Source organism: Paenibacillus sp. LRG-1, from assembly GCF_057220305.1.
On record NZ_CM170126.1, the window covers coordinates 3,790,413 to 3,905,755 of the forward strand.

The following is a 115,343-nucleotide window of genomic DNA, read 5'->3' on the forward strand; positions in this document are numbered from 1 at the left end:
TCGTAGGATACCGTCTGTATCGTTCTACAGATGGGGGCAGCTTCCAACGGCTTGGCAAGGTTGTTATGGCTGACGGCTCCAAGGTGTTCTCTGACAGCCCTGGGGGCAGCAGCTCCAGCTACTACGTGACCGCCGTTGATGTAGGCGGCCATGAGTCTGGGCCAAGCACGAAAGCAAGCGCAGCACCTGTGGTGCCACCTGCAGATTCTGAGTCTCCAGACGTTCCGGGCGAGGGAGATGGAACAGGTGCACAGCCTACAGAGGTTCCTACTGCCCCTGGACAGCCTCAAGCTAAAGCCGCTGGCTCATCCGTAGCGCTCCAATGGAGCGCAGGTAAGTCTGCGGACGCTATTACAGGCTATAACGTGTATTACAGCGAAAGCGGTGCGGAGCCTTTTACAAACATAGGCTCTACCGCATCTCCCAGCTTTGAATATAAGTCGGGGAAAAAGCCAAAAGGCTGGTTTCGTGTCACTTCCATGAATGCCATGGGGGAATCGGCTCCTTCCGGAGCCGTCCGTCCATAACAGAAGACAAAGCAGAAAGTGATAGGGTGAATATGAGATTCACCCTAACAAAAAGGGAGTCTCCTTAGCCATTAAGGCTTTGGAGACTCCCTTTTTTAATTCTAATATGCACAGCATTTCAATCCTCTATGGTAGATAAGTCACCTGTAGGAAGGTTAAGCTCCCAGGCTTTCAACACGCGCCTCATAATTTTACCGGAACGGGTTTTGGGTAGCTTTTCCTTAAACTCAATTTCGCGTGGAGCAGCATGAGCAGACAGCCCTTCCTTAACGAAGCGATAGATGTCCTGCTGTAAAGCTTCAGACGGTGCATAGCCTTCACGCAGTGCAACAAAAGCCTTGATAATCTCTCCCCGCACGGTATCTGGTTTTCCAATGACTCCGGCTTCCGCTACTGCAGGATGCTCCAGAAGCTTGCTCTCCACCTCAAAAGGGCCGATTCGCTCCCCGGAGGAGTTAATGACATCATCAATCCTACCCTGAAACCAGAAATATCCGTCCTCATCCATGTAAGCTGAATCACCCGATACATACCAACCGGGAAAGCGGAAATATTCCTGAAACTTGTTCGGATTGTTCCATATACGATTCATCATGGATGGCCATTGTGTACGGATCGCCAAGTGGCCCATCCGGTCAGGAGGCAACACCTGCCCTCTGTCATCCAAAATAGCAGCCTGAATACCTGGGAGTGGCTTTCCCATCGAACCCGGCTTAATTGGCAGCTCAGGGTAATTACAGATCAACTGTGCTCCTGTTTCCGTCATCCACCAAGTATCATGAATGCGCTGTGTATACACTTGCCATCCCCATCGCACCACTTCTGGATTCAACGGTTCCCCAACGGATAATACATGCCGCAGACTGCTAAGATCATATTTGGAAACAACCTGCTCCCCTGCGCTCATCAGCATCCGAAACGCTGTAGGAGCACTATACCATATGGTCACTTCGTGACGCTCAATCGTGCGGTACCAGTCTTCCGGGCTGAAACGCCCCCCACGAATGACATTCGTCGCTCCATTTAGCCATGGAGCAAAAATACCGTATGATGTTCCCGTGACCCAGCCAGGATCAGCAGTACACCAATACACATCATCTTCCCGCAAATCCAGCACCATTTTGCCAGTATAGTAATGCTGAATCATCGCATTTTGCACATGATACACGCCTTTGGGCTTGCCTGTTGAGCCTGATGTATAGTGAATAATTAATCCATCTTCACGATTCAACCATTCTGTCTCAAGTTCCTCTGAGGACATAAGCATTTCTGTCTCGAAATCGATAATTCCCTGCTCACGTGCATCCATATCACCAACCACAAAAATATGTCGCAGCTCAGGAAGCTCCTCACGTTTTACCCGTGACAGAAGCGCAGGTGTGGTCACTAATGCCACCGCCCCACTATCCTCCAATCGATCCTTAACCGCAGTTTCCATAAACGCCTCAAATAATGGACCGACAACAGCTCCAACCTTTAGAACACCAAGTAAACTAATAACCAGCTCGGGTGAACGTGGCATGAAAATAAACACCCGCTCCCCTTTACCAATACCGTATTTCCGCAGCACATTTCCGAACCTGTTAGAACTAGCACGAAGCTGAGAGAAGGTGTAGGTTTCGTGACGGTTTGCGTCACAATACAATAGTGCCGCTTTCTCACCTCGTCCTTCCTGTACATGTCGATCAATGGCTTCATGTGCCATATTGACCTTGCCTGTTTCATACCACGTAAAATGACGCTCTGCATCCTCCCACTGAAAGTTGTTGTAAGCTTGTTCATACGGGCCCATGTTGGATGTGGGAACTACAGTCTGGAGTTCTTCAATCTTCATGCGTTAAGCCTCCTCACAATGGATTAATGAGAATCACACAGAACAAGATAACGCTTACAAAATCAATAAAGCAGATGAAGTCCTTTGGTGTACTGGTTGATTTAAGCACTTAATTGTGAACATTTTATGTCTAAAACAGTATATCATAGGTCAGGATGTGACGACCATCCTTTTCATTTAATTGTTTTTTTGCTATAAGTAGGGGATATGAGGAACGAGCTCATGGCGAACAAGGAGGGCGTACACATGCAGCATTTAAAACTGTACCACTTGGACACGCTGGATCATAACGGACAAACAATCTATGTAGAAGGCCCCGTATCCGCGGATCAACTGCGTTCATTTCAAATGCACAAGCAATTAGATGCCTTTCGCAAACCAAAGGAACAGTTCGACGCGTTGGTGGATATTTCAGAACTGCCAGAAGGCAGAATTATCATTGCCCACAACGGGGAAACCCTTCTGGGATATGTTACTTTTCATTACCCAGATGAGATGGAGCGCTGGTCGGAAGCTGGCATGAAGGATTTACTGGAACTTGGAGCTGTTGAGGTAGCCGATGACTATCGTGGTCTGGGCCTGGGTAGCCGAATGATTCGGATTGCCTTTGAGGACAGACAACTTGAATCCTATATTATTTTTACCACCGAATACTATTGGCATTGGGATTTAAAAGGCAGCGGTCTCTCCGTATGGGAATACCGCCGCATGATGGAACATCTGATGAAAACTGTAGATATGGTCTGGTACGCCACGGATGATCCTGAAATATGCTCACATCCTGCTAACTGTCTGATGGTACGAATGGGAAAAGATGTGCCCCTCGCATCACAGGAGCAGTTTGACCATATCCGGTTTGTCCGAAGATTCATGTATTAAAAAATTATACCCTTATCCCAAATGCTTGAGCATGAACTCCACAATACGATGCGAACGATGTGAAGCTTCTACCGTAAATTCAGCATAATTAACGTGAGCCGATCCATCAGCCTTATCTGACATAGATCGTAGGACAACATAAGGCACAGCGTTCATATGAGCTGTCTGAGCCACAGCTGCACCCTCCATTTCGGTACAAGCACCGTCCATTTCCTGATGCAATGCAGTCACTAACTCACGATTTGCAACAAATTGATCGCCAGAAAGTACCTTGCCGACAATATACCGATCGCCAAACGATTTGCAGGCTTGCTCAGCTAGACTTGCAAGCTCGGGATCAGCCACAAACTCTGAGGTGTCCTGATAAGGAATGACCCCTCTGGCATAACCCAAAGGCGTTACATCCATATCATGCTGCATACATGTTGATGAGATGACAATATCCCCAATGTTTAAATCGGGATGAACTGCCCCTGCCACTCCCGTAAATATAATCTGTTCTACACCAAAATGATCAATCAGGATTTGTGTTGTTACCGCAGCATTAACCTTGCCTACACCGGATTTGCAGACAACGACTCTTTGCCCGTGAATGATTCCTGTAGTGTACGTGATTCCAGCCTTGACCGTCTTGCTCGCTTCCGTCATCGCTGCCAGCAGCAATTCAATTTCTTCATCCATAGCACCCATTAATCCGTAAAGTCGGCTCATTACGCATCCCTCTATTCTTGGTTTGATGATGATGTCCATAAGAAGCTTTATATCCGCGAAAAAAGCTCCATCAAAGGAGCTTTCATCGAAGGTATATCCTATTCAGCACTGCATCTAGTCTAAATAATTAACTGACAACCGCAAAATAGTTTCATGCGGCAAAATAACGCGAGGGTTCTCCACGTTTTCCTTTTTCATCAGCTTGGTCAGCAAACGCATCGCTACCGCACCCAAATCGTACATCGGTTGCGCGACGGTTGTCAGCTGAGGACGAACCATAGAGGCCATACGAATATTGTCAACACTGATTACCGAAAAATCATCAGGAACTTTCAAACCCTCATCCTGAATACTGTGGATCGCACCAATTGCCATTTCATCCGTAGCAGCAAAAATCGCACTTGGCTTCTTCTTCAGGCCGAGAAAATATTTCATTGCTTCGACACCGGATTCATAACGGTAGTTCCCGATTCGCACGAGATCCTCCTGATAATCAATTCCGGCTGTTTCCAGTGCTCTCTTGTAACCTTGGAAACGTGCATAGCCGTTTGCAGGGTCTTGAAGCGTACCACTGATCATTGCGATTTGACGGTGTCCATGGCGGATCAACGTGTTTACTGCATCAAAAGCAGCGGCTTCATGGTCGATATCGACCGAAGGATAGCTTCCTTTTTCATCACTCGTTGCACATAGAACGATAGGGACCGCAGCTGTATGGAACGCCTGAATATGCTCGTCCGTTACTGTACCACCCATGAACAGAAGACCATCCACTTGCTTTTCAAGCAATGTGTTGATGACACGAATCTCTTTTTCTTTTCGCTTGTCGGCATTACACAAAATAATATTATAGTGATACATATTCGCTATATCCTCAATACCGCGCGCAATTTCTGCAAAAATTGAGTTCGATATATCGGGTATAACCACGCCGACGGTCGTTGTCTTCTTGCTGGCCAGACCTCTAGCGACCGCATTTGGGCGATATCCCAATTGTTCAATCGCTTCGTACACTTTCTTGCGGGTCTGAGGTTTCACATTAGGATTATTGTTAACTACGCGGGACACTGTGGCCATTGAGACACCAGCTTCGCGAGCTACATCATAGATCGTTACCGTCACATTCCTTCTCTCCATTGCCAATAAATTTTCAACCGAATCCTAGATCAACTAATTAGAACCATGATACGACAAAATACTACTTTATGCAACGACAGCACACATTCTATCTATGTGAGATGATCGTGGAGTGCACGGGCTGTAATATTCGAATGGGATGTATGCCAAACAGCCTCTCCGCCCTTGATTAAAATGGCCTGCGGGGATTCATGCTTCACCTGAAGCCTGTCCGCGGTTTCATTGGACACCGGCCGATCTTCTACTACATAAATGATACCGTATTCAATATTTTCGTTGGGAGCGCCATGCAAATAGGACTCCACTTCCTGATATGCGCCTGCACTTATCGGACAACGTGTGCTATGTTTAAAGAGAAGCAACGGCTTGTCTGATGACGCTTCCAGAGCCGTATTTAATTGTTGAACAGTAGTCATTTTTGTCATCGTCGCCATTGGATATACATTCCTTTCTGTGTCTTGTCGTATGGCCTATTCACATCGTAACAAAAAGAACATGTAAAATCCAATGGTGACCATGAAAATTTTCATATTTTTTAGTTTTTTGTATTCGTAAATACCGATTCACTGGTAAAACCGGATAATTGAACCAATTTTTTCTCTACATCATTCATCCAATCTTCGTCTCCCAGACTTCTCGCATAGCGATAAAGATCCAGTAAGAGATTAATTCGAAGCTCCATGCGCTCCTCCAAAGCAGATTGCCAATCCACATTGGGATTGTCCGCTTCCTCCAATACAAGCTTGCGAATTATTTCTGCCAGTTCATTGTTGCGAGCAAAAGATATTCTCCGTGCCGTAGGTTTGCTCCCTAGACTTTGTAATAGTGCCTTAATGTCCTTCGTCACATGCTGCAAAACCTCACTGGAAAAGCATGACGAGCATGAGAATACAGGGACGTGCAAAATTTCAACCTTGCCCGCATAGATTACCTTTCGCAGTTCCAGTCCCATCGGTTTGCCACATTGACATTGCTTCTGCATTTAACCACCTCATTACGTAGGATCAAACTATACGAGGATCTCATCAGAATCCAAATATATCTATCTACTAGTCTAATAAATAATTGTTAACTCCATTAAATCTATCATACCTTGTTTTATTTCGACTTTGGGACCTCAAATCCTTCCACAGATTGCAGCTATGAACAAATTACCAAAGCTTTGGCGGGTCAGAAAATGACGACAATTGCTGTCAAAGAGCAGACTACTAACATAAGAATCTGCGAAGGAATGGACTTCGAGCGTTCTTTTTCTTAAGATGTAAAAGTACAGATTACAAAACAGAGGTGTCATCATGTGACGCACGAAAGGATGGTTGGATGTCAAGACTTGCCGGAAAAAAGGTTATCGCCCTGGTGGATGAGGAATTCGAGGATCTGGAGCTGTGGTATCCGATTTACCGTGTTCGTGAAGAAGGCGCAGAAGTGCATTTAGCCGGTGCGGAAAAAGGTAAAAAATATATTGGAAAATATGGCGTACCTGCTGAAGCGGAATATGCCTTTGAGGAACTGAATAGCAGTGATTATGACGGGATTCTCGTCCCTGGCGGTTGGGCACCTGATAAACTGCGCCGCTATCCCAAGGTAATTCAACTCGTACAGGAGTTTCATGCTGCTCATAAGCCGATTGGACAAATCTGCCATGCAGGCTGGGTACTGATTTCTGCTAAAATTTTGGATGGTGTTACGGTAACCTCCACACCAGGTATTCGTGATGATATGGAGAATGCAGGAGCTATTTGGAAGGATGAGGCAGTTGTGACGGACGGACATATTGTATCTGCTCGTCGGCCGCCTGATCTTCCACCTTACGGAAAAGCGTTCTGCGATTTGTTAGCAGATAACACCCGGAAATAAGAGATTAAGTTAATTTTCCGTAATCTCAAGAGGCTGTCAACAAGATGAAAAAAAGAACCTTCAAAACCATGAATAAGTGGTTTTGAAGGTTCTTTTTCGTCCAAGCCGTGCTACGCCTTAAGGTTTGCTACGACAAGCTCAACAATACGGGGTGTTGGCTGTGCAAAGCTTTGCGGACATTATATATTACTGCCGTCCAGGCCCGGCCGGAGTGCAGCTGACATTAGCTGCAGTCAGCTTGTCTTCGATCGCTGCACCAGTGGACATGCCAAAGCAAACCTGAGCGACTGTCGTTGCCTCAGATGCAGTCGTATTCAGCACACGATGCTTGACCCGCAACAAAGATTGGGGAGACATGCTGAGTTGATGTATCCCCAGTTCCAGCCAAAGAGGAACGGAACGTTCATCTCCAGCCATCTCACCACATACACTCACATCAATTCCTGCTTGATGTGCCGCTTGTGCAGTCATGCGCAGCATTCGAAGTACAGCTGGATGGTATGGATGGTACATATGTGCAATCTGCTCATTCATACGGTCTACAGCCAGCACATACTGAACCAGATCATTCGTTCCGATACTAAAAAAATCTGTTTCAGCTGCCAATAGATCAGCGATCATCGCTGCAGCCGGTACCTCAATCATAATTCCTCGCTGAATGTTTGGATTATAGGCAAGCCCTCTTGCATCCAAATCCGCCATAGCCTCCTTCAAAAGAGCATCTGCCTGGCGGACCTCCTCCACGGATGAGATCATCGGATACATTACCTTGATATTTCCCGTTGCACTGGCTCTTAAAATTGCAGTCAACTGGGTTTTAAACAATTCCTTCCAATCCAGACTGATCCGTATAGCACGGTAACCTAGAAAAGGATTTTCTTCCTCTGGTAGTTGAAGATAGTCCAACGGCTTATCTCCACCGATATCCAATGTACGGATGACTACAGAGTGGTTTCCTGCCTTTTCCGCTATCAGCCGATATACTTCATACTGCTCCTCTTCATCTGGAGCAGATTTGCGATCCATGTATAAAAACTCCGTGCGGAACAGTCCCACACCTTGAGCGCCATGCTTCAAAGCTGCCTCCAGCTCTTTAATCGAACTAATATTGGCCGCCAGCCTCAGGGTGGTTCCATCCTTGGTCACGGCATCTACAGAAGCAAGTACCTGAAGCTGCTCTTTTCTGCGTCGCTGCTCGTCACGCAAAATTTTATAATGATCAGTTACCGTTTTTTCCGGATTCACATAAACTTTGCCCAGGTCTCCGTCCACAACCATCATATCTCCCGTTTGAACGGGCAAATTCAGATTGCTCTCCAGTCCTGAAACGAGTGGAATACCAAGTGCGCGGGCCATGATCGCAGAATGTGATGTTTTACCACCATTCATAGTTACAATCCCTAAAACATAGCTAGGATTCAAGTGTGCCGATTGGGAGGGTGAGAGCTCCTTGGCTACCAGAATATAGGGCTGTGTATCCTTGGGAAGAGTCACTTCCGGTGCACCCAGCAAATGCTTGAGCAGCCGGTTTCCCACATCTTTGATATCAATTGCCCGCTCCTTCATATATTCATCATCCAGTAAATCAAACATTGTTACAAAATGATCAATGGCTTCCTTCACGGCCACCTCGGCCGCCTTATACTGACGCTCAATAATTCCGCGAATTTCATTCATGAATTCTGGATCTTCCAATATCGCAAGATGAGCATCAAAAATGCTGGATTCCTCCGGCCCCACCATCTCTCGAAACTCATCCTTAATAAACTGGATCTCACTTTTGGATGTGCGTATCCCTTCATACAACCGTTCAAATTCCTTTGCAAGATCTACCGCATCCATTTTTTGATCAGGTAAATCCCACTCCCAGCTCGGCAGGACAAATGCCTTCCCGATTGCCACACCTGCTGCGGCGCCGATGCCTTCTATCATGTTTCTACCCCTCCAACATTCCTGTCATGCAGCACAACGGACATTACCGAGGCCTGACCTTTTTTCACTGTTTTAAACGGAGCAAAGCTCCACGACTTGACGCGATCCGGATTCGTGATGACCATAGGAGTCACCAGCGATGGAGCTTGCTCGCGCAGCGCCTGCAAATCAAATTTGATCAGCAATTGCCCCGGTTCCACCGTATCGCCTGCTTCTACCATAGCAGTAAAATTTCCTTTTAGCTGTGAAGTATCAATCCCTATGTGGAGCAGAACCTCAAGTCCCTCTCGTGTGGAGATGCCTAAAGCGTGCATAGTCGGATACAAGTGCATCACAGTACCATACACTGGAGACACAAGTTCACCACGTTCAGGAACAAAAGCAACACCGTCCCCGACCAGCTTCGTCGCAAAAATTTTGTCAGGCACTTCATGAATCGGGAGCATTTTTCCATGTACAGGAGCGTTGAACAAAATTTGAGGGAGATCACGCTCCATCAGCTTCGCGATTTCCTCACGAATCAGTTCTGAATACGTTCCGAATACAACCTGCAAATTACCTCCACCCAGATTGATAAGCCCGGCCGATCCCAAAGCCTTCATCGCTCCGGTATCGATCAGTCTGTCATTGTGGACGGTCAGCCGCAAACGTGTGATGCAGGCCTCCACCTGCACAATATTTTCCTTCCCGCCAAGTGCTTCCAAAATAAGCGGAGCACTATAAGGAATATTGCCGGCCCAATCCTCCAGAACCGAACCTTCCTCGCGCCCAGGAGTTGGAATACGGAACCGCCGGATAGCCCATCGAAACAGTACATAATACACAAGCCCATACGCCACTCCCACTGGAATTAACAACCAGGCGTTATGTGAGAGATGAAAATTAAGGACATAATCTATAAAACCCGCCGAATAGGAAAATCCGTGATGAATATCCAGCTCAAAGGTAAGCCACATGGCCAGCCCAGACATAACCGCATGAACGAGGAACAAATAAGGTGCTGCAAACAAAAAGGCGAACTCGATCTGTTCCGACACTCCGGTAAAAAAGCAGACAAGCGCAGCCGTCAAAAATGTTTTTTGCACCTTTGGCTTCAAATCTTCACGTGCTTCCTGAATGATCGCCAGCGCAATGGCAGGGATCGCAAACATCATAATGGGGAACAACCCGGACATGAAATAGCCCGCTGTCGGATCGCCAGCAAAAAACCGGGGTAAATCTCCCTGCACAACGTTGCCAGACGGCGTTTTATATGTACCCAGTTGAAACCAAAAAATATTATTAAGCAGATGGTGCAGACCAAAGGCCGCCAGCAACCGATATAGAATACCGTAGATAAACAGTCCAAAGCCGCCCAAGCTCGATTCCAGACCTACTATAAATTGCAGCCCTCTCTGTATGAGTGGGGCAATAATTAGCATGAGTCCTGCAAACACAGCCGAGAAGAGGCCAATAAGCAGCAGAACAAATCGGGTACCCCCAAAAAACTGAAGCACCTCGGGCAATTTGATGCTTTTGAAGCGATTATAAGCCACCCCTGAAATGACCCCCAAAATGATACCAATGAGCGTCGCCGGTTGAATGAGTCCGTTTCCAAATCTCAATGTGACCTGATCATATATAGCCATACCAGCTAATGCTGCCAGTCCCGCCTGACCTGCCTGATTCGACATCCCCAGTGCAACACCAACCGCAAATAAATATGGCAAAAAATAAAAAATCCCATGTCCCGCCGCATTTGCCATATCAGACACCATAGGGAATCCCCATGTGGACCAAGGAAGGCTGCCGAGACTTAGCAATATTGCAGCGGCTGGTAGCACCATCGTCGGGAGCATGACAGCACGACCGAGCTGTTGTAAGGATCCGAGCCAATTCATGGCATTCCTCTCCTTTCTATCCCTGATGGTAAGCCGAATAAATACTTTTGTCAAAGCAATGATTCCATCTGCCAAAATATTTATTTACGCTTCTACAGGTCAAAAAACTTTATCACCACAACAGATAACACTATGAATCCGTCTAGACCATTTTCATCATCAGGCATACATACATTATATGGATTGCTAAAAGTATAATATACTTTACCATATTCCTCATTTCGCACCAAAAACCTTCAACCCTGTGAAGCAAGGGAAGAAGGTTTTCATGTGCGTATAGCACGGGTCACTGATCCTTGTTTATCCTTTACGTACAGCCTGGGTCACTGAGTCCTCCACCTTAATGCAACGATCCATAATAACCGTCATTCCATGCTCCTGCGCAATGTCAGCGGCTTCCTGGCTTATAATCCCCTGTTGAAGCCACAAAATCTTAGCTCCAATAGCTGCTGCTTCACGCGCAACCTCTGCACAGTATTCACTGCGGCGGAATACATTGACCAGCTCCACAGGCTCAGGTACTTCAGCAAGACTGGCATAACAAGTCTCCCCAAGAATCGTTTGCCCTGCCGCCGCAGGGTTAACCGGAATAATCCGGTATCCCCGCTTCTGCATGGCATAAGAAACCATATAAGAGGTTCGATCTGATTTATCAGACAAACCAACAACCGCAATATTGCCTACTTGTTCCAAAATGGTTTTAATCTCTTCTCTCGACGGATTTTCAAAAGCCATCCTGTTCCCTCCTATTCGCATCTTCGTTTGCTTTTATTTTACCCATTCTACAGAAGCACCAAGCGTCGTTAGATGATCAAAATACTGCGGATACGATTTGGCGACATGATGTGCATCCTTGATCACTAACGGCTTCTGTGAACGCAAACCTACAATCGTCAAGGCCATAATAACACGGTGATCAAAATGCGCGTTAATTTCCACGCCACCTTCGACACCTTCCGGTCTGCCATGTACGATAATTTCCGCTTGGCGTTCTTCTACCCGAGCTCCAGCCTTGGTCAGCTCATTCAAATAATCGGTAATGCGGTCGCATTCCTTATACCGTAAATTCTCCACGTTATAAAAGCGGGACGTGCCTTCAGCAAATACAGCCGCAGCCACCATTGCAAGCACAGCGTCTGTTGCAGCATCACCGTCAAACTCGACAGCTTTCAATCGGCCATTGCCCTTCACGACAACGGTATCGTTCTCGTGTGTCAGTGGCACTTCCATCATGCGCAGCACATCTACGATAGCGCGTTCTCCCTGTTTGCTCTGCTCTTTAAGACGATGAATGGTAACATCAGAATTCGTTACTGCAGCAGCCGCTAGCACCGCTGCACTCCCTGGATAGTCTCCCTGTACAGTATACGTACGTGGCTGATAGGATTGCCGCCCCGGGACACGGAAAGACATGTAATCATCGCTTGCATGAATGATAATACCAGCCTCTTGCAATACCTCCAGGGTCTGCCCAATGACCACCTTGGATTTCAAATCATGCAGCACTTCGATTTCACTGTCTTCCTCTAGTAAAGGCGTAAGGAATAGCAAGGCGCTCAAATATTGTGAGCTAACCGAGCCGGACACCTGAATTTTACCGCCTTTCGCCTGACCACCCTGAATACGAATTGGCAACTTACCTTCACGATGATCTACTTTCACACCCAGTTGCCCCAGTGCATCGATTAGATCATCATGTGGTCTCTTACCCAATGAGTCGGGATATGTATTAACAAATGTAACATCCGGACATAGAGATGCAATACCCATCAAAAAACGGAGCACCGCTCCTGCGTTTCCCACATTCAATTCCTTCACAGCTTGAGGATGGCTACCAAAACCTGTAATAATTATTTTTTCATCATCCTCTTCCAGTACTGCACCCAGATCGGCGATACAACGACGCATAGCATCACTGTCTTCACTATGAGCTGGATAATAAATGGTACTTTGTCCCTCAGCAAGTGCCGCAGTGAGCAGATAGCGAGTAGTGTAGTTTTTGGAGGACAGGGCCCCAATCTCTCCTTGCAAGGAAGGGGTAGGTCTAACGATAACATCCATAATGTACATGCTCCTTTTCGGTTCAAACCATCCTATTTTACGTTAATTATACAAGTTGTAGCATTCATTTCTCCACCCAAAAAATAAGAAATATTAATCTAGGTCGCCCGAGTGAATCCCGTCGGTTAATTAATCTATACCTGCCTTTAGGATTAAGCCAATTGACAGCCTAGAGATAGCTTAGCTATCATACATAGAGTATGTGTGACATTTTGCACACATCAAAAACATACGCAGCACCCATTATTTATCAGAAAAGAGGTCCGGCCATGACGCAAATCGCCCTGATTGAACCTTCTGAGTTGCGCGCACGTCTGCAAGCAGGAGAGCAATTGCAATTAATCGACGTCCGCGAAGCGGAAGAAGTAGCGGAAGGCATGATTGAAGGTGCCAAGCACATTCCGCTCGGACAGCTTCCGGGTCGTCTTGAAGAAATTGAACGCACCGGTGAAATTATCTTTATTTGCCGGAGCGGTTATCGTAGTGAACGAGCCTGCGAATATCTACAGCAGCTAGGTTATGAAGGCTGTACTAACATGACCGGCGGCATGCTGCAATGGTCACAGGAGCAATAGAAAACCTACTTAACAAAAGAGACGGGAACTTCCCGTCTCTTTTGTTTTAACTCAAAGCTTAGACGCGGTAATGCATTAAAATATTCTATTCCTATCATACCATAGCCTCAAAAGATTACACAATCCTCTACTACCCTAGAATGATATCCATAATTAAAAATTAAAAAACGGAAGCTTCTTCTACCCATAGGGCAAAAAAGCTTCCGTTGTATTACATAATGCTATTCATGCATATCCGTCCGTTCATTAGAACCATTGATGATGGAATACGCCTTCTTTGTCCACACGTTTGAACGTATGGGCACCGAAGTAGTCACGTTGTGCTTGCAGCAGATTTGCTGGCAAACGCTCAGTGCGGTAGCTGTCATAGTATGCAAGCGCACTGGAGAAGCCAGGCACAGGAATACCTTGAGATACAGCCACGGAAATCACTTGACGCCATGCATCTTGATACGTTTCAACTACATTTTTGAAGTAAGAATCCAGTAACAGGTTTTTCAAGGCAGGGTCGCGGTCATATGCATCCTTGATGTTTTGCAGGAATTGCGAGCGGATAATGCAACCGCCACGGAAGATCATAGCAATTTTTCCATATTTCAAATCCCAATCATATTCATCGGAAGCTGCACGCATTTGAGCGAAACCTTGAGCATAGGACACGATTTTACTTGCAAACAGTGCTTTACGTACGCTCTCGATAAATTCTTTTTTGTCGCCGCTGAAGGACTCAGCATTAGGACCGCTCAGCACTTTGCTTGCCGCAATGCGCTCGTCTTTCATAGCAGACAAGAAGCGGGAGAATACGGATTCGGTAATCATGGACAATGGCACACCCAGATCCAAAGCGCTTTGGCTTGTCCATTTACCTGTACCTTTTTGACCAGCAGCATCCAAGATAACGTCTACCATTGGCTTGCCTGTTTCAGCATCGTATTGGGAGAAAATGTCAGCTGTAATTTCGATCAGGTAGCTGTCCAGTTCCCCTTTATTCCATTCCGTGAAGATTTCATGAAGCTCTTCCGCATTCACGTTCAGGACTGATTTTAACAGGTGATAAGCTTCACCGATCAATTGCATGTCGCCGTACTCGATACCGTTATGCACCATTTTTACATAGTGACCAGCACCGTCGGGACCGATATATGTACAGCATGGGTCGCCTTCCACTTTGGCAGAGATTGCCGTCAGAATCGGCTCTACCAGTTTATAGGCACTTTCTTGTCCACCTGGCATAATAGCAGGACCATTCAAGGCACCTTCTTCACCACCGGATACGCCTGTACCAATAAAGCGAAGTCCTTTTTCCTCCAGCTCTTTGCTGCGGCGCTGTGTATCAGGGAAGTAGGCATTGCCTCCGTCTATAATAATGTCGCCCTTGTCCAGATGAGGCACAAGCTGTTCAATCGTGGCATCTGTAGCTTTACCAGCTTGAACCATGATCAGGATTTTACGGGGTGACTCCAATGAGTTCACAAATTCTTCAATAGAGAAAGTACCCGTCAGTTTTTTACCTTCTGCTTCTTTGATAAGATCGTGCGTTTTTTCTGGAGAGCGATTAAAAACCGAGACGGTGAAGCCTCTGCTCTCAATATTAAGGGCTAAATTCTTACCCATTACCGCCAGGCCGATCACACCAATTTGCTGTTTTGCCATCTGGTTCCTCATCCTTTGCAACATATTTTGTCTTCTATATCGCCGCTTTACCGCATTACACTTTATGTGAATCGGAACACGTGCACTTCTATTTTAACGTTTTTGGTGTAAGAAGTGAACCCCTGTCTATTTACAGATCAAAACACCTCATTTTCATGAGGTGTTCAGATGTACTACGCTTCCATCATCAACAGTTGGTGGGATAGCGTTTGCAGGCGTTCATGGCAATTCCCGATTTTAGCCTTATCTCCGTCTGTCATCGCTATGAACAGCTTCTCCAATTCATCGTCTACTTCCATTTTGAGCAGCAGCAGCCGGGTTTCCCCTTCATTGGAAGCGTACATATCCTCCATTTCCTGTGCGGACAGCACCGGTCCTTTCTGATAAATGACACGCTGCTTAAAGCCAGTAACCTCGACCAGACGAATAACCTCACCGAACAAAATATTTTCTACTAAAATATGATGATCCTTAACTCTTTTGACAATGGCATGACCTCGGGTGCTTCCAATCAGCTTCTCCAACCACTCAGCCAGCTTGGCATCGCGGATTACATAATCTCCAGCCAACTTGTAGTGTCCTGTACGCAGCTGTTGAAAACGGAGCTTCACCAGCTTGCGGCCGGTTCTCACCGACAAAACCAGGTACGACTCATCCTCGCTCCAGTACAGCGAATACCCTTCCGATATCAAATCCTTGATCAGATTATGGATATGCCGACGGCTAAACCGGAGCTCTAGATTGCAATATTCTACCTCACAGCCCTTGTTCACGGCATTCCCTCCTTTTTCAAGTCCGATTCAAGAAGTCCGGCTACAGCAAGCCTGCGGCTTTCCCGCTTGATCTTCCCTTGCTCTATTTTATACTTCATTTTATGTAAGGGTACTTGGTTATTTGACCTATTTTTATGAGTAACAGCGCACAATCCTACTTTTGCCTTATATGCTTGTTTCAAACCTGGTCTAAAGTCGGCCAAGCCCGGCGGCATTATGCTATAATCGGACATATTACGCCACACGACATGGCTTAACCCAGTTACAGGAGGAAAAGGAATGACATTTAGTGGATTTACTGCAAAGGACTTCGATGTTTTTGAAATACCGGGGTTGGAGCCTCGTATGGAAGTGCTGATTCAGCAGGTTCGGCCCAAGCTGGAGGCAATTGGCGAGGAATTGGCGCCGTTCCTGACAGACTTATGTGGGGAGCCTATGCACGTTCACGTTGCCAAGCATGCACGACGCAAAGTCAATCCCCCCAAAGATACTTGGGTTGCCTGGGCGGCAAACAAGCGTGGATACAAGGCGCTGCCGCATTTTGAGGTAGGCATGTTCGCTTCCCATCTTTTCGTCATCTTCGCAATTATTTATGAAAGCCCGAACAAAGCTACATTTGCCCAGGCGCTCGAAGCCAACCTGAGTGATGTACGTTCTAACCTACCGGATCATTTTTACTGGTCCATGGATCATATGGCTCCAGAAGGCACAGAACAACAACACATGGATAATGAAGATTTTCAAACGATCATCCACAAGCTGCAACAGGTAAAAAAAGCGGAGGTCATGTGTGGAATCCGTATTGACCGAGAAGATCCACTCGCCAGCGACGGGGCTGCATTATTACAGGCTGTGCGTTCTACCTTTGAGCATTTGCTGCCGCTGTACCGAATGTCTTTCTCGAAAGAGTAGCTCTCGCCGCTTTTCAAGGTGCTGTTCAGGCCTCCACACTCTTCCTGCGTGGATTACGCGCCAGAGCCAGGTGGCAGCCAAACATGAGCAGCATCACGACCCCACTGATGATAAATGGTGCTGTGTGTCCGGCACGGTCCCATAGCACTCCTGAAACGAGCGGGCCTATAACCATGCCGGAGCCTTGAAGTGTTAAAAAAAAGCCCCATACCGTTGCTCGCTCGCTTTCCGGAATCAGTCGGGCAAGAAATGTGTTCCATGCAGGCAAAATGAGCGCATATCCCAAACCAATAAGCGCTACGGATACAAACACCAGCGGAATAGATCGAACGATTGAAAAGAGAAACAGTGTAATTCCGGCTAGCAAAAAACCAACATGTAGAAAATACTCCGTTCCAAGTCGGTCGACCAACTTGCCGCAAGGGATCAGTGCCAGCACAGTCACCCCACCGCCTGCAATCAGGAGGACGCTGTACAGGTTTGGTGAAATCCCGAGGTCCGTCCGAGCGTATAGCGTCAGTACCGGGCTGATTAAACCGATAACAAAAGACTGCAAAAACAGCGCCGGGTAAATTAACGGATTGACGTTAAGCTTTGTTTTGAGCACGCCAATCGTCTCCTGGATTCCTTTCAGAACTCCCCGCTTCTGCTTTATGTGCCCATCAGACGACACTAGAGCGCTCTGTTCGAGGTCACCTTTGTCAGCAGACCTTTTCGGTCCTGGCAGCATGAGAGCAACCAACAACAATACAACACTGCATCCTATCAAAATCATGAACACCATGCCGTAAGAATGCCCATAGTGGGATATGGCGAAGTTCATAATGAGCGGACCCAATCCCGTTCCGCCCATAGACGCAATTTCCAGTGTGCCCATCGCCGCGCCATTGCTGTTATTAGGCCCGGACATTTCGGTCGTTCCGGTCATAACACAAGGCCAGAGCGGAGAAGTACCCAGACCGAGCAGCAGACACGCGACGACGAGCCACACGGGCTCTGACAGTACGCTCAGCATAATAATAGCTACAAGCGTAAACAACAGTGCGGTCGACATCGTTCCACGGTAACCAAGCCGTTCAGCCATCCAGCCCGCCGGTGCCCGGAACGCATTGTCTCCAAAATATTGAAGTGAAAAGGCTAAACCAATAATCCCGGCTGACAAACCAAGCGTTTCTCCCATATATACCGGAAGGATGGATACCAGAAGAGATCCTTTCATAAATTCGACTAGAAATACCAAAACCCACAATTTGCTAAAAAAAGGAGTCCACAGCCGCTGCGGAGCTTCTTTTCGTCCTTTTTGCCACATCTAATCCACATCCTCCACCTTCGTTTTTTGGCTATAAAGACCGGGTTCTCCGCCTACTCCACTCTTTCGCAAATAAATGCGCCCTCAATCGCTTGCATTCCTACTTCAAACTGCTATACTCAATTTTGTTCTATTATCACTTGCACAGGATTGTCGAAATCCTGCACGAAAGGTTGTGACAACACTAATGAATCAAAGCAACACCCCGCTTTTTACTGCTTTGAAGAAGCACGCTCAGAGCAACCCGGTTCAATTTCACATCCCAGGTCATAAAAAGGGAGTCGGAGCAGATCCGGAATTTCGCGAATTTATGGGGGATAATGCCTTTTCCATAGATATGATCAACATCGCTCCATTGGACGATCTGCATCAACCAACAGGTGTCATCGAAGAAGCCCAAAAGCTTGCAGCAGATGCCTTCGGAGCAGATTATACTTACTACAGTGTACAGGGGACAAGCGGAGCCATCATCACCATGATTATGTCCATTTGCTTGCCAGGTGATAAAATTATTGTACCCAGAAACGTACACAAATCTATAATGTCTGCCATTATCTTTGCTGGTGCAAAACCAGTATTCATTTCTCCAGTCAGTGATGAAAATCTCGGTATTCACCACGGGGTTACAACCAAGTCCGTACGCCGGGCATTGGAACGCCACCCTGACGCCAAGGGCGTCCTTGTTATCAACCCGACATATTACGGTGTGTGCGCCGACTTAAAAGAAATTGTAGATCTCGCTCACAGCTATAATGTGCCGGTCCTGGTCGATGAGGCTCACGGGGTACTGATTCATTTTCATCCTGATCTACCGATGTCCGCCATGGAGGCGGGAGCAGACATGTCAGCTACAAGTGTCCACAAGCTGGGCGGTTCCTTGACACAAAGCTCGATCTTGAATGTAAATACGAAAAACGGATACGTTAACCCACAACGTGTACAAACGATTTTCAGTATGCTGACAACGACATCCACTTCGTATCTCCTGTTGGCTTCCTTGGACACATCCCGACGCAACCTGGCACTTAACGGTCATGAAATAGCACAACGCGCCCTTGATTTGGCTGAATATTGCCGCTCAGAGGTTAACAAGATTGAAGGACTATATTGCTTTGGTAGTGAAATTCTCGGCACGGAAGCTACCTACGATTATGATCCAACCAAAATTACGGTTCATATCCGCCATTTAGGTCTTACCGGATACGATGTGGAAAATTGGCTGAGAGATCACTACAATATCGAGGTTGAGCTTAGCGATATGTACAATATTCTCTGTTTGGTGACCCCTGGTGATACCAAAGAGGAAATTGAAATTTTGTTGAAAGCTCTGCGTGAGCTGGCTTCTCTGCACTATTCCACAGGTCAGGAGCATGAGCTGGTTGTAAAGATACCGGATATCCCTCAGCTCTCCCTCATTCCAAGAGACGCTTTTTATGGAGATACGGAAATCGTGCCTTTCAAGGAATCTGCTGGCCGCATTATTGCAGAATTCATTTATGTGTATCCACCTGGTATTCCGATCTTACTGCCAGGAGAAGTTATTTCGCAGGACAATATTGATTATATTGTTGATCATGTAGAAGTAGGCCTGCCTGTTAAAGGACCTGAGGACCGAACAGTACATCAGGTGAAGGTTATCGTCGAGACTGACGCTATTTCATAATATTGAACTGTCAACACATGCTTACAAAATATGTTGATAGCCAACAAAAAAAGCCCCCATTTGGGGGCTTTTTTCTTGAAGAGCTATGCAGCTGCTACATCCAATTCTATTCGTATTGGGCAACAAGCTCGCTATATGCGGCTTCTACACGTTTCCACTCATCTTCGTCCTCAATATTGTAAAGCACCATTTCTTCGTTTTCTTCTTCCATACGAAGAATAATGCCATCCGCTTCGGGATTGCCTCGCTCAAGCAGAAGAGCATAAACGTGATCTTCTACGTCAAAGGTCTCTACAAGCACCATTTCTACATCTTTACCATTTTCATCAGTTAGCGTAAGAACCATTTCTTCATGTTCGTGGTCATGATCGTGGTTGCAGGCTTCACCGTGTTCATGTTTGTGATCACTCATGGAAATACCTACCTTCAAATTGTTTTATTTTCCCCCGTATCGTAACATGATCAAGGGTGCAGGTCAATTTGTGGTATGCCTAATTTATCGCTGTAATGACTTTTTCGGACACCAGGGTATAGCTGCCGTCTTTGCTCTCTTTAATGTAGAAACCAACCCGGTAATTCCCTGCTGTTTTGAAATCATACGTAAAGTCGTTCGTACGGAACCAGAAGTTATCCTTTTGCGCTCCTTTGATATCTTGAGACTGAATATCCTTCACGTTGCCTGAAGGGTCGGTGATCGCTACCTTCACTCCGGAGATATCTGTTTTCAAGGTATCAATTTGACTGAATACATTAAATTTCACTTTATTGCCTTTATTCACGTTACCAAACACCGTATCTCCCTTGAACAGGAACATATGCACGTTAGGCTGGTCGAAAACAACTTTTCCACCGGATGGATCAAAATTTACAAGTCCGTTAAAATCACGGATGGGCACATAGGTTTTCCCATCAATGACAACTGCGCCATCTTTTGACACTTCTCCATTAATAATCAACTGCACTTGGTCCTTGGCGGATTCCGCCGAAATGGCGGTCCCTCCCATTATTGAAAAGGCCATCACTAGGGCCATCACTTTTCTCCATTTCATCACTACTAATCCCTCCATCGTTATCTGTTTAAAACCTTCTGTCGTACATTTATACCTAGCTCAGCCGCACAAGTTGCGCTGTGTTTCACAAATTGTCCAAAGTTTTTACATAAGGAGCCAAATCTTTAGTTCCAGCAGCATAGGTGATAAAATACGACTGTAGAATGTCCTAGTACACAAAGTCCGGAGGGATAATCCATAATGAGCCTAACGATACAAATGCTTGGCACAGGCAGTGCCTTTGCCAAGCATTATTACAACAACAACGCGCTGCTGGACAGCGGAGAAGGCAAACTGCTGATCGATTGCGGTACAACCGCTTCTTTAGCATTACACCAAATGGGCGTCCCTTTGCCTGATATTGGCGCAATTTTAATCACACATATTCACGCAGATCATGTCGGAGGTTTGGAGGAATTCGGTTTTCAAATGAACATTCTCCATCGTCGCAAGCCTCTACTTTATATCGCCGAACCACTAATCCACCCTTTGTGGGAACATACGCTCAAGGGCGGAATGTCACAGCAAGGTATGATTGACAAGCTTGAAGATGTATTCGAGGTAAACGTAATAACGCCTGGTGTACCCACTACATTAGTATCGGGTATCCAGGTGGAGCTAATCCCTACAAGGCATATTCCGGGTAAAAACAGTTATTCCATATTCATTAATGACCGCCTTTTTTATAGTGCAGATATGGTTTTTGACCCTGATTTGCTTCATCATCTGGTGCATGAACGAGGATGTCGGAGTATTCTGCACGAGGTTCAATTACAAGGCGCTGGAGAAGTCCATACGACGTTGGACGAGCTGCTAAGCTTGGCGCCATCTCTTCAAGAGCGGATTCATCTGATGCACTATAGTGATGATATGGAACAATTCAGGGAGAAAGCAGGAGTCATGTCCTTTCTGGAGCAGCAACGAGTATATCAACTTACAGAGTTGGAACGTGCAGAGTAGCATGCTAAATACAGTTTGAACAATTAACAAAAAGCCGCCTGGCTTTCCTACAAAGGATAGCCAGGCGGCTTGCTGTTCTTGAATATAATGATGAACTTGTATTCTAATGTTGCGAGTTAAGGTCAGAACAATGGCAGTTGATCCAGGTTATTAGATGGATCTCCATCGGCATCTCCCCGAATTCGTTTGCTTCCATCCTTGGCCTTGAAAACGTTAACGCCTGCAATTGAGCCTGCTTCAATCTCGTTCAATGCTTGGTTATAATCTAAAACCCGACCGGTAGATGTCTGAAAAGACGTAAGGTCGCCATCCCCGTCTTTACGTACTGCTGTAATTTGCTCTCGTTCTGTATCAGCCATACTGTATCGCTCCTTATCCATAGTATTATAGTGGAGGAACTTTTACTAGCATGCACATTGTACAGATTTGTATGCACCTTACGCTGTCGACTACAACTTTTTGCGCATACGTACATGCGGTATTCCCGCATCGTCAAAAGGTTCATCGGAGATCGTCTCATAACCGAGCTTTTCGTAAAACCTCTCGGCTTGGCATTGGGCATCTAGCAGCGAGTATCTTAACCCCAATTCACGTGCACGTTCCTCCAGTGCTAGCAGTAATACACGTCCATAGCCTGCCGCACGATGCTCCTTGAGAACGGCAATACGTTGCATTTTAGCTGTATCTTCCTCATAGTATGTCAATCGACCAGTGGCCACCATTTCACCATGTTCACAAATTAGCAAATGATGGGCCGTATCTCCCAGCTTGTCATAATGGTCAATTTCTAAATCAAGAGGAACCTTTTGCTCCTCGACAAACACTTTGGTACGGATCGATATTGCCTCCTGTAGCTGTTCCTCTGTTGTTACACTTATAATTTCTGCGGCCATCATCTGTTCCCCCTATCATTAATTCCAAATTGCAAACTCGCTAAATTCGAATTATATATATAAATGGTCATGAAGTACAGGCTGACTTCTATTTTTTCACTTTACATATATGGTTAATACATGATATTATCTAGTAACCGCAGGACGGTAGCTCAGCGGGAGAGCATTATCTTGACAGGGTAAGGGTCATGGGTTCGATCCCCATCCGTCCTATTCGTCAAAAGCCTTGATTCTCAAGGCTTTTTTTATTTGTCTAGAGATAAAGCGAGTTATCCTGAGAAAAGAAGATAGGTCATTGACTAAGATTTAGTCAATAACCTATTTTTTAATTAAAATCATACTTATAAGATAAAAAAGCCGCCCGGAAAAATAGGGTCGACTTTTCTGTATACTCAGATCATTTGTACTTTAACAGCACCACTTCTTCAACAAAGCCTTTCACCTTGATCCTTCTATTATATAGAAGAAAAAAAGCAGAACCATCAGCACAATACGTATAGAACTCTTAGATTACGATATAAACCGCCCCGCTCTCACTATCAATCTCCGTGGGGTAAGCAGTCACACATCCAGTATCCGGCTCTTGCACCCGGCCAGTGGAAAGGTCAACTTTCCAGTCATGGAGCGGACAATGGACCGCTGAGCCACATATCATTCCTTCGGATAACCGGCCCCCTTTGTGCGGACAACGATTCTCAAGCGCATGCACGCTGCCATCGCTCAGACGGAATACAGCTATCTCTGTATTATGAATGCGAACTGTCCTTGCTCCACGTCGGTCAATTTCGTTCAGATCAGCTATTCTGACTCTGTTGGTTGTCGTATTGGTCTCCATTTTGTCAGCCCCCTATTCCGTTACTGCCTTAAGTTCCGGCAACTGTACAAAATTTTTGCGCAGCTCTTCGTTGTGAATAATTTCGTGCCACGGATCAGTCGTCGTGCTTAACGTCTCTTCAATTCTGGTCACCAGTTGTTTCCTCGTCTCTGCATTCGCGAGTGCCTGTTTGACGGATTCAACTCCGACCCGTTCCACCCAATGGGCTGTGCGTTCGTTCCAATTGGCCTGCTCGCGATAATACTGCAGATAGGCACCGGTCCATTCCATTACTTCATCCTCGGTTTTAACGGTACAAAGCAGTTCAGCTGCCCGAACCTTAATACCGCCGTTACCTCCAACGTAGATCCCCCAGCCACCGTCAATAGCAACGACGCCTAAATCCTTTATCGTCGCTTCAGCGCAGTTACGCGGGCAACCAGATACAGCCAGTTTGACTTTGGATGGCGCATTCAGCCGTTCAAATGCCTTTTCCAACCGAATGCCCATACCCATAGCATCCTGAGTGCCAAAGCGGCAAAAGGTGTTACCTACGCACGTCTTAACCGTTCGCAGCGTCTTTCCATAGGCATATCCAGACGGCATATCCAACTCGGCCCAGATCCCCGGCAAATCCTCCTTTTTCACACCAAGCAGGTCAAGACGTTGGCCACCCGTAAATTTAACCAGAGGCACATTGTATTTTTCTGCGACAGCAGCAATTTTCTTCAGGTCGGCAGGTGAAGTAACTCCTCCATAAATGCGGGGCACGACAGAATAGGTGCCATCTTTCTGTATATTGGCATGGTACCGTTCATTCGTGAATCTGGATTCCTTCTCATCCTCATAATCCATCGGCCATACCATACCTAGATAATAATTGAGGGCCGGACGACATTTCGTGCAACCTTCCGGTTCGTTCCATCCCAGCACATTCATCACTTCTTTAACGCTCTTCAATCCCATCTCTCGAATGCCATCAATGATCGCTTCCCGGTCAAGCGTCGTACAACTACAAATCCCCTCTTTCAGCGTTTCTCCGGCTTCTGCACCTGCGTATAGCTGTAAGAGTCCCTCCACTAATGGCTTGCAGCCGCCACATGATGCCGATGCCTTCGTACATGCCTTAATCTCCCCGACACTCCGGCAGCCAGCCGCAACCGCCTCTCCAATGTCACCCTTGGATACACCATTACATCCGCATACAATTTCGTCATCAGGCATCTGCTCCAGCATCATGGCGCCACTAGCTTCAGGTTGACCGGGATTGAAGCCAAGTAATAACTCTTTCTCTCGGCCAACCACCGACTCGCCACTTTTGATCAAAGAAAACAGCATGGCTCCGTCAGACGTATCCCCAAACAGAACGGCTCCGATCAGTTTTTCGTCCTTGATCACGATTTTTTTGTAGACGCCGCCAATATCATCCTGATACCGCAGGGAACGTGTTCCCGGTTCATCCTTGTAATGCCCTGCTGAAAACACGTCGACACCCGATACCTTCAACCTTGTAGAAGTGACGGAACCACTGTAGCCGGGAGTCTCCATTCCCGCGAGCCGCTGAGCCAGCACACCACCCTGCTCATATAATGGAGCTACCAGTCCGTAAGTGATTCCCTGGTGTTCTGCACATTCGCCAACGGCGTATATGCCAGGGACATTCGTTTCCATGTAATCATTTACGATGATGCCACGGTTTACAGGAATTCCCGCCGACACCGCCAGTTCAATGTCTGGTCTGATGCCTACCGCCATAACGATCAAGTCTGCTTCCAGCTCACTGCCATCGGCAAATTTCAATCCTTCCACGCGACGACGGCCCGTAATAGCCGCCGTTCGCTTATTGACCAGAAAAGTCATTCCCTGCTCCTCCAGCTCGCGCCGGAGCATAAGGGAAGCAGCCTCATCCAGCTGCCGATCCATAATATATCCGTTAATATGAATAACTGTGACGTCCATCCCCAAGTTAAGCAGCCCCCTAGCTGCCTCTAGCCCAAGCAATCCGCCGCCGATAACAGCTGCTTTTTTGTGCGTATTTGCCGTCTCCATCATCGTTTCACAGTCACGAATATCCCGAAAACCGATAACACCCTCCTTGTCGGCCCCTGGAAGCGGCAGAATAAAGGCTTTAGAACCTGTTGCCAACAACAACAAATCATAAGAGATGCATACGCCGGAGCGTGACGTCACCTGCTGCTTTTCCGTGTCGATGGCTGTGACAGGATCATCGGTATACAATCGAATATTGTTGTCTTCATACCAACTCCAGTCGTTGATGACAATATCCTGCAAACCAGCTCCTCCCGCCAGAACGGAGGACAGCATGATCCGGTTATAGTTTGGATGGGGCTCGGCCCCGAATACCGTAATCTCATAGCTACCTGGTGCAAGCTTCAGCAAATGTTCGAGAGTGCGTATCCCTGCCATTCCGTTGCCGATCAACACTAACTTTTGAATATCGTTCATCAGGTCACTCCCCTTCCATTTGTATCCTCAAAACATAAAAAGCCTGCTTCACATATGGGGATTCAAAATATCCCTCCACATGAGAAAACAGGCTCCATTGCCGTTTCATCGAATACGCCGTTGTATCCATCAGAGTATGGAATTAAAAAGTATTGTAGTTAATATATAATGCTTCAAATGATATGTCAACATTCCTTACGCATTAACTTATAAAAAATTATATTTTATCACCATGTAACATATCCATGACGTATAAAATATCACTCCCCTACAAAATTAGGATTGATTTTCAGTCCAAAACACGCCAAAATGGTTTAAAAGTCCGTTTTAGCTTGATGATGATGAAAAAAATAAGCAGGCAGACAAAATCTTATGTCATATTTGTTATCAATGATTACTATCCCCATCGCTAACTACCCTTCATGTTACAGAGAGGAGGAGCCCGCTTGCGTTCCTTGTTGGTAATTCACTTACATTCTGACTATGTATCTGAGCAGACACACGCCGTTTCCTCATGGCAGGCAGGACCTGAGCACCTTTTAGAGTCCAACGGATACCTAACCCTGCCCTGCCGCAATGAATCTGAAATCAAACAGCTAATTCTTAATGCAGACGCGGCGGTACTAAACATACCTGTCGGCACTATCAGCATATGGAGTGGCAGGCTGGAGCAAGCCAAAGCGATCCCATTGCTCTGGTGGTGCAGCGCAGAATCAGCGCTATCATCGACAGAGGCCTGTGAAGCTGATGTCACTGTCGATGGCATTCTAACCCCTTCTATGGCAGCCCATGAGCTGAATTGGGCTCTTCATTTTAGCGCCAAACGCTTTTTTGAACGCCAGCACTGGCAAAGTGAACGCAAGCAACTGACCGCTCGGCTGGAAGAACGCAAATGGATTGATATGGCGAAAGGAATACTTGGGGAAGTAAACGGTATCCCGGAAGCGGAAGCATATGATGTGCTACGCAAAAAAGCAATGAACGAACGCAAACGTATCGTTGATGTGGCCATCTCCATCGTCAAAGCACAGCAAATGCTAAAAGCATAAATCTGAAAGGGGCCCGAACATGAATATCATTGAAATATTAAAAGAAGTTGGTCGCGGCAAAAGGGGCGCCCGGGATCTGAATTACGCCGAAGCCGAAGCTGCTGCCGAACTTATTATGACCCAGTCAGCAACCCCTGCTCAAATCGGAGCTTTCTTTGCCGCGGAGCGCATTAAAATGGAGAGTGTTGCCGAGTTGGAAGCATTCGTAAACATCTGCCGTAAATATACCCATCGCTTTCCGATGCAGGAAGGGATTGATTTCGCCGGTCCGTACGATGGCAGGAAGTCTTCATTTATCGCCACCTTCGCAACGGCCTTTCTACTCGCCTCATGCGGAATTCCTGTAACGATGCATGGCAGTGCACCTCTCCCTCCCAAATGGGGTGTTACGCTCCCGCTTTTACTGCAGGAAATGGGGGTTACGTCCCAGAACATGACACGTGAAACCGCCATTCATGCCGCGAAGCTGACTGGTGTACTGTTCGTAGCCTCCGAACAGTGGTGCGCGCCCCTGCGAGATATGCGGACCATTCGCGAAGAGCTGGGGCTTCGCACAGTGCTGAATACTGCCGAGAAACTGGTTGATTACGGTTCTTCCCCGTATATTGTATTCGGCGTTTTCCACAATACTGTGTTCGAGAAGACGGCGAAACTCATGCAAAATCTGAATTACCACAGGGCTCTGATCGTCCAGGGGAGCGAAGGATCGGAGGATCTGTTCATCGATCGGCCGACCCGGACTTACCTGCTTGCTAACGGCGAGGTATCACTACAGGTTATCGATCCAGAAATGTACGGGCTGGATTCGGTGGTACCAGAGCATAACTGGACCCCCGCTGAACAACTGCGCATTACGGAGGAAGTGCTGCAAGGCACAGCTTCTATAGCCTTTTCGAATCAGGTGTTACTCAACAGTGCGGTCCGACTGTTCGTTGCAGGGCGAGTCGACTCCATAGAGGAAGGTTTGTATACTTGCAAACCGCTGTTAGAAAACGGGGACGCCTGGGGTTTGTATTGTCACTGGCGGGAAGCTATGCTCAGAAAAGAAATAAAAACGGGAGCAAGCAGATCCGAAACCCGATTGCATTTATAATTATTGGCGTCACGCAGTCTAGTGATTATGGGCCCAAACTGTCCAAGTCAAATAGGCCAGCCCCTCACTCATACAAAGGGGGCTGGCCTTTTATGCAAAGAAAAAGTCACTTACTCAGTCCTGCTCTAGAACTCAGACCATTCCCCATTATCTGCACTTGTTGCAACTGCAGCCAGATGAAGGGGACGAATGCGCACAGCAGCCGTTTTGAAGCCAGGCATCCGGCAGAACGGATCGAGATCGGGTCGAGTCGCCCGATTTACATTTTGTATCCCACTCCAATGCATGGGGACGAAGAGCGTGTCTTCGCGGATATGTGGTTTGATCCGGCTGCGGACAGTGAAGCTACCGCGCTGTGATGCTATTTCTACCCACTCCCCGTCCCTGATATGCCAGCGTCGCGCTGTCCGCGGATGAATTTCCACATAATTTTCAATCTCTCGCGCGGCCAGCGACGGACTTCTGCGCGTTTGTGCACCAGTCAAATAGTGAGCCAGCACGCGGCCGTTCGTCAAAATAAGCGGGTACTCCTCTGATATCTCCTCTCCTGCTCCACAGCTTTCAACCACCGTAAAAATAGCCTTTTGATCGGAATGGGCAAAGGTTTCCCGAAACATCGTATCCATACCGGCTCTGTCCGTAGACGGGCATGGCCAATATACTCCTTCTTCACGACGCAGCCTGTCATATGTGATCCCATAATAATCGGCAGGACCGCCCCGGCTGGCAAGCCGCAGTTCTTCAAAGATATGCTCAGCATCCCTGTAAGAGAAATAGCTGCTCTTGTTTAGCTTTGCAGCTACCTGACACAAAATATTCCAGTCATCTCTAGCCTCGCCTGGTGCGGACCTCGCAGCTTCCCGTAGCAGAACGCGGCCCTCCAGATTGGTCATCGTCCCCGTATTCTCCAAATAAGACGTCACAGGCAAAACAACGTCGGCCATCCGCGCGGTTTCAGTGAGAAACATATCCGCCACAACCAGCAGATTCAGCTTTTTGAGGGCTTCCTCCACCAGCCGGACATTCGGGTTAGATACAACAGGATTAGAGCCCATCACGAACAAAGCTTGGATTTCTCTCTGATGGACAAGCTCCATCATTTCATAGGCGGACACTCCCTTACCCGGTAAACTGCTTGGTTTTACTCCCCACACGGACGCCACATAGGCTCGATCTTCTTCATCCTCAATCGATCTGTAACCAGGAAGCTGGTCAGCCTTTTGGCCGTGCTCTCGCCCCCCTTGCCCGTTTCCCTGACCTGTAATAGCTCCATAACCGCACCCTTCCCTTCCAATCTTGCCAGTGGCCAGCACCAGATTAAGAAATGCACGCACCGCCATATGTCCATCTGTCTGCTGTTCAACACCCCTGGCCGTAAAAACGATGCCGGTCTCCACACTGCCAAAGGCATGTGCTGCCTGCCGGATCATTTCTACTTCAATTCCACACAGCGCAGCTGATTCGTTCAGATCCACACCCTTCAAATGAGTCAACAGCTGATCATAGCCGTTGGTCCGCTTGCGGATAAACTCTTCATTCGCAAATCCTTCGTCCATGATGACCTTTAGCATGGCATTGGCCAGTACAGCATCCATACCTGGCTTGATTTGCAGGTGCAGATCGGCGGCCGCCGCCGTTGGCGTCACGCGCGGGTCAATTACAATGACAAACGCGCCGTTTTCCTTCGCCTGATGAAAATAAGGCATTAAGGTCGGCTGGCATTCAGCGATATTCGTGCCTGCAAGCACAATACAACGAGCCAACGGAATATCAGCCAGTCTGCAGGTCAGTCCGCGATCAACGCCAAACACTTTACTGCCAGCGGATGCCGCTGCCGACATGCAGAAGCGCCCGTTATAATCGATATATCGCGTACCTACAGCTACTCTTGCAAATTTACCGAGTAAATAAGCCGTTTCATTGGAGAGTGAACCTCCACCGTAAATTCCGATTGCATCGGGACCCTGTGTGGACAGTAGCGTAGAGAAACTGCTAGCTATAGTATCCAACGCCTCCTCCCACTTGACGGGAACAAGTTTGCCCTCTTTGCGTATGAGGGGCTGTACCAGCCTTTCCGCATGAGTCGCATGCTGATGCGCATTCATTCCCTTGATGCACAGCCTACCCTGCGAGGCTGCATTAGCCTTCCCTTCCGCCTTATACACTGTACGGATGATACCCGCAAGTGTCTCCGTACCCGCACTAACGGTCATCTTACATTGCACGCTGCAAAACGGGCACTGCGTATCCATTACTGACGATACATGTAGCCCAGCTTCCGGTTTGCCTTCTCCTGACTGACACATCAAAGTCACCTCCCCTTCGCCATTTTTCGGAATTTTATTGTCTGCACACGATAGAATATCGCCACAACTGAACTCAACCCATCACATCATCCTGTCAGCATTGTGGTCCGCAGGCTACCCGCCAGTCCACTTCGAAGAGCAGCGTCAAGCACACTTTCCCGTAATGCCAGAACGCCAGTCCTTTCAATCCACTCCCACATTTTCTCCCCATACCGGGCACTATGTCGGTATATTTGCAAGCAGGCTACAGCCATCAGGACCGCTTCTGCCGGGTCTTCCTCCAATCCAAGCAGCTGCCCCTGGCGAACTGGATGCTCTGCATGGCCACCGGCATAAACCTCCCAGCCTACTGGAGATCGGGATATTCCAATATCGTGGACAAGTACACCTGCCGGATACGCCGATCCAGGACAAATAGCAACTGTAACCAACGCGGGCAATGCGAGACTTCCCCATAAAGTTACCAACCGCTCTCTGAGCCAGGCTACTTCTACAAATGCCTGATCCATCAGGTCCGACTCAACAAAAGCCCGATTCTCGGCATTTAGGTTCGTAACGCGCAGATCCGCAGAGGGCGCTTCTCCTCCGTACTGCGGTGTGACCTGAACCACAACACCAGCACCTAATGGATTTGTCGCAGATCTGTCGCGCAACCCAAGGGATTCCAAATAATAAAGTACAGCCGGCCGACACAATTCACACCCCTGCTGTCTAGTCCAACCGAGACGGGACACTACTTCATCTGGAGTCTGACAGGCTGCGTCCACCATAGCTGTTTTAAGCGAATCATGATCGTAATGCGTACATCCACACACAGGGACTACTTCTTGGGCGGTCGGAGTAACTACAGGTCCGGAAACTGTCGATTGGGACAAACTATTTTTGACCAGTGCAGCCACCAGCGGCCGACAGCCCCCACAGGAACCGGATGCTTTGGTCCGGCTCTTCACCTCTTCCACCGTCTTCAGCTTATCCGTAGTGATCGCTCGCAAAATAGCCCCCTTACTCACGCCGTTGCACGCACATACCGTTTCCTCTTCCGGCAGTGCGGCTGCCGCATCCTCCGCTTTGCTTCCGCCGTTATCCCGGGATGTTAGCTCTGTAGCGGGTGCGCCGCGCTGTACCATTCCGAGCAGCGAGGTGCTTTCCGCCGTATCTCCGAACAAAATGGCGCCAGTGACAGCACCGCCGTGCATCATCACTTTTTTATAAACCTTCAGCATCCCGTTATATTCCATGACTGCTGTCTCGTTTCCCTCATCACGAATGTCTCCTGCGGAAAACACATGGATTCCCGCTACCTTGAGCTGCGCATACGGAACCGTCCCTTCATAGGGAGCCGTTTCACGACCACAAATAACTTTTGCCAGCACTTTGCCCTGCTCATATAGCGGCGCCACTAGCCCGTATGAAATCCCGCGGTGCTCAGCACATTCGCCGACGGCATAAATACCAGGAATACTCGTGCGCATATAATCATCCACGACAATGGCACGGTTTACGGTCAGACCGCTGTCCTGAGCTAATTCGATATTCGGTCGGATACCAACCGCCAGCACAACCAAATCCGTTTCCAACCTGTCCCCGTCCGCAAACATCAATCCTTGCGCCCTGTTTCGGCCTATGATGTTGACCGTTTCCTTCGCCAAATGAAACCTCATGCCCTGTTGCTCCAGCTTTCGCTGCAGAAGCACAGCCGCCGTCCGGTCAAGCTGACGGTTCATAAGACACTGCGCATTATGAACAACCTCAGTTTCCATCCCTAGATTCAGTAGGCCTTGAGCGGCTTCAAGTCCTAACAGCCCCCCTCCGATAACCGTGGCCTTGCGGTATGTTTTGGCATATCTCGCCATGGTTTCACAATCATTCACATCACGAAAAGCGATTACTCCCTGTTTTCGAGCTCCGGGAATGGGCGGCATGAAAGGCAATGAGCCCGTTGCCAATATGAGCATGTCATAAGGTTCTTTCATACCGGATTCCGTTTCCACCATCCCGGCTGCAACATCAATACGACAGACGCGTTCACCCGCGTACAACTTTACCCCGTTCTCTTCATACCAGTCCCAGTCATGGGTAACGATATGTTTAAATGAGCTCTCCTCCTGAAGCATTTTGGACAGGAGCACTCGGTTGTACCCGGGACGGGGCTCTGCACCAAATATCGTGATTTGGAACCGCTCTGGCTCCAAAACGAGTATTTCCTCCACACATTTGATGCCTGCCATACCGTTGCCGACGACGACCAGTTTTTTCATCATATTAAACCAGCCCCATTCTCCGAATAAAATAAGACAGAAAAAGCCCTTCTCCATTCAATGGAAAAGGGCACCGTTGCCGTAAATGTCGGCACATCGTTGTGCCGATATGTATCTAAGATTACTGAATTGTGAATGTCATGTCAATATTTAATACATGAATGCTATATTTTTCGTCTTATATTTAATTTTTTTGCGATTTTGTGTTACGTATATTGACATAAAACAGATCCTTTTTTATAATTTGATTAAAATCACTCCAACGTGATCATACCAAGTCGACTCACAATGAGGTGTGTCAACCACGGCAATGAAGCCGCAAACCGTTTCCTAGATACCATGTAGGGGCGATTTGCGGCTTTTTCATGTTCAAATTACATTTTGCAGACAAAGAACAACAATTAGAACAGGAGAGATGGAGAATGAACAAAAAAAATTTCTGGAAAAGCGGACACAAGCCCACCCTATTTGGCTCCTTTCTGTATTTTGATATCAGTTTTATGATATGGGGAATGATCGGACCGTTGGCCGTTGTAATTGCTAATGATTATCCAATGGACCCTGTACAAAAAGCCAATCTTGTCGCCCTCCCCATACTCGGTGGTTCCCTGCTGCGGCTCGTGCTCGGATTCATGTCAGATTATATCGGTCCGAAGCTCACGGGACAGATTGGTATGCTTGTTACGATAATCCCTCTCTTGCTCGGCTGGCTGTGGGTTGATTCGCTGGAGCACTTGTACGTTGTTGCCCTGCTCCTGGGCGTAGCCGGAGCATCATTTGCAGCTGCGCTGCCGTTGGCCAGTCAATGGTACCCCAAAGAGCATCAAGGCTTGGCTATGGGAATTGCCGGTGCTGGTAATAGCGGTACCGTCCTTGCGACTTTGTTCGCCAACCGCATTGCTCAACATTTTGGCAGTTGGGAAGCCGTTTTCGGATTGGCTATCCTCCCCATCTTAACCGTCTTCATTCTGTTCAGTATTTTTGCCCGCAACAGCCCTCACCGCCCGGCACCAAAAAGTCTGTCGCAATATGCTTCGGTGCTCAAACAGAGGGATGCCTGGGTATTCTGTGCCTTTTACTGCGTGACGTTTGGCGGATTCGTTGGTCTTTCTAATTATTTGACTATTTTCTTCAATACCCAATATGGCCTCTCCGCGGTACATGCCGCCGATTTTGCGACCGTTTGTGTGATTGCCGGAAGCTTCTTTCGTCCTGTAGGCGGCTTTTTGTCCGATCGGATTGGTGGTTCACGCATGTTAATGTACTTGTATGCGGGAGCCGGGATTATGCTCGCCGGCATTGCGTTTTTACCGCCACTTACCGTGGTAGTTGTGCTGCTGTTCGTAGGCATGATGTGCCTTGGCGCTGGCAACGGCTCCGTATTCCAGCTCGTTCCGCAGCGGTTCGGCAACGAAATCGGGCTCATGACCGGCATTGTCGGCGCTGCTGGTGGCATAGGCGGGTACTTCCTCCCCCTTATACTGGGTCATCTGTACAAATCAACGGGTTCATATATGCCAGGCTTCATCTCTCTGAGCCTAATCACGTTCTGTGCCTTTACCCTCGTCATCATAATACAATTGAAATGGCGTAACAGCTGGATGCGACGCTCTGCTACAGTTACTGATGAAGCCGTCAATCGCATCGGAGAATTAAATGCCTGATGTTCATTAAACATTGAGCTGCGAAGCATTAAATTTTGTCCCTCAACCATCCCTATAGCCAAAAAATAGCTTAACTTCGTTTATTTAAAATGAAGTTAAGCTATTTTTCATGCACGCTTAATCGAACTAGACCTAAAAAACTATGATAATTATCACATTCAATCAAGATTTTCCGAAAATATCATGAAAATTAAATGAAATTTTCATTCAAAAAAAATTGAAAATCGCTTTCATTTTCATAATTTTTCTTATGTAAACACTTATATAACCATTTTTCACACAACATACTTGTTCACTTGGTTTAAAATAAGGCGTATACTTGTTCACGAATTGTTCAAGGATTAATTAAATGTAATTTTTTAGAAAGAAGGAATTGGAAATGCGTGCTTTTCATTTTACGGAAGACGGATCTATCGAAACTAAATTAACCGGAAAAGATCTACTTGCCAACCCACTGCTGAATAAAGGAGTAGCTTTTACCCTGGAAGAACGGAAACAGCTTGGACTTGACGGTCTCCTTCCTCCTACGATATTAACTATTGAGGAGCAGGTTCAACGGGTTTACGAGCAATTTCAGAGCCAACCAGATAATTTGCGTAAAAATGTTGCGTTAAATGATCTTTTTAACCGGAATACGGTCCTTTATTATCGTTTGCTCTCTGAGCACCTAAGCGAAATGCTCCCGATTGTCTATACACCAACAGTAGGCCAGGCTATACAGGAATACAGTCATGAATATCACAAACCTGGTGGTATGTATTTATCTATTGATAATCTGGCGGGTATTGGAGAGGCTTTTAAGAATTTGAACCTAGACCCTGATGATATCGACCTGATCGTAGCCACAGATTCCGAGAGTATTTTGGGAATCGGGGACTGGGGAGTCGGAGGTATTAATATCTCTATTGGTAAGCTTGCTGTGTATACCGCTGCTGCTGGTATAGATCCTAGCCGAGTACTGGCAGTTGTTCTTGATGCAGGTACAAACAACGAGAAGCTATTGGAAGATCCTTTATATATGGGGAATCGTCATAAGCGTGTACGTGGAGAACAATATGACCAATTTATTGACACTTATGTTCAAGCTGCACTTTCCTTTTTCCCGAATGCCCTGCTGCACTGGGAAGATCTGGGCAATGTCAACGCACGGAACATTATCAATAAGTACGGAAATAGTATTTTGACTTTTAATGACGATATTCAAGGTACTGGAGCGGTTACGCTCGCAGGTGTAATGTCCGGTGTTCAATTGTCCGGAATCCCACTGAGCAAGCATCGGGTTCTAGTCTTTGGCCCAGGAGCTGCTGGAATCGGCAATGCAGACCAAATTAGCGCAGCCATGATGCTGGAAGGACTGTCAGAAGCAGAAGCAAGACGTAACTTCTGGGCTTATGATTACCGTGGCCTGCTTACCAACGAAACAGAAGGACTTTTTCCATTCCAAGTCCCTTATGTGCGTGATGTTGCAGAATGCCGTGACTGGGAACATGCTGAGGATGGCAAAATCCCACTGCTTGAAGTCATTCGCCGCGTAAAACCGACGATTATGATTGGTACTTCCGGTGTTACTGGGGCATTTAGTGAGGAAATCGTTAAAGAAATGGCCAAACATACAGAACGTCCTATTATTATGCCTATGTCCAACCCGACTCCACTGGCAGAAGCAACTCCGCAAGATTTGATCCACTGGACCGAAGGAAAAGCCCTCATTGCAACAGGAAGTCCTTTTGAGCCGGTGATCTATAACAATATTAAGTTTGAAATTGGGCAATCCAACAATGCTTTTGTGTTCCCGGGTCTTGGTCTTGGCGCAATCGTGGTAAAATCCAAAATTATAACAGATAGCATGTTTGCAGCAGCTGCCCATGCAGTAGCTCAAATGGTTGATTTGTCGCAGCCTGGTGCTTCCCTGCTGCCAAAAATCAATGAATTACGCGAAGTATCTGAAGCGGTAGCCGTGGCTGTAGCTAAGGCAGCAGTTCAGGATGGAGTAGCGCGTCATCAACCGGACGATATCGCACAAGCGGTTCGAGATGCGATGTGGGACTGCAAATATAAACCAATCAAACAATATGGTCAGGAAGCGGTCCTGGTTTAAAAAATAGCGACAACATCAAATTTGTACTTGCATACGCAAAGTGATTATTTAACTGATGTCCGCCATTTTTGGCGGACATCTTCATTGGAGGCGACATCATGGCTACAGGTCATATTTTTATTATCTTAATTCCTATTTTCTTTGTCATTTTAATTGGTTATTTCGCAGGATTGTTTAAGGCTTTTAACCCTGCTTCTTCTAAGGGATTAAATACACTCGTGACGAAGTTTGCTCTACCTGCACACTTGTTTATTGGTATTACGACGACACCAAGAGAGACATTGATTCAAAAGTGGCCCTTTCTTGTGGCTTTGCTACTTGGTGTAATCGGCTTTTATATTGTATTGCTCATTGTTTATCGCTTAATTGCCAAAAAAGGCCTGACTGAATCCTCCATGTTCGCATTGAATTCAACACAGCCTTCTTTCGCATTCATGGGAATTCCGGTTCTGGGAAGCTTGTTCGGAAGTGCGGCAGTCGCCATCCCGATTGCGATTACTGGGATCGTCGTTAATGCCATTCTTGATCCGCTTGCAAGTATTTTGGGAACGGTCGGTCAGCGCAAAACAACAGAATCCGACGGCACTAAAGGCAACTTATTTAAAGTCACTATGAAATCAGTCCTTCATGGACTCAGCGAGCCGCTTGCCTGCGTACCCTTGTTTGGTGTCGTATTGACTCTATGTGGATTCCACGCTCCGAAACTTTTGCAATCCATGTTTGATCAAATCGGCAATATTACTGCTGGTACAGCCCTATTTGCCATCGGGGTAACCATTGGTATCAAAAAGATTACGTTCAGTCCAAAAGCACTTAGCATCGCTGTGCTGAAAGCCATCGTAATGCCTATAGTTATGCTCGGTATTGCTGTTCTGATAGGACTATCCCATGAGGATGTAACCAAAGCCGTACTGCTTGTCGCTTTTCCCGGCTCGGCTGTCGCCGCTATGATTGCTACCCGTTATGAAACACTGGAAACGGAAGCTGCATCTGCATTTGTTATTAGCTCAGTCTTATCGCTCATTTCATTACCTTTGCTCATTTCGCTTCTTTTATAAGTGACAGAAACTCAAGAATCCTCAATGCAATCCAGGTATTTATAGGTATAAAGCATACCCGTTCGCCCTCATTTATCTTATTTTTTAAATATTGTTTGAACAATAAAATGATTTAGTAAGATTATTCGGAAAAACAACATAAAATCCAGTTTTGCCGACAAGCGGCGGTCCCATCGTTTCATTCACTAGGGGGCCGCCGTTCTTTTTAAATAACCTTCTTCTCTCCCTTTTAATAAATACCTAACATTTAGAAAGCAAATTGTCGAAATATATATGGGGTAGGTTGTATATGAAACTAAATTGCTAATTCAAAGGAGAAGAAAACGTGAAAAACTTGAAGTGGAGAACTATGTCCTTTTTTGGTAAAAATCTATTAATCTCTTTTCTTAACATCGTATTAATAGGTGCTATTCTCATCACATCCAGCTATATACTTCAAAAGAATATTCTCACCACGCAGCTGCAAGACCAAGTTAAAGTATTGACTAAAAAATGGGCAGAAGATGTTGACAAAACAAAAGTACAACAAGCATTAAGCGAAAAAGATTATAACGGTTCTGCTCAACAGGATTTACGCAAATTCCTAGATTCTATCCACACATTTTATCCTAATGTTGCCCAAGCTTACATATTTGGCACAGAACTAACAGAAGGAAATCAAACTTCCATTATTGGCGTTCCCACAAATTTAGTCCAAGCTTTCCAAGACTCGAAGATGAATATTGGGGATATGTACACTCTTCCAGACGAAAATGTACAAGGTGTAAATAAAATGCTTCAATCTAAAGACTCAGCGTTTAGCAGCTTTTATACTGACGATTTTGGTACATGGACGACCATTGTTTACCCAATTACAGATGAAAGCGGTAAAATCACAAGTGCGATATACTTTGACGTAGACGCGAGCTCTGTACCTAACGGACTTCATAAATTGCTTGTATATGGTGTTTCATTGCTCATTCTGTTCCTTGCGATCTTCTTAACGGTCCAATATTTACTGGTAAAACGTACCCTCTCCCCGATTCGTAGCCTGATGAAGGGCATTGAAGAAGTCAGCGAGGGGAATCTGAATGTAAAAATCAAGACAGGCGAGGACGACCTTGGCATTATCAATCAAAAATTTAATTCTATGATCAAACGCCTTAACGATACCATGGTGAAAGTACAGGATACGACGCAAGAGGTTACGGGATCTGCCCAGGAATTGTTAAGCATTAGCGAGAAAAACAGTACGAATACGAACGTCATTAACAGCAATATTCAGGAAATAACCCAGGGGCTTGAAGCTCAGGATCACGCAGCACTTGAAAGCTCCAGAGCTATGAATGAAATGTCGACAGTTATCCAAACGATTGCCGAAAGCTCCTCTTCCGTAGCGGATCAAGCTTATTCTATGGAAAAACGCTCCGTTGAAGGCAATCAGGTAGCCCAAAAGCTTTCCGCTCAAATGGACTCCATCTCCACTACAATGGAAAGTACAGCTGATTCCGTTAATGCGCTGCAGAACCGTTCTAACGAAATCAGTAATATCGTCAGCATCATTACAGGCATTGCCAGTCAAACGAATCTGCTTGCATTGAACGCTTCTATCGAAGCTGCCAGAGTCGGTGAAGAGGGCAAAGGTTTTGCAGTCGTAGCGGGAGAAGTGCGTAATTTGGCTGAACAGTCTCAAGAGTCTGCCAAACAAATTGCAGAGCTCATTGAAGAAATCCAAAGAGAAATTGAGCAGACTGTAAAAGGCATCAGCCTTGGTACAAAAGAAGTTCACATTGGGCTGGAAGTTACGAAGCAGACAGGCGAAATGTTCTCTGAAATTTTAGATGCGTCTAATAAAGTGTCGTCACAAATTCAGGAGGTATCCAGCGCAACGGAGCAGATCTCGGCCAGCACGCAGGAAATGTCAGCTACCTCTGACGAGCTGTCTTCGACAGTTAGCAAAACAGTCGGCAGCAGCAAACAAATCGAGCATACCATTGGAGAACAGGCTGAGTCTATGGCTTCTATTGTCCAAGCTTCTGACAAGCTTACATTGATGTCCGGGGAGCTGGAAGAGCTCATTTCGTTCTTCAAGGTGAACCGGGAAGCCTAATTTTATAACTTCCAAGTAACTCAAGATAACAATAAAGAACCTCTAGTCTGCATAGAAAGCGAACTAGAGGTTCTTTGATATACTCTTACATACTTCTTAATTTATAAATCCTTCCAAAGCTGAGGTTGGCTTACCGTCAGCCTGCCAAGCACCTTTGTTATAACCCTGATTGTAACCTGGAGTTGCAGCCGGCTCCCAATAAAATACCCCTGTACCTTTGCCGCCTCCGATGTTCCGAACCTTCGTTTTGATTGCAGAAATAAATGCCTTGGAAGCTGCAGGTTCGTTATATTCCATCCCGATTTCACTGATGACAATGCCTTTACCGTATTTGGCAATGAGGCTATTGGCATTGGTAATCGTCTGGTCCACCTTGCCCTGCCAGTCAGAAGGAGACGGATACAGAGACAGCCCGATGAGATCAAACTGAGCTCCATTATCAATCAGCCCGCCGATATTCCAGTTCAACACGGAACCGTTATCCCCGTTGGCTAAATGTACTATCGTTTTAGTACTGCTGCTTACCGATTTTACAGCATTATTACCTGTATTGACGAGCCAGGCATAGTTTTTCATGTTCACCGAAGCTTTGCCGTCTTCCCAGAGCATTCCATTGTTCGTCTCATTACCGATCTGCACCCAGTCCGGTGTTACCCCCTTGCTTTTCATCGTGTTCATAACATAAACCGTATGAGACCAGACTGCATCCATGAGTTGTGTAAATGTAAAATTGCGCCACGCATAAGGTTTGTTCTGTTGCCCTGGATCTGCCCAGGAATCACTATAATGTAGAGTCAGCATAACGCTCATACCCAATTTTTTAGCTCGCTGCGCCAGTTCTGCTGCCTTTTCGGCATTCATGTATCCGCTTGCATAATCTTTCATGTCAGGGTTTACCCACACACGGATACGTACCGAGTTGATCTGATAGTCATCTCGCAAAATTTGCAGTATATCTCGACGAACACCCTTTTTATCCTTCCAAGTCATACCTTGCGCTTCCATTCCTGCTACCCAGCTTATATCTGCTCCTTTGGCGAAAGCAGGGGCGGCCGAAGCCGCACCCAACCCTACAGAGCCGAACGGATACAATAAGCTGGAAAGTAAGATCAACATCGCAAATACCATCGTGCGGTTACCTGTTTTCATAAGTCATCTCCCATCCGAATTGTATACTTCTCATTGCCTCTGACCAATCTACCAGTTCCCTCACTCGGGAAAACGACAGAGATCACATTTTAATATCATGTTCTATTTATTACGCTCTGTCTTTAAAACCTTAACAGTGTAGGCATCCAATTGAACGCTACCGTCTTCTATCGCATGATTTTCAAGCATATCCGCATAAGTTCGTCCATCCAACGTAATCTTTTGCGGCTCATGCGTGAAATTTAGTATAAAAATATAATCATGAACCCCATCGGTACGAATCGCCGTATTCACTCCATGAGGCAACTTCACATTGAGCGCTTTACTGATTCCTGCATTATCAATTAAACTTCTGTAAAAATGACTGTGGAACAGTCCGGTGTTGCGTGACGCGATGTAATAAGCCTTTCCTTCTCCCAAACGGTTCACCGTCAAAGCCGGGCGTCCTGCATAAAAGTCTGAGCCGTACACAGCCAGTACCTCTGCACCCTCCGTATGAATGAGATCACACAATTCTACAGCTTCATACTCCCCTTGCAGATCCAGCTCATTGCCTTCAAGCGGCAAAATGTGATTACGGTCATGATCATGCAATCCGTCAATCTCTTCCGACCAGATCCCCAGCGTCTTACGAAGCGGGCCCGGAAAGCCTCCAAGGAAGCACAAATCATGTTCATCTACAATACCAGACCAATAGGTTGCTACGAAAACGCCACCGTTTTCAACAAACTTCTGTATACGTTCCCCCACACCGCTGCGGACCATATACAACATCGGAGCTACCAAAAGTTTGTATTTGGAGAAATCTGCATCCATATGAATGACATCTACGGGCACTCCCTGCTCCCAAAGTGCCAAATAATGCGCTTCAGCTGTCTCCTCATATTTCACACCCTTGTTGCGTGGTCCCTGTGAATCGTTGATTCCCCAACGGTTCTCCCAGTCAAAAATGACTGCGGCCTCCGCCGGTACCGATGTACCGATAACCTCCTCCAGTTTTTCCAGCGCATTACCGACCTCTGTCACATCTCCAAATACACGAGTGTGCTCATGTCCGACATGATCGACAACCGCACCATGCAGCTTTTCACTCGAACCGCGGCTTTTCCGCCACTGAAAATATTGAACGGTGTCTGACCCGTGTGCCACAGCCTGTAAAGACGATAGCAGATGCATTCCTGGTCGCTTCAGCTTGCTTACGTCTTGCCAGTTCGTCAAACTCGGCGTACTCTCCATGAGCATCCAAGGCTTGCCTCCCTTGATTGAACGAATAATATCGTGCATCATGGCCACTTTAGCAGCCTGACGGCTATCATCTCCCTCACGGTCATGCCACGTTGGGTAACTATCCCAGGATATAACATCGAGCAGATCAGCAAACTTCCAGTAATTCAACCCTTCAAAAAACTCCATTAAATTGGTTGTGACCGGAATTGCTGGATTTGCAGCCTTGAGCGGCACAATCTCATGTTTGATAAAATCTGCGGTCTGATCGGTCACAAACCGTCTCCAGTCCAAATTCAGGGCATGGACCTGTGTTTCACCGTGAGGTGCCGGGGACTCAACTTGGCTCCAATCCGTAATCGTATGACTCCAAAAGGTCGTCCACCATGCGTGATTAAGCTTGTCCAGCGTACCGTATTTATCCTCGACCCAAGCGCGAAATGCCTCCTGACAATAATCACAGTGGCAATCTCCACCAAATTCATTGGAAATATGCCAGCCAATCACAGCAGGATGGTTAGCATAACGCTCGGCCAGCTTCGTATTCATGATACGTACTTTTTCCCGGTAAACAGGCGATGTAGAACAGTGATTATGGCGAAACCCGTGCAGGTTACGGACACGGTTAGCCTCCACACGCAGCACCTCAGGATATTTTTGTGACATCCAGGCTGGTCTTGCTCCACTAGGAGTGGCCAAAAAAGCATAGATTCCGTTCTCAGCAAACGAATCCAGAATACGATCCAGCCACTCAAACGTAAATACACCTTCCTCAGGCTCCAATGAAACCCATGAGAAAATACCGACAGACATCACGTTGCATTTGGCTAGTTTCATTAGACGGATATCCTCCGCTAACACGTCAGGGTAATGCTGCCATTGCTCCGGGTTATAGTCCGCGCCATGCAGCATACGTGGAACTCGCTCACTAATGGGAGGGTACTTGATTATGTTTTGATTCGTCACTACAAATCATCTCCTTCTATGAATTCTGTTACTCTTTGACGGAACCTAGCGTCATACCTTTAACAAAATACTTTTGTAAAAATGGATATACAATGAGAATAGGCGCTGCACCAATGAAAATTTGCGCAGCATTAACCGTCGTTTGAGAAAGTAATTCCATCTCTTTGGGACTCATGCTCATGGAACTCATGTCCTTCTGAATAATTACAGTTTGCAGGAACGTCGCCAGCGGATAGTCCTTTGCATTGCTCAAATAGAGCAGACCGTCAAACCAGGAGTTCCAATGAAATACCATACTAAACAGCGCAATCGTGGCAATGGAAGGCAGGGATATCGGTAAAAAGATACTAAACAATGTCCGAAAATGTCCTGCTCCGTCGATCAATGCGGCCTCTTCCATCTCTTTAGGAATTCCTCTAAAAAAGTTCAACATAAGGATGACCAGAAATGTGTTGACCGCTCCTGGCAAAACAAGTACCCAGAAGCTGTCCATAAGATGGATCTTTTGAATAACCATATAGAATGGAACCAGACCACCGTTAAAAATCATGCTGAATACGAACAACCATGAATATACGTTTCTGCTACGGAACACAGATGTTTCCTTTGAAAGTGGATAAGCAGCTAAAAAGGTAATAAGCAATGTTAAGCCGGTTCCCAATACAGTCCGACAGACAGAAATCCAGATAGAGTGCAGAAAAATCGGGTTATTCATCGTCTTCTTATAGGCTTCTAATGAAAATTGCACCGGCCACAGCCCAACCAGATTGGCATCTGCTGCTGATTTAGCACTAAATGATACCGCCAACACATGAATCAGCGGAACGATACACATGATGGACAAAATCACAAGCAAGCAAATGTTAAACACATTGAAGATGCGATATGGCGTTGTTTTATGATACATGACTCTCCCTCTTTCAGCCTCGTGGAATCAAAATATGCGGTAACCTGCCCATTTGTAAGCAAGTCGATAAGATATCAGAATGAGAATCATACTGATAACGGATTTGAACAAGCCGATTGCGGTGGCAAAGCCCATTTCCCCATTGATTAACGCTGTCCGGTAGACGAATGTATCAATAATATCGCCTTTTTGGTAAACCAGCGGATTATAAAGGTTGAAAATCTGGTCAAAACCGGCATTCAGTACATTGCCAAGTGCAAGCGTTCCAACAACGACTACCATCGGAATTAACGAAGGTACAGTGATGTGCAGCGTCTGTCTCCAGCGGCTCGCTCCATCCATTTCAGAAGCCTCATACAACGAAGGATTAATACCCGCCAGTGCAGCAAGAAATACGATGGTGTTGTATCCGAACTCCTTCCATATATCCGATACAATGACAGTAAACCGAAACCAGTTATTTTCTCCCAGAAAAAAGATAGGCTGGATCCCGAAACTACCGAGAATACGATTCATAAATCCATCTGTAGCCAACAGGTCAATCAGAATTCCGCCCAAGATGACCCACGAAAGAAAGTGTGGCAGATAAACCAGTGTCTGAATGGATCGCTGAAGGCCGACCTTGCGAATTTCATTCAGCAGTATAGCAAAAACAAACGGAACCACCAGATTGAAAAACATCTTTAACACAGCAATAATTAGTGTATTCCAGACGACTTGAAGACTGTCCTCCCGTTGAAACAAAAAGCGGAAGTTATCCAGTCCAACCCACTCGGAACCAGTTATGCCTAGCCAAGGTTTGTAATTTTGAAAGGCCATCACGATGCCGCCCATCGGAATGTAGCTGAATACAATTAAGAAAATGATGGCTGGCAGCAGCATGATATGAAATGGCCACGTACGTTGCAGACTTCTCATTGCAGTTCCTCCTGTAACTCTCATGGTATACTTCAATTATAAAAGCGTTTTCGCTGTCCCAACAGTTCAAAAAACCAACATACATGGCACAAAAGCAATCATTTTTTAAGTTCGCCAAACGAATGAAATTTTTTTTCACACACGTCATAATAGCGCATTCATTTCTACTCAATCCTGATAAAGCTGTAGTAAAAAGGCTGTCCACCTTGGGACAGCCCTCCTAACTATTACAACATCATGATTTTACTTTTCGACGCTTTTATACCATTCGTTTACTTCATTTGTAATTTGTTCGCCACCAGCTGTTTTCCACGTCTGTACAAAGGTATCAAAAGCAGAGATCGGCTGCTTGCCATAAATAATTTCATTGAAGGTCTGACTTTCAATCTTATCCAGATAGTCCTTTTTAGCCTTCATGGTTGGCGTAGTAGGTCCCGTGAACTGATCTTTCATGGAGATATCCTTCTGTTCCATAAGCACTTTGGCAGCTGCGGGAGTGTCTTTCCCGTAGTTCACCATTACATCTTTCTCCAGACGGGTCTTCGGTTCTGCGCCATTAGCCAAACTTAACAAAGCCTTCATTTGGGCATCAGGTATACGCGCACCATCACGAACCAACAAATAACGAAAAGAGTTTACATAACCGCCTGGTATTTTATCGATAGACATTAGCTTTCCGCCCGCATCCAAATCATAATCGTAGCCCTTAAACAGCCCATTCGACAAATCGCCGTCCGGTTTGGCATTAGCATAATGGTCAAACAAATAATTTTGATAAGTGAAAAAAGCTTCAGGATGCTGCATTTGTTTGTTGATTAGTACAACACCATTGGTATATTGCGTTCCGTGGCGCATGGCTTTGTTGTCAGGACCCGCTGGAATCTTGATCGGCTTCCACACGGCACCCGGCGCATTTTTGACTGTATCCTGAAGCGGCCAGCCGCTCATCCAATATGGTCCAGGAATCATACCGGCTGTTCCTGCGACTGTAGGTTCTGACGTTTTATTTTCATCCCACAATGCTGCTTCCTGAGGAATATATCCCTTTTTGAGCCACTCGCTCAGCTTTTGCAAACCCGGCTTCATACCAGGCTGCACGGAGCCATATTCCAAACTGCCATTCGTGCCTTTGTTCCACTGCTGAGGTAGTGTGCCATATGCCCCGAAAATCCAGGACGGGTCACCCATCCAAGTGTTCATGGATGTTTTGAAACCGATGCTGAGCGGAATCACTTTGTTCGGAGCCAGTCCGTCCGGATTTTTATTTTTAAAGGCATCCATCACTTTTTCCAGGTCATCCATCGTCTCAGGAGCCTTCATACCCAGCTTATCCAACCAATCTTGTCGTACCCACAATACATAATCATGGTTATAAGCGAAATCAAGCACAGGAATACCCATTTTTTTGCCATCTCGGCTATACTGATTCCATACGTTTGTATCCTGATTCATCGCCTGCTTCCAGGAATCCGAAGCGTACTTGTCAAACAACGGACCAGCCTCTGCAAACATACCAGAATCAATCATGTCCTGTGCCAGTTGCTCATTCTCCGTCCCCAATACAACGACGTCTGGCATCTCCTGATCGGAGGACATAGCCAATCGCAGCTTCGTAGCAAATGCGCCATTCGTATCTGTGACGGACCAGAGTGATTTGATATTAATACCGAATTTCTCTTTAGCCCATTTTGTCGCAATGTTATTTTCGATAGATTCACCATTTTTAAATTTTAAGGCGGGATCTACACCCCATACCGTGGAAATTGTGACTTCTGGATTGTATTTTTCTTTGTATACGTTTTCAGTTTTAGCTGTGCTGTCCGCATTCCCATCATTTCCCGATCCTGAGCAGCCCACAAGGCCAACTCCTAATACCATAGTTGCGGCGAGCAACGACAACAACTTTTTTTTCGAATGAACTCGCATATTGTTCCCCCTCTAAAAATCATTTTCTACTCTTTTATTATAAGAGGGCTTTTCTTCGCAGCCTATGTCACAAAATAAATATTTCTGCACCTTTCCCAACTGATCTTTACTGGTTTCGTCCTTACTGGTCCCATCTTTACTGGTCCCGAAATTCATGCGGAGTCATTCCGTAATGCTTTTTGAACATCTTACTGAAATATTGGGGATTCTGATAGCCCAGTTCCGTCGTAATTTCGTATATTTTTTTGTTGGAATATTTGAGCAAATAAAGAGCCCGCTCCATTCTCATTCGGATAATGTAGTCACCCAAACCTTCTCCGGTTTCAGCTTTATAAATTTTAGACAGATAGACTGGATGAAGATAAACCTGATCGGCAATCGTCTTAACAGACAGCTCCTGACCTTTATCCTGGGAGATGAGCTCCTGAACTTGCTTGACCACATAGCTTTTAGCGCTTTGCTCGCTTGCGGACCATTCAGATTTAAGTTTGTTCATCATGGAAAGTATCCACTCTTTGAGGTGGGGAAACGAATGAACCATTTTCTGCGCATGTAACGGATCGAAGCCTACTTGGTCCATCTGTGTAATGAAACGTCCTTGTTTGTGCGCTGTATACATAAAGGCACTCGTCACCGAAATAAACAGCTCATATAAATGTTCGCGTGTATATCCCACCTCTTCCATTTTTCCAAATACACGGTTCACTTTCGCTTCGGCCTCTTCCCATTGCCTGGACTCTAGCAGATGAGTAAGCGTAGGGTGCATATAAAGCCCCTCCAGTGACTTAACTGAGCTGTGTGGCTGTTCTGTCTGTTCTTCTATGAATAGCAGTGTATCCGTCTCCTCCTGATGGTTCCAGTATAAGGATCTAATTGCTGTCTGATATAGCTTAGGCAGTTCCTCTGGAAACTTAAACCATCCGGTTAATGCAACGTAAATTTCCCCTTTCAAGTAATTGCTCACATTTTTTCGAAAGGTCTCAATCGCCGCACTCAAAAAACGATTCTGCTCATCCGCGCTCCGTTCAGGAAATAAATTCCAATTACCTTCTATTAATACAATTAAGCAGTCATGCGGCGCTTTGCAATGCCAAACGTGAAAATCAGGTGCGAACACTTCTTCGGCAATATTTCCAATCGCATACTCAATTAAGGACACTGAATGATAGTCCATATCAGAAAAATGCTTCCCTAGCTGAATAAGCAGCATACTGGCAGGATGTCCCGTGCGTAGCTTGATTTCGTACTCAGACATTTTGCTCTCTATTTTTGGTACTGGCAAATCACGCCCGAGTAGCAAATCATGCATCAAATGGGTCCGCAGTACACCAAAATCGTTTCTGCGGCTATATTGTAATTGATGAACCTTGTCAAATGCTTCCCATTCTTCCTTTAGCGAATCCATGGCAGCTGACACACATTTGATAAACTCTTCATCATCCACCGGCTTTAAAATGTAATCAAAAGCCTTAAGCTGGAGCGCTTTTTTAGCATATTCAAAATCGGCATAGCCTGTCAGTAACAAACTTCGGATATGTGGCCATCGTTCGTTTACCTCAACAATCAACTCCAGTCCCGTCATGCCAGGCATACGAATATCCGTAACCAGAATATCAATATCGTACGCTTCTAGCACATCCACCGCTGCTAATGCGGAAGCCGCTTGATGAACCCTCTCGATGCCTAGCGTCTCCCACGGAATGGTAGCTGCCAGACTTTCTGTTACATAACTCTCATCATCTACTAGTAATATCTGAACCATCTGGTCCCTCCGTTTTAACTATATTCGAATTTGGCGAAGGCTCAATTAAACCATTCGCATGCTCTCCTTCTGTTGAGATCGACCATTTTAAAACTGCACGCAATCCTCCCAATGGAGACAAAGAGAATTCCAGTCCTGCATCTTCCCCAAAATGTAATCGCATGCGTTGATGCACATTCCACAAACCGTATCCATGATCCTCTTCCACAGGCTTGTCAAGCGTTGACGTCAGGGCAGTTATAGCCTCTCTACTCAAACCGAGTCCGTTATCATCCACAATCAGGTACATATACGAGCCAACACGCTCGGTTAAAATATGAATTATACCATCCTCCGCTTGAGGCTCTATCCCGTGCAGCACCGCATTTTCCACCAGTGGCTGCACTACAAGCGGCGGAATCAGTAGACTGCTGGCTTGTGATGAAACATGAATTAAGAACGTTAGCCTTGGCATACGCATCTGCTGTATGTTCAAATAATATTGAACAAACTCGACTTCCTCTGACAATGGAACCAAATCCCGCTCCTGTCTTGTCGTATACCGATAATACCTGGATAAATTATGGGCCATGGCTACAACCGCCTCATGATTGCGCAGCTTTGCCATACTTGTAATAAACGAAAAACAATTATAAAAAAAATGCGGATTGATTTGTGATTGGAGTTGCTTTAGTCGCGCTTCCTTGACATGCAGCTGCTCAACATACACCTTCTCAAACAGCTCCTGAATCTGTTCGACCATCAGATTAAATTGACTAGACAGGAAAGCAAACTCGTGACTCCCCCTTAGACTTAATCGAACAGCATAGTCCCCATCCTTTAGTCTCCGAAATGCCCGCACAAGCTGAAGAATCGGCACTTGTACCTGTGAATGAAGCAAGTAAGCGCCAATCAAGCCTACCAGCAGCGAGCCAACAACAGTTATATAAAACAGTCGATTCGATGAGTAAATTGGAGACATCATATCGGACAAAGGCATGTAATCAATCAAATACCAACCAGTCGTTTGCGAAAGAACGGCATGTACCAGGTAGCTTTCTTCTCCAATTTTCACGGTCAGATTATCAACCTCATGGAGTCCCATTTTTTCCAATTTAGAAATCAGCTTTCCAGACAGCTCTTCATTTGCAGTACGATTAAAGATCACTCCTACGCCTTTCTTATAATAAAAAGGCTCCTTTCGACCATCACCTTTGAAACGGTCAAGCATGTCCTGAATATTACTGCTGTCAAATTCAACCTTAATAATCGTGTTAGCGGTTTCTGGATTACCAAGTGAAGAAAACGGGGATAATGTATACAATGAAAATATAAATTGGTCTTTCCCGTATGATCTTTTTTTGGATACCTGCCAGCCGTCTTTTATCAGCTGATTTAGTTTTTTCTGGTCATATAAACCTGCTCCATTCTCCGATACAACCCGTCCAAGCGAAGGAGAATAGATACTCAGCCCGGTTCTCCAATTAGAAGAGCTTTCCTGAAGCCCAAGCTTGGTTTGGATCCGTTTGACAAGGTTAATTCCATCCAGATTGAGAACCTTGTCCTTCAAAAAAATCGCTTGAAAACTGGCTACATCGGGATCATGAATCAGCAGATGCGGCCAGGAGGAAATCATTTCAATATTCGTATTCACCTGGTTTTGAAAAAAAGTCAGCTGATTATAATTAGATTGATTCAGCTCCTCACGTAATACACCTGTCGTTGTCTGATTAGAATAGACATACAGGATCAGCATAGGTATAAGCAATACGATAACGATGGAGACGATTTTAGTATAAAAATTAAATTTAAACATGAGTTCTACACATCCTCTGCACAAAAAACAAGCATACTTAAATGGTATGCCAGAGCCCTGACCTTCGTTGCCGTCAGTACATACTATACATTATCAATGGTTGGCGGTGATAATATGTTTGATGCTAAGCAAATGGAATGGTTTAACCAACTATCCGCTGAAGACTTGGCCATTTTAGGTGCCGGCTTCAATACACTAGGTGATTTTTTTGATTTTCTGGCGTTGATTAAGGCCAGACAGGAAACAGCGCAAGGTAATAAAAAGTAATAGCACTATTTCACAACAAATTTCACACGAGTTCCATCCTCATACTCATCCAATTGGTGACTGACCCATGATCCTGCCCCACGATTATCCTTAGGGGCTATGTATTTGATATTTGCACCTTTGCCACCTTCTGAGCACATAGCCATCGGCCATTCGTCACGATCGTATCCTTTACGAGTGGGAACACCTGCAAGCGAATGCTTGCGATTTTGCTCGGCTCCTTCACGGTCAATTGTGCATACCGGTGATTTTCCCGCCTGAATGGCTTCCTTAATATGCTGCGCCGTTTCAGGGTAGCGACCTGACGGGAATTGCAGCGTAACCTGAGCCGATGAAGGCGGGTTCTCTCCTGTCATTTTTGTAAGAAGATTGCCTCCTTCAAACCAGTACGCGCCCAAAGCTAGCAGCACTAAAGCTATAAAACTTAGCAACTTTTTCTTCAATTTCCCTCTTCCCTTCAAGCTATTCCAGTAGATGCCTTCAACTAAGGTAATCCCTGGATTTTATTTTTTGTAACCCCTTACTGACTATAAAAAAAGGTTGAATATTCGACGACAAATAGTATAGAGAGGAGGTTGTACGAATGAACGATGAGATCAAACTGGCCGTGAGCCAAATGCAAGCCGTTGTAATCCGATTACTGAATGGAAGTACCGTAATTGGCTGGCCTAAGCTCCTATCTGACCAAGAAACTCAGCAATTCAAGCTCTATGATGACGAACACGTATATACGATTTCCGTTAATGACGTGGATACAGTCGCAAGAGTTATTGTATAAGATACAGGAAGCGACTTAATGAGACATCCAGCGGACAAGCCAAAACAAGGCACACCACAGGAGAAGACTGATCAGAATCCCCCAAAATAAACCTTTAAAAAGCTTCATACCATACTGACAACCTTTCCTACTGGGCTTTTCCCCCATTATAACATGTCAGAAAGACAGCTGTCGCAGCTTGCTCTTATATCATCTTCGTGTCATATATATTAAATTTTAAAATCACGACACAAAGGAAAGAATGAAATAATTCCGAAAATTAGGCCTGATCACCAGTGAAAATGCAATCATGACATAATAAAAGTCACATTTTAATCAAAATTTAATGAAAGTTTTCCGAAAATGATGTATAATTATTGACATAACAAAACGCACGAGGTGATCATCATGGCATTATTAAACAGAGTTCATGAATTAAAATTGCAACTGCCTAACGAGCATCATAGCATTTCCCAATACGTGGAGCATGCATTGCATTCGATTGACAGTTTTGTGGAGCAACATCGTCAATTTATAGCCGCTCAGGCTCTATATGGTGAAAAAATCAATGGTACGGAAGAAAGACTGTTCCGAGACACAATTTCTGAGATTAAAGCCCAACTGGTAGCTACTTTGGAAAAGACAGTTGAAGACTTCGCACACAAAGGCGATAAGCACTGGAAAAATCATTATCAGGACGGCGTAGAATAAGCTGAAAATAACCCCCGGTCTTTGGACCGGGGGTTATTTTGTATAAGTGGATGTGGCAATTACGTAGACTATTTTAACACTCTGGCCGATGTCGCTACAGTCTTACCACCATAGACTACTTTGATACTGGAACTTCCGGTATCAATCGCCTTCACCTGACCGCCAGTAACTTGTACGATCGACGGTTTGGAAGATGTCCATACCGCTGAGCTTGTCACATTGGTAGTAGCGCCTGAATCATAAACTGCATTCACACTAAGCACTTGAGAGGAGCCTTTAGGCAGCTTCAGGTTTTTATTGCTCAATACCAGTTTGAGCAGCTTAGGTGTGACCTTGATCTCAACGTTAAACGACTTATCCTGATATGTGCCCGTAATTGTTGCTGTTCCAATTCCAACGGCTTTAATGGAAGAGCCTTTTACGATCGCTACGGAAGCATTCGATGATGTCCATTTCACTTTACTGCTCAGCGTAGCTTTTTTACCATCCGTATATATGCCGATAACTTTGATGGACTTACTTCCTTTCAAATTCATATCAGCACTCGAAAAGCTTGGTGTCAATGTAGAAATGGCTCCTTCCACAATGACAGGTACTTTCACATATTTGTTCATATACATAGCCTTGATTCCAGAGTTACCGCCACTCACCGCTTTTACTTTACCATTTGCTACTGTAACTGCGGCTGTTGTACCTACCCAGCTTACCTGACTGGTAACATCCAGGATTCCGCCACCAGCCATGTGTGCTTTTACTGTCGGAATACTTGCTTCTTGGCCTGCAACCAATACATATTTTTTCTCAGAAGCGGTCAGCTTGAGCACTTTGTATTGCACAGTCACTGGAATATCCAGTTTGAGTGCACCTACCGTTGCTGTCAATGTTGCACTGCCTGGGTTCACTGCAATCAGCTTACCATTTGCTATTTTAACTGCACTTTCACTGCTTAAGCTCCATTTTACATCGGATTGAACTGCTTTTTTTGCCCCATTGACCAAATAAGCAGATATACTCGGAAGAGAAGTTTTGCCTCCTGTTTCGAGAGTCAGACTGGCTTTGCTTGAAACCAGTTTTTCAACCGTCGGAAGTACATTAATCTTCAGAGTCTTGCTCAAACCGTGATAGGACGCTGTAATCGTCGAATTGCCTGCATCCATCGGTGTGATTTTACCTTGCTCAACTGTGGCAACCAACGGATTGGAGGAAGTCCATTCTGCCGTGTTGGTCACATCTGTCTTGCCGCCAGTCAGGTTGACATCGGTTGCACTAACCTGAATTGGAGAGCTACCCAGAAAGACCGATTTGGACCCAGATGCATTCAATACTAATGCCTGAGAAGAAGAACGCACATACACAATCGTTTGTGCTTTGAGTTCATCTTTGCTTGCTTTAATGTAAGTCACGCCTTTGGCAAGTGGACGAACCAGACCATCTTCAACGGTAGCAACAGCCGCATTCGAAGAAGTCCATTCGACACCGGATACATTTTCCGTCCCACCTCCAGTAAGTACACCTTGAGCAGTCAATTGCTTTGATTCTCCACCAATCGTCAAATTAATGGGACTCGACGGATTTAATTGCAGCTTGCTGTAAGGCGATTTTACTGTAATCGTTGTACTTACCGTTTGCTGCTCATATGTGGCAACAATCTTAATCTGCCCTTTTGACACAGGAGTAATGAGTCCCTTATCTACCTTTAAAATGCTTGAATCCCCAGAGATCCATTCTGCTTTTTGTGTAACATCTTCTTTGCCCTTTTCTGTCAATGACCACACTTTTAATTGAGCGGGGCTTCCACCCAGATTCAATGTAGTCGGATTTTGACTGTCCCACTGTACCGTGGAAGTCGTGCTCTCCTCAGCCCGGATCAAACCCGCTGGCCATGCTGCAAATACAAACATCAGCAAAGCAAGTAAGAAGGTACTCCGTTTGCTCATACGTTTCATACGCTCCATTCGTTTCTCTCCCTTAGTTTCATCTCTATAAAATAGGATATAATTAACAATCCCATTACTTTTATCGGTTAGCAGCTAACTAAATTGAACCCTTCATCAAAAAAAGGTGAATAATTACAGTTAAAGTTCTCCACGTAGTGACCTTACTACAAACAAATGCTCTTCTTTAGATAAGGTTTGTCCATCTTCAAGAATTACATCGTGTGCCGAGTGGCTAACCAGCTTTACATTATAAGCAATCAGCTGATCCTCTCTCCAAATCGTCACCGCCGACTGAAAATGAATGGCATTATCAAACTGTAACGGAACGCTCATTACATAACCGATAGCGTTCAGCTTCGCCGGATGGCGGCTTCTACGTTCACGCCCCGGAGGAAGCATGGTAATATGCGTAATATTTTCAAAAGGAATAGCCAGCATTTTCGGGCCTAAAATAACACACTTTCGTATATCATCCCATTTTTCAAGCGTGCCGCGCACCTTCTGGGTATGACCGTTGTTGCCGTGATATAAAATGACCTGACGTCCCTTCCACTGACGCATGTCCTCACCTCCAGTGCTAGCGGTTAGGAATCTCCCACCGAATAGGCTCCATTCCATGCTCCTGCAAAAATGCATTGGTACGCGAAAAAGGCTTGCTGCCAAAAAAGCCTCTGTGAGCCGCCAATGGACTTGGATGAACGGATTTCAGCACCAAATGCTTGCTGGTATTCACGAAGCTTGCTTTTTTCTGAGCATGGCTCCCCCACAAAATAAACACTGCTGGCTGCTCGCGTTCATTAATCGCTTCAATGACAGCATCCGTGAAACGTTCCCAACCTATTCCCTGGTGAGATTGCGGTTGTCCTTCACGCACGGTTAACACGTTGTTTAGCAGCAGCACACCTTGCTCAGCCCAAGGCACGAGGTATCCCTGATTCGGAATGGGAGTGCCGATATCATCGCGAAGCTCCTTGTATATATTTAGTAGAGATGGCGGTGTTCGCACACCAGGTCTAACAGAAAAGCTCAAACCGTGAGCTTGTCCCTCTCCATGATATGGATCCTGTCCCAATATAACCGCTTTGGTCAGATGAAATGGCGTTAATTTAAGTGCGGAAAACAAGTCTTCTTTTGGAGGATATACCTTATGTAACTTGTACTCTCGGGCTAACGTATACCTTAATTCATTAAAGTATGGCTTTTCGACCTCTTCTCGTAGTACATCATCCCAGTCATTTCCAAACATACCCCTGTCTCCTCTCAATATGTAGATCTGTGAAAACGGTAAGCTTTTTGATCCAAAAAAATAAGCTGAACTCCTCATCCGGAGCCAGCTTATTTATTCGTTACCTGTGTTATATGCCGAAGGACCAGGAAAATATCCTTACGGTAATCAGCTACCGCAGGTCTAAATTCGATTTCCTTATTATAACATTAACGATAATGATGTCAAGTAACTGAAAGCTTAATTCCCTCAGAAGAAAAGCTCTTTATTGCTGTATTTATTACGATTTTGTATGAGCATTCAGGTATTCCAATGCATTATATAACATAACAGCAGCTTCGGCACGTGTAATCTCGCTTTTTGGATGAAACTTTTCACTTGCATCCAAGGTATTGACCTTGTAGACTAGCGAGCGTTGAATGCTACCTTGGTAAGAAGGCTCCAGTTCGCTGTCATCCGCAATATTCGCAGGTGCGATTTTAATCATCGGAAGAGCGCCTGCTTTTTCCATGCCCTGAATCAGCATGTGGGTGAACTCTTCCTTAGTCAGGGTTTTTGAAGGAACGATATCTTTTGGAATCTCTACGCCATTATAATGCGCGTTGATAAAGGCTTCGGCATACCATGCAGTATCCTTAACATGGGTAAACAGTCCGCTGGCCTGTGGCGCCTTATTAAAATCAATAGCGGCCAAACTGAGCTGGAGTCCCCCGGAGATCAACTGAATGCCCTGGGCAGCGGTCACTTTAGATGACGGGAGAAACTGCGTGTCAGAGGCACCTTTGAGCAGACCCTGATCTTTAAGGGATATAATTTTTTCTTTGCCGCTTACGTTGTCCAAATCCTTGAATTGACGGTCTGCCGCAGACATTTGACCTCCAACGGAGAAGGACAAAATGGCTACAGTTGTAATGGCTGCAAATGCACTTTTTCTCATGTTCATGTCAAGTTCCACCTTGTAGTTGAATTAGGCCGCCTGGCCATTAACAACCTCTTTGACGTAGTTCAGGATGGAAAGGTTGCAAGCGATATCTAACAGAGATTTGGATGAAGATTGCCCGAACGCTCAATTCTTATCTTTCACGCCAATCACGATGACATCCCCCTCAAAATTATGCATATCAATAACCGTTACATTGCCCTGAAACGCTACCGAAGCTGCTGCAAATCGGCGGTATTCCAGGTCGATAATCGTAAAGTCATATTCTCTGAGATCGGCGTCTAGCTTCAGGACCGTGTTCACCGGCACATAAATAGCAATTTTTTCGAAGCCTCTGGTTGAGGCAACTCGAATCTCTTCCGTGTTTTTAAGTACTATGTTCCAAGGCTGCAAATCTACCAGTCCGTACATCTGGAACAGCCACTTCGCGAATCCATAATCCCACGCTCCCTCAAATTTAAGGGCAGCCTGCCATTCATAGGGGCTATCAAAACCTTCCCCGGTAACTCCAAAGCGTTTCCCTTTTTTGTGCCAGCTCCATATTCCATGTGCTCCGTAGGTTACGCCGGCTTCCGCACCGGACAAAAGACTTTGCCATGCAGCTTTACGCACGTCGGCACGGCCGAAACGACCGTATTCTCTCCGGCTGTATCCCATCATCTCGTAGCAAGGTTCCGAGTTTAGCACAGGCCGTGTTACCCGCTTGTTGTAGAAGTCCAACGCCAAGGTGTAGGCCTTGGACTGAAACTGCGAATTGTGACCTGATTGGTACATGTAAAAGTCCAAATTAGGATCGTTAATGAACTCATCCGGCAGATCCGCCAGTCTCCCCTGAATGTGGAGAGTAGTCAAACACTCCGGACTATGTGTCTTCACAACGTGAAGTGTGGTGCGGTAATACTCGTTCGCTCGCTCTGACGGGAAGTCGGTATCCCCGCTCACAATATAGATAGGGTGATACTTTGAGAATCGGTCTGCCGCGTAACGCACATACGGTTCTACCGCCTCCAGAGGCATCTTTTTCTCATCACGAAGCTTGGCCGCCCATGTATCCGGGATATAATTGCACCAAAGCAAAACAAGCGCGGGTACAAATCCCTTGCTCACCGCCATCTCGACCATTGTCTCCGCCCTGTCAAAATAGTCTGGATTCAGCGAATAAAAATCGTAGCTCCCGTCCTCAATCCGTTCGAACGGTTCGTAATCCAAATCACTGCCGCTGGCATCCCACTGCCGCAGCAAATTGATTTGCAGAACATTAAACCCCTGGCTACTTCTGTAGTCAAGATAATCAGCCCATTCCTCCAGTGAGATGTTGGTAAATGCGCTCCAGACGGTATCCGCCAGATAGAAAAATGGAACTCCTTCATTGACAAAGTAACGTTTATTCTCCGCTATGCCAAGCTTTATCATACGGCATCCCCCTTATTGCAGTAATGACAGAAAACGGCGAACAGTTCGCCGCTTTCCCTTTTATTGCTCATTTATGAAGTAACGATACTAGCTTGGGCTCCAGCCGTTCCCTCCTGCTCTGACTTTTCCTGTGCTTCGCGTTCCCTGTTCAACGCTTGTTTATCAAGCGTTCTAAAAAACGGATAGTAAATCAGCATACAAACGGGAATGAGCAAAAGCTGTGCAACTGCAAGTCTCCAGCTCCCCTCAATAAAGCCCAGAGCAAAAATCGGAGTGCCAAATGCCGGGTAAATTCCGATGGGCGCAGGCAGCAAGCCCGCAGTTGTCGCAAAATAACCGAGGACGGCGCAGACGATAGGAGAACTGATAAACGGAATAGCCAGGAGCGGATTCAAAACAACTGGAATTCCGAAATTGAGTGGCTCGTGAATCGAGAAGAAAGTCCCCGGAAGGCCGAGCTTGCCAATCGTGCGTAATTGCTTGCTCTTGGCCAAGAAGACCAGCAGGAGAGCGAAGCCCAGCATCGGCGCATAGTTTGAGAAGATATACCAGAAAGCCAGCCCGATAATGTTCGGTAGCGGAGCTCCCGCCTGGAAAGCGTCGAGATTGGCAAGATCCAGGCTCATCCAGATCGGTTTGACGATGGCAAGCGTTACGATTGCACCGTGGATTCCGAACATCCAGAGCACCTGCATAATGATGAGGGCGACAATCATAGCCCCCAGTGATCCACCCAGTCCTTCCAGTGGCACTTGCAGATAGGTATAAATAAACTCATGGACCGTACCGAATGACGTATGCATGAATAGACCGGAAACGATAACGAATACCATAGCTACGAGTATCGCCGGAATTAATCCTGAGAATGTTTTGACAACGGTAGGCGGTACTCCTTCGGGCATTTTAATGGTCCAGTTGCGATCGACAATCCAGATATACAATCGGGAAGCGAGCAAGCCAACCAACATGGCGACAAACAAACCCTGCGCACCGAGCCACTGAAGTGGAAGCGCCCGGACTTTATCGAATGTTTGGATCGGCGTCAAAATAAGAAACGAGAGCAGTGCCGTTGCTGCGGGAACCAGTGGGTCCTTGTCAAAAGCTTGCGCCAGTCTGTAGGCAATGAAGAAGACTGCATAGAGGGCGACGATGCCAGTTGTCATCGTCGATCCTAATCCGATAATACCCTTGATGGGTGCGATGAGGTTCTGGTAAGGCTCCCAGGCAAGTGCGGAGAAAAGCGTCGAAAATGCTCCAATAATCAAAAAAGGAAGGGTGGACATCAGTCCATTTGATATAGCGCTCATATAGCGATTTTGCTGAATTTTCCCAGCGTATCTTTGCAATTTATGCGATAGTTTTTTTTCGTTAGCCATATTCCTTCAACTCCTGTTTTAGAGTTTCATCTGTTGAACAATAATCTAGAGAGCGCTTCCATTTGAGGAAATCATATTTTTGTACCAATGGAAGCTGTTCTTGCGAATCCGCCGCAATTGTCTCAGGTTGAACTCATCCCGGTCAACATAGACGAATCCGTAACGTTTGCTTACTCCCTGGTGGGTGCTGACCAGATCAATTGCGGACCAAGGACAATAACCAAACAGCTCCACCCCGTCCGTAATAGCCAGCTGGCATTGCTCGATATGCTTGCGCAAGTAATCGATGCGGTAATCATCTCTTACAACATCGCCCTCTTCCAAGGAATCAAAAGCCCCCAGTCCATTCTCGGTAATGATCAGCGGTAGCTGGTAGCGGTCATAGATCTTCCTAAGAGTAACACGCAGGCCTGCCGGATCAATTCCCCAGCCGAACTCCGTTCGCTCCAGGTACTCATTTCCACTCCCAGCAAAAACACCCACTTCTCCAACTGAGATTTGCTGATCTCCCATCCCGCCTTTTTCTACCGAATTCTGGGTACTGGCTTTGACCGTTGCAGAGCTGTAATAATTAAAAGCGATAAAGTCTGGCTTCGCGGCGGCCAGAATGCTCATATCCCCTTCTTGAATCTCAGGCGTATAGCCTTTTTCCTCGAAGTAACTCCAGACCAGCGTATTGTAACGGCCAAACACCGCCATATCAAGGTATAACCAATTGCGGATTGCGTTGAAGTTATCAGCCGCCAGCACATCTTCCGGACGCGAAGACGCTGGATATACGCACGAGATGTTAGGGGCCGGTGCCACTTTAGCTTCAGGTAACATTTCTTTGCACAGAATCATCGCCCTGGCTTGAGCCAGAAGCATATGATGATTTTGCTGATACAATTCCTTTTTCGGATTCTTCAGGTTCGGGTCCAACGTTCCCAAAGCGGAACCGTGCAAAATCATCATGTTTTGTTCGTTAATAGTTAACCAATATTTCACCCGGTCCCCAAAGTGTTCGAACAATGTCTTCGCATACGTTTCAAATGCGTTGATTGTACTACGGTTCGACCATCCGCCTTCTTTTTCCAAAGCTGCCGGAAGATCAAAATGATACATGGTCACGATCGGTTCGATCCCGTATTTTAATAACTCATCAATTAAATGGTTGTAAAACTGTATGCCTTTCGGATTCAATTCCCCTGTTCCCTGCGGATAAATGCGGGTCCAGGCCACCGAGAAGCGATAAGCCTTAAAGCCCATTTCCGCCAGTAAGGCAATGTCTTCCTTATAGTGATGGTAATGATCGCTTGCCACCTTATAATCAGTGATCTCTTCCCGGGGCGGACGGGTGTCAATAACAGACGGCCCTTTTCCGTCCTCGTTCCATGCTCCTTCAAACTGATAGGACGAGGTCGATCCACCCCATAGAAAATTGGAATCAAACGCTTTCAATTTATGATATTTCATTTAACACCTCCAATGAAAAAGTGTTGATCTATATGTACAGACGATTATAGATTTAAGGCTTCGGCAAGTACTTTTTCACCATTCATCATGCCATAATCCATTCTGTCGATTACGCTTACCTTGATGCCTTTAGGCTCGTATTTGGTTTTAAAATCGTCTTCCAAGTAGCCAACCTGCGGTCCTATCAGCAATACGTCCGTTTTGTCCGCATACTCTTTAAAAGAGCTTTCGGAAGTAGCTCTGATTTCAACCTCAACATTTTGAGCCTGTGCAGCCTTCTGCATCTTTTGTACCAACATACTTGTAGACATTCCTGCTGCGCATACAAGCGTAATTTGTTTCATTGGTTATTCCTCCCCGATAATGGTGTGATGGATACTGTTGCTTCGTAACGGTTCAATCTGCTGTAAAGTTCCACGATATGTCTCGCCAGATCCTTGGTCGTAATGGCAGACATGAGATGGTCTTGTGCATGCACCATTAGCAGTGTCACTTCATGAGCTGTCCCACCCGCTTCCTGCTGGATCAGTCGCGTCTGCGATTTATGCGCTTGGACCAGCTCGTTCTTGCATTCTTCAAGACATTCTGCTGCCTGCTCCGCATTACCCTTCTCGGCAAAGCTGATAGCTTCCATAGCTTTACTCTTCGCAATACCCGAATTTGTTATAAGTCCCATTATGATTTCCTGATACTCATCCATTGAATTCACCTCATGCATTTCATCTCTTTAGCTTACAGATTCAGTGTATACGATTCTTGCCGACTTCTAAACGCAACCCTTTTCCACTAGAAGCGGAAATGCTTACAATGGAAAAAAATAGAGAAGCTCTGCACGATGCTTGTTCAAAATCCAAGCAGATGTCGTGCAGAGCTTTATTTTAATACAGTTTATGTTTGACAATAATTTGAGCAAAATCCCCGTAGGTTTTGCATTCCAGCATTTGCTGGATAATATCCGAGTCGTCGAGTAGTCCCATCAGATGCTTATACATTTTCGCCGGAGGCTCGTCGCCGTTTTTGTTAATACTGAGCAGGCAGACGAACTGCACGGGCTTGCCGGACCAATCTATGGGAGATTTCAGTGTACAGACCGCCCATACCGTCCGGTTGCTTTGCGGAATAATAGGATGAGGAATGGCTATCAGATTTCCGTAAGCCGTAGGAGCAGCATTTTCCCTTTCCATCACCAATCCGATGAATCCCTCGGAAGAGCGGATCAATCCGGAAGCATGCATTCTTTCTCCCAAAAAAGTAATAACCTCTTCTTTTGTAGTAAAGTTATGTCTCAGAAATACAAGCTCTTCCATAATGTAGCGGAAAGTAAATTCGTTTTCATCCGTCAGCAGCTCTTCAATCTTATCGATGTCACCGCCGCCAAGCAGAGTCTGAACTACCACGACCGGAACGGATAATGTCTGCGGGATTGGAACTGTGCTTACCACAAAATCAATGCCATGCAAAGGAACCTGCTGCAACTTGTAATACTCGGTCGTGCCAGCAACCTCAAGCCTTTCACCGAACTTGCTACGTAGCTTGTAATACAGCAAGCGGGCACTTCCAACACCCGAAGTGCATACGACAAGGCAGCGTTTAGGTCTGTTGTTCATCTGCTGCCTTTCCATGGCGGCCCCGATATGAATCGCCAAATAACCCATTTCTGTCTCTGGTATGGTCAAATTCAGTTTGCTCTCGATTAACTTGGCACCTATGACCCCCGCCTGAAAAGCCAAAGGATAATTATTCTTCACATGATCCAGCATCGGATTACGGATATTCATCCTATATTTTACGCGGTTTAGCGCCGATTTCAGATGAAGACATATGCCCATTAACAGTTCTTGATCCCGGCTGATATTCAGGTTAAAGCCCCTGTCAATTTCAGCCAGCATTTCTCTGCCAAGCTCATAAATTCCCCGATCCAAGAGCTTCTGAGGCCCTGTCTCTTCTGTCTGTTGCTCCGTAACTCCCTCAAACCACTTGTTCCCGGCCAGATGCATGGCGATATAAGCAACCTCATCCTCCGGAAAGGTCAAATCCATTTGCTTTTCAATGTGGCTAACAATATGTTCAGCGGCTCGAAATTCCTCGGTAGCCCGAAAATCTTCCCTTTCATCGGAAAGCATCGCGACCCGGTTCCCATCGCGAATACGCTTGCAAGCTATAGCGATATGAATGGACAGGTTATTGAAGGCAACATCCGACAAAGTGACCCCGTGGTTCTGGATTTGCTCCAGAATAATACCTCGAATGAGTGTCATTTCCCAAGGGGTAACCATTCTCGATGCGGCCTCCACGCCCCCAGCCCTTTCTTCTTCAGAACGGTTGACGATGAATTCAGACATGCAGAAACGTAAGCGAACCTCGTCGCCCCTCAGCTTGACACCGTAATTCGGGCGCTTATCAATGCCGATTCCGTAAGCCTGTAGCATATGCTTAACCTCTTTGAAATCATTTTGTACGGTGGATTTGCTAATGTATAACTCATCCGCCAACTCTTCGAGCTTCAAATAATTTTCTGTAAGCAGGAGGCGCGAGATTAAATAACGCTGTCGGTATTCAGGAGAATTGGGATCATCCGGTTCGTTATACAGGAACAACTGCTGTAGGAGCGTACGAAAGCTGCGGTCGTCCGTGATTTTCAGTTCATACCCCCTTGAACGAACAGGCTGAATCGATGCTCCATGCTTGGCCAGAAATTCATCCAGTTCTCTGATATCGCTACGTACGGTACGTGAAGTAACCTGGATCAACTTTGCCAGATGCTCGCTGTTGACAGGAGTGTCCGCAGCCAGCAAATGCTGTAGAATCGAAACCATTCGCGTATTCATTCAAGGTGACCCCCCGTTCTTTTGTCAAAATCTATCCTCTACTCAGGCCTGCTCGGTTAGCTCGCCTTTAGGTACGAAAGTGGCAGGAGCAGCACAGGAATTGCGCTCTACAAATTTCGTATCCACTGTGATTTTTGCTGTAACCTGCGTTCCCTGCTCAATAGTATCGGTCAGGAGATCGACAGCCAGAACGGCCATTCTTTCTTTTTCTACATGAATGGTCGTTAGCTCCGGCGTAACAATGACCGATTCCGTAATGTTGTCAAAGCCGATAATTGAAGTATCCTGCGGCACCCGGATGCCAAGCTCGCTCATGGTCTTCATAGCGCTGATAGCAATATAGTCGCATTCGCAGAACCAGGCCGTCGGCAAAGTTTTCCCGCTCTCCAGATAAACGGTTAACTGCCGATTCAGATCCTCCTGCGAAGTAAGAATGGTTGGCGCTACAGCCAGCATTTGTGCCTCCGGAATCTTCAGCCCCCGTTCCATGAGTGCCGCCAAAAATCCGCGTTTACGTTCCTCAAAATTATGAATTCGTACATTTGAAGCAATATAACCGATTGAGGTATGACCCATGTCGCATAAATAAGCTCCTGCCTGATAAGCACCCATAACATTATTAATCTGGATAAATTGTACGGGAAGCGTATCAAAGCAGGTATCCAGCACAATCAGATTCGGCAGCTTGCCATGAATATCACTGATCTGCTCACGGGTCAGATTGGTTCCCAGAACAATGGTGCCTGCACTGCGTTTCTCCTCTGCAACCATCTGGATATCCCTCTGGAAAAATTCTACGTCGACCGTCGAGAAGATCAACGAATACCCTTTTTGTCGGCAACGTTCCTCAATAAACTGGATTAATTCTTTAAAAAATGGCTGTTGATAGTATTCCTCAAGGACAATGCCCGAATTTGTACACACGAGAAAAAGCAAGGACTTATCACTTCTTGAAGCCGTTATCGTCTTGCTTTTGGGACTGTATCCTGCCTCGTGGGCTACCTGGAGAATACGTTCACGCGTATCCGGGCCAATACCCGGCTTGCCGCTGAAGGCCAGTGAAACAGCTGATTTGGATACGTTGGCCAGCTTGGCAATGTCTTCCATTTTCATGCCCTAATTCTCCATTCTAAATAAGATGAACACAGCAGTGAAGTGAATAAATGAAGTTTACACCGATTTGAGATGCGATGCAATAATTAGCTGAATTTATTTATATTTGTTTAGTTATTTTTTTAGTTTTTATAACTAAATATCACTAAATAATTAATTGACACCGTTTTAATTCGATGTTACTATGGCCTCGACATAGAAATAGTCATTGAATTTAGTTTTTACAACTAAACTAATTTGGTTTTGTTTAGTTTATTTATTCTATTTTGTTCAGCAAATGTTGTTTATTCAAGTACAGAGGAGACATGATCATGAAGAAATTAAAGTTGGGTTATGCTCCGACGCGCCGATTTACGTTCAGCGCCGACGATGCCTTTAAGTACAAAGTGGAAATTCGCAAGAAAATTGAGAGTTTTGGCATGGATATCGACATTGTAGACCTGGAGGGCCTTAATGAGGAAGGCTTGCTGTATGACGACCATATAAACGCGGATTTAATTGCAAAGCGATTCAAAGAAGAAGAAGTCGACGCTGTTTTTTTCCCACATTGCAACTTTGGTACAGAAGATACTGTAGCTCGTGTAGGCAAGGCGCTCGGCAAGCCTGTCCTGCTGTGGGGACCGCGGGATGAAGCGCCGCTTGCGGACGGCATGCGCCTTCGCGACACCCAATGCGGTATTTTCGCCACAGGTAAAGTGCTGCGAAGATTCAACGTTCCCTTCACCTATGTAACGAACAGTTGGGTGAATGATCCGGTTTTCGAAAGAGGCTTTACCAACTTTGTGGCGGCCGCCAACGTCGTGCGCCAATTCAAGAGCTTACGCATTCTCCAGATTGGCCCCCGCCCCGCTTCATTCTGGACGATGATGTGCAATGAAGGCGAACTGCTGGAACGCTTCGGCATTGAGATTCATCCCATTACCATTGTCGACATTCAGCTTAGAACCAAAAAAATCGCCTCCAGCAATAGCTCAGAGCTTCTGGAAACGATGGATTACATTAAAGAAAAACTCGATTACAGTGAAGTGACCGAAGATGATGTAAGACGGATAGCCGCTTTAAAGGTCGCCATGAAATCCTTCGCCCGTGAGACGGGAAGCAGCGCTATCGCAATTCAGTGCTGGTCCTCTTTGCAGGATGCCATATCTATTATGCCGTGTCTGGCCAATGCAATCCTGACTGACGAACAAATTCCGGTTACTTGTGAAACAGATATCCATGGAGCCATTACTTCCATTATGGTGCAGGCTGCCTCCATGAACACATTGCCAACCTTCTTCGCAGATATTACTGTTCGACATCCTGAGAATGATAACGGCGAACTTCTCTTCCACTGTGGCAATTTCCCGGTCTCGCTCTCCGTAGAGAACAAACCGAAGTTACGCAAACATTTTCTCTTCGACGACCATTCTCCCGGAACTCATGAAGGCGAAATCCGCGGTGGCGGTATGACCATTGCCCGATTTGACGGCGACCACGGTGAGTACTCCATGTTCCTCGGGCGTGCCCGGGGTATTGAAGGTCCTTATACCCGCGGCTCCTACGTATGGGTGGAAGTAAACGATTGGCCGCTGTGGGAGGAAAAACTCGTAAAAGGGCCTTACGTCCATCATTCCGTAGGTATCCACGCCAATGTGATCCCGGCCATTTATGAGGCCTGCAATTATATACCCGGCCTGACGCCTGATCCGGTCGATCCCACGGAACAGGAAATTCAAAGCTGGCTTAGAGGATCCGATCTCTCCCGTAATAAGCGCCCGAACCTTCACGTTTGAGACGTCTAAAGCGACAAAGCCCATCCCTATAATACCTATCTTGAGGAGGACATTATGGAAATCCAGGAACTGAAAGTAAAAGCCGCACAAATCCGCATGGACCTGCTAACCATCATTCACCGCGCCAAAACGGGACATACGGGGGGATCGCTGAGCAATACAGACATTTTAACGGCTTTATATTATGAAATCATGAACGTTGATCCTGCTAATCCAAAATGGGATGACCGTGATCGCTTTATCGCCAGCAAAGGGCATTCCGTAGAATCTCTATGGTGTATTCTGGCCGACCGGGGCTTTTTCCCAAAAGAAGAGCTGGAGACCTATAGCCAGTTCGGCACCCGACTCATTGGCCACCCGAACAACAAGGTTCCAGGGATTGAAATGAACACCGGGGCCCTCGGCCACGGCCTGCCCATTTCCGTAGGCATGGCACTAGCTGCCAAGCGGGATGACCGTCCTTACCGTGTATTTTGTTTAATGGGAGACGGCGAACAGGCCGAAGGCTCCAACTGGGAAGCCGCTATGGCAGGCTCTCATTATAAGCTGGATAACCTGATCGGCATTATCGACCGCAACCGACTCCAGATCAGCGGTGCTACCGAAGAAGTCATGGGACTGGAGCCGCTGGAAGAGAAGTGGACTGCCTTCGGCTGGAACGTCGTCTCTATCAACGGCAACAATATGGAAGAATTGCTTAAGGCATTCAGGTCCGCCCCTGAAGTAGCCGGAAAGCCAACGTTAATTATGGCCAATACCACCAAGGGCAAAGGCGTATCGTTCGCCGAAAATGTCCCGGCATGGCATCACCATGTGCCTAATGATAAAGAGTTGGAGCTGGCTCTCACAGAGCTAAAGGCAACGATCGAAGAATTGACGCAGAAAGGGCAGGTGCATTAAGCATGAATAAAATTCCTAATCGCCAAGTAATCTGTGACACACTGCTGGAGTTGGCCAAAGACGACCGTGATATCATGGTACTGGCCAGCGATTCGCGCGGTTCTGCTGCAATGGCTCCCTTTGCCAATACGTTCCCGCAGCAGTTCGTCGAGGTCGGCATTGCCGAACAGAATATCGTAGGCATGTCTGCAGGCCTGGCCCACAGCGGCAAAAAACCGTTTGTGACTTCACCAGCCTGCTTCCTCAGTATGCGCAGTATTGAACAAGTCAAAGTTGACGTTGCTTATTCGCGGACAAATGTGAAGCTCATCGGCATTAGCGGAGGCGTCAGCTACGGGGCGCTTGGCATGTCACACCACTCCGTGCAAGATATCGCAGTAGCTCGGGCAATTCCGGGACTGGCGATTGTCCTGCCTGCTGATCGTCACGAAACGAAGAAACTGACCGAAGCGCTTGTAAAATATGACGGCGGCGTATACGTGCGAATCGGGCGTAATCCCGTTGAGGACGTTTACGAAACCGATGATTACCCATTCGAAATAGGCAAAGCTATAACTGTGAGAGAAGGCAACGACGTTACAATTATTGGTGTCGGTGAAACCGTGCGAATCGCACTCGATGCCGCCAAGGCACTCAACGACGAAGGCATATCCGCCCGGGTAATCAACATGCATACAATCAAGCCGCTGGATGAAGAGGCGATCATTACCGCTGCACGTGAAACTGGACGCATCATTACCGTTGAGGAACATAGCATTTACGGCGGTCTCGGCGCAGCCGTGGCAGAAGTTGTTGTGCAGAATCACCCGGTTCCTATGAGAGTGCTCGGCATCCCGGATGAGCCGGCGATTGCCGGTAAATCGGCGGAAGTTTTCCACCACTACGGCATTACGGGTGACAATATCAAACAAATTGCATTCGAATTGATTAATAAGTAGAGGGCGAAGCATATGGAGCACAATCAACAATATATATTGGCCATCGACCAGAGTACTTCAGGCACCAAAGCACTCCTTGTAGACCATCAGGGTACAGTAATCGCCCGCAGCGGGATGGAGCATAAGCAATATTACCCCCATCCCGGCTGGGTAGAGCATGATCCGCTCGAAATTTATGAAAATGTCAAAATAACGGCCCGCAGCGTATTGGAGCAAGCCTGCGTCCACCCGTCCGCACTAGCTGCGCTGACAATCACCAATCAACGCGAAACGGCATTGGTGTGGGATAAGACGACTGGTCAGCCAATATATAATGCTGTTGTCTGGCAATGCCAACGTACGGCGGACCTGTGCGCCGAGCTGAAGCAAGCTGGCCACGAAAGAACCATCCACGCCAAAACAGGGCTTATGCTTGACCCTTATTTCTCCGCTGCCAAGTTCAAATGGATCATTGAACATACGGAAGGAGCTGCCAACCTGCTGGCTGAAGGGAGGCTACTTGCAGGGAACATGGACAGTTGGCTGGTCTGGAAGCTTACCGGCGGTAAAAACCATGCAACCGACTTTACAAATGCCAGCCGTACATCGCTGTTCAATATCCACACGCTGGAGTGGGATGAAGAGCTTGCCCAGCTGTTCTCCGTTCCTTCTTCCCTGCTGCCTGAGGTTAAACCATCCGACGCAATTTTCGGATATACGGCAGATTGCGACCTTTTCAATGAGAAAATACCGATTTCGGGCGTCATTGGGGATTCACAAGGGGCATTGTATGGGCATCTGTGTTTCAAGCCCGGAACAGCCAAAGCAACCTTTGGCACGGGTACCTCTGTATTAATGAACGTAGGGAATCATCCGGTGGATGGCGGTGACGGACTTGTAACCGCTATCGCCTGGGGGGCCGGCGGAACTGTTACGTATGCGCTTGAAGCCATCATCCGGACAACAGGCGACAGCATCAAATGGACGCAGGACAACTTAGGACTGTTCTCTACCTTTGAGGAAATGCAGCGCTTAGTCGAAAGCGTCCCTGCAAACGATGGCGTCTATCTTGTGCCTGCCTTTGTCGGAATGGGCGCTCCCTATTGGAATCCCTACGCCCGGGCGGCAATTATCGGTATGAACCGTGGAACTGGCAAAGGACACATCGTCCGGGCTGCGCTGGAGAGCATCGCTTACCAAGTACGGGACGCTATAGAGTTTATTCAGGAACAGTCCGGGATTGAGTTGGTCGGCCTGCGCACGGACGGCGGGGCTTCCTCCAACACTTGGCTGATGCAATTTCAGGCCGATATTCTGGGCAACCTTGTGACCCGATCCACATGTGCCGAGCTGTCGGCCATGGGTTCGGTCTATCTCGGTGGGCTCGGCACAGGCTTTTGGTCCGATCCAGAGCAAATCGCTTCCAATCTTAAAATGTATGAAGCATACGAACCAAAGATGGATGAGGCTACCAGAGAGAAATATTATACTGGCTGGCAGCGGGCTGTTCAGTCTGTAATGCAACAACAGCATGAATCTCCCGTTTTATAAATAATCTCTGTACTCCATTCCTCATATCTCCCCAATACAAACCAAACAAAAAGGGCCCTTGCTTTTACAAAGGCCCTTTTATTAAGTTACTCACTCGAACGATATAACTGACCCAACGCTTTTACAAACTCACGGGCTGCCGGGGTCGCTTCATCAAAAGAATGCGCGATAATTCCGATATCCCGCGAAATTTGGGGAATGATCTCTTTAACGATTAGTGTATGGGACACCGAGGAAAGCGTAAACTTCGATATAATGCCAATGCCCAACTTTTTTTGGACCATATGGACTAAGGTTTCAGCCGTTTGGACCGTGAGACTCTCCTGGAAAGGAATTTGCTGCTCATGCAAGGTGTTTAATACAGCAGATTCATGTCCTCCTTTACAGAAGATAAGGTCGTTCCTGTTCTGTTCCAGAGAAACCTCATGTTCTGCTTGCAATGGATGATTCTCCGGCATGATAGCAACCATGGAATCGTGTTCAAGAATATGGACGTCATAATGATCGAAAGGAGAAGCTACTATTCCAATTTCAACAGTGCGATCCTCCACCCATTGTTTAATTTGATTCGTGTTTCCTTCCATCAGTTCAATGGTGACATCGGGGTATTGGGAGCGGAATAAGCAGATCGCTTCTGGAAGCAAGTTCGTAGAGGCTGCCGGGAAGGAGCCTATTTTTACTTTACCGCGTAAAAGCTTATTCTCCTGACACGCAAGCTGAACCATTTTATCTTCGATTTCCTTCATTTGTCTGGCCAGACTCAGCATTTCTTTTCCCACTTCGGTCAGTACGAGTCCATTCTGCTTGTCGCGAATAAACAATTTCACCTGCAAAGTATTTTCAAATTGGATCAAAGCCTTGCTAACCGCAGGCTGGGAAATAAACAGCGCTTTGGAAGCCTCCGTCATATTCATTTTCTCCGCAACCTTCATAAACACTTCAAGATGATTCATATTCACAGACATACACCCGTTATAACCATACGGTTATTCCCTCCATGAAATAATAGTATTTCAGTTATATCAAATATACCTTTAACTGTCGTTTTAATTTGGGTGCTAGCGCATAATATTCTTTACACCTATATCGCTCCCTATCTAAATCAAGCTGGACTGGCTTCCCAAACAGATGTGGTGCTGCTTATTTTTGGAATAACTTCGGTTGCCGGAATCGGGTTGATCGGTGTATTCATTGACCGCTGGCTGCGTCTACTGGTACTTGTGAGTACCTTCGGCTTCGCTATCGCATCTTTGGCGCTGGGAATCAGAAGTCACCAACCTGCTGTTGTCTATTTAACTGTTGCCTTGTGAGAGCGCAGATGTGGCACAGTCTATGCTTGTAACCGCTTGGAATTTGGCCATTGGTGGAGGCGGTTTGCTTGGCGAAATTCTTCTGGAGACACTTGGAAGCAGCTCTTTCCCGTGAGCGTTACTGATTCTTATGCTACTTGCCTTCATAGTTTCGTGGCGTGCTAAGAATCACGAGTTCTCCCCCAAGAAATACCTATTGCCCTATAAAAACATTGACGGTTAGATGGCTGAGAATCACATCCACACTTGGCAAGAAGCTCAACGAATATGTAGATCAGGTTATAAAGAACCTTCCTGTCCATCTAACTTCATGGATTGGAAGGTTCTTTATCAGAAATCATACAAGTTCTAAGATCCTTTTAATATAATACCTTCTCCAGACAGCGTGCCAACTCATCATCGGGAAGGGGCTTGCGATGCGTATTCTCCAGGTAGATATATTTCTCTGTTTCTGGCATTAAATATTGTTTGGACCACAGGAACATATCCGGACTGTCTCCCTGAAGACGAAGAAATCTCCGCACAGTGTCCGCATGAGAAATAGTGTTATCTAGATTGGTTAACCAATCTGCCCGGTAGAAATGCTCCCATCTTCCAGTTCCTGCGAGCGATAACGCTTCTTTACCCATCCGGTAGCTCCAAACGGCATGAGAAGCTTGTATAAATGCTCTTGGGTAATCTTTTTCAAGGAACAGCCCATAAGCGCTACATAAGCTTGCCAGTCCACGTGAACCACTCAGATGCAGTTCAATCTGCACAAGCAGTTGATTATACAGCCTGCGACATTCATCTTCAGGCAACTGCTTCATTATTCGTAGACACCGCTCTCGTAGTTCAACCCAATCCGGGATTGCCGACTCGGCTTTTTCCTTGAACCAGCGTACCTGTTCAGGAAAAGGCCTTTCTCTAGTAGCCCAGTACAGCCGTTCATCACTGCTTTCTTTGCCTTGTAGCCAATACCCCATAATTTGCCGAGCCGGATGGTGATAGAATTCCTCCCCTGCTCGATCATCCTTATGCGGGCCATAAACGATAGTGCAACGGGAATAATCCCGGTATAATTGGGAAATCTCTTGAAGCTGACTACTGTACAGCCGCCCGATAAAATCAGTAAGCTGCTCTTCGGTATCCACGTTACCATTCGTCCATAAATTTGCTACTAAATCCAGCGTATATACATGCGGCAAAATATTACCTGAATTGACCAGCAGATACTCGTCCGCCCCTGTAGTAAACGCTGCTGTTAATTCCTCTACAATCAAGCTGGCTGAGGAGGGAAATTGGGTTAGATGGTTCGACGCTTGCAAGTCGTGGAAGGTCACATGGTAATATACTCCATTCTTACCCCCATCCTGCGCCTCGGGCAATGCTGGTACACGATAATTGAGATTCCCATGGCGCCGAGATACCATTTTACCGTAACCATTGTCTGCCCATATTTTGATCACCCCTTCGGGTACTTCAATATGCCCCTGCTTGTATAACTCGGCAATCTCACCATACATCGCCATACAGCACACGGGCTGCTCCACAAATTCACAGATCATATTGTACTGCTTGCGAACCACATACGATATTAATTGTCCGCGTTTGTCCGGCGTATTAAAGGAAGGATCATCTTCCCAAAAAGGCTTGTCACCCTGCCCGCGAAAAGACAATACCCATACAATTTTCTCTTCCTTCTGCCGTTCAATCGCTTCCTGCCACAGCTGTTCAAACAACTCGGGATGCTCTCTGTAGCTAGCTTGTTTACCCGGAAAGGCGCGCAAAAACATTTCCGCCCCCAACGGCTCGGCATGATGATGTGTGATCCATAAGCCCATGTCTGCTGCAAGCTTATGATGGATACCTGTGCGTGGTAAATCGGTTCCGGGAATCACCATATTTCCACCGCACCGCAGTAACGCTTCAAAAACGGGCTGCCACACCTGCTCCGTTGGTGGATAATCTTCCTTCCAGCCAATCAAGCATACCTCATCATTGACAAACCATCCCCGATATCGGACCTTGGACGGTATACTGTCAACATTCTGACTTGGCAAAACGATGGTATCCCGCTTAGGCGGGAGAAGCTCCGCCCAGAACCAGAACGGCTCCACACCCAGAGCGAAACGGCTGTAATGAAGCAGTCCATAAATAATTCCTAATTCATCACGGCCAATAATATGGAGTACCGTTCCCTTGCTACCAGCAACAAAACGCAGACAATAGCCCTCTGGCCAATGCGGGCAGCTATCTCCTTCCTGCGCATAACGGATAATGATCGAGGGCTCTACTTCTGTTTGCAATGGCTTGCGGCCAAACACTTGCTTATGATCTCGCGCAATCATGTTCCAAGCGTGGGCAATGGGCACACTTTCATCGGTTTGAAGATTGTATCCGCTTTCAGATGAAATAGTTAGAGGTTCACAAGCTTTCATTTATTGTCATCTCCTATTTTTTTCAACTATGAGGATTCTTCTTGTCTTTATTTTATAGGTTGGCAACATACATATAAAGCTGTTCCAACGTAAATATAGCTTTTTTTCGGTAAATCACTTGAGAGTTGAAGCTTAATTCGAGAAAGAAAAAAGTAAGGAACAGGAGAGAAATAAGAAAGACTTGATTGCTACACTAAAAATGTTCCAAAAAACAGACTGCCCTTAAAGATTCAAGTGCAGCAAAAAGGAGACTTGATATGAAATTGAAAAAACGATTTGCCTCTTTGTTCCTGTTGGCATTGATGGCATTTATCCCGGTCCAGGCATATGCTTCTGGGTCCGTTCCAACCACGCCCTCTGGAATTCCGATTTCCGAAATCGAAAACAGAACAGATCAAATTATGAAAAAATATATAGGAACAGCGATTCCTGGTGCTGCGGTTTCCATAGTAAAGGACGGGAGAATTGTTTTTTCAAAAGGTTACGGATACTCAAACATCGAGAAACAAATACCCATGAGTACGGAAACAACCTATATGGAGGCCGGTTCAGTATCGAAATTGTTCACCTGGACGGCAGTAATGCAACTGGTTGAGCAGGGAAAGCTGGATTTGAATACGGACATCCGCACATACTTGCCTGACGGCTTTCTCAAGCTTTCTTTTGATAAGCCTATTACCCTGAAATCACTGATGAGCCACACGGCAGGTTTTGAGGAGCACCTGGAAAAACTTTTGGTTCATGATCCTGCTGATCTTAGGTCTCTCAAGGAGCATATCGCACCCAGAAATCAGCCTGAACAGATTTATGAGCCTGGAACAGTGATTGCTTATTCCAACTATGGGACCAACCTGGCCGGTTATATTATAGAACGTGTATCCGGAATGCCTTTTGAAACCTATATTCAGAAACATATATTTGAGCCTCTAGACATGAAACATTCTTACTTTACACAACGATATGATCTTATCCCGGAGGTTATCGAACATAAAGCAACAGGCTACTCCAAGAAGGATGGAAACTGGGTGGCAAAGCCCAATGTTTTCTTTAATGATGTGCCGGCGGGTGCGTTAAACATTACTTCGGAGGACATGGCTCATTTTATGCTTGCTCATCTGAACATGGAGCATTCCTTAAAATATTCGCTATTCAACAAGAATGAAACCCTGCGAGAAATGCATGAGGCTTCATATACCCACTATCCCGAGCTTCCGGGGAATGCCCATGGCTTTTGGGAACGGTTCGCGGGAGATTATCGTGTTATCGAGCACGGTGGAAATACAGATTCATTCTCCTCTCTGGTCTCTATCGTGCCGGATCAAAACTTTGGGATCAGCATCCTGACCAATGTGGAAAATGAAATGTCCGGTGCAAGAAGCGAACTCATTGAACTGTTTGTTGGGGATTCCCACGCTACTCCGCAAGCGGATAGCACGTTGAAGCATAGCGCGGATGTGGCGGGAAAATACCGTTCTGCTCGTGCAGTATCATCTGGTATATTGAAGCTTATACCCGTATTATCCAATGCGGAAGAAGTGGTCACAGCCAACGGCAATGGCGGAATCACTCTGAGTATTCCATCCATGAATATTCATGTTGATTATGTAGAAACCAAACCCTATTTTTTTGAACGTGTGACTCCTGGGAGCACTTCTTATGATTACGCGGGCTTAAACATCAGTCGTCTTTTTTTCTTAACCAATGCCGATGGTAAAGTGACGCAGTTGTCATATGGAGTGATCGATGACCAATTGCCGATCTCCTTCCTGCAAACATCCATTTTCAGTTATATTCTAGTGGGGGCATGCGGCATTTGGTTTGCGCTTGGGTTTGTTTTTGGTATTACAGGGTGGCTGCGGAAGCTCAAGGACGCAAGAAAGCAGAAGAGTACTTCGCGGCTTCCCTTCCCTGACAGTGTAACCGTAATACCATTGCTGGGTCTGCTTGTGATCGTCAATCTCATTGCTTCCAGCATCCAATTGATAGGCGACCCCTTTCAGCCTATGTCCAATTTCAATTTGAATATTATCTTTTTCTGGGTACTTGGGCTTGCCTTTGTACCGGCCGCTTATCTTGCTGTAAGAAGATGCAATGTTACCAAAACAACATTGTTAAGAAAGGTATACACCGCGACGCTGATTCTTTCGTTTCTAGCTATTTCGATTTTCCTATATTCCTATAATTTCTACTTTTTGGCATAGCTCCACTCGATAAGCCTGCCATACCTTCCAGTGTACCGATGAAGATTGCAAAATGAACAACCCCAATCTGAGCTAAATAAAAAAACTCTCCTCTGCATCTAGCAGGGAGAGTTTTTAACACACTCAATGAGATTCAAATACGTGCCGAATTCAGCCTCTGCTTTCAGTATGTTGTTGAATCTGTTTATTCTGTTTCTGGCTGAGTATTTACCAATTTTATATGAACATCTCTCAATTGTTTCTCAGTAACCTCCGAAGGTGCTCCCATTAATAGATCCTGCGCTTTGCTATTCATTGGAAAAGCAATAACCTCTCGGATATTCGATTCATTTGCAATGATCATAACAATCCTATCAATTCCAGGTGCTATACCTGCATGAGGCGGCGGCCCAAATTGAAAAGCATTAAAGAGTGCAGGAAATTTACTCTTGATATCTCCATATGTATAACCTGCAATCTCAAAGGCTTTTACCATAATCTCCGTATCATGGTTACGGACAGCACCCGAGGACAGTTCAATCCCATTACATACAATATCATATTGGTACGCTAGGATATCAAGAGGATTCATATTCAGCAGCGCATCCATACCACCTTGTGGCATCGAAAAAGGATTATGGCTAAACCCAATTTTATGAGTATCAGTATCCAATTCAAACATAGGAAAATCAACTATCCAGCAAAATTTATATATATCCTTTTCCAGCAAATCCAGTCTTTTTCCTAATTGGTTTCTGACAGCACCGGCTATTTTTTCGACATTTTTAAGTTGATCAGCAGCAAAAAACAGTGCATATCCTGAACTAGCTTGCGTAACATGTATTAATTCGTTTTTCACCTCTTCAGAGATGAATTTTGCAATAGAGCCACTAAGAGACATATCATCATTGAACTTAATCCATGAGAGGCCTTTCGCTCCAGCCTCAATAGCAAAGTTTACTATATCGTCATAAAAGCTTCTTGGCTGTGCTCCACAACCAGGAACAGCAATAACTCTTATCGTTTTATTTTTAAATACTTTAAAATCAGTCTCTGTAAACAGCTCTGTAACATCATGGATAATTAATGGATTCCTTAAATCAGGTTTATCGCTCCCGTATTTGAGCATGGCTTCTTGATATGGAATCCTGGTAAAAGGCTTTGAAATTTTAAAATTTGTAAATTCAGAGAAAACTTCATATAGCATATTTTCAACTACATTAAAGACATCTTCCTGTGTTGCAAAAGCCATTTCCAAATCCAGCTGATAAAACTCGCCGGGTGATCTGTCTGCCCTTGCATCCTCATCTCTAAAGCAAGGAGCAATTTGAAAATATTTATCAAAGCCCGAAACCATTAATAATTGTTTAAATTGTTGAGGTGCCTGAGGCAAGGCATAAAATTGGCCTGGATGTACTCTACTAGGAACTAGATAGTCTCTGGCGCCTTCTGGAGATGAACTTGTCAGGATAGGTGTCTGGATCTCTAAAAAATTCAAATCGATCATCTTTCTTCTGATACTTTGAATTACTTTAGAACGAAGTATAATATTATTGTGTATTTTTTCATTCCGTAGATCCAAGAAACGATACTTTAATCTTAAATCTTCCCGAGCTTCATTTGCTAAAGATACTTCAAAAGGTAATGGATTCACTACCTTCCCTAAAACTTCTATCTCATTAGCAGCTAACTCAATATGCCCGGTTTTCATAGTGGGACTAATCGTATTTTCAGATCTGTTACATACAGTGCCTGTAACAGAAATAGTTGACTCTCTGGTGATCTTTGATACAAAATCTTTCAATTCGTTATTATCAGAAACAACAATCTGCGTTACTCCATAATGATCCCTAAGGTCAATAAAAATAACCCCGCCATGGTCACGTATATTTTTTATCCATCCTGCAATTCTCACTACTTCGCCGACATGTTTTTGATCCAATTCTCCACAGTTATGAGTCCTGTAACTATGCATGAAAAACCCCACTTTCTTTTATTCCCTATCATCTTAATGATTTCTATTTTTCTCCACACATATACTACTCACATTATCGTTAAAGCTTTATACCTCTCATTCAGGTATTCCGCAGTTTCAACCATTATTTTTTGTCCTATTTCGTCAACATGCCTGTTCTTCCAATTCTCAAAGACTGTTCCCTTAACCCATTGGTTAAAAGCGCCGAGGGCTGGTCCGCAGTGTACTTGATAATCAACCTTACTGTGTTTGTCTCCATTCATTGCAAGTCGTGTAGAATAAGTAAAGTACCATCTAAATATCAACGCCATCTTACGTTTAGGAATTCTTTCAGCTTTTTCAATGATCTCAGCCGGGTAATAAGCTTTAATATCTTCATATACTTGTTCAATACTCTTCTTAAAATACTTTTCTTCAATATATTTTTTGGTTCCGCTATCAATTTCATCTATGGAGTTATAATTACGGTAAAGATCATATAATTTATTCGCCCTGGCCGGGAAAAAAACTCCTTTTTTCATAACCTGAATCTTCGCTCCCATTTCAAACATATCTCCTGCGGGAGCGTAGTCTGTATCCTGTATATTTAACTGCTGGAGCAAATCCTTTACATCATCACTTGTCCCTGCTTCAACCGTGCATTGGTTGATTGAGCCTGTCATGATAAAATCCGCACCCAGTATAAACGCTGCCGCAGCAGCTTGTGGAGTCCCTATCCCCCCGGCTGCCCCTACCCTTATACTTTTATTGTATTTATACTTAAGTAACGCTTCATCCCTCATTTTAAGCATTAACGGAACCAGTACATATGCAACAGCATGATCAGTATGCCCGCCTGAATCAGCCTCGACACACAGATCGTCTACCATAGGAATTTCCATCGCCATCCGGGCCTCATCCCGGCTTATCCTATTTTCCTCGAGCAGTTTATTTACGATATTCTGAGGCGCAGGACTTAAGAATGCCTCCACAACCTCGGGTCTTGATACTTTCGCTATAATCCTGTTCTGCGGTGTTACGATCCCCTTTTCATTTCGTTTCAAACCCTTCAATCTGTACCTTACCAAAGAAGGCGTTATACTCATGAACGCAGAGGCTTCAATAGTTCTAACACCGTATTTTATGTACAAATCAACGATGTTATTTTCTATTTCCAGGTGATCGGGAACATGAATAAGATTCATTCCATAGGCTTCGCCTTGGTTCAATTCTTGCTGAATATACTTTATAGCTTCCTCAAGGGCCCCAATCTTGACTCCCCCTGCCCCAAAGAATCCCATCATTCCTGCCTTACCTGCTTTTACGACCATCTCTTTTGAAGATATTCCCTTATACATCGAACCCATAAGATACGCGTATTTAAGTCCATAATATTGTTTGAATTCGCTATGACCAAGAGACTCCGCCGTAAATCGTTGGCCGGATATACTATTCTTCGACTTTACTTCCTGTACCTGCTCGCTACGTTCCTCATCCTCCCTCACAATCAGCGGTTCTGCGTCTCGTTGTATTGCGTTAACCAACCCTGTTATGACTTTTCCAGGCCCAACCTGTATGAACTGGGTTACATTTTTACCCATTAGATATCTTATACTTTCCGACCATTTGACTGGACTTACGATCTGGTTGATCAGCGTACTCCTTACATCTTGCTGCCTGTAGGGTCTGGCATAGATATTTGAAATGACTGGTATTTTCAATTTTGAGAATTCGAACTGTGACGCATAGGCCTCAAATCTCTGTCTGGCATCTTCCAAATACCTGGAGTGAAATGCTCCACTTACATTTAAAATCACATAGTTTGTGGCTCCTGCATCCTCAAAAATTGGCTGCGCCTGCTCAATCATGTCCTTCGGTCCTGAGATGACAATCTGGCTTGGCGAATTAAAATTAGCAACATCAATCTCCCTTAAATTATTTTTCTCGATAACTTCTCTAAATACTTCCTCGTTCAAGCCTATGACCGCTGCCATACCACCACCGGTAGCCTTGACCATCAGTTCTCCTCTTTTTTTAACCAGCTTCAAGCCCGTTTCAAAGTCAAATGCCTCTGCGGCAAATAAGGCATTGTATTCACCTAGGCTATGTCCTGCAACATAATCGGGTTTTCTTCCAGTCTCTTTTAATTTATTAAGATAACTCAAAGCGTTTACGACAAATAGCGCCGGTTGGGTAAAATCCGTTTGTCCTAGTTGATTGGCAGGATCTTCAAGACACAGTTTCTTAATAGAATAACCAAGAATAGCATCCGCTTTTGCAACCAATTCCTGAAATTCGTCAAATAGTCCTACTCCCATGCCTTTGGCTTGAGCCCCTTGTCCAGGGAACAGATATGCGATCATTTGTGTCCTCCTTTTTGCTAGTGAATGCATATTAGTCGAATATTTCAAATAGACGATCCAAATTTTTCATATCGTTTTGAAAAGGTGAAAGAATAGAACAAATACTTGCCATTTTCTTGCTACCAAAATTGTACTTCACAAAATTAGCAAGAGTGCCCGAGGGGCCAAGGTCAATATAGATGACCCCGTCCCCGTCTCCCAGACATTTTAAAGCGTTCCGAAAACGGATAGGTTTTCTAGTGACATCCCAAAGAAAACGGTTGTCAAGGGATGTCGCCTTTCCTCCGTACATAGATGAAACCATATTTATAGTCGGATTCCTTAGGGGCTTAAGCTTTAAATACGCTGTATATTCCAAGGCTATAGGGTCCATTAAGGAAGAGTGAAAAGCAAACTGGACCGGTAATCTTTGACATATAATCTCATTTGCTATCAAGTAGCGTTCAATTCCTTCCAGTTCCTCACAGCTTCCAGAAATGACAAAATGCGAGTCATAGTTGATTGATGCTAACTCTGAATTGGCATTCAATACGGATATTTGGTCATACAGACTGAGGTCGCCAATTACGGCCAGCATGCCACCCTTTGGACAGTAGGTTTCTACCATTTCTGCTTGCTTGACAAGGCATTGAAGAGTATTTTCATAACTCATACAACCAGCCACAGCAACAGATGCAAACTCACCGAGGCTGGAACCCAAAACGTAATCAGGATAAATCCCCTTTTCCAGTAATACCTGTGTGAGGGCATACTCCACCATGAAAATTGCGGGGTGAGTATATAACAGGTTATCAAACACGTCTCCTCTCCCACGGTTGTCGTCGTACAGCATTTTTAATACGGACCTGCCTGTAATATCCGTATGAATCTCATCCAGCTTGGTCATCCATTTTCGGAAAACTGGATTTAACCTATATAATTCTCTTCCCATGCCGTAGTATTGTGAGCCTTGGCCTGAAAACATAAAAATCACAGATCTGTCCATTCTAACCTCCCACAACATACTCATTGATAAAATCCCAATAAAACCATTTAAAATAAATATTTCACAGTAAATTGCGAACTAATTGCATTTGGGAAGGTGTGGGATTGCTTTCGTTAAGAACATTCTCCATATGTTGTCTTATTGCAGGTTTGAATTTCGGCTCTGTTATGATATATAGCTGCCCTTTTTTGATTCCCTCAAACATCTGATTTGCTACATCCTCTGGAAGTATTCCATTCTGGACAGCCTTGCGGGCCAATTGATTAATGACTTGTCTTTCCGGGGGAAGATTTCCTAGTCCGGTCTGCTTGCTCAGCTCCGTCGGTCGGTTCCGTTCCGCATCCATAATTTGGGTGCGTACGAACCCGGGGCAGACAACCGAAACTCCTACATTGGAACCTATCAATCTGAGTTCTTGGTGTAGCGTTTCAGACAAGCTTAAAACGGCATGTTTTGACGCGCTATATATGCCATTACCAGGGCCGGACAATAGCCCGGCGATGGAAGCTGTATTCACAATATGACATGCGGTTTTCTGTTTCAGCATAATAGGAACAAAAATTTCAGTTGCAAAGAGAATCCCCCATATGTTTACGTTTATTACCCACTGCCAATCCGCCACCGTATTTTCCCATAATAAGCAGCCCGTGCCGGCGTCCACCCCTGCATTGTTGAACAAAAGATGCACAGCCCCAAATGTCTGAACCGTTTTTTGCGCTAATGCACGTATATCAGCTTCTTTGGAAATATCCGTCACCACGGATAACGTTTCTGCACCCATGTCTTTCAATTGTTTTTCGGCCCTTAGAAGGGCCTCCTCCTCAATATCCGCGAGGACGACCTTCATGCCCTCATTTACACATCGATCCGCAATAGCACGGCCAATCCCACTGGCGGCTCCCGTAACTACGGCTATCTTATCTTTAAATTCCCTCATGATTTACCTCCAGAATATTTTGTATTTTCCATCTGATAGTGATCGGTTCCCTGTTTATGTTTAAAACAGGGTTATCGGTAGGGGGATTCTGCGAACATCTTTATCCTCATGGAGTGCCTCCCATGAAATCCTGCCCCCCTGGCTCCAATACATCGCTATATTTTCCATATTTTTCTCCTCTAGCAGCAATTGAGAAACGGTCTCTCCTATTTTCCCTGAGAGAAGCGCACTCGTATTTGAGTCTTCTGCACTTTCTCCTATAAATAAAGGAATAGATGCCCCTTCGGGCCCGTTGCCGCTATCGGCTATTTCGAGAAGTTCCCTAAGACCCGTGAGTAGATCCTGCCGCGTATTCGCTACGATTGCCGCCCGGCATGTCATCGCTTCGCGGCCTGTCTGAAGTGTAAAGGCAATATCTTGTAAGGCATCATCGCTCTGCTGCTCCAGATATCCCAGTAATTGATTGGCAAGCGCCATCAGTCTCTCACGATTTATGTCCGAGAGAATCACCACTTGGGGCTGATCTGCCACTCGTAAATGAATGTTGTCTTTTTCTGAAGGGATATATTCTTCCAGAATGAAATGCACATTAGAGCCTCCCGCACCAAAGGAGCTTACGGTTGCCCGCAACGGGAATTCCCGTTCTTCTCCCTGAATCTCAATTACAGGCCGCTCCCATTCCTGAACCTCCCGCTGCAAATAAAATGGAGTATTACTGAAATTAATATTAGGGTTAAGCTTCTCGGCCTTAATGGTAGGAACCAGTTTTCGATGCCACAATTGCAATATGACCTTGGTTAGCTGTGATATTCCCGAAGCCGCTTCTGCATGCCCTATATTGGATTTGACTGAGCCAATGGCACAAAATTGCTGCTCGGTCGTGAATTTCTGGAATGCTTTATTCAAAGCAGCAAGTTCAATAGGGTCTCCCAATGTAGAACCATTTGCGGCTGCCTCTACATAACTGATCGTCCGGGGGTCTATACCGGCTTTCAAAAAGTTTTCTTCGACTAGTTGCGCCTGCGCATTGGGGTTAGGGATTGTATATCCATTGCTATGTCCCCCATGATTGGTTGCCGTGGATTTAATAACCGCTAAAATGCAATCTCCATCCTGTACAGCCTTATGAAGCGGTTTTAAGAGTACCGCTCCAACTCCTTCCGCTGGAAGGTACCCATCCCCATCTGCAAAGCTTCTGCTATCTTCATGACTTCCAATCAACTGATTTTGACTGGATTCAATATACTTTTTGGGACTAGTCAATAGATTCCCCCCGCCAGCTACCGCTATTTGACACTCTCCCCTGATCAGGCTTTCACATGCCATATGGACAGCTACAGCTGAGGAAGAGCTCATCGTATCAATGGATATGCTCGGTCCCTGGAAATTGAAATAATGCGACATGGGATTTGCGACTGCAACAGACCCAAATGATGTTACCCGTTGGGCAGAGTCCGGTTCGATATCACAGGAGCAGTATTTGTGATACGTAGCGCCCACATAGACGCCAACCTTGTTCTGGTGCTTCTTCTGTAATGCCTCTCGCGTATATCCTGCACTTTCAAGCAAATTCCATATTATTCCCAGGAAAAGTTGCTCCATCGGGTCCATTAAACTGATCTCATAGGGGGTGAGATGAAAGAATGCTGGCTCTGACAGGCTTATTCGTTCCATGAAACCGCCCCACTTGCAGTAGGTTTTTCCCGGCTTGTTTCTCTCCTTGTCAAAATAAAGATCGTGCTCCCAACGGTCTTTTGGAACTTCGGTAATGCAGTCCTTGCTATCTTGGAGATTGCTCCAGAACTCCTGAAGATTTTCCGCCCCTGGATATTTCCCGGACACCCCGATGACAGCAATGTCCATCGCTCCTGTTTCTTGTTTCTTCTCCTCCTGAGCCTCTACCTCGGTTGCCGAAAATTGGGGACGACGGAATATCGGAGAAGGGGCTTTTACCTGCTCCATACCAAACCATTCAATCAATTCGCCTCGATGCGATTCCAGGAAATATTCTATTAAACTCTGGATATTCGGATATTCAAAAAGTAAGGTCCTCGATAGCGGGCCGAAGTTTTTTTCCAGCTCATCGGTTAATTCCATTGACTTTATGGAGTCAACACCATAGTTTTCTAGATTTTTGTCCTCTTCAATGCGATGTTCCGGCAGTCCAGTGGACGAAGAGAGCAGGCTCTTTAGGTAACTTGTCATTTTTTCACGCAGTAGCTCTTCTTCCTGGCTGGACACTGCCTTATTTGTTATAGAAGTTGGTTCGGCATTTTCACCCGCAGCTGTTGCCTGATCTATGCCAAACAAAGCGATCAATTGGTCTCGATAGGCTTCCACAAAATATTCCGTCAAACTCCGAATATTTGGATATTCAAAAAATAGAGTCCTCGACACCTGATAGAACGTTTTCTCCAGCTGGTCTGTCAACTCCATAGACTTTATAGAATCAACCCCATAATTTTCAAAAGGTGTATCCTCTTCGATTCGATATACGGGCAGGCCGATGGACGTTGAAAGCAGGGTCTTCAAGTAATGGACCGTCTTTTCACGCAGCAGGTCCTCTTCTCTGCCGGACACTTCCTTGTTTGCTGCAACAGTTGTGTCGGCTTTCGCGCCTGCAACCGCTACCTGATCTATGCCAAACAAAGCGATCAATTGGTCTCGATAGGCTTCCACAAAATATTCCGTTAAACTCCGGATATCCGGATATTCAAAAAATAGAGTCCTCGACACCTGATCGAATGTTTTCTCCAGCTGGTCGGTCAACTCCATAGACTTTATAGAATCAACCCCATAATTTTCAAAAGGTGTATCCTCTTCGATTCGATATACGGGCAGGCCGATGGACGATGAAAGCAGAGTCTTCAAGTAATGGACCGTCTTTTCACGCAACAGGTCTTCTTCCTGGCCGGACTCTGTCTTCTTTGCTGTGGAGGAAACGATGTATGCTTCAGCTTCTGATCCGATCGCCTGATCCCGGGATGCTTTGCCGCTTTCTTCAAGCTGTCCCTCCATGATCATCATGTTGCTGATTAGATCTACGTCTCCTTCGATCACCATGACCTGATCCGAAATACAGGCTATGCTTTGGTACAGGGCGCTCATTCCTGTCTCTGTCCTCATCGCATACATACCCACCTTCTGCATGGCCTTCTCCGTCTCCTGGTCAGGCCGCATTCCGCCATCTTTCCATAACGGCCAATTGATGGACAGCGTTTTGCCTGTACGCTCCATGAAGGATACCAAGGTATTGCGGTACCAGGCATATGCGTCCATAAAAGCATTCGCGGCAGCATAGTCAGACTGACCTGCATTACCACCCACTCCCGAACCTGACGAAAAAAGGATAAAGAAGTCAAGAGCAATGTCCTTACTGGCTTGGTCCAGATTTACCAGTCCCGCAACCTTTGGCGCCAGCACTGCCCTGAATTCCAGGCTAGTCTTTTTAATAATATAGTTATCCTGGATGATTCCAGCACTGTGCAGGATGCCGTTGATTCCGCCGTATGTCTGTTTGATATCTTCAATTAAGCCAACCACAGCTTCCTTCCGCGTGACATCCGCCTGCTTGTATCCTACCCGGGCGCCCAATGCCTTCAATTCCTCCAATGAGGTCTGCTTGTCCTGATCCAGTAGGGAACGTCCAGTAAGAATCAAAGTCACTTCCTTGGCCTGACGCGCAATCTCTTTAGCAAAAATAAGACCTAAACCCTTTGCTCCTCCAGTAATCAAATAAACCCCGCGGTCTTTCCATGGAATATCCGGTGTTTCTGACGGCATTTCTGCTTTACTCCAGACAGGAATCCAACGTTTGCCTTCTGCAAACCGGATGCGGCTATCCGCAGGGTGTCGGCTGCTCGTCTTTAGTATTTCAATGAGCCCTTCCATTTTTTCTGTACCCTCAACTTCAATTAACTGACCATGGATCTTTGGATTTTCCTTTTGCGCAGTTTTGAGTATGCCGCACAGCCCAGCGAAGAGCAGCTTTTCATGTTGAGGCATCGTTACAATCTGCACCAGCACCTTGCCTTTGGGTTTGTCATTCAGGATACTTTTTATCTTCTCAAAAACCTGGACAGCATACATTTCGAAGCGGCGATCGACCTCCTCCATTCCGGATTGCAGAGTGATACATTCCACTCCTGCCAAGGAGGACTCAATATCTCCAGCAGCAATGGTATCTGTTTCGCAAAGCATTACCACATGTCGTTCGTAAATGGGAACCATCGTGTCCTCCGCAACCGCCTGTTCTTTCCAGAAGGGTTGGAGCATCATTACACCAAGTGTTTTCTCACATGCGTCCACTTCCTTGTAGGAGCATCCTTTTATGCGCACGCAGACCTGGCCTGCCTCATCACACAAATCAATGTCATACTTCTGCGTATTATGACCAGCCCCGCTTCCTCTGCTATACCGGATCAACGCCCACATTTCACAGGGACATTCCCGAAATATTTCGAGTCTCTCAATGGCAGTCGGCCGTATTTTCTGTAGAGGGTCAATGCCTGAAGGCCGCATGATATTTTCATCATTCGAAAACAAGTATGCCGGCGGCATTTGCAAAGCAGCATTTATTATAAAGGGATGCAAAACAAATAAGCCCTCAGTATTCCTAATACCGGAAGGCAACGATAGCTTGGTCAGCACTAACCCCTGTCCTATATGCACTTGTTCATTGGCCTGATGTCCCGGACTGTAGTCGGCTCCCATGCCCCACACTGCTTCATCGTCTATCCCAGTCGAAACATGCTGAAAGCACTCCATCTGCAAAGTCTGTATACCCCACGTTTCCGCTTCATTTAACATCTTCAGTTCGGCACTACCCTGGCTGTGTAAGACAGGGTCCCCGGCTTCTGTTAATCTGCTGTAGATTTTGAAGCCAATCGCTCCTTGATCTCCCGGAAAGAGCCCTATATGTATTTCTAACGGCTGATCTCCTATAGCGGGAGCATGTGTCCATACAATATCTTTAATAATGATGTTTGCCTGACCCTTCTCCTGTACTGTTAACGACTGCTCAACCGCTGCCCGCACCATTTCAAGGCATGCCGCTTCTGACAGGACAAGCTTTCCGTCAACTAAGGAGTTTTTCAGATAAAACTCCTGGCCGTTAAAGGTTGAACTAAATCTTTGCTCAGAAAGTACGGAGGTGTTTTGATGCAGTAATGGATGTAGATGTGCAGCCGCATTGGCGACAGGCTTTTCTTCATCTACATGTATCCAATAGCGTTCTCTGGCAAAAGGATATGTGGGTAAAGGGATACGGCGGGGCTGGACATTACCGTAAAGTCTGCTCCAGTCCATATGGACACCCTTGACCCACAAGTCTGAGATTCTTCCATACTTTTCCGCTAGAATCTGTAAATCAACTGTTTCATCGAGCGTTTTCTCCTCTGAGGCCATGTTCAAGCTCTCCTTGTCCCGCTTGGCCTGTCCCCGGTAAAGGTGTGCAATACTCTGTCTTCCTCCAATAAAGTCCCGCAACTTGTTTTTAAGTTCCTCCACTGACTCAACGACCACAGCGAGGCGCTCTTCCATCGCCTCACGTCCTGTCTGCAAGGTATAAGCCACATTCACCAGATCGTGATCGGAAAACTCATTCCGATCCATTACAGTAGCCAATTGGCTTACCTGCTCCTTCAATGCTCCATCACTTTTTGCCGACAGAACTATGACGACTGGTCTTGGAGGAGTAAAGGGATTTTGAAAGTCATCCTGTTCCACAGGGAGGTATTCCTCAAGGACGATATGAGCATTAGCCCCACCGGCTCCAAAGGAAGATATCCCGGCGATCCTCGGGTATTCCCGTTGCTCGCCGTCCTCCTCCACTATCGGACGCTCCCATTCAGAAAGCCCCTGTTGGACTACAAATGGCGTTTTGGAAAAGTTTATATTAGGGTTCAGTTTTTGGGAATGCAGGCTAGGGGCAATTTTCCGGTTTTTCATTTGCAAGATGATTTTAGCGATGCCTGCAATCCCTGCGGCCGCCTCTAAATGGCCTATGTTTGATTTTACCGAGCCGATAGCACAAAACCCCGTGTCCTGCGTATCTTTCTTAAATGCCTGGGTAAGCCCGGTGACTTCAATAGGATCACCGAGCTCCGTTCCAGTACCGTGGGCCTCAATATAACTGACTGCCCGGGCATTTACGCCTGCTTTATCAAAAGCCTCTCTAATCAGTTCACCCTGTGCTACCGGGTTAGGCACGGTATACCCGTTTGTTTTTCCTCCATGGTTGATACGGGTTCCCCGAATAACGGCATAGATATGGTCCTTGTCTGCAATGGCTCGTGACAAAGGTTTGAGCAGCACAACCCCTGCACCTTCGCCAGGGACAAATCCATTCCCGCCTTCCCCAAAGCTTTTACACCGCCCCTCAGGCGATAGCATTCTCATCGTACTGAGAAAGATATAGCTTGAAGGATGAAGATATAAGTTGACTCCTCCAGCAACAGCCATTTCGCATTCACCGTTAAAGATATGCTCACAGGCCTCGTGGATTGCAGTTAATGAGGAAGAGCACATGGTATCAACCGGGATACTGGGCCCCTTTAAGTTCAAGAAATAGGATATTCTGTTGGCTACCGAGCTGAAGGAGGTTCGCGGAAAGACGGGTTGTCCTTGTTCCCACAGCTTTGGCCCGTATAAATTGAACCCCGTTCCGGTAATTCCTGCAAAGACGCCAATCCGGCCATTATACTGTTCGGCGAGCTGTTCCCTGCTATATCCTGCATCCTCGAAAACCTTCCAGCATTCTTCCAGGAATATTCGCTCCTGAGGATCCATACTCATCGCTTCCCGGGGAGATATATTAAAGAAGAGAGGATCAAAATCTGCAAAATCCTCCACAAATCCTCCATATTTACTATAGCTTTTGCCCTTCTCAACAGCTTCTTTGATGTCGGAACAGTAGAAACCTTCCCTCTTCCAGCGTTCCGCAGGGATTTCTGTTATACAGTCTTTGCCCTGTTCCAGATTGCTCCAGTACTCTTCCATATTTTTGGCCTGCGGATATCGTCCACTTACACCAATAATGGCTATTGGCTCGTGTTTCACACGGTCTCTGTTAGTAGCCGTGTTGCAGATACGATTGTTTTCTTCCTTTGGCAGGGGTGACAAAGAAAACTCGCTGGCAGCATGCAAGGTTGCGGAAATGGAGACGGATTTCTCTTCCGTCTTTATCGGGCTTCCGATTCCTGTCCACCGTACGCATTCCTTGTGATAATCAGCAATAAAATATTCGGCCACTGCTTCCAACGTCTGATATTCATAAAACAAGGTCATTGATATTTCTCCAAAAATCCCCTGCAGCTTTTGATTAAGCCTTGTAATCATGATGGAGTCTATGCCATAGCTTTCTAAAGGCTCGCTGACATCAATTTTGTCAATGCTCAGCTTGGTAACTTCTCCAAACAATAGTTTTAGCTGATGTAAGGTTTTTTCAAGAAGCAGTTCAAGATTCACCTCTGAAGAAGCTGACTCTTCAACATATTCTTTCTCCTGTGGTTGGGACGCCAGGAAATACTTTTGCAATTTGGATTGCTCACCTTCTATTACTAATAACTGATTCAGGCCAGCGGCCAGACCGTTATATAAAGCCTGGATACCGTTTGAAGCTTGCATGGCTACCATGCCAATACTTTGCCAAGCCCTCTCCGTGTCATCGTCCACATGCATCCCTCCATCCTTCCAAAGAGGCCAATTGACAGATAGCGTCTGCCCTTTGCGCCCCTTTGAGGATACAAGGCTGTTTCGATACGCGGCATAGGCATCCATAAAGGCATTAGCGGCAGAATAGTCGGCTTGACCGGGGTTGCCCATAATCCCAGCTATTGAGGAGAAGAGAATAAAGAAATCCAGATGTAGCTCCTTGGTCTCCTGATCTAAGTTCACCAGTCCGGCAACCTTTGGTGCCATTACTTCCGCGAACTCTTCCTGTGATTTATTCATAATAAAACGATCCTGTATTACTCCAGCACTATGAAGGATACCATCAAGGCCTCCATACTCTTCCCTGATCTCAAGGATCAATTTGGAGACCTCTTCCTTCTGTGCTACATCTACCTGTTTGTACTTAACGCGGACCCCCAGCGCCTTCAGCTGCTCCAATATGGCCTGTTTGCCTTCGTCTGGATTTGAACGGCCTACAAGAACTAGCGTGGCTTCCCTGACTCGCTGGGCGATATCCTCCGCAAAAATAAGTCCTAAACCTCCTGCACCACCCGTAATCAAATAAGTCCCCCGATCCTTCCAGGGTACTCTTCCCGTTGTCTCAGTGGGTTTCATCTCGTTCCAACCGAGAACCAAACGTTTACCATCCTCATACCGTATCCTTTTATTCTTTGGATATTGACTGTTCTCTTTTAATTTCTCAATGACCTCTTCCAGACCTACAGATTCCAATTCTACGAGTTGCCCTACGATTTTCGGGTTTTCTTTCTCAGCTGTCTGCAGTAATCCCAATAGTCCTGCGAAAGGTTGCTGTGCGCTTTGTGCGGAAACTGCAATCTGTATCAGTACGCTACCCTTGGATTCCTCTGTGAGAACCATTTGCACTTCCGTGAGCAGCTGGAGGGCATACGCCTGAAAGCGTTCATCCATGCTGCTTTGGCTGGCATGCAGCTTGATGCAACGGGTTCCTTTCATGAGCGATTCAATGCTTCGCTCCGCGAAATGATCCAGTTCGCAAAGCACCACCAGATGCTGGCTAAATTCAGGGCGTGCCACTTTCTGATGAGCAACTTGCTCTTTCCAGAAAGGCTCAAGCATAAGGACTCCCGTATCCGCCAAGGACCCCGCAGTCCCTGTTCCGCTTTGCGGGGCCTCATGTGAAACCATTTGAGCTTGAAATTGGCGTATTTTTACAATGGCATCCTCTTTCTGTATCCGTCCGCTTTTTACCTCGCCTAGAATATATTGAAAAAAATCCTTCATCTTCTATTGCCTCCCAGCACGTAGAAACTTCTCATTTACGTATACATATATTGAGGATTTCACTGGCAGCCTCATCAACAGACAGGGTATCGTTCATCATTTCATCCAAGAGTCTGCCGCACAATATATCATCAAAGTCTACATCGCTCTCACCTTGCGAAAATAATACATAGGCTTTTACTTGATCCTTGCTTTCAGAAGTCCAGTAATGCTCTTTAGCAAAAGGGTAGGTAGGCAGGCTGATACGGTGAGGCATCTTCCCTGTGTAAAGTTTTTTCCAATTCAAATTTATCCCTTTGGCCCACAGCTCCAAAAGCTTGGTATATTTCTTTTTGGAAATCCAAAGATCGATCATTTGTTGCAAGTCTTCGTCCCCCGAAAAAATAGACAACGATTCTCTGTTACGTTTAGCCTGTCCTCTATATAGGTTGAGCATGTTATGGCGTCCATCCACAAAACTCTTTAATTTTTCCTCAAGCTCTGCGGTAGATTCCACAAGTATGGCTAAACGCTCCTCCATCGCTTCGCGCCCCACCTGAAGCGTGTAAGCAATATCCGATAGGCTTGCGGAGAATAGCTGCTCCTGAAGAGCATTCAGCAGCTGCCGTCCCTTTTCCTTAAGCTGCTCCTCGCTCTTGGCTGACAACACGATCATGACAGGTCCCTGAGAAGCGGATTCTGCTCCAGACTGTTCCTGATACTCGGGAATATACTCTTCAATCACGATATGGGCGTTTGCCCCGCCTGCACCAAAAGACGATATTCCAGCCCGTCTTGGATATTCTTTTGTGATTCCATCAGTTGTAATTACCGGTCTCTTCCATTCCTCCAGGCTTTGCTGAACGATAAATGGAGTATTGTTGAAATTAATTTCAGGGTTCAACTTCCTTGAATGTAAGGATGGTACTAGCTGGCTGTGCTTTAGCTGCAACAATATTTTAGTCACTCCTGCAATGCCTGCTGCACTCTCACAATGGCCTATATTGGATTTGACCGCCCCTATGGCGCAGAACTGCTTATCCTTTGTAAATTTTTCGAATGCCCTTGTCAGTCCTGCAATTTCAATAGGATCTCCCAGAGCTGTTCCGGTTCCGTGGGCTTCAATATAACTAACTGTCCTTGCATCGACATCCGCACGCTGGAGCGCTTCTTCAATCAACCAGGATTGAGCTTGAGGGCTAGGTACTGTATAACCGCTGGTTTTACCTGAAGCATTAAGCATGCTCCCTTTGATTACTCCATAAATATGGTCGCCATCTGCAATCGCCTTCTCCAACGGCTTCAACACGATCGCGCCGACACCCTCTCCGTCGACGAATCCATCTGCCTGATCTCCGAATGACTTACATTCACCCGTTTTAGAAAGCATCGTCATAGCCGACAGCTTGATATAGTGGATAGGGTCTACAATCAAGTTGACTCCCCCGGCAATGGCACACTCGCTTGTACCGCTATACAGGCTTTCCAAAGCCAAATGGATCGCCGTCAATGAGGAAGAGCAAGCGGTATCTAAGGACATACTCGGACCTTGGAAATCCAAATGATAGGAAACCCGGTTTGAGATGGAATTATATTGAGGTCCCAAACCGTAATTTCCGTTCATAACACCTGCAAATACACCGACTCTTCTACTCTCACAAAGATTGGCAGGGGTATACCCAGCATCCTCTATGCTTGCATATGCTGCTTCCAGGAAAAGTCTTTCCTGCGGATCCATTGTTTCGGCTTCTGCGGGAGAAATCTTGAAAAATAACGGATCGAATAAATCAATGCCTTCGATAAAACCGCCCGATTTCGTATAGATTGTGCCCCTTTTCCCTTTTTCTTGGTCAAAGTAGGTCTTCCAATCCCAACGGTCTTTCGGAATTTCAGTTATGCAATTTTTACCTTCTCTTAGATTGTTCCAATATTCCTCTATATTACGAGCTCCCGGATAGCGTCCTGACAGCCCAACAATCGCAACATCCCTGATATTGGAGGATCGTGTCGTTGGCTTTTCCTTTGTGCTGTCAGAAGGCTTAAGGAAACGCCCTCCCCGGTCAAACTTCATTGGGACAGTAGCGAGTAATTGCAAAGCAGGGACCTCTTCAACTCTGGAAGTCTCTTCGGTCAACTCCTGTTCCTTCATTCCTACCAGCTTCTTCAACGAATCCTTTTGCGTTTGAAGAAGGTATGCTACTAGATCATCTATGGTGTTGTACTCAAAAAACAGCGTGCTGGCAAAATCTTCGATGACTTCACGCAAAACATTTGTGATTTGCACAACCAATATCGAGTCGATTCCATACTCTTCCAGGGCAACCGTTGAGTCGATACTTCCCGGTTCCATTTTTAGCGTCTCACCAAGCAAATGTTTAAAGTACGCCGTACTTTTTTCACGCAGCACATGCTCTACCTCTGCTTGTGCTACCTCTATTTTGGGTTGAGATTGTTGTTTCACTGATACTGTTTCTACGGTTCTTTTCTCTATCAATATTGATCTTCGTTTGTGCTGTCGCTTTTGCCGAACCAAGCCATCGCTTTGGGCTGCAACAATCTGCTGGCCCCAATCATGCGCCTCTTGCGCTGGGAAGAACGCTGCATGGAAACCTTCTTTGTCCAATACGGTTTTCCATATTTGAGGGTGAAGCCCTGGGCATCCAGGAATACGCCATTCCGGATCCTCATACGCCCACCAGCCATCTAGCAATCCGAAGGTAAGGTGGGTAAACACGCTACTACCTGTGATTTCATTGAGCAGGAGCAAGCCGTTGCTTTTCAAAACCGCTTTTGCATTACGTAACGCCTGGCGGATGTCTTTTGCGGTATGAAGTACATTAGCGGCAATGACAATATCATATTTACCCGTCTCAACACCTTGCCCAGCAATAGGTTCTTCAACATTAAAAATCTGGTAGCTGAGATACGGATTATGCGGCCCATACTCTTTTTCCGCGTGCATCAAAAAGGCTTTGGAAATATCGGTATAGCAATATTCCTCAATGTGTTTGCGGTATGGGCGCAATTTCAGGAATAGCGTGGCACTGGTCCCTCCGGTGCCCGCGCCGATTTCCAGAATTCTGATTTTCGCAGTGGAGTCGGCCATAATCCTCTCCTGAATATAAGCGGCAGTCGTATCGGCAAGTACTTCATTAAAGTAGTCCACCACCAGATTGTTCTTATAAATTCCTTCCACTAGTTCCATTGAGGAATTGGGAAAGATGACTTCAGTCGCAGGCGATTTTCCGGTAAGCACTTCCGGTAAAGCCCGTAGCGTTGTCTCAACCAAATTAACCCTTGCTCTCATCTGCGGATATTGCAGCCATGTACGCTTGCGCTCTTCCCATTCCTGCCAGACATCATCTCGATCCGTCAAGCTGGAGTTTCTACCTGATAGGTCGTTATCCATCTGTGCCAAAATCTCCATGCTCTCTTTCAGCCATTTGCCATATAGCTCAGGTAGTCCGAGTTTATTTTTGAACTCGTCGACAGACTGACGATCTGTCCCTGATAACCCCATGGACAAGAGCTGCTCCTGCAACAACCTGTGTAGGAGATGTTCCATCTCCCTTTCCTGGAGGTCGCCCATATTGTCTGCAGCATAGTTTTCGATAAAATGGCTTCTTGATTGTATTGCTGAAGCAATATTTTCCTGTATATCCCTGAGATTCGGATCCGAATTAGGCGGGTAGAGATCAATCTCTTCCGTCGGATTAGTCCCTTCCATCTCCAGATGTCTTGTTGTTTTCATAAGCCCCATTTGGTCTATCGGTGAGGCAAGAAGCGTCTCAAGCGCCTCCATCCCCTCCTGCGGGTCAATGAGCCCAACACCTATTTGCGCCAGTCTGGAGTAATTTTCTACCTCCTGCCCTCCATTTTGAGAGGCATTGTTTTCGCCGCTACCCCAGTATCCCCAGTTCATGACCTTCACCGGACAACGCCATTCCTGCGAAAGACGATGCGCAAACGCGTCTTTAAAGGTACTTCCGGCAGCATAGCTACTTTGTCCCGGATTCTTTACATAGGTAATCATGGAAGAGAAGAACAATACGAAATCCAACGGCTCATTTTGGAAGACCTGAGCCATGCGTACACTGACATCAACCTTTGCTGAAAGCCCTGACCGGAGCTCTTCCTCCGTCAAATCTTCCAAGCCCTTCTCCAAAAATGAAATAGCTGAGTGCACCACTCCGTTTATGTTGGAGTACTGCTGTTTTATTTCCTCATATGCCCGCTGCAGCTCCCTTTCGTCTGCTACATCCGCCGTGATATAGCATGGAACAGGTCCCAGGCCTTCAAATCCGTCCAGTTTGGCCTGGATAGAGGCATCCTTTTGCCTTCTGCCTAGCCACACCATCTGGGCCTGGTAGGTACAGGCCATATACTTGCTCCAAGCCTCTCCGATAGTGCCGGCACCCCCGATGACCACATAGACGCCTCCGGTTTTGTATAGCGTCTGTCCTTTTAAACCTGAAGTCTGTTTGAATGGGACCAAGTGCTGCCGGTACCACTGCCCATTTCTGTAAACCCACATCCGTCCTTGTCGGTCCGAAGGCAGCGTAAACATATCCGATAGCGGCCAGTCATCATCGGATTGCAGGTCAAGGATACGGATTTTCCAGTTCGGATATTCTTTGGCCATGGTGCCTACCAGCCCATGAAGACTTGCGTGAGTCGGGTTGACTGTATTGTTCTGATCCATCGGCTGAGCTTGATTGGTTATCGTTGTCCAGCCTAGCTTTTTCGTCCCGTATCCCAATAAAAGCATCGCTTTGACCATTCTAAAGAAGAGAAGGACTCCCTGCTCCTGTTCCTTGATCAAGGACTCGGCAGTCACCGATTCGCCGGAAACACAGGGTGCAATCCACAGGATATGGTCAACGGCTCCATATTCTTCTACCTTTGAGGCAACTGTTTCAATGGAATCGTGCGCTTGAAGCTCCAAGAAATGCGCCCTAGGATAATACTCCCGGATGGCCTGTCTGTCTTTGTCAGTACCACCTGCAATGACCAATCGGTCTGTCGGTGACGGGGAAACGACATCTTTTTTTACAGCAGCAGGGTCCCATTTCGGGATGAGCATTACGGATCCTACAAGCGGGTCGGCGGCACTTTCTCCTGCCGCTGCGCCTTGTGCATTTTCAATGCCGACTTCTCCTTCCAGCGCCCGGGTGGATAATCCTGTTATTCTGACGCAAATAGTTCCTTCCTCATCACACAAGTCAATATTAAGCTTCTGTACCTTGTCTTCTTTCTTGCTGCCCTCGCTGTATTGAATCAACGACCACATGGTCGGGGTGCATGCCCCATAAATCTCAAACTCTTGGAGGGCAAACGGCATGTGAGGCGTAGCTGGTACAGCGCTACCCGGTAGCCCTCCGTTCTCTTGGCCCATGATTAGCCCGATCGATGCATGCAAGGCCGAATCCAGCAAGCTGGGGTGAAGGACCAAGCTGTCCGTCATATTAGAAATAAAGGAAGGCAATGCCAGCTTGGCTAGCACCCTGCCCGGATGTGTATATACCTTCTCCACACATCTGTATGCCGGGCCATAATCCATTCCCATTTCCTCGAAGATTTCGTAACATTGCGATCCGTTAAACCTGTGTTGACCAAAATCTGCCTGTAACGCCTTAAGGTTTAGTGTCGGTTTTTGCTCTACGCAAACCTGCACCGCATCACCTTGGCTATGCACGGTATGCCCTCTTTCGCTTCCTACTTGCCCGCTATACACTTCAAAGCTGATTTTTCCGGTGTCTTCCAGAGAGAGCCTGGTGTGTACAGGAACTGGCTGGTTGTCCACCACAATGGGCCGAATCCAGTTTACATTTTTCAAACGGATTCCTGTTGTGCTGTTGTCCATATCTCCTGTGGAACGTTCTACAGCCGCCCGTACCATCTCAAGATAGGCTACGCCAGGCAGAACCTTTTGGCCTTTCACAACATGATCCTTGAGGAAAAATTCCTCGCCTGTAAACGTTGAACTGAACCGCTGCTCCAGAAAGTCTGAAGTGTTCTGATGCAGTAAAGGTGTCAAAAAGGATGATTGGGACGAAGCGGCTTCTGTTATTGCGGCGCTCTTTTCCTCATGTACGGGTATCCAATAGCTTTCTCTGGCAAAAGGATAGGTTGGCAGACTCATCCTGCGAGGCTTCACATCCTCATAAAGCTTGTTCCAATCCAAAATCAGTCCCGTAACCCAAAGTTCAGCGAGCTTTCCATACTTCCCTTTGTCCACCCATGCATCAATCATTTTAGCCATATCTTCATCGACTTCCTGAGTGACAAGCCCTCCTCTATTACGCTTTACCTGTCCTCTATACAGTTCTTCTACGCCTTCCTTTTTTTGTAGGAAGCCTTCCAATTTCCAGTCAAGTTCTTGGATGGATTTTGCAATGATCGCCAGACGTTCGTCCATCGCTTCTCGCCCGATTTGCAGCGTGTAGGCGATATCTGAGAGACTTGTATGCGGGTCATTCAGTTCTCTGAGTGCAGACAGCAATCTTTGCACCTGCTCGTCCAGCCTTTCCTTATTTTTGGCCGACAACACGACTATGACAGGATTCAGGGATGCAGGAGCAGCTTGCTGCTGACTAGCTTCTTCTGGAATATATTCTTCGATGACCACATGAGCGTTAGAGCCCCCAGCACCAAAGGCCGATACTCCTGCTGCCCTTGGGTATTCTCTGGTTTCACCGTTGATAGCAACTACTGGTCTTTTCCACTCTTCTAACCCCTGCTGAACTTTAAAGGGACTATCGCTGAAGTCGATATTGGGATTTAAGGTACTTGCATGTAGCGAAGGCACGATTTGTTTATATTTCAACTGCATAAGCACCTTTGTCACCGCGGCGATACCAGCAGCACTCTCACAATGCCCGATATTAGACTTCGCCGACCCGATTGAACAGAACTGCTTATCGCCGGTATATTTCCGGAAGGCCTTCTGTAAGCCTGCAATTTCAATCGGGTCTCCCAGTGGAGTTCCTGTTCCATGGGCTTCTATATAGCTGATGGTTCTGGGGTTGATTCCTGCCTCCTTAATTGCCTGACCAATCACACGGGCCTGTGCATTGGGGTTAGGTACGGTATAGCCGTTGGTTTTCCCCCCGTGGTTCACTGCAGTTCCTTTGATAACTCCATATATCCGGTCTCCGTCTGCTATGGCCTTGGCTAATGGCTTGAGCAGCAAAGCCCCGACTCCTTCTCCCGGTACATATCCGTCTCCCTGTCCGAAGCTTTCACATCTCCCATTGCTTGATGCAAAACTTCCCTGTCCCAACAATAGGTATTTGTTAGGATGGATGGAGACGTTGACCCCTCCTGCTACTGCCAGTTCGCATTCTCCATGCTGTAGTCCATGACAGGCCATATGAATTGATGTCAGTGACGAGGAGCACATGGTATCTACAGCGATACTTGGCCCTTGAAAATTACAAAAATACGATACCCGGTTGGCAACCGCCGAGGCATTCCCGAGAAGCCCAATCATCCTTCCCTTGGCTTGTTCCTGGGCTCCATAGAGTTGATACTCATGGTACATCACTCCGACGTAAACCCCGACATTGCCTTCTATGCCGCCAAGCTCCCGCTCTGCACAAAGAATTTCTCTCGTATAACCCGCATCCTCTATCGTTTCATAAACGCATTCCAGGAATAAGCGCTCCTGCGGGTCCATCGTTTCCGCTTCCCTTGGCGAAATATTGAAAAACAACGGGTCAAACCAGTCCACTCCATCGATGAACCCTCCCCACTTGCTGTAGGTTTTTCCGGGCTTGCCTCTGTTTTCATTAAAGTACAGACTGTGATCCCAGCGTTCCTTGGGAATCTCTGTAATGCAATCCTTTCCATCCCTTAGGTTGTCCCAGAACTCTCGGATACCTAATGCTCCCGGATATCTCCCCGACACGCCAATAATTGCAATGTCTAATGCCTTCTTCTCCTGATGTGGTTGTATACCTGTCGGGAGAAGCCATGGACGCCTACGATTAGCCGATATCGAGGCTAAAGGCTCTATAGTTGCTTTTATAGGTACTTTCGGGCCTGCATCAGGAGCCGTATTCTTCTCTGTCGCTTCTATAGCATCAATCAGCCGACCGCGATACGATTCAAGGAAATAACTCGTCAATGACCGGAGATTCTGGTATTCAAAAAATAATGTTTTCGGTAGTGAGCCGAAAGTCTTTTCCAATTCATTGGTAAGCTGCATAACCAGTATGGAGTCAATCCCATACCTGTCCATTGGTGCATTTACATCTATACTTTCAGCGGGCAGCTTGATCACGGTTGAAAGTACCGTTTTCAAATAACCCTCCGCTTTTTCCCTTAGCCATTCTTCTCCGATAAGCGATGCTCCCCCGCTTTCCATTACAGATCGGCCTGAGACATCAGTTTCCGAGAGCTGGCCTAGAATTGCCGCTTTAATCCTTTGGGGGTACCCTTCGATCACCATAACCTGACTTCTGCCGGAAGACAGGCTTTGATACAAAGCTTTGATTCCATTCTCCGTTTGCATGGCAATCATGCCCAGGTCTTGCATCGCCCTTTCCGTTTCCAGGTCGACATGCATGCCTCCATCCTTCCACAGAGGCCAGTTTATCGACAGTGTTTGCCCCTGGCGCTGCTTTGCTGTCACCAAAGCATTTCGATAGGAGGCATACGCATCCATAAAGCCATTAGCAGCGGAGTAGTCAACCTGCCCTACATTGCCAAGGCTTCCTGCGCCAGAAGAAAATAAGATAAAGAAGTCCAGAGGCAGGTCTCTGCTGGCCTGGTCCAGATTCATCACTCCTGAGACCTTCGGAGCCAGCACTTCTCTAACCTCTTCTTTAGTCTTCTTGATGATGAAGTTGTCCCGAATCACTCCGGCTGTGTGCAAAATACCGTTAAGGCAGCCAAATTGCTCGACGATGCCATGAATTAGCCCGGTAACCGATTCGTTGTGGCCCACATCCGCCTGTTGGTACTCTATATGACCACCCAGCGCTCTCAGTTCGCTTAACAGAGCCTTTTGGTCCGCAGAAAGTGATGACCGACCCACCAATACGACGGTGGAGTTTTTCACATTGCGCACAATGTCTCTGGCAAAAATAAGCCCCAGGCCACCTAAGCCACCAGTAATGAGATAGATCCCACCATCTCTCCACGGCAGGTCTGCATCTTCACGTAAGGTTTCAATTTCTTGCCACATTAAAGCCTGTCGTTTGTCCCCTTGGTACCGTATCCGTTCGTTATGCCGGCCACTCCGGTTCCCTTGTAGTTTCTCAATGATTCCTTCGACATTATCCTCTACATCAAGCTCAAGCAGCTGACCCATGACATTCGGATTTTCTTTTTGAGCGGTTTTCAGCATTGCAAAGAGCCCGGAATAAACCTGTTGGTCCTTCCGAGCGTGGGTTGCAAGCTGTATCAAAACTTTCTGTTTGGGTATGTCTAGCAGGATACTTTGCAATTCTTCAAATATTTGAATGGTATAATCTTCAAACCGACTGTCCATATCCATGCTGGAGGACTGTAAAACAAGGCAGCGAGTACCATCCATGCGGGCTTCAATATCCTCCCCGGCGATACCATCCACTTCACACAGGATCACAACATGCCGGATATCGTCGTTAGCGTTCACCCCTGTGGTGACAGGCATCTCCTGCCAGATAGGCTCAAGCATCAGTGTACCCATATCCTCAGTGATGCTGGCTTGCCGCACATCTCCTTCCAAAGCTCTGGATAAAAGCCCTTTGAGCTGCACGCAAATCTTCCCGGTCTCATCGCACAGATCAATATCCACCTTGCTTAATCCATTCGACGTCTCTTCACTCCCATGTTGCGAGATCCGGGCCCACATCACTGGAGTGCATTTTTCGGATATCTTCAGTTCCTCCAAAGCAAAGGGTAACGCAGGCTTGCCTACAGGCAAATTTTCTTCCGAACCCATTACCAAGCCGATTGTGGCCTGCAAAGTTGAATCCATCAAAGCTGGATGCAGTACAAATTCAGTTTGAGTATGGAGTACAGCGGATGGTAGGGACAGCTTGGCCAGCACGTAATCCTTTCCTCGAAAGATTGCCTCAATGCCACGGTGTGCGGGTCCATAGTCTATCCCCATGGCTTTGAAAGCTTCATAGCATTGGCTCGAAGAAAGTGGTGTGAGGGTACAGTCTGCCCGTAAGACATTCAGGTCCAGATACTGTATCTCCCCAACCCTCGCCAACACAGCCATTCCCTGACTGTGTATAATACCTTCAGCGTCGGCCCCTTCCATCCCGCTGCATATTTCAAACGCAATCTCTCCATTGTCCTGGGGATATAGACTGATGAGTACCCTGACCGGTCCGTCTGCTACAACCACAGGCCGAGCCCATACGATATTTTTCAGCTGAATATGGGTCTCGCTTTCTACTACGGCCCCCACTGCCTCTTCTACAGCTGCTCGCACCATTTCGAGGTAAGCCACCCCGGGTAATGTTTGTTGACCCTTGATTCTGTGGTCTGACAGGAAAAATTCCCGGCCTGTAAAAGTAGAGCTATAACGTTGTCCGGAGAGATCGGAAATATTCTGATGCAATAAAGGATGAATTTGGGCAGTCATAGCCAGATTTACACTGCCTTGTCCAGTGTCTGTTTCGGATAACCAATAGCGTGCCCTTTCGAAAGGATAGGTCGGCAGACTGATTCGTCTGGGCTTGATATCTCCATAAAGTGCGTCCCATTCAATGCTTGCGCCATTGGCCCACAATTTGGCTACCTTATCAAGTCTTTTCTTCTCAGTCCAGGCCCGAACCAGGGTTCCGGTGTCTTCGTCCGAATCCAAGAGTTCGATTCCGCCACCTGGATAGTTCACACGGCCGATCAGCACTTTTTCCGACGATTTTCCGTTAATAAAATGTTCAAGTTCATCTATCAGATTTTCTCTTGAATCCGTCAAAAACGCGAGACGCCAGTCCATGGCCTCTCTTCCCACTTGCAAGGTATAGGCCAGGTCCGTGAGATTAACGCTTTCGTGCAACTTAACAAAATTTATCATATCTGCTGCATAGGTTTTCAAGGATTGTTCACTTTTAGCGGACAGCACAAATAGTCCCGGGTTGTCTTTACCCACTGGGGGTAGATTCACCGCAGAGACTACAGGAACATATTCTTCAATAACCATATGAGCGTTAGTGCCGCTAAATCCGAAAGAACTTACGCCCGCACGCCGGGGTACTCCCGGTTCGGGCTCCCAGCTTTGCAGACTGGTGTTAATATAGAACGGGCTATCCTCCAGAGAAATATGCTCATTTAAGGATTCGAAATGAATGGTAGGCGGCAATTGGTGGTGCTTCATGGCCAGCAGCACTTTCATCACACTGGCTACTCCGGCCGCAGTCATCATATGACCCATATTGCTTTTCAGTGACCCCAATGCGCAATAGCCCTTCTTGCTTGTATAGGATCGGAATGATTCCGTAAGTCCCTCCACCTCGATAGGATCACCCAGCTTTGTTCCTGTCCCGTGGGCCTCGACCATGGAGATGGTTTCGGGATGAATGTTAAACCGTCGATATACGTCTTTTTCCAGCGAGATTTGTGAATTTACACTTGGGGCAGTTATTCCGTTGGTTTTTCCATCCTGGTTCATTCCCCATCCCCGAATAACTCCATATATGGAGTCCTTGTCTCTGACTGCATCAGAGAGCCGTTTTAATAAAATGACCCCAACTCCTTCTCCGGGGACAAACCCGTTTGCACGGGCATCAAAGGTAAAGCACCGTCCATCCTTGGACAGCATTCCTGCCTTGCTAGTCATAACATGCATCCCCGGACCAGCCATAATCATGACTCCGCCTGCCAAAGCAAGGTCACTTGTTTCTAAAAGGAGACTGTTGCAGGCTTCAGCAATAGCTACCAGAGAGGAAGAGCATGCGGTATCAATAGCCAAAGAAGGACCTTTCAAATTTAGCAGATACGAAATCCGAGCGGATAGAATCGAAGGCGACCCTCCCATGAGAACCTGCGCATTTAACCCCTGCCCACTCATGGACCTCCCATAATCACTGGCTGCACAACCTACAAAAACACCGCAGCGGCTCTCCGACAGTGAAGCTGGATTTAATCCGGCATCTTCAATGCATTTCCAGCTGCTTTCAAGAAACAGGCGCTGTTGAGGGTCCATCATCTCTGCTTCTGCAGGGGATATATTAAAGAACAACGGGTCAAATTTATCTACATCCTCTAAAACACCCATCCATTTGCTATAGGTTTTTCCCTGAGCCTTGGGATCGGTATCGTAATATTCATCGATTGACCATCGCGTTGAAGGGATTTCCGATATACAATCCCTGCCCTGAGCCAGATTGTCCCAAAATTCAGCCAAAGTCCTGGATTCTGGGAATTGCCCTGCCATACCAATAATTGCGATAGACTCCTTATGTTCCTGACCGCGCGGCATATCTGGCATAGCTTTTTTAGAATCAGCATGCTTGACCGTTTTGTGGGAATCATTGCTATTCGGCAGCTGTCCATAGGCAAATTGAATCCGTTCTTTAACCTCTTGCTGATTTACAAACGTTTTATCCTGCATTTTTATTTCTTTTTCAATAGTAGCCGCCAGCTTTTCTCTTATCGATTGGGCCATATGGTTTTTCAGCTCAATTAATGACTCCCTGGGAGACTCGGACAGTTTTCTTGCCAGCTGCATGGCGTACGGCACCACTTCATTTCTCGGCACTACCGGAAAAGGAACCCCTTTGGTTTCCAGTTCCGAACCACTATATCTAGTACCTGTAAATAAAATTTCCTGTGCCATACTAACCCCGAATTTCTCAGGGAAAATCAGGGTCGAACCCGCTCCGGGAGTAAAGCCGTACTTCATAAAGTTAGTAGTATAGATGCTTTCCCGACTCATCACGATAAAATCGCAAAACATCCCCATGCACCAGCCAGCACCAATCCCATGTCCCTGCATAGCAGCGATGACGGGCAGCTTGCAATCCAAAGCAATCTTGTAAACATTGGTATCGCTATATTTCGCCTTTCCCTCATGGATAGCCAGCAACCCCTCTTGGGTGCCTCCTGTGGCAAAGTAGGTGTCATATCCCGTCAGAATCACAACTTTATAATTCTCGTTAGCCTGCACTGTCTCAAACGCCTGATTCAGGCCGATAATTAGTTCATCGGAAAATGTATTTTTGTGCGCCGTGTCCTTCATTTTCAACAAGACAATCCCGTGCTCAAATTCCTGCAATTCAACCACAGACTGTACCTTCATTTGGGAGGCGCTTATCTCCTGCCCATCCTCCGACGTGTGGAAGCTGTCCAATGGTTGCAACGTGAAAGCCCGTCCTTCTGATAATTCCTGTGGACTGGCTTCCAATGATTCATCCGGGAGCTCGCCAATAAATTGAAGCAATTGTTTTTCAGCATCTTCATAATTGATTTCCCCTGCTTGCACCGCACGAAAAATATCTTTTGAATCCATAAACATGTCCTCCTAGCTGTATGAAATAGGACAAATATCGTGTTGGCTGTCTACGAGTGTAATTGGTTGAATAACTGGTCGGCCTGTTCAAAATCTAACTCACCCTGCAGTACTTTCTGTAACAAGACTTGCATGGGCTGCTTAGGCTTCGGCTCTGTAGGAGCCTGATTTGTATCTCCCGCCGACTTGTTCAATTCCTTTGCCAAAAATTTGGAGAATTCTTTAATGTTAGGATAGTCGTACACTCTGGTTGCCGGAATAGCTGTTCCAAAGCGTTTATTCACAGCCTGCACCCACTCTACACCTATAATGGAGTCCAGTCCCATATCAATAAATTGATCATCCCGGCCAATATCCATTTCATTCATACTCAAGGATTTCGCAAGACTTTCTACCAGTTCCTTCTCCAATGTTTCTATCCGTACAGCCGTTGGCGCATATGTCGACCGCTTTGCCTCATCCCTGGCAACAATGGGCGGCGGCGAAGAAGGCTTGGCCTCAGGTTGCGGCGGGGCAGGCTTGGATTCTGCCAGCACAGCTGACTTTTCTGGCTTATCTGCTACCATCTGGATGTTGGAAACGGAGCTTAGCAAAATGCCCTGCGGTTTTTCAGGTACTTTCGCCAAAGTCTGTCTCTGCACATTATCGTTGCTATGGTTAACTGCAGGAGGGCTGGAAACGAACTCTTGTACCGACACATCGACTACAGGAGTTTCCGCCTCGACGTCCCGGGATTCGCCTCCACGCGCGAAGATCCAATAGCTCTCCTTGGCAAATGGATAAGTTGGCAGACTAATCCGACGAGGGCTGGTATTCTCATAAAGTCTAGTCCAATCGAAGAGTAGCCCCTTCACCCAAAGCTCCGCCAGCTTTGTATACTTCCCCTTGCTTATCCAACTATCCACCATTTTTGCCATGTCTTCGTCTGCCTCAAGAACAGCTAGGATGTCTTTATTCTTCTTTGCCTGACCCAAATACAGCCCGTCAATATCCTCATTCCCCGCTAAAAAACTCTCCAGCTTTTCTGTAAGCTCACGGGTAGACTTAACTATGACTGCTAACCGTTCTTCCATGGCTTCCCGTCCCACCTGCAGAGTAAATGCTATATCCTCCAGGCTGGTTTGCGAGTATTCCGGCGCTTTGAGTTCAGCAAGCAGTCTTTGCACCTGTTCATCCAGTCGATCTTTATTCCTCGCCGACAGCACGATCATTGCCGGATTTTGCAGTGGAATGGTAACTTGTCTAGTCTCCTGCTCCTCAGGGATATATTCCTCAATGAGCACATGTGCGTTGGAGCCTCCGGCGCCAAATGAGGAAATACCTGCGATTCTTGGGTATTCAACTGTCTTCCCATTCATTGTGACGACGGGTCTTTTCCACTCTCCCAGCTCCTGCTGAACTATAAAAGGACTATCGCTAAAATCGATATTCGGGTTTAGTGTTTTTGAATGCAATGAAGGCACGATTTGTCCGTATTTGAGCTGAAGGAGCACCTTTGTAACTCCGGCGATCCCTGCCGCGCTCTCACAATGCCCAATATTTGATTTTGCCGATCCGATTGCGCAAAATTGCTTATCCTCCGTATATTCCTGGAAAACTTTTTGCAATCCGGCGATTTCAATGGGGTCACCTAAGGATGTCCCGGTGCCATGCGCTTCGATGTAACTAATGGTTCTGGGGTTAATTCCTGCTTTCTTAAAGGCCCTTCCAATTACACTGGCCTGCGCATTCGGATTAGGAACTGAGAATCCGTTTGTCTTCCCTCCATGATTCACCGAGGTCCCCTTTACGACCCCATATATATGGTCGCCATCTGCAATAGCTTTGGACAGTGGTTTGAGCAGTACGGCTCCTACGCCTTCTCCTGGCACATATCCATCTCCGCCTTGTCCAAAGCTTTCGCACCGTCCTTTACTCGATACAAACCTGCCTTGCCCAAGCATCAGGTATTTGTTCGGATGAATGGATACATTGACGCCGCCAGCAATGGCAAGCTCACACTCGCCTTGTCGCAAGCTTTGGCAGGCCAGATGAATGGTCGTCAATGAAGAAGAACACATGGTGTCCACAGCCATGCTCGGACCGTGGAAGTTACAGAAATAAGATACCCGATTTGCGATGGAAGCCGGATTGCCAGGAACGGCAATCATTCTGCCCCTAGCTTGTTCCTGTGCCCCATAAAGCTGGTATTCTTCATACATGACCCCGACAAAAACACCCACATTCCTATCCTGCCCAAGGCCCTGCTCTAGTCCAAGCGCTTCCCGGGTATAGCCTGCATCCTCTATCGTTTCATAGACGCATTTCAGGAATAGACGCTCCTGAGGATCGATTATCTGTGCTTCTCTAGGAGAGATATTGAAAAACATGGGGTCAAACTGATCCACACCTTTGATAAAGCCTCCCCACTTGCTGTAAGCTTTTCCGGACTGGTTCCTGTCCTCGTCAAAGTGCATGCTGTGATCCCAGCGATCTTTGGGAATTTCCGTAATGCAATCCTTCCCATCGCGCAGATTGTTCCAGAATTCCCGTATGTTTTCTGCATCGGGATACATGCCCGACAAACCGATAATGGCAATTTCCTCTGATTCGCCTGCTCTTTTCGGTTGCGGTTGGAAACTTGCCTGAACTGGCATGAAACGCGATTGCTTCCGACTATCAGAAAGTGACCTTCCCGGGTCGTTTTCCATCGTAGAAGGCTTGAATTCTTTCGCAGGGTTGACCTCTGTCTCGATTCCAAGCAATTTAATCAGCTGCTTCTGGTGGACTTTAAGGAAATATTGGGTCAATTCCCGGATATTCTGGTATTCAAAAAATAAAGTTTTGGGCAGTGTTCCAAACGTTTTCTCCAACTCACGGGTTAGCTGTTTAATCATAATGGAATCAATGCCATACTTCTCCATAGGGGCATCGGTTTCAATCTGCCTTGCCGGCAGCCTGATGGATGTAGCGAGTAATTGCTTTAAATAATTTGCCGCTTTTTCGGCAAGCAGGTCTTGTCCGATGACCGAACCCATCTCGCTTTCCCTTATCATAGAGGAGGCATCTCCAGCCTGATTCAGGGACGGTTGCTGCAGGAGCGTTTCTCTTAGCTGACTGGCATGCCCTTCCAACACCATGACTTGATTCTTTTCGGAAGCCAGGCTCTGATACAAAGCCCGAATTCCTGCACCAGTCTCCATTGCAAACATCCCCATCCCTTCCATGATCTTTTCTGTTTCCCCATCAATACGCATTCCGCCTTCTTTCCAGAGTGGCCAATTGACTGAAATCGTCCGCCCCTGGCGTTGTTCTCGCTCTACCAGCGTACTACGGTACTTGGCATAGGCGTCCATAAAGGCATTGGCAGCAGCATAGTCAGCCTGTCCTATATTCCCAAGGCTCCCTGCAACGGATGAAAAAAGGATGAAGAAGTCCAGCGGGATTTCCTTGCAAGCCTGATCCAGATTCACCAATCCCGTAACCTTTGGTGCCAAAACGTTTTGCAATTCCTCCCGTGTTTTTTTAATAATGAAATTATCGCTAACCATTCCTGCGCTGTGCACAATTCCGTCCAGCTTCCCAAACTCTTCCTGAATATCCCGAATCAAAACTTCAACGGCCCTTTTATCGGCGACATCGGCTTGTCGGAATACTACTCTTGCACCTAAAGCCTCTATCTCCTCAATCCTTGCTTTGGTGTCACCACGAAGCGGGGAGCGTCCGACAAGAATTAAAGCGGTATCCCTGGCCTGTCGTGTAATTTCTTCGGCAAAAATCAAACCGAGACTTCCGGTTCCGCCGGTAATTAAATATACTCCCCTGTCTTTCCACGGAATGCTGATCGCTTCCCCGGAGGCTTTAATTTCCGTCCATACGGCAACATGCCGTCTACCTGATTGATAGCGGATATGTGGTTCTATAGAACCGCGACTGTTTTCTTGCAGGATATTTATCATACCTGCTGGATCCTGCTCCACATCCATTTCTATCAGCTGGCCAACCAGTACTGGATTCTCCAGCCATGCTGTTTTTAAGAGTCTGGAAAGTCCCGAGAATACCTGTTGGTGATCCTGCACCGGAACGACAAGCTGAACCAATGTTTTGCCTTTGGATTCCGTTTTAAGAATATGTTGAATTGCCTCAAACACCTGTGTCGCATAAGTCCTAAACCGTGCATCAATGCTCTTCTCTTCGGATTGGAGAATGAGGCACTGCACCCCGTTCATCTGCGATTCAATAATTTCCCCGGAAATATATCCCGGTTCACATAGAATTACCAGATGCTGTTGATAGTCAGGTGCTGTTCCTTCCAGAGCAATCGCTTGTTCTTCCCACACAGGCTCAAGCATCAAAGTCTCAGGTGCAGTCCATTCCTCTGGTGCCCCTGTTCCTCCTTCAGCAACTCGTGATAAAAATCCCTTCATCCTCACACAAACATTCCCCTGCTCGTCACACAAATCGATATCTAACTTTTGCAGCGGGCCATCCTGCCTGTTGTCTTCACTATTACGAATCCAGGCCCACATCTCTGATGTGCATCTGTTAAATACCTCTAACTCTTCCAATGCAAATGGTAAAGCTGGCTTAATGGAAGCTTTTCGATCACCTGCACTCATAATCAAGCCTATCGTCGCCTGAAGAGCGGAGTCCATCAAACTGGGGTGCATCACATAATGCTCCATCGTATGGTAAACGGAAGAAGGCAAGGACAACTTGGCAAGCGCTTGACCCACTCCGATATATATTTTCTCAATTCCCTGATGTCCCGGCCCATAGGAAATCTGCATCGCCGCAAACGCCTCATAGCACTGACGGGATGAAACGGAGCCCAGACTGCACTGCTCCAGCAAGGTTTTAATATCTATAGCAGGGACCTCTGCCACCGGAACAATTACTGCCCTGCCTTCACTATGCACCACCAGCTCGGTGTCCGTTGCTCCAGACTTGCTGTAAATTTCATAGGCGATCTCCCCGCCATCTTGCGGATAGAGCCCAATACTGACATCAACCGACTCCTCCCCAACCACAACTGGACGGATCCAATCCACATCTTTTAACCGGATGGACGTCCACTTATCTTCTGGAGATCCTGCAACCTGCTCTACTGCCGCCCGCGCCATTTCAAGGTAGGCCACTCCAGGCAAGAGCTTCTGCCCCCTTATCACATGGTCAGACAGGAAAAATTCCTTCCCCGTAAAAATGGAGCTGAACTGCAGTCCATAAATATCGGACGTATTACGCTGAAGTAAGGGATGAATGCCGACTGCTGTCTCCCGTTCCAACACAACACCGCTTGCTCCCGTCCGTTTATTGATATCGGTTATACAATATCGTTCTTTGGCAAAGGGATAGGTTGGCAGACTGATACGGTTTGGTTTAGCCTCTCCGTACAACAGGGCCCAGTCAATTGCGACTCCTTTTACCCAAAGGTCTGCGATTTTTCCATAGCTGCCTTCGCTAACCAAAACATCAATCGTCGTGCCTGCACCCTCTCCGTCTTCACGAGCTCTATTTTCTTCTTTATGGCGTTTGGCGTGTCCCACGTGTAAGCCGTGGATACCATCCCGGCCTTCCACAAATCCTTTCAATTTCTCTTCAAGCTCCCGGAGAGAGCCTACAACGAAAGCCAAACGTTCTTCCATTGCTTCGCGCCCCACCTGAAGGGTATACGCTATATCTACCAGACTGCTGTCTGTGAACGGATGCTCCCCGATTGCAGCTAGTAATAGCTGCGCCTGCTCTAGCAGTTGTCCTTCACTCTTGGCTGACAGCACCACAATAGCCGATTTTGGGGTGGTAAGGGGAATAGAATTCTGCGCCTGCTTTCCAGGAATGTATTCTTCGATTATCAAATGGGCATTGGCACCCCCGAATCCAAAGGAGCTAACACCCGCTCTTCGAGGAATATTTTTCCCTTGAGTATCCCGCTGTGGCTTCCACTCCCGCGCCTCCTGAACGATATAGAACGGACTACCTTCAAGTTTTATATAGGGATTAATTGCCTCGCAATGAAGGCTTTTGACCAGCTTTTTATGCTTTAACTGAAGCAGTACTTTTATGACACCCGCGATTCCAGAAGCCAGTTCCAGATGTCCGATATTGGTCTTCACCGAGCCCAATCCGCAATGGGATTCTGTGATCCCGGGTCCCTCTGTATTCTCATAAAGCTCTTTGAAAGCTGCTTTCAGTCCGTTAATTTCAATCGGATCGCCCAGCTCGGTGCCTGTCCCGTGGGCCTCAATGTAAGAGACAGTCCTTGGATCGATTCCGGCCTTTGTATATGCATTTACCAACACATCCGCCTGAGCCCTCGGATTAGGAGCTGTCAGGGAATTGGCCCGGCCTCCGTGATTGACGGCAGTACCCCGAATTACACCATAAATATGGTCTCCGTCCTTCTCTGCACCCTTCAGCTTTTTCAGGAAAAGCATGCCGGCCCCTTCACCACGCACGTAGCCATTGGCCTTATCGGAGAAGGTTTTGCACCGACCGTCCTCACACAGCATTCCTGCTTTGTTGAAGCTGATATGGAGTTCAGGAGTGATAATCACATTGACACCGCCTGCAATCGCCATCTCGCAGCTTCCATCCTCTATGGCTCTAACGGCTCGGTGAATGGCCACCAGCGAACTGGAGCAAGCCGTTTCGATAGGCTCACTCGGACCATGAATATTAAGGAAATAGCTCATTCGATTGGGCCCAACAGACGGTGCCATACCGCTGGAGGAATACGCCTCGACACCCACATTTCCCTGATAGATCATACCGCTGTAGCCGCTGTTCGCGGTACCTACAAAGATTCCTGTGCGGGTTCCCGACAGACTCCCTGCCTGAATGCCTGCATCTTCAATCGCCTTCCAGATATAGGTCATCAACAGACGCTGCTGCGGGTCCATGAGTGCGGCTTCCCGTGGTGAAATTCCAAAGAATAACGGGTCAAACTCATAGATCCCCTCAATAAACCCGCCCCACTTGATGTTTGTTTTATTGGCCTCCTGCTCAGGGTCACCGTAATACGTCTTCCAATCCCAGCGATCTTCAGGGATTTCAGTGATACAGTCCCTGCCTTCCTCAAGATTTTTCCAAAACTCATCCACATCCCGAGCCATGGGAAATACACCGCTCATTCCCACGATGGCAATAGGTTCAGGAACAGCCTGAGTCTGTTGCGGCATGGACAACACATTCCCGCCTGCAAACCGGAAACGCTGCCGTCTAACGTGGGTACTGTCTTCCCTATCATCCTCCACGGCCTGGACAGCAGGCTCAATCCGGGCATGCACGGCAAACTGCTCGCCAAGCACGGCATCATATTCGTCCACCAAATACCTGGTGAAGTCATGAATCGTTGTGTATTCAAAAAATATGTCCGGCGTCAGCTCAAGTCGGTATAAGTGATTGATGTTGTTGGTAAATTGTGTGAGCAGGATGGAATCGAAGCCATACTCACTCAGTTCTACATGTTCATCAATATCTTCAAGTTTGACTTTCAGCAATTTTGACACGGCCTGTATCATAGCGGCCTGTACCTTGTCCAGCAGATCCGGTACGGCATTGCTTTTAGGGGAAGCTTCTGAAATTCCTGTCACCTTTTCAGGCTGCCTAATCTCTGGAGTCGTGATTAAACCCATGCTTTTCTTCATTTTTGCGAGATTGCCTTCCATCACCATAACCTGATCAACGCCCGCGATCATGCCACGATACAAGGCCTGAACGCCGGAAGAGGTTGACATGCCACTCATGCCTGTACGCTGCCTTACCAGCTTCTCCGTTTCCTCATCAATACGCATCCCACCCTCTTTCCATAGCGGCCAATTGATGGATAGCGTTTGACCCTGGCGTTGCTTAGATGCTATCAGAGTGTTCCGGTATCCGGCATAAGCATCCATAAACGCATTAGCTGCAGAATAGTCTGCCTGTCCCTGATTACCTAATCCTCCGGCTACAGACGAAAATAGAACAAAGAAGTCAAGCGGCAGATTCTTGCTTGCCTGATCCAGATTCACTGTCCCTATTACTTTGGGTGCGAGAACCTCCAGCATTTCCTCGCTATTTTTTTGGAGTATGCGGTTGTCACGAATGACTCCTGCACTGTGAATGATGCCATTGATGTTTCCGAATTCCTCCTGAATTTCCTGGATTAAATCGGTCACCGCCTGCTCCTGAGTCACATCGACCTGTCTGTATATTATTCGCGCCCCTAATGCCTCCATTTTCTTTATCTCAGCCCGTTTGCCCTCATCCAGCGCGGAACGCCCCGTTAAAATCAAGACGGCTTTATGGACTTTATCCGTAATCTCTTTGGCAAAAATGAGTCCCAATCCACCGGCACCGCCAGTAATCAGGTACACTCCGCCATCCTTCCACGGGTTACCCGCCGCTTCCTGAGAGATGTGAACTTCGTTCCAGCAGGAAACCCACCGTGTGCCTTTCTCGTACCGAATCTGGATATCCTCGAGGCTACGGCTGTTTTCTTTTAAAATGTCTATGATTGCTCCCCAGTCCTCATCCTGTCCCAGTTCTATTAACTGACCTACCAGTTTTGAATGCTCAAGCCGGGCCGTTTTTAAAAGACCGGAAAGTCCCGAGAAAAGCTGCTGCTCCTCCTGTCCGCTTATGGCAATCTGGATCAGCACCTTGCCATTGGGTTTTTCCCTGAAAATGCTTTGAATCTCTTCAACCACCTGGACGGCGTAATGCTGGAACTGTTCCGCGATTCCGTTTCGGTCGGGTTGCAGTACAATGCATTGCACGCCGTCCATCCGAGCTTCAACTTGTTCACGGGAAATCTCGGACGGCTGGCAGAGTAACACGACATGGCGATCATATACGGGCATTTCAGCCCCTAGAGCAATCCCTTGCTCTTTCCATACGGGTTCAAGCATCAAGTTACTGGAATTTGACTGAACATCCGAGGAAATCAAGTCCCTATTCAGAATTCTTGATGAATATCCTTTTATCCTGACACAGATGGCTCCAGTTTCGTCGCTCAGGTCAATATCCAGCTTCTGTGCCTTTTCCTCAGCTAGACCGTCTGCATTGTAGCGAATCAGCGCCCACATGATGGAGCTGCAATTTTTTATAATTTCAACTTCTTGAATGGCGTAAGGCAAAGAAGGTTTGATCTCGCCAGACCCCAGCGTCAAGCCTACGGTTGCCTGCAAGGCCGAATCTATCATACTTGGATGCAGGACAAATTTGCTTTGGTTGTCAGAAACGGAAGCCGGCAAGCATAACTTAGCCAGCACTTGACCCTCTCCCGCATACACCATCTCAATCCCTTGATGTCCAGGGCCATAATCCATTCCCATATCCCTGAAAACTCCATACAATTGTGTGGGGTCGAAGTTCCGACTGCATACATTCTGCAAGTCTTTAATATTCAGTGTTGGGACCTCCACAGCCGATCTTCGTGTAGCACTGCCGTAGCTATATATCACAATCCCTGCATCAGCTTCTGCGCTCTCCCCATATATTTCATAGGAAATCTCTTGATGATCATCCAGGAAAAGTCCGATGTGTAGCTGTAGTGGCCCATCTTCTACGATAATAGGCCGTGCCCAAACCACGCTTTTAAGGCAAATTCCGGTTGGCCCGCCCTCATCAGATCCTGTTGCCTGATCCACGGCCGCCCGGACCATTTCAAGACAAGCAGCCCCGGATAGAACCTTGCGTCCATTCACCACATGATCCTTCAGGAAAAACTCCTGGCCTGTAAAAGTCGAACTGAACCGCTGCTCCGAGAAATCGGAGGTGTTTCGATGCAGTAAAGGATGGAGCGAAGCAGCAGTGACAGAAGTCATGCCTTTGCCTGCCTTGCTGTCAAGCTCAGGCGCCCAGCAGCGTTCTCTCGCAAAAGGATAGGTCGGTAGACTGATCCGGTAAGGTTTGATGTCCCCATACAGCTTGTTCCAGTCAATAGTTAGCCCCTTTACCCACAACTCCGCTATTTTTTTCAGTTTTCTCTTCTTGATCCAGGTTTCAAGCAACGATTTGGCATCTTCATCCGCCTCAAACATCACAATCCCGTCTTTGCTCTTTTTCACCTGCGCCGTTAGGACGCCAGCAAGCAGATCATGATTCGCAAATCCTTCGAGCGCTTTTAGCAATGCCTCTTTTGAATCTGCCACAAAAGCCAGCCGGTAATCCATCGGCTCGCGGCTCACTTGCAGCGTATACCCCATATCCGAGAGGTTAAGATTTTCCCGGGATGCAATAAAGCTCCTCATTCTTTCGGCATACGTTTTTAGTTGCTTTTCACCTTTGGCAGACAAAACGAAGAGAACGGGATTATGGATATCGGCGGCTGCTGGTGATGTCGCAGATGTTCCAGTCCCGGGACGATATTCTTCAATAATGAGATGGGCGTTCGTACCGCTAAATCCGAAAGAGCTCACAGCGGCGCGCCTTTTGTTCCCGCGGGAAGGTTCCCAGGCGTTCAATTCTGTATTTACATAAAAAGGAGAGTTATCAAAATCAAAATGCTCATTCGGGTTCTTGAAATTCAGTGTCGGTACTAGTTTTCTATGCTTCATGCATAGCAACACCTTTTGCACGCTTGCTATGCCCGCTGCTGCAGAAGTATGCCCGATATTGCTTTTTACCGAACCTATGGCACAGTAGTTCTTCTGATCGGTTTTCTCTTTAAAGGCGGTTGATAAAGCTTCCAATTCAATAGGGTCGCCCAGCTTGGTTCCTGTCCCATGCATTTCAACATAGCTAATGCTTTCAGGCTCAATCTGATATTTGTTGTATATTTCCCGCTCCAGCTCAATTTGGCTGTTTGTGCTTGGAGCGGTAATCCCGTTGGTTTTTCCATCTTGATTGATTCCGGACCCAATAATAACTCCGTATATATGATCCCGATCAGCTTCAGCATCCTTCAGCCGCTTCAGAACCAGCGCCCCTACTCCTTCCCCTGGAACAAAGCCGTTGGCGCTATTGTCAAACGTTTTACACCGGCCATCTGGCGACAACATTCCGGATGCAGACATGCCTACATACGATTCAGGAGTCAGATATAGCGACACCCCGCCAACCAACGCCATTTCTATCTCTCCGTTAGATAACGCCTGGCAGGCCAGATGGGTTGCCACCAGCGATGAGGAGCATGCCGTATCTACGGATATGGCCGGACCTTTCAGATTGAGGAAATAAGAGATACGAGCCGCTGCAATAGCGTTACTGTTCCCAGTAGTATTGGTGAACTGCGCTTGATGCTTGTACCGCAGCATACTATATTCATTATTTAAAATTCCAAGGTAAACCCCGCATTTTTTATTTCCCAACTGTGAGCCACTATAGCCTGCATCCTCAATTGCCTTATATGCTTCCTGCATAAAAATGCGCTGCTGGGGATCCATCCCTTCCGCCTCGGTAGGAGAAATATTGAAAAATAACGGATCAAAATATTCCATATCCTCTAAAACACCCAGCCACTTGCAATTGATTTTCCCCTCTTGCGCTGGACGAGGATCGTAATATTGGCTTACATCCCAACGGTCCTTCGGGATTTCAATAATGGAATTTTT

The 115,343-nt window shown here is 46.5% G+C and carries 70 protein-coding genes and 1 tRNA gene (2 of these 71 cut by a window edge); 23 read left to right on the forward strand and 48 right to left on the reverse strand.

Features of this window, described 5'->3' with window-relative positions:
• Window positions 1–527, forward strand: partial view of a transglycosylase domain-containing protein gene (locus ACUUJN_RS16875; protein ID WP_484668725.1) — the final stretch only. 2,497 nt of this gene lie to the left of the window's left edge; 527 of the gene's 3,024 nt are visible here — the last part of the coding sequence; the start codon falls outside the window, past its left edge; the stop codon is at window positions 525–527.
• Between the two features lie 118 nt (window positions 528–645).
• Here ACUUJN_RS16875 and acsA read toward each other — a convergent pair whose 3' ends face one another.
• Window positions 646–2,361 carry an acetate--CoA ligase gene (gene acsA, locus ACUUJN_RS16880; protein ID WP_484668726.1) on the reverse strand — a complete coding sequence of 572 codons (1,716 nt, stop codon included), beginning with the start codon at window positions 2,359–2,361 and terminating at the stop codon, window positions 646–648.
• Between the two features lie 246 nt (window positions 2,362–2,607).
• Here acsA and ACUUJN_RS16885 point away from each other — a divergent pair, with 246 nt between their 5' ends.
• Window positions 2,608–3,240 carry a GNAT family N-acetyltransferase gene (locus ACUUJN_RS16885; RefSeq protein ID WP_028540544.1) on the forward strand — a complete coding sequence of 211 codons (633 nt, stop codon included), beginning with the start codon at window positions 2,608–2,610 and terminating at the stop codon, window positions 3,238–3,240.
• A 12-nt stretch (window positions 3,241–3,252) separates the two neighbouring features.
• Here the strand turns inward: ACUUJN_RS16885 and ACUUJN_RS16890 are convergent, their stop codons facing one another.
• From ACUUJN_RS16890 to ACUUJN_RS16905, 4 genes are all read right to left on the reverse strand, one after another.
• Complete coding sequence (locus ACUUJN_RS16890) at window positions 3,253–3,951, reverse strand: 5'-methylthioadenosine/adenosylhomocysteine nucleosidase (RefSeq protein WP_068941485.1); 699 nt, start codon at window positions 3,949–3,951, stop codon at window positions 3,253–3,255.
• A gap of 114 nt (window positions 3,952–4,065) precedes the next feature.
• Window positions 4,066–5,073: a catabolite control protein A gene (gene ccpA, locus ACUUJN_RS16895; RefSeq protein ID WP_023989333.1), complete on the reverse strand. Its 1,008-nt coding sequence runs from the start codon at window positions 5,071–5,073 to the stop codon at window positions 4,066–4,068.
• Window positions 5,074–5,180: 107 nt separating this feature from the next.
• Window positions 5,181–5,522, reverse strand: a complete 342-nt coding sequence (gene ytxJ / locus ACUUJN_RS16900; protein ID WP_013310927.1) for a bacillithiol system redox-active protein YtxJ — start codon at window positions 5,520–5,522, stop codon at window positions 5,181–5,183.
• Between the two features lie 101 nt (window positions 5,523–5,623).
• On the reverse strand, window positions 5,624–6,070 hold the full coding sequence (locus ACUUJN_RS16905) for a hypothetical protein (RefSeq protein WP_023989334.1): 447 nt from the start codon (window positions 6,068–6,070) through the stop codon (window positions 5,624–5,626).
• A gap of 338 nt (window positions 6,071–6,408) precedes the next feature.
• Here ACUUJN_RS16905 and ACUUJN_RS16910 point away from each other — a divergent pair, with 338 nt between their 5' ends.
• Window positions 6,409–6,945: a type 1 glutamine amidotransferase domain-containing protein gene (locus ACUUJN_RS16910; RefSeq protein ID WP_023989335.1), complete on the forward strand. Its 537-nt coding sequence runs from the start codon at window positions 6,409–6,411 to the stop codon at window positions 6,943–6,945.
• 186 nt (window positions 6,946–7,131) lie between these two features.
• Here the strand turns inward: ACUUJN_RS16910 and ptsP are convergent, their stop codons facing one another.
• From ptsP to aroA, 4 genes are all read right to left on the reverse strand, one after another.
• Window positions 7,132–8,877, reverse strand: a complete 1,746-nt coding sequence (ptsP, locus tag ACUUJN_RS16915) for a phosphoenolpyruvate--protein phosphotransferase (protein ID WP_023989336.1) — start codon at window positions 8,875–8,877, stop codon at window positions 7,132–7,134.
• On the reverse strand, window positions 8,874–10,757 hold the full coding sequence (locus tag ACUUJN_RS16920; protein WP_023989337.1) for a glucose PTS transporter subunit IIA: 1,884 nt from the start codon (window positions 10,755–10,757) through the stop codon (window positions 8,874–8,876). The genes ptsP and ACUUJN_RS16920 overlap by 4 nt, the downstream gene beginning before the upstream one ends.
• Window positions 10,758–11,057: 300 nt before the next feature.
• Window positions 11,058–11,492: a CoA-binding protein gene (locus ACUUJN_RS16925; RefSeq protein ID WP_013310932.1), complete on the reverse strand. Its 435-nt coding sequence runs from the start codon at window positions 11,490–11,492 to the stop codon at window positions 11,058–11,060.
• Between the two features lie 33 nt (window positions 11,493–11,525).
• Window positions 11,526–12,818: a 3-phosphoshikimate 1-carboxyvinyltransferase gene (aroA, locus tag ACUUJN_RS16930; protein ID WP_028540541.1), complete on the reverse strand. Its 1,293-nt coding sequence runs from the start codon at window positions 12,816–12,818 to the stop codon at window positions 11,526–11,528.
• Window positions 12,819–13,087: 269 nt separating this feature from the next.
• On the opposite strand from aroA, the gene ACUUJN_RS16935 reads away from it, so the two are divergent.
• Window positions 13,088–13,393 carry a rhodanese-like domain-containing protein gene (locus ACUUJN_RS16935; protein ID WP_010345522.1) on the forward strand — a complete coding sequence of 102 codons (306 nt, stop codon included), beginning with the start codon at window positions 13,088–13,090 and terminating at the stop codon, window positions 13,391–13,393.
• 246 nt (window positions 13,394–13,639) lie between these two features.
• On the opposite strand, the gene gndA is transcribed toward ACUUJN_RS16935, so the two are convergent.
• Together gndA and ACUUJN_RS16945 are read right to left on the reverse strand one after the other, a co-directional pair.
• Entirely contained in the window at window positions 13,640–15,046 is a 1,407-nt protein-coding gene (gene gndA / locus ACUUJN_RS16940) for an NADP-dependent phosphogluconate dehydrogenase (RefSeq protein ID WP_013310934.1), read from the reverse strand.
• 173 nt (window positions 15,047–15,219) lie between these two features.
• Window positions 15,220–15,819: a hypothetical protein gene (locus tag ACUUJN_RS16945; protein ID WP_165177417.1), complete on the reverse strand. Its 600-nt coding sequence runs from the start codon at window positions 15,817–15,819 to the stop codon at window positions 15,220–15,222.
• A gap of 279 nt (window positions 15,820–16,098) precedes the next feature.
• Between ACUUJN_RS16945 and ACUUJN_RS16950 the strand changes: the two genes are divergently transcribed.
• Entirely contained in the window at window positions 16,099–16,731 is a 633-nt protein-coding gene (locus ACUUJN_RS16950) for a YktB family protein (RefSeq protein ID WP_025724011.1), read from the forward strand.
• A gap of 25 nt (window positions 16,732–16,756) precedes the next feature.
• Here the strand turns inward: ACUUJN_RS16950 and ACUUJN_RS16955 are convergent, their stop codons facing one another.
• The gene (locus tag ACUUJN_RS16955) at window positions 16,757–18,040 is read right to left on the reverse strand and encodes an MFS transporter (RefSeq protein ID WP_430180970.1); all 1,284 of its coding nucleotides are present in this window, start codon (window positions 18,038–18,040) and stop codon (window positions 16,757–16,759) included.
• A 187-nt stretch (window positions 18,041–18,227) separates the two neighbouring features.
• Here ACUUJN_RS16955 and ACUUJN_RS16960 point away from each other — a divergent pair, with 187 nt between their 5' ends.
• Window positions 18,228–19,703, forward strand: coding sequence for an aminotransferase class I/II-fold pyridoxal phosphate-dependent enzyme (locus tag ACUUJN_RS16960; protein WP_013310938.1), 1,476 nt, complete (start codon window positions 18,228–18,230; stop codon window positions 19,701–19,703).
• A gap of 106 nt (window positions 19,704–19,809) precedes the next feature.
• Here ACUUJN_RS16960 and ACUUJN_RS16965 read toward each other — a convergent pair whose 3' ends face one another.
• The gene (locus ACUUJN_RS16965; RefSeq protein WP_007431055.1) at window positions 19,810–20,115 is read right to left on the reverse strand and encodes a DUF1292 domain-containing protein; all 306 of its coding nucleotides are present in this window, start codon (window positions 20,113–20,115) and stop codon (window positions 19,810–19,812) included.
• 79 nt (window positions 20,116–20,194) lie between these two features.
• Window positions 20,195–20,752, reverse strand: coding sequence for a hypothetical protein (locus tag ACUUJN_RS16970; RefSeq protein WP_023989343.1), 558 nt, complete (start codon window positions 20,750–20,752; stop codon window positions 20,195–20,197).
• A 201-nt stretch (window positions 20,753–20,953) separates the two neighbouring features.
• On the opposite strand from ACUUJN_RS16970, the gene ACUUJN_RS16975 reads away from it, so the two are divergent.
• Entirely contained in the window at window positions 20,954–21,712 is a 759-nt protein-coding gene (locus tag ACUUJN_RS16975) for an MBL fold metallo-hydrolase (RefSeq protein ID WP_023989344.1), read from the forward strand.
• Window positions 21,713–21,834: 122 nt separating this feature from the next.
• Here ACUUJN_RS16975 and ACUUJN_RS16980 read toward each other — a convergent pair whose 3' ends face one another.
• Both ACUUJN_RS16980 and ACUUJN_RS16985 read right to left on the reverse strand, forming a co-directional pair.
• Window positions 21,835–22,071 carry a DUF3892 domain-containing protein gene (locus ACUUJN_RS16980; protein WP_023989345.1) on the reverse strand — a complete coding sequence of 79 codons (237 nt, stop codon included), beginning with the start codon at window positions 22,069–22,071 and terminating at the stop codon, window positions 21,835–21,837.
• Window positions 22,072–22,161: 90 nt separating this feature from the next.
• Entirely contained in the window at window positions 22,162–22,605 is a 444-nt protein-coding gene (locus ACUUJN_RS16985; protein ID WP_023989346.1) for a GNAT family N-acetyltransferase, read from the reverse strand.
• A gap of 141 nt (window positions 22,606–22,746) precedes the next feature.
• On the opposite strand from ACUUJN_RS16985, the gene ACUUJN_RS16990 reads away from it, so the two are divergent.
• Window positions 22,747–22,818: transfer RNA gene (locus ACUUJN_RS16990), tRNA-Val, on the forward strand.
• Window positions 22,819–23,110: 292 nt separating this feature from the next.
• On the opposite strand, the gene nirD is transcribed toward ACUUJN_RS16990, so the two are convergent.
• Together nirD and nirB (ACUUJN_RS17000) are read right to left on the reverse strand one after the other, a co-directional pair.
• Entirely contained in the window at window positions 23,111–23,440 is a 330-nt protein-coding gene (gene nirD / locus ACUUJN_RS16995; RefSeq protein ID WP_025724005.1) for a nitrite reductase small subunit NirD, read from the reverse strand.
• 12 nt (window positions 23,441–23,452) lie between these two features.
• A complete protein-coding gene (nirB, locus tag ACUUJN_RS17000; RefSeq protein WP_484668727.1) occupies window positions 23,453–25,885 on the reverse strand; it encodes a nitrite reductase large subunit NirB in 2,433 nt (810 codons plus the stop codon).
• 446 nt (window positions 25,886–26,331) lie between these two features.
• On the opposite strand from nirB (ACUUJN_RS17000), the gene ACUUJN_RS17005 reads away from it, so the two are divergent.
• Both ACUUJN_RS17005 and ACUUJN_RS17010 read left to right on the forward strand, forming a co-directional pair.
• Window positions 26,332–26,934, forward strand: coding sequence for an ANTAR domain-containing response regulator (locus ACUUJN_RS17005; RefSeq protein ID WP_023989349.1), 603 nt, complete (start codon window positions 26,332–26,334; stop codon window positions 26,932–26,934).
• Between the two features lie 19 nt (window positions 26,935–26,953).
• The gene (locus ACUUJN_RS17010) at window positions 26,954–28,027 is read left to right on the forward strand and encodes an anthranilate phosphoribosyltransferase (protein ID WP_053325728.1); all 1,074 of its coding nucleotides are present in this window, start codon (window positions 26,954–26,956) and stop codon (window positions 28,025–28,027) included.
• A gap of 125 nt (window positions 28,028–28,152) precedes the next feature.
• On the opposite strand, the gene nasC is transcribed toward ACUUJN_RS17010, so the two are convergent.
• Window positions 28,153–30,333: an assimilatory nitrate reductase catalytic subunit NasC gene (gene nasC, locus ACUUJN_RS17015; protein ID WP_053325729.1), complete on the reverse strand. Its 2,181-nt coding sequence runs from the start codon at window positions 30,331–30,333 to the stop codon at window positions 28,153–28,155.
• 86 nt (window positions 30,334–30,419) lie between these two features.
• Window positions 30,420–32,594, reverse strand: a complete 2,175-nt coding sequence (gene nirB / locus ACUUJN_RS17020; RefSeq protein WP_341057530.1) for a nitrite reductase large subunit NirB — start codon at window positions 32,592–32,594, stop codon at window positions 30,420–30,422.
• A gap of 419 nt (window positions 32,595–33,013) precedes the next feature.
• Between nirB (ACUUJN_RS17020) and ACUUJN_RS17025 the strand changes: the two genes are divergently transcribed.
• From ACUUJN_RS17025 to ACUUJN_RS17040, 4 genes are all read left to right on the forward strand, one after another.
• Window positions 33,014–34,255 (forward strand): nitrate/nitrite transporter, encoded by a 1,242-nt coding sequence (locus ACUUJN_RS17025; protein WP_484668728.1) that lies wholly within the window; start codon window positions 33,014–33,016, stop codon window positions 34,253–34,255.
• A 379-nt stretch (window positions 34,256–34,634) separates the two neighbouring features.
• Entirely contained in the window at window positions 34,635–36,353 is a 1,719-nt protein-coding gene (locus ACUUJN_RS17030) for an NAD-dependent malic enzyme (protein ID WP_023989354.1), read from the forward strand.
• 98 nt (window positions 36,354–36,451) lie between these two features.
• Window positions 36,452–37,411, forward strand: coding sequence for an AEC family transporter (locus tag ACUUJN_RS17035; protein ID WP_025718424.1), 960 nt, complete (start codon window positions 36,452–36,454; stop codon window positions 37,409–37,411).
• A 325-nt stretch (window positions 37,412–37,736) separates the two neighbouring features.
• The gene (locus tag ACUUJN_RS17040; RefSeq protein WP_076264806.1) at window positions 37,737–39,500 is read left to right on the forward strand and encodes a methyl-accepting chemotaxis protein; all 1,764 of its coding nucleotides are present in this window, start codon (window positions 37,737–37,739) and stop codon (window positions 39,498–39,500) included.
• A 96-nt stretch (window positions 39,501–39,596) separates the two neighbouring features.
• Here ACUUJN_RS17040 and ACUUJN_RS17045 read toward each other — a convergent pair whose 3' ends face one another.
• The 7 genes from ACUUJN_RS17045 to ACUUJN_RS17075 all read right to left on the reverse strand — a co-directional run bounded on the left by ACUUJN_RS17045 (window position 39,597) and on the right by ACUUJN_RS17075 (window position 50,147).
• Window positions 39,597–40,649, reverse strand: coding sequence for a glycoside hydrolase family 53 protein (locus ACUUJN_RS17045; protein WP_053325732.1), 1,053 nt, complete (start codon window positions 40,647–40,649; stop codon window positions 39,597–39,599).
• A gap of 102 nt (window positions 40,650–40,751) precedes the next feature.
• Entirely contained in the window at window positions 40,752–42,839 is a 2,088-nt protein-coding gene (locus ACUUJN_RS17050; RefSeq protein ID WP_340858418.1) for a beta-galactosidase, read from the reverse strand.
• 28 nt (window positions 42,840–42,867) lie between these two features.
• Window positions 42,868–43,746 carry a carbohydrate ABC transporter permease gene (locus ACUUJN_RS17055; protein ID WP_023989359.1) on the reverse strand — a complete coding sequence of 293 codons (879 nt, stop codon included), beginning with the start codon at window positions 43,744–43,746 and terminating at the stop codon, window positions 42,868–42,870.
• Window positions 43,747–43,773: 27 nt separating this feature from the next.
• Window positions 43,774–44,664 carry an ABC transporter permease gene (locus ACUUJN_RS17060; protein WP_025718416.1) on the reverse strand — a complete coding sequence of 297 codons (891 nt, stop codon included), beginning with the start codon at window positions 44,662–44,664 and terminating at the stop codon, window positions 43,774–43,776.
• Window positions 44,665–44,907: 243 nt separating this feature from the next.
• Window positions 44,908–46,590 (reverse strand): type 2 periplasmic-binding domain-containing protein, encoded by a 1,683-nt coding sequence (locus ACUUJN_RS17065; protein ID WP_484668729.1) that lies wholly within the window; start codon window positions 46,588–46,590, stop codon window positions 44,908–44,910.
• A gap of 136 nt (window positions 46,591–46,726) precedes the next feature.
• Complete coding sequence (locus ACUUJN_RS17070) at window positions 46,727–48,352, reverse strand: response regulator transcription factor (protein ID WP_484668730.1); 1,626 nt, start codon at window positions 48,350–48,352, stop codon at window positions 46,727–46,729.
• A complete protein-coding gene (locus ACUUJN_RS17075) occupies window positions 48,327–50,147 on the reverse strand; it encodes a sensor histidine kinase (RefSeq protein ID WP_068941464.1) in 1,821 nt (606 codons plus the stop codon). The genes ACUUJN_RS17070 and ACUUJN_RS17075 overlap by 26 nt, the downstream gene beginning before the upstream one ends.
• Before the next feature lie 114 nt (window positions 50,148–50,261).
• On the opposite strand from ACUUJN_RS17075, the gene ACUUJN_RS17080 reads away from it, so the two are divergent.
• Window positions 50,262–50,414 (forward strand): hypothetical protein, encoded by a 153-nt coding sequence (locus ACUUJN_RS17080; RefSeq protein ID WP_023989363.1) that lies wholly within the window; start codon window positions 50,262–50,264, stop codon window positions 50,412–50,414.
• 5 nt (window positions 50,415–50,419) lie between these two features.
• Here the strand turns inward: ACUUJN_RS17080 and ACUUJN_RS17085 are convergent, their stop codons facing one another.
• Complete coding sequence (locus ACUUJN_RS17085) at window positions 50,420–50,857, reverse strand: NucA/NucB deoxyribonuclease domain-containing protein (RefSeq protein WP_023989364.1); 438 nt, start codon at window positions 50,855–50,857, stop codon at window positions 50,420–50,422.
• A 140-nt stretch (window positions 50,858–50,997) separates the two neighbouring features.
• Between ACUUJN_RS17085 and ACUUJN_RS17090 the strand changes: the two genes are divergently transcribed.
• Both ACUUJN_RS17090 and ACUUJN_RS17095 read left to right on the forward strand, forming a co-directional pair.
• Complete coding sequence (locus ACUUJN_RS17090) at window positions 50,998–51,192, forward strand: hypothetical protein (protein WP_013310963.1); 195 nt, start codon at window positions 50,998–51,000, stop codon at window positions 51,190–51,192.
• 387 nt (window positions 51,193–51,579) lie between these two features.
• Window positions 51,580–51,882 (forward strand): hypothetical protein, encoded by a 303-nt coding sequence (locus ACUUJN_RS17095; protein WP_013310964.1) that lies wholly within the window; start codon window positions 51,580–51,582, stop codon window positions 51,880–51,882.
• A gap of 68 nt (window positions 51,883–51,950) precedes the next feature.
• Here the strand turns inward: ACUUJN_RS17095 and ACUUJN_RS17100 are convergent, their stop codons facing one another.
• The 11 genes from ACUUJN_RS17100 to ACUUJN_RS17150 all read right to left on the reverse strand — a co-directional run bounded on the left by ACUUJN_RS17100 (window position 51,951) and on the right by ACUUJN_RS17150 (window position 64,169).
• Window positions 51,951–53,837, reverse strand: a complete 1,887-nt coding sequence (locus ACUUJN_RS17100) for an Ig-like domain-containing protein (RefSeq protein ID WP_484668731.1) — start codon at window positions 53,835–53,837, stop codon at window positions 51,951–51,953.
• A gap of 120 nt (window positions 53,838–53,957) precedes the next feature.
• The gene (locus ACUUJN_RS17105; RefSeq protein WP_023989366.1) at window positions 53,958–54,380 is read right to left on the reverse strand and encodes a hypothetical protein; all 423 of its coding nucleotides are present in this window, start codon (window positions 54,378–54,380) and stop codon (window positions 53,958–53,960) included.
• Between the two features lie 16 nt (window positions 54,381–54,396).
• On the reverse strand, window positions 54,397–55,065 hold the full coding sequence (locus ACUUJN_RS17110; protein WP_013310967.1) for a uracil-DNA glycosylase: 669 nt from the start codon (window positions 55,063–55,065) through the stop codon (window positions 54,397–54,399).
• A 259-nt stretch (window positions 55,066–55,324) separates the two neighbouring features.
• The gene (locus ACUUJN_RS17115; RefSeq protein ID WP_025718398.1) at window positions 55,325–55,987 is read right to left on the reverse strand and encodes an S-layer homology domain-containing protein; all 663 of its coding nucleotides are present in this window, start codon (window positions 55,985–55,987) and stop codon (window positions 55,325–55,327) included.
• Between the two features lie 123 nt (window positions 55,988–56,110).
• The gene (locus ACUUJN_RS17120; protein WP_075154429.1) at window positions 56,111–57,397 is read right to left on the reverse strand and encodes a glycoside hydrolase family 140 protein; all 1,287 of its coding nucleotides are present in this window, start codon (window positions 57,395–57,397) and stop codon (window positions 56,111–56,113) included.
• Between the two features lie 71 nt (window positions 57,398–57,468).
• Entirely contained in the window at window positions 57,469–58,773 is a 1,305-nt protein-coding gene (locus ACUUJN_RS17125) for a PTS sugar transporter subunit IIC (protein WP_053325740.1), read from the reverse strand.
• A 45-nt stretch (window positions 58,774–58,818) separates the two neighbouring features.
• Window positions 58,819–60,228 (reverse strand): glycoside hydrolase family 1 protein, encoded by a 1,410-nt coding sequence (locus ACUUJN_RS17130; protein ID WP_028540521.1) that lies wholly within the window; start codon window positions 60,226–60,228, stop codon window positions 58,819–58,821.
• A gap of 44 nt (window positions 60,229–60,272) precedes the next feature.
• Window positions 60,273–60,572: a PTS sugar transporter subunit IIB gene (locus tag ACUUJN_RS17135; protein WP_023989371.1), complete on the reverse strand. Its 300-nt coding sequence runs from the start codon at window positions 60,570–60,572 to the stop codon at window positions 60,273–60,275.
• The gene (locus ACUUJN_RS17140; RefSeq protein WP_023989372.1) at window positions 60,569–60,928 is read right to left on the reverse strand and encodes a PTS sugar transporter subunit IIA; all 360 of its coding nucleotides are present in this window, start codon (window positions 60,926–60,928) and stop codon (window positions 60,569–60,571) included. The genes ACUUJN_RS17135 and ACUUJN_RS17140 overlap by 4 nt, the downstream gene beginning before the upstream one ends.
• A 178-nt stretch (window positions 60,929–61,106) precedes the next feature.
• Entirely contained in the window at window positions 61,107–63,056 is a 1,950-nt protein-coding gene (locus ACUUJN_RS17145; protein WP_028540520.1) for a BglG family transcription antiterminator, read from the reverse strand.
• A gap of 42 nt (window positions 63,057–63,098) precedes the next feature.
• A complete protein-coding gene (locus tag ACUUJN_RS17150; protein WP_023989374.1) occupies window positions 63,099–64,169 on the reverse strand; it encodes a LacI family DNA-binding transcriptional regulator in 1,071 nt (356 codons plus the stop codon).
• Window positions 64,170–64,480: 311 nt separating this feature from the next.
• On the opposite strand from ACUUJN_RS17150, the gene ACUUJN_RS17155 reads away from it, so the two are divergent.
• Genes ACUUJN_RS17155 through glpK form a run of 4 tightly spaced genes read left to right on the forward strand, consistent with a single transcriptional unit; the run spans window position 64,481 to window position 69,312 of the window.
• Window positions 64,481–65,944, forward strand: a complete 1,464-nt coding sequence (locus tag ACUUJN_RS17155) for an L-fucose/L-arabinose isomerase family protein (RefSeq protein WP_484668732.1) — start codon at window positions 64,481–64,483, stop codon at window positions 65,942–65,944.
• A gap of 54 nt (window positions 65,945–65,998) precedes the next feature.
• Window positions 65,999–66,844, forward strand: coding sequence for a transketolase (locus ACUUJN_RS17160; RefSeq protein ID WP_023989376.1), 846 nt, complete (start codon window positions 65,999–66,001; stop codon window positions 66,842–66,844).
• A gap of 2 nt (window positions 66,845–66,846) precedes the next feature.
• The gene (locus ACUUJN_RS17165) at window positions 66,847–67,782 is read left to right on the forward strand and encodes a transketolase family protein (protein WP_023989377.1); all 936 of its coding nucleotides are present in this window, start codon (window positions 66,847–66,849) and stop codon (window positions 67,780–67,782) included.
• A 12-nt stretch (window positions 67,783–67,794) separates the two neighbouring features.
• Window positions 67,795–69,312 carry a glycerol kinase GlpK gene (gene glpK, locus ACUUJN_RS17170; protein ID WP_484668733.1) on the forward strand — a complete coding sequence of 506 codons (1,518 nt, stop codon included), beginning with the start codon at window positions 67,795–67,797 and terminating at the stop codon, window positions 69,310–69,312.
• Between the two features lie 86 nt (window positions 69,313–69,398).
• Here glpK and ACUUJN_RS17175 read toward each other — a convergent pair whose 3' ends face one another.
• Window positions 69,399–70,277: a LysR family transcriptional regulator gene (locus tag ACUUJN_RS17175; protein ID WP_069080028.1), complete on the reverse strand. Its 879-nt coding sequence runs from the start codon at window positions 70,275–70,277 to the stop codon at window positions 69,399–69,401.
• Window positions 70,278–70,367: 90 nt separating this feature from the next.
• Here ACUUJN_RS17175 and ACUUJN_RS17180 point away from each other — a divergent pair, with 90 nt between their 5' ends.
• On the forward strand, window positions 70,368–70,622 hold the full coding sequence (locus ACUUJN_RS17180; protein WP_075154430.1) for an MFS transporter: 255 nt from the start codon (window positions 70,368–70,370) through the stop codon (window positions 70,620–70,622).
• A gap of 359 nt (window positions 70,623–70,981) precedes the next feature.
• Here ACUUJN_RS17180 and ACUUJN_RS17185 read toward each other — a convergent pair whose 3' ends face one another.
• The gene (locus tag ACUUJN_RS17185) at window positions 70,982–73,042 is read right to left on the reverse strand and encodes a glycosyl hydrolase 115 family protein (protein ID WP_081384266.1); all 2,061 of its coding nucleotides are present in this window, start codon (window positions 73,040–73,042) and stop codon (window positions 70,982–70,984) included.
• A gap of 257 nt (window positions 73,043–73,299) precedes the next feature.
• Between ACUUJN_RS17185 and ACUUJN_RS17190 the strand changes: the two genes are divergently transcribed.
• Entirely contained in the window at window positions 73,300–75,243 is a 1,944-nt protein-coding gene (locus tag ACUUJN_RS17190) for a serine hydrolase domain-containing protein (protein WP_484668734.1), read from the forward strand.
• 184 nt (window positions 75,244–75,427) lie between these two features.
• Here ACUUJN_RS17190 and aspS read toward each other — a convergent pair whose 3' ends face one another.
• The 7 genes from aspS to ACUUJN_RS17225 all read right to left on the reverse strand — a co-directional run.
• Window positions 75,428–77,197, reverse strand: coding sequence for an aspartate--tRNA ligase (gene aspS, locus ACUUJN_RS17195; RefSeq protein ID WP_484668735.1), 1,770 nt, complete (start codon window positions 77,195–77,197; stop codon window positions 75,428–75,430).
• 68 nt (window positions 77,198–77,265) lie between these two features.
• The gene (gene fabD / locus ACUUJN_RS17200) at window positions 77,266–79,539 is read right to left on the reverse strand and encodes an ACP S-malonyltransferase (RefSeq protein ID WP_341062483.1); all 2,274 of its coding nucleotides are present in this window, start codon (window positions 79,537–79,539) and stop codon (window positions 77,266–77,268) included.
• A gap of 31 nt (window positions 79,540–79,570) precedes the next feature.
• Window positions 79,571–80,524, reverse strand: a complete 954-nt coding sequence (locus tag ACUUJN_RS17205; protein ID WP_075154431.1) for an acyltransferase domain-containing protein — start codon at window positions 80,522–80,524, stop codon at window positions 79,571–79,573.
• A gap of 61 nt (window positions 80,525–80,585) precedes the next feature.
• The gene (locus tag ACUUJN_RS17210; protein ID WP_025718361.1) at window positions 80,586–81,461 is read right to left on the reverse strand and encodes an SDR family NAD(P)-dependent oxidoreductase; all 876 of its coding nucleotides are present in this window, start codon (window positions 81,459–81,461) and stop codon (window positions 80,586–80,588) included.
• Between the two features lie 60 nt (window positions 81,462–81,521).
• Window positions 81,522–90,398, reverse strand: coding sequence for an SDR family NAD(P)-dependent oxidoreductase (locus tag ACUUJN_RS17215; RefSeq protein WP_484668736.1), 8,877 nt, complete (start codon window positions 90,396–90,398; stop codon window positions 81,522–81,524).
• A 31-nt stretch (window positions 90,399–90,429) separates the two neighbouring features.
• The gene (locus ACUUJN_RS17220; protein WP_484668737.1) at window positions 90,430–103,830 is read right to left on the reverse strand and encodes an SDR family NAD(P)-dependent oxidoreductase; all 13,401 of its coding nucleotides are present in this window, start codon (window positions 103,828–103,830) and stop codon (window positions 90,430–90,432) included.
• A gap of 50 nt (window positions 103,831–103,880) precedes the next feature.
• Window positions 103,881–115,343 carry the 3' portion of an SDR family NAD(P)-dependent oxidoreductase gene (locus tag ACUUJN_RS17225; RefSeq protein WP_484668738.1) on the reverse strand. 8,244 nt of this gene lie beyond the right edge of the window, so 11,463 of the gene's 19,707 nt are visible here — the last part of the coding sequence; its start codon lies off the right edge, out of view; it ends in the stop codon at window positions 103,881–103,883.

Bases quoted from the DNA above. Each gene is read 5' to 3' on its own strand.
- aspS (WP_484668735.1), bottom strand. From the start codon at position 77,197: ATGCATAGTTACAGGACTCATAACTGTGGAGAATTGGATCAAAAACAT.
- ACUUJN_RS17125 (WP_053325740.1), bottom strand. From the start codon at position 58,773: ATGGCTAACGAAAAAAAACTATCGCATAAATTGCAAAGATACGCTGGG.
- ACUUJN_RS16925 (WP_013310932.1), bottom strand. From the start codon at position 11,492: ATGGCTTTTGAAAATCCGTCGAGAGAAGAGATTAAAACCATTTTGGAA.
- ACUUJN_RS17070 (WP_484668730.1), bottom strand. From the start codon at position 48,352: ATGGTTCAGATATTACTAGTAGATGATGAGAGTTATGTAACAGAAAGT.
- glpK (WP_484668733.1), top strand. From the start codon at position 67,795: ATGGAGCACAATCAACAATATATATTGGCCATCGACCAGAGTACTTCA.
- ACUUJN_RS16950 (WP_025724011.1), top strand. From the start codon at position 16,099: ATGACATTTAGTGGATTTACTGCAAAGGACTTCGATGTTTTTGAAATA.
- ACUUJN_RS17115 (WP_025718398.1), bottom strand. From the start codon at position 55,987: ATGAACATGAGAAAAAGTGCATTTGCAGCCATTACAACTGTAGCCATT.
- aroA (WP_028540541.1), bottom strand. From the start codon at position 12,818: ATGGATGTTATCGTTAGACCTACCCCTTCCTTGCAAGGAGAGATTGGG.
- ACUUJN_RS17220 (WP_484668737.1), bottom strand. From the start codon at position 103,830: ATGGATTCAAAAGATATTTTTCGTGCGGTGCAAGCAGGGGAAATCAAT.
- ACUUJN_RS16960 (WP_013310938.1), top strand. From the start codon at position 18,228: ATGAATCAAAGCAACACCCCGCTTTTTACTGCTTTGAAGAAGCACGCT.
- ACUUJN_RS17045 (WP_053325732.1), bottom strand. From the start codon at position 40,649: ATGAAAACAGGTAACCGCACGATGGTATTTGCGATGTTGATCTTACTT.
- ACUUJN_RS17075 (WP_068941464.1), bottom strand. From the start codon at position 50,147: ATGTTTAAATTTAATTTTTATACTAAAATCGTCTCCATCGTTATCGTA.
- fabD (WP_341062483.1), bottom strand. From the start codon at position 79,539: ATGATCGCATATCTGTTCCCTGGACAAGGGGCTCAAGCCAAAGGCATG.
- ACUUJN_RS17120 (WP_075154429.1), bottom strand. From the start codon at position 57,397: ATGATAAAGCTTGGCATAGCGGAGAATAAACGTTACTTTGTCAATGAA.
- nirB (WP_341057530.1), bottom strand. From the start codon at position 32,594: ATGATGAAAAAACTGGTCGTCGTCGGCAACGGTATGGCAGGCATCAAA.
- ACUUJN_RS17160 (WP_023989376.1), top strand. From the start codon at position 65,999: ATGGAAATCCAGGAACTGAAAGTAAAAGCCGCACAAATCCGCATGGAC.
- ACUUJN_RS17215 (WP_484668736.1), bottom strand. From the start codon at position 90,398: ATGAAGGATTTTTTTCAATATATTCTAGGCGAGGTAAAAAGCGGACGG.
- ACUUJN_RS17100 (WP_484668731.1), bottom strand. From the start codon at position 53,837: ATGGAGCGTATGAAACGTATGAGCAAACGGAGTACCTTCTTACTTGCT.
- nirB (WP_484668727.1), bottom strand. From the start codon at position 25,885: ATGAACGATATTCAAAAGTTAGTGTTGATCGGCAACGGAATGGCAGGG.
- ACUUJN_RS17010 (WP_053325728.1), top strand. From the start codon at position 26,954: ATGAATATCATTGAAATATTAAAAGAAGTTGGTCGCGGCAAAAGGGGC.
- ACUUJN_RS16970 (WP_023989343.1), bottom strand. From the start codon at position 20,752: ATGAAATGGAGAAAAGTGATGGCCCTAGTGATGGCCTTTTCAATAATG.
- ACUUJN_RS17055 (WP_023989359.1), bottom strand. From the start codon at position 43,746: ATGTATCATAAAACAACGCCATATCGCATCTTCAATGTGTTTAACATT.
- ACUUJN_RS17025 (WP_484668728.1), top strand. From the start codon at position 33,014: ATGAACAAAAAAAATTTCTGGAAAAGCGGACACAAGCCCACCCTATTT.
- ACUUJN_RS17030 (WP_023989354.1), top strand. From the start codon at position 34,635: ATGCGTGCTTTTCATTTTACGGAAGACGGATCTATCGAAACTAAATTA.
- ACUUJN_RS17165 (WP_023989377.1), top strand. From the start codon at position 66,847: ATGAATAAAATTCCTAATCGCCAAGTAATCTGTGACACACTGCTGGAG.
- ACUUJN_RS16920 (WP_023989337.1), bottom strand. From the start codon at position 10,757: ATGAATTGGCTCGGATCCTTACAACAGCTCGGTCGTGCTGTCATGCTC.
- ACUUJN_RS17150 (WP_023989374.1), bottom strand. From the start codon at position 64,169: ATGAAAATGGAAGACATTGCCAAGCTGGCCAACGTATCCAAATCAGCT.
- ACUUJN_RS17205 (WP_075154431.1), bottom strand. From the start codon at position 80,524: ATGGACAGATCTGTGATTTTTATGTTTTCAGGCCAAGGCTCACAATAC.
- ACUUJN_RS17145 (WP_028540520.1), bottom strand. From the start codon at position 63,056: ATGAATACGCGAATGGTTTCGATTCTACAGCATTTGCTGGCTGCGGAC.
- ACUUJN_RS16890 (WP_068941485.1), bottom strand. From the start codon at position 3,951: ATGAGCCGACTTTACGGATTAATGGGTGCTATGGATGAAGAAATTGAA.
- ACUUJN_RS16885 (WP_028540544.1), top strand. From the start codon at position 2,608: ATGCAGCATTTAAAACTGTACCACTTGGACACGCTGGATCATAACGGA.
- ptsP (WP_023989336.1), bottom strand. From the start codon at position 8,877: ATGATAGAAGGCATCGGCGCCGCAGCAGGTGTGGCAATCGGGAAGGCA.
- ACUUJN_RS17210 (WP_025718361.1), bottom strand. From the start codon at position 81,461: ATGAGGGAATTTAAAGATAAGATAGCCGTAGTTACGGGAGCCGCCAGT.
- ACUUJN_RS16965 (WP_007431055.1), bottom strand. From the start codon at position 20,115: ATGAGTGATCACAAACATGAACACGGTGAAGCCTGCAACCACGATCAT.
- ACUUJN_RS16910 (WP_023989335.1), top strand. From the start codon at position 6,409: ATGTCAAGACTTGCCGGAAAAAAGGTTATCGCCCTGGTGGATGAGGAA.
- ACUUJN_RS17060 (WP_025718416.1), bottom strand. From the start codon at position 44,664: ATGAGAAGTCTGCAACGTACGTGGCCATTTCATATCATGCTGCTGCCA.
- ACUUJN_RS17090 (WP_013310963.1), top strand. From the start codon at position 50,998: ATGAACGATGAGATCAAACTGGCCGTGAGCCAAATGCAAGCCGTTGTA.
- ACUUJN_RS17035 (WP_025718424.1), top strand. From the start codon at position 36,452: ATGGCTACAGGTCATATTTTTATTATCTTAATTCCTATTTTCTTTGTC.
- ACUUJN_RS17175 (WP_069080028.1), bottom strand. From the start codon at position 70,277: ATGTCTGTGAATATGAATCATCTTGAAGTGTTTATGAAGGTTGCGGAG.
- ACUUJN_RS17135 (WP_023989371.1), bottom strand. From the start codon at position 60,572: ATGAAACAAATTACGCTTGTATGCGCAGCAGGAATGTCTACAAGTATG.
- ACUUJN_RS17185 (WP_081384266.1), bottom strand. From the start codon at position 73,042: ATGAAAGCTTGTGAACCTCTAACTATTTCATCTGAAAGCGGATACAAT.
- ACUUJN_RS17130 (WP_028540521.1), bottom strand. From the start codon at position 60,228: ATGAAATATCATAAATTGAAAGCGTTTGATTCCAATTTTCTATGGGGT.
- ACUUJN_RS16905 (WP_023989334.1), bottom strand. From the start codon at position 6,070: ATGCAGAAGCAATGTCAATGTGGCAAACCGATGGGACTGGAACTGCGA.
- acsA (WP_484668726.1), bottom strand. From the start codon at position 2,361: ATGAAGATTGAAGAACTCCAGACTGTAGTTCCCACATCCAACATGGGC.
- ACUUJN_RS16985 (WP_023989346.1), bottom strand. From the start codon at position 22,605: ATGGCCGCAGAAATTATAAGTGTAACAACAGAGGAACAGCTACAGGAG.
- ACUUJN_RS17140 (WP_023989372.1), bottom strand. From the start codon at position 60,928: ATGGATGAGTATCAGGAAATCATAATGGGACTTATAACAAATTCGGGT.
- ytxJ (WP_013310927.1), bottom strand. From the start codon at position 5,522: ATGGCGACGATGACAAAAATGACTACTGTTCAACAATTAAATACGGCT.
- ACUUJN_RS16975 (WP_023989344.1), top strand. From the start codon at position 20,954: ATGAGCCTAACGATACAAATGCTTGGCACAGGCAGTGCCTTTGCCAAG.
- ACUUJN_RS16935 (WP_010345522.1), top strand. From the start codon at position 13,088: ATGACGCAAATCGCCCTGATTGAACCTTCTGAGTTGCGCGCACGTCTG.
- nirD (WP_025724005.1), bottom strand. From the start codon at position 23,440: ATGGAGACCAATACGACAACCAACAGAGTCAGAATAGCTGATCTGAAC.
- ACUUJN_RS16980 (WP_023989345.1), bottom strand. From the start codon at position 22,071: ATGGCTGATACAGAACGAGAGCAAATTACAGCAGTACGTAAAGACGGG.
- ACUUJN_RS17105 (WP_023989366.1), bottom strand. From the start codon at position 54,380: ATGCGTCAGTGGAAGGGACGTCAGGTCATTTTATATCACGGCAACAAC.
- ACUUJN_RS17065 (WP_484668729.1), bottom strand. From the start codon at position 46,590: ATGCGAGTTCATTCGAAAAAAAAGTTGTTGTCGTTGCTCGCCGCAACT.
- ACUUJN_RS17095 (WP_013310964.1), top strand. From the start codon at position 51,580: ATGGCATTATTAAACAGAGTTCATGAATTAAAATTGCAACTGCCTAAC.
- ACUUJN_RS17155 (WP_484668732.1), top strand. From the start codon at position 64,481: ATGAAGAAATTAAAGTTGGGTTATGCTCCGACGCGCCGATTTACGTTC.
- ACUUJN_RS17080 (WP_023989363.1), top strand. From the start codon at position 50,262: ATGTTTGATGCTAAGCAAATGGAATGGTTTAACCAACTATCCGCTGAA.
- ACUUJN_RS17190 (WP_484668734.1), top strand. From the start codon at position 73,300: ATGAAATTGAAAAAACGATTTGCCTCTTTGTTCCTGTTGGCATTGATG.
- ACUUJN_RS16955 (WP_430180970.1), bottom strand. From the start codon at position 18,040: ATGTGGCAAAAAGGACGAAAAGAAGCTCCGCAGCGGCTGTGGACTCCT.
- gndA (WP_013310934.1), bottom strand. From the start codon at position 15,046: ATGGCAAAACAGCAAATTGGTGTGATCGGCCTGGCGGTAATGGGTAAG.
- ACUUJN_RS17110 (WP_013310967.1), bottom strand. From the start codon at position 55,065: ATGTTTGGAAATGACTGGGATGATGTACTACGAGAAGAGGTCGAAAAG.
- nasC (WP_053325729.1), bottom strand. From the start codon at position 30,333: ATGTGTCAGTCAGGAGAAGGCAAACCGGAAGCTGGGCTACATGTATCG.